The organism is Streptomyces sp. PSU-S4-23, from assembly GCF_055632315.1.
Genome location: NZ_JBVMUU010000002.1, coordinates 8435131 through 8549127 on the forward strand (window position 1 = coordinate 8435131; position 113997 = coordinate 8549127).

General features: G+C 73.1%; 99 protein-coding genes and 3 pseudogenes (2 of these 102 cut by a window edge). 62 read left to right on the forward strand and 40 right to left on the reverse strand.

What is annotated here, in order from left to right:
- The 3 genes from ACZ79I_RS38100 to ACZ79I_RS38110 all read right to left on the reverse strand — a co-directional run.
- Window positions 1–481, reverse strand: partial view of a Gfo/Idh/MocA family protein gene (locus ACZ79I_RS38100; protein ID WP_471504141.1) — the start only. It extends 545 nt beyond the left edge of the window; 481 of the gene's 1026 nt are visible here — the first part of the coding sequence; it begins with the start codon at window positions 479–481; its stop codon lies beyond the left edge, outside the window.
- A 60-nt stretch (window positions 482–541) separates the two neighbouring features.
- Window positions 542–1639: a baeRF3 domain-containing protein gene (locus ACZ79I_RS38105; RefSeq protein ID WP_471504143.1), complete on the reverse strand. Its 1098-nt coding sequence runs from the start codon at window positions 1637–1639 to the stop codon at window positions 542–544.
- Between the two features lie 117 nt (window positions 1640–1756).
- The gene (locus ACZ79I_RS38110) at window positions 1757–3358 is read right to left on the reverse strand and encodes a glutamate synthase-related protein (protein ID WP_471505484.1); all 1602 of its coding nucleotides are present in this window, start codon (window positions 3356–3358) and stop codon (window positions 1757–1759) included.
- A 344-nt stretch (window positions 3359–3702) separates the two neighbouring features.
- Between ACZ79I_RS38110 and asnB the strand changes: the two genes are divergently transcribed.
- The gene (gene asnB / locus ACZ79I_RS38115; RefSeq protein WP_471504145.1) at window positions 3703–5544 is read left to right on the forward strand and encodes an asparagine synthase (glutamine-hydrolyzing); all 1842 of its coding nucleotides are present in this window, start codon (window positions 3703–3705) and stop codon (window positions 5542–5544) included.
- 33 nt (window positions 5545–5577) lie between these two features.
- On the opposite strand, the gene ACZ79I_RS38120 is transcribed toward asnB, so the two are convergent.
- Complete coding sequence (locus ACZ79I_RS38120; RefSeq protein WP_471504147.1) at window positions 5578–7164, reverse strand: alpha/beta hydrolase; 1587 nt, start codon at window positions 7162–7164, stop codon at window positions 5578–5580.
- A 321-nt stretch (window positions 7165–7485) separates the two neighbouring features.
- On the opposite strand from ACZ79I_RS38120, the gene ACZ79I_RS38125 reads away from it, so the two are divergent.
- The 3 genes from ACZ79I_RS38125 to ACZ79I_RS38135 all read left to right on the forward strand — a co-directional run bounded on the left by ACZ79I_RS38125 (window position 7486) and on the right by ACZ79I_RS38135 (window position 10218).
- Entirely contained in the window at window positions 7486–8106 is a 621-nt protein-coding gene (locus tag ACZ79I_RS38125; RefSeq protein ID WP_471504149.1) for a chaplin, read from the forward strand.
- Window positions 8107–8364: 258 nt separating this feature from the next.
- Window positions 8365–9219 (forward strand): GNAT family N-acetyltransferase, encoded by an 855-nt coding sequence (locus ACZ79I_RS38130; RefSeq protein ID WP_471505487.1) that lies wholly within the window; start codon window positions 8365–8367, stop codon window positions 9217–9219.
- Between the two features lie 225 nt (window positions 9220–9444).
- Window positions 9445–10218, forward strand: a complete 774-nt coding sequence (locus tag ACZ79I_RS38135; RefSeq protein WP_471504151.1) for a GNAT family N-acetyltransferase — start codon at window positions 9445–9447, stop codon at window positions 10216–10218.
- Between the two features lie 118 nt (window positions 10219–10336).
- Here ACZ79I_RS38135 and ACZ79I_RS38140 read toward each other — a convergent pair whose 3' ends face one another.
- Window positions 10337–10600 carry a GlsB/YeaQ/YmgE family stress response membrane protein gene (locus tag ACZ79I_RS38140; RefSeq protein ID WP_381092537.1) on the reverse strand — a complete coding sequence of 88 codons (264 nt, stop codon included), beginning with the start codon at window positions 10598–10600 and terminating at the stop codon, window positions 10337–10339.
- 280 nt (window positions 10601–10880) lie between these two features.
- On the opposite strand from ACZ79I_RS38140, the gene ACZ79I_RS38145 reads away from it, so the two are divergent.
- Window positions 10881–12332: a hydrolase gene (locus ACZ79I_RS38145; protein ID WP_471504153.1), complete on the forward strand. Its 1452-nt coding sequence runs from the start codon at window positions 10881–10883 to the stop codon at window positions 12330–12332.
- A 159-nt stretch (window positions 12333–12491) separates the two neighbouring features.
- Here the strand turns inward: ACZ79I_RS38145 and ACZ79I_RS38150 are convergent, their stop codons facing one another.
- Entirely contained in the window at window positions 12492–13715 is a 1224-nt protein-coding gene (locus ACZ79I_RS38150) for a phosphotransferase (RefSeq protein ID WP_471504155.1), read from the reverse strand.
- An 87-nt stretch (window positions 13716–13802) separates the two neighbouring features.
- On the opposite strand from ACZ79I_RS38150, the gene ACZ79I_RS38155 reads away from it, so the two are divergent.
- The gene (locus tag ACZ79I_RS38155; protein WP_471505489.1) at window positions 13803–14570 is read left to right on the forward strand and encodes an ArsR/SmtB family transcription factor; all 768 of its coding nucleotides are present in this window, start codon (window positions 13803–13805) and stop codon (window positions 14568–14570) included.
- 103 nt (window positions 14571–14673) lie between these two features.
- Here ACZ79I_RS38155 and ACZ79I_RS38160 read toward each other — a convergent pair whose 3' ends face one another.
- The 4 genes from ACZ79I_RS38160 to ACZ79I_RS38175 all read right to left on the reverse strand — a co-directional run bounded on the left by ACZ79I_RS38160 (window position 14674) and on the right by ACZ79I_RS38175 (window position 19689).
- A complete protein-coding gene (locus ACZ79I_RS38160; protein WP_471504157.1) occupies window positions 14674–15111 on the reverse strand; it encodes an SPW repeat protein in 438 nt (145 codons plus the stop codon).
- Between the two features lie 149 nt (window positions 15112–15260).
- Complete coding sequence (locus ACZ79I_RS38165; RefSeq protein ID WP_471504160.1) at window positions 15261–16766, reverse strand: cryptochrome/photolyase family protein; 1506 nt, start codon at window positions 16764–16766, stop codon at window positions 15261–15263.
- An 11-nt stretch (window positions 16767–16777) separates the two neighbouring features.
- Entirely contained in the window at window positions 16778–18154 is a 1377-nt protein-coding gene (locus ACZ79I_RS38170) for a cryptochrome/photolyase family protein (protein ID WP_471504163.1), read from the reverse strand.
- Window positions 18151–19689 carry an SDR family oxidoreductase gene (locus tag ACZ79I_RS38175; protein WP_471504165.1) on the reverse strand — a complete coding sequence of 513 codons (1539 nt, stop codon included), beginning with the start codon at window positions 19687–19689 and terminating at the stop codon, window positions 18151–18153. The genes ACZ79I_RS38170 and ACZ79I_RS38175 overlap by 4 nt, the downstream gene beginning before the upstream one ends.
- 283 nt (window positions 19690–19972) lie before the next feature.
- On the opposite strand from ACZ79I_RS38175, the gene ACZ79I_RS38180 reads away from it, so the two are divergent.
- On the forward strand, window positions 19973–20323 hold the full coding sequence (locus tag ACZ79I_RS38180; RefSeq protein WP_471504167.1) for a YciI family protein: 351 nt from the start codon (window positions 19973–19975) through the stop codon (window positions 20321–20323).
- Window positions 20323–21519: an RNA polymerase sigma factor gene (locus ACZ79I_RS38185; RefSeq protein ID WP_471504169.1), complete on the forward strand. Its 1197-nt coding sequence runs from the start codon at window positions 20323–20325 to the stop codon at window positions 21517–21519. The genes ACZ79I_RS38180 and ACZ79I_RS38185 overlap by 1 nt, the downstream gene beginning before the upstream one ends.
- A 345-nt stretch (window positions 21520–21864) precedes the next feature.
- Here ACZ79I_RS38185 and ACZ79I_RS38190 read toward each other — a convergent pair whose 3' ends face one another.
- Window positions 21865–22548, reverse strand: a complete 684-nt coding sequence (locus ACZ79I_RS38190; protein WP_471504171.1) for a phosphatase PAP2 family protein — start codon at window positions 22546–22548, stop codon at window positions 21865–21867.
- Between the two features lie 170 nt (window positions 22549–22718).
- Between ACZ79I_RS38190 and ACZ79I_RS38195 the strand changes: the two genes are divergently transcribed.
- The 4 genes from ACZ79I_RS38195 to ACZ79I_RS38210 all read left to right on the forward strand — a co-directional run bounded on the left by ACZ79I_RS38195 (window position 22719) and on the right by ACZ79I_RS38210 (window position 25613).
- A complete protein-coding gene (locus ACZ79I_RS38195; RefSeq protein WP_471504173.1) occupies window positions 22719–23090 on the forward strand; it encodes a BlaI/MecI/CopY family transcriptional regulator in 372 nt (123 codons plus the stop codon).
- On the forward strand, window positions 23087–24016 hold the full coding sequence (locus ACZ79I_RS38200; protein ID WP_471504175.1) for a M56 family metallopeptidase: 930 nt from the start codon (window positions 23087–23089) through the stop codon (window positions 24014–24016). The genes ACZ79I_RS38195 and ACZ79I_RS38200 overlap by 4 nt, the downstream gene beginning before the upstream one ends.
- Window positions 24017–24115: 99 nt before the next feature.
- Complete coding sequence (locus tag ACZ79I_RS38205) at window positions 24116–24508, forward strand: VOC family protein (RefSeq protein WP_471504177.1); 393 nt, start codon at window positions 24116–24118, stop codon at window positions 24506–24508.
- Between the two features lie 34 nt (window positions 24509–24542).
- Window positions 24543–25613: an adenosine deaminase gene (locus ACZ79I_RS38210; protein ID WP_471504179.1), complete on the forward strand. Its 1071-nt coding sequence runs from the start codon at window positions 24543–24545 to the stop codon at window positions 25611–25613.
- On the opposite strand, the gene ACZ79I_RS38215 is transcribed toward ACZ79I_RS38210, so the two are convergent.
- Both ACZ79I_RS38215 and ACZ79I_RS38220 read right to left on the reverse strand, forming a co-directional pair.
- A complete protein-coding gene (locus ACZ79I_RS38215) occupies window positions 25595–26110 on the reverse strand; it encodes a mycothiol transferase (RefSeq protein WP_471504181.1) in 516 nt (171 codons plus the stop codon). The two genes, ACZ79I_RS38210 and ACZ79I_RS38215, sit on opposite strands and share 19 nt — an antisense overlap.
- Before the next feature lie 59 nt (window positions 26111–26169).
- On the reverse strand, window positions 26170–27069 hold the full coding sequence (locus ACZ79I_RS38220; protein ID WP_471504183.1) for a LysR family transcriptional regulator: 900 nt from the start codon (window positions 27067–27069) through the stop codon (window positions 26170–26172).
- A 110-nt stretch (window positions 27070–27179) separates the two neighbouring features.
- On the opposite strand from ACZ79I_RS38220, the gene mgrA reads away from it, so the two are divergent.
- Window positions 27180–28169, forward strand: a complete 990-nt coding sequence (gene mgrA / locus ACZ79I_RS38225; RefSeq protein ID WP_471505491.1) for an L-glyceraldehyde 3-phosphate reductase — start codon at window positions 27180–27182, stop codon at window positions 28167–28169.
- Between the two features lie 262 nt (window positions 28170–28431).
- Here the strand turns inward: mgrA and ACZ79I_RS38230 are convergent.
- A pseudogene (locus tag ACZ79I_RS38230) lies at window positions 28432–28812 on the reverse strand (nuclear transport factor 2 family protein); the annotation flags it as partial.
- 379 nt (window positions 28813–29191) lie between these two features.
- On the opposite strand from ACZ79I_RS38230, the gene ACZ79I_RS38235 reads away from it, so the two are divergent.
- The 6 genes from ACZ79I_RS38235 (at window position 29192) to ACZ79I_RS38260 (ending at window position 36123) form a co-directional block, all read left to right on the forward strand.
- The gene (locus ACZ79I_RS38235; RefSeq protein ID WP_471504186.1) at window positions 29192–29602 is read left to right on the forward strand and encodes a hypothetical protein; all 411 of its coding nucleotides are present in this window, start codon (window positions 29192–29194) and stop codon (window positions 29600–29602) included.
- 74 nt (window positions 29603–29676) lie between these two features.
- Complete coding sequence (locus ACZ79I_RS38240) at window positions 29677–32004, forward strand: ABC transporter ATP-binding protein/permease (RefSeq protein ID WP_471504188.1); 2328 nt, start codon at window positions 29677–29679, stop codon at window positions 32002–32004.
- A gap of 5 nt (window positions 32005–32009) precedes the next feature.
- Window positions 32010–32561 carry a hypothetical protein gene (locus ACZ79I_RS38245; RefSeq protein ID WP_471504190.1) on the forward strand — a complete coding sequence of 184 codons (552 nt, stop codon included), beginning with the start codon at window positions 32010–32012 and terminating at the stop codon, window positions 32559–32561.
- Entirely contained in the window at window positions 32561–33526 is a 966-nt protein-coding gene (locus ACZ79I_RS38250; protein ID WP_471504192.1) for a serine/threonine-protein kinase, read from the forward strand. Before ACZ79I_RS38245 ends, ACZ79I_RS38250 begins: the two co-directional genes overlap by 1 nt.
- A 144-nt stretch (window positions 33527–33670) precedes the next feature.
- A complete protein-coding gene (locus ACZ79I_RS38255) occupies window positions 33671–34495 on the forward strand; it encodes a PaaX family transcriptional regulator C-terminal domain-containing protein (protein ID WP_471504194.1) in 825 nt (274 codons plus the stop codon).
- On the forward strand, window positions 34495–36123 hold the full coding sequence (locus ACZ79I_RS38260) for an acyl-CoA dehydrogenase family protein (RefSeq protein ID WP_471504197.1): 1629 nt from the start codon (window positions 34495–34497) through the stop codon (window positions 36121–36123). Before ACZ79I_RS38255 ends, ACZ79I_RS38260 begins: the two co-directional genes overlap by 1 nt.
- An 11-nt stretch (window positions 36124–36134) precedes the next feature.
- On the opposite strand, the gene ACZ79I_RS38265 is transcribed toward ACZ79I_RS38260, so the two are convergent.
- On the reverse strand, window positions 36135–37424 hold the full coding sequence (locus ACZ79I_RS38265; RefSeq protein ID WP_471504199.1) for a streptophobe family protein: 1290 nt from the start codon (window positions 37422–37424) through the stop codon (window positions 36135–36137).
- Window positions 37425–37634: 210 nt separating this feature from the next.
- Between ACZ79I_RS38265 and ACZ79I_RS38270 the strand changes: the two genes are divergently transcribed.
- Both ACZ79I_RS38270 and ACZ79I_RS38275 read left to right on the forward strand, forming a co-directional pair.
- Window positions 37635–39029: a DUF6777 domain-containing protein gene (locus tag ACZ79I_RS38270; protein WP_471504201.1), complete on the forward strand. Its 1395-nt coding sequence runs from the start codon at window positions 37635–37637 to the stop codon at window positions 39027–39029.
- On the forward strand, window positions 39026–39478 hold the full coding sequence (locus ACZ79I_RS38275; RefSeq protein ID WP_471505493.1) for an ATP-binding protein: 453 nt from the start codon (window positions 39026–39028) through the stop codon (window positions 39476–39478). The genes ACZ79I_RS38270 and ACZ79I_RS38275 overlap by 4 nt, the downstream gene beginning before the upstream one ends.
- A gap of 40 nt (window positions 39479–39518) precedes the next feature.
- Here the strand turns inward: ACZ79I_RS38275 and ACZ79I_RS38280 are convergent, their stop codons facing one another.
- On the reverse strand, window positions 39519–40406 hold the full coding sequence (locus ACZ79I_RS38280; RefSeq protein ID WP_471505495.1) for an RNA polymerase sigma factor SigF: 888 nt from the start codon (window positions 40404–40406) through the stop codon (window positions 39519–39521).
- A gap of 243 nt (window positions 40407–40649) precedes the next feature.
- Here ACZ79I_RS38280 and ACZ79I_RS38285 point away from each other — a divergent pair, with 243 nt between their 5' ends.
- On the forward strand, window positions 40650–41081 hold the full coding sequence (locus ACZ79I_RS38285; RefSeq protein WP_471504203.1) for a helix-turn-helix domain-containing protein: 432 nt from the start codon (window positions 40650–40652) through the stop codon (window positions 41079–41081).
- Between the two features lie 36 nt (window positions 41082–41117).
- Here the strand turns inward: ACZ79I_RS38285 and ACZ79I_RS38290 are convergent, their stop codons facing one another.
- The 3 genes and pseudogenes from ACZ79I_RS38290 to ACZ79I_RS38300 form a co-directional block, all read right to left on the reverse strand.
- Window positions 41118–41720 carry a ClpP family protease gene (locus ACZ79I_RS38290; RefSeq protein ID WP_471504205.1) on the reverse strand — a complete coding sequence of 201 codons (603 nt, stop codon included), beginning with the start codon at window positions 41718–41720 and terminating at the stop codon, window positions 41118–41120.
- 1 nt (window position 41721) lies between these two features.
- Window positions 41722–42369, reverse strand: coding sequence for an ATP-dependent Clp protease proteolytic subunit (locus ACZ79I_RS38295; protein ID WP_471504207.1), 648 nt, complete (start codon window positions 42367–42369; stop codon window positions 41722–41724).
- 111 nt (window positions 42370–42480) lie between these two features.
- A pseudogene (locus ACZ79I_RS38300) lies at window positions 42481–43689 on the reverse strand (epoxide hydrolase family protein).
- A gap of 123 nt (window positions 43690–43812) precedes the next feature.
- Here ACZ79I_RS38300 and ACZ79I_RS38305 point away from each other — a divergent pair.
- The 3 genes from ACZ79I_RS38305 to ACZ79I_RS38315 all read left to right on the forward strand — a co-directional run bounded on the left by ACZ79I_RS38305 (window position 43813) and on the right by ACZ79I_RS38315 (window position 46555).
- Window positions 43813–44295 (forward strand): VOC family protein, encoded by a 483-nt coding sequence (locus ACZ79I_RS38305; protein WP_471504209.1) that lies wholly within the window; start codon window positions 43813–43815, stop codon window positions 44293–44295.
- A 128-nt stretch (window positions 44296–44423) separates the two neighbouring features.
- On the forward strand, window positions 44424–44879 hold the full coding sequence (locus tag ACZ79I_RS38310; RefSeq protein WP_471504211.1) for a hypothetical protein: 456 nt from the start codon (window positions 44424–44426) through the stop codon (window positions 44877–44879).
- Between the two features lie 146 nt (window positions 44880–45025).
- On the forward strand, window positions 45026–46555 hold the full coding sequence (locus tag ACZ79I_RS38315) for a glycoside hydrolase family 43 protein (protein ID WP_471504213.1): 1530 nt from the start codon (window positions 45026–45028) through the stop codon (window positions 46553–46555).
- A 70-nt stretch (window positions 46556–46625) separates the two neighbouring features.
- On the opposite strand, the gene ACZ79I_RS38320 is transcribed toward ACZ79I_RS38315, so the two are convergent.
- The 4 genes from ACZ79I_RS38320 to ACZ79I_RS38335 form a co-directional block, all read right to left on the reverse strand.
- On the reverse strand, window positions 46626–49442 hold the full coding sequence (locus ACZ79I_RS38320) for an NHLP bacteriocin export ABC transporter permease/ATPase subunit (RefSeq protein ID WP_471504215.1): 2817 nt from the start codon (window positions 49440–49442) through the stop codon (window positions 46626–46628).
- A 1-nt stretch (window position 49443) separates the two neighbouring features.
- Window positions 49444–51678 carry an NHLP family bacteriocin export ABC transporter peptidase/permease/ATPase subunit gene (locus ACZ79I_RS38325; protein WP_471504217.1) on the reverse strand — a complete coding sequence of 745 codons (2235 nt, stop codon included), beginning with the start codon at window positions 51676–51678 and terminating at the stop codon, window positions 49444–49446.
- Entirely contained in the window at window positions 51675–52481 is an 807-nt protein-coding gene (locus tag ACZ79I_RS38330; protein ID WP_471504220.1) for a hypothetical protein, read from the reverse strand. The genes ACZ79I_RS38325 and ACZ79I_RS38330 overlap by 4 nt, the downstream gene beginning before the upstream one ends.
- Before the next feature lie 148 nt (window positions 52482–52629).
- Complete coding sequence (locus tag ACZ79I_RS38335; protein WP_471504223.1) at window positions 52630–52845, reverse strand: type A2 lantipeptide; 216 nt, start codon at window positions 52843–52845, stop codon at window positions 52630–52632.
- 653 nt (window positions 52846–53498) lie between these two features.
- Between ACZ79I_RS38335 and ACZ79I_RS38340 the strand changes: the two genes are divergently transcribed.
- Window positions 53499–54932, forward strand: coding sequence for a S1 family peptidase (locus tag ACZ79I_RS38340; protein ID WP_471504225.1), 1434 nt, complete (start codon window positions 53499–53501; stop codon window positions 54930–54932).
- Between the two features lie 87 nt (window positions 54933–55019).
- Here the strand turns inward: ACZ79I_RS38340 and ACZ79I_RS38345 are convergent, their stop codons facing one another.
- Window positions 55020–57173 carry a SpoIIE family protein phosphatase gene (locus ACZ79I_RS38345; RefSeq protein ID WP_471504227.1) on the reverse strand — a complete coding sequence of 718 codons (2154 nt, stop codon included), beginning with the start codon at window positions 57171–57173 and terminating at the stop codon, window positions 55020–55022.
- A gap of 469 nt (window positions 57174–57642) precedes the next feature.
- Here ACZ79I_RS38345 and ACZ79I_RS38350 point away from each other — a divergent pair, with 469 nt between their 5' ends.
- Window positions 57643–60120 carry a SpoIIE family protein phosphatase gene (locus ACZ79I_RS38350; protein ID WP_471504229.1) on the forward strand — a complete coding sequence of 826 codons (2478 nt, stop codon included), beginning with the start codon at window positions 57643–57645 and terminating at the stop codon, window positions 60118–60120.
- Window positions 60121–60161: 41 nt separating this feature from the next.
- Window positions 60162–60683, forward strand: a complete 522-nt coding sequence (locus ACZ79I_RS38355) for a metallophosphoesterase family protein (RefSeq protein WP_471504231.1) — start codon at window positions 60162–60164, stop codon at window positions 60681–60683.
- Window positions 60684–60722: 39 nt separating this feature from the next.
- Here the strand turns inward: ACZ79I_RS38355 and ACZ79I_RS38360 are convergent, their stop codons facing one another.
- Genes ACZ79I_RS38360 through ACZ79I_RS38390 form a run of 7 tightly spaced genes read right to left on the reverse strand, consistent with a single transcriptional unit; the run spans window position 60723 to window position 68199 of the window.
- Window positions 60723–61388 carry an SRPBCC family protein gene (locus ACZ79I_RS38360; protein ID WP_471504233.1) on the reverse strand — a complete coding sequence of 222 codons (666 nt, stop codon included), beginning with the start codon at window positions 61386–61388 and terminating at the stop codon, window positions 60723–60725.
- A 10-nt stretch (window positions 61389–61398) separates the two neighbouring features.
- Window positions 61399–62511 (reverse strand): XdhC family protein, encoded by a 1113-nt coding sequence (locus tag ACZ79I_RS38365; RefSeq protein WP_471504235.1) that lies wholly within the window; start codon window positions 62509–62511, stop codon window positions 61399–61401.
- Between the two features lie 15 nt (window positions 62512–62526).
- On the reverse strand, window positions 62527–63636 hold the full coding sequence (locus ACZ79I_RS38370) for a vWA domain-containing protein (protein WP_471504237.1): 1110 nt from the start codon (window positions 63634–63636) through the stop codon (window positions 62527–62529).
- 1 nt (window position 63637) lies between these two features.
- Window positions 63638–64495, reverse strand: coding sequence for an AAA family ATPase (locus tag ACZ79I_RS38375; RefSeq protein ID WP_471505498.1), 858 nt, complete (start codon window positions 64493–64495; stop codon window positions 63638–63640).
- Between the two features lie 22 nt (window positions 64496–64517).
- Entirely contained in the window at window positions 64518–65375 is an 858-nt protein-coding gene (locus ACZ79I_RS38380) for an FAD binding domain-containing protein (protein ID WP_471504239.1), read from the reverse strand.
- Window positions 65372–67732: a xanthine dehydrogenase family protein molybdopterin-binding subunit gene (locus ACZ79I_RS38385; RefSeq protein ID WP_471504241.1), complete on the reverse strand. Its 2361-nt coding sequence runs from the start codon at window positions 67730–67732 to the stop codon at window positions 65372–65374. Before ACZ79I_RS38385 ends, ACZ79I_RS38380 begins: the two co-directional genes overlap by 4 nt.
- Window positions 67729–68199: a (2Fe-2S)-binding protein gene (locus ACZ79I_RS38390; RefSeq protein ID WP_471504243.1), complete on the reverse strand. Its 471-nt coding sequence runs from the start codon at window positions 68197–68199 to the stop codon at window positions 67729–67731. The genes ACZ79I_RS38385 and ACZ79I_RS38390 overlap by 4 nt, the downstream gene beginning before the upstream one ends.
- A 248-nt stretch (window positions 68200–68447) precedes the next feature.
- Here ACZ79I_RS38390 and ACZ79I_RS38395 point away from each other — a divergent pair, with 248 nt between their 5' ends.
- Entirely contained in the window at window positions 68448–70316 is a 1869-nt protein-coding gene (locus ACZ79I_RS38395) for a cellulase family glycosylhydrolase (protein ID WP_471504245.1), read from the forward strand.
- 132 nt (window positions 70317–70448) lie between these two features.
- On the opposite strand, the gene ACZ79I_RS38400 is transcribed toward ACZ79I_RS38395, so the two are convergent.
- The gene (locus ACZ79I_RS38400; protein ID WP_471504247.1) at window positions 70449–71699 is read right to left on the reverse strand and encodes a YncE family protein; all 1251 of its coding nucleotides are present in this window, start codon (window positions 71697–71699) and stop codon (window positions 70449–70451) included.
- 280 nt (window positions 71700–71979) lie between these two features.
- Between ACZ79I_RS38400 and ACZ79I_RS38405 the strand changes: the two genes are divergently transcribed.
- Window positions 71980–72639, forward strand: a complete 660-nt coding sequence (locus ACZ79I_RS38405) for a TetR/AcrR family transcriptional regulator (protein WP_471504249.1) — start codon at window positions 71980–71982, stop codon at window positions 72637–72639.
- Window positions 72640–73012: 373 nt separating this feature from the next.
- On the opposite strand, the gene ACZ79I_RS38410 is transcribed toward ACZ79I_RS38405, so the two are convergent.
- Window positions 73013–73855, reverse strand: coding sequence for a hypothetical protein (locus ACZ79I_RS38410; protein WP_471504251.1), 843 nt, complete (start codon window positions 73853–73855; stop codon window positions 73013–73015).
- A 62-nt stretch (window positions 73856–73917) separates the two neighbouring features.
- Between ACZ79I_RS38410 and ACZ79I_RS38415 the strand changes: the two genes are divergently transcribed.
- From ACZ79I_RS38415 to ACZ79I_RS38450, 8 genes are all read left to right on the forward strand, one after another.
- Complete coding sequence (locus ACZ79I_RS38415; protein ID WP_471504253.1) at window positions 73918–74460, forward strand: MarR family winged helix-turn-helix transcriptional regulator; 543 nt, start codon at window positions 73918–73920, stop codon at window positions 74458–74460.
- A gap of 282 nt (window positions 74461–74742) precedes the next feature.
- Window positions 74743–75033: a hypothetical protein gene (locus ACZ79I_RS38420; protein ID WP_471504255.1), complete on the forward strand. Its 291-nt coding sequence runs from the start codon at window positions 74743–74745 to the stop codon at window positions 75031–75033.
- An 85-nt stretch (window positions 75034–75118) separates the two neighbouring features.
- Window positions 75119–76576: an aldehyde dehydrogenase family protein gene (locus ACZ79I_RS38425; protein ID WP_471504257.1), complete on the forward strand. Its 1458-nt coding sequence runs from the start codon at window positions 75119–75121 to the stop codon at window positions 76574–76576.
- A gap of 454 nt (window positions 76577–77030) precedes the next feature.
- Window positions 77031–77780: a PIG-L deacetylase family protein gene (locus tag ACZ79I_RS38430; RefSeq protein ID WP_471504259.1), complete on the forward strand. Its 750-nt coding sequence runs from the start codon at window positions 77031–77033 to the stop codon at window positions 77778–77780.
- On the forward strand, window positions 77777–78490 hold the full coding sequence (locus ACZ79I_RS38435) for a 4-carboxy-4-hydroxy-2-oxoadipate aldolase/oxaloacetate decarboxylase (protein WP_471504261.1): 714 nt from the start codon (window positions 77777–77779) through the stop codon (window positions 78488–78490). The genes ACZ79I_RS38430 and ACZ79I_RS38435 overlap by 4 nt, the downstream gene beginning before the upstream one ends.
- Window positions 78487–79623 (forward strand): 4-oxalomesaconate tautomerase, encoded by a 1137-nt coding sequence (locus tag ACZ79I_RS38440; RefSeq protein ID WP_471504263.1) that lies wholly within the window; start codon window positions 78487–78489, stop codon window positions 79621–79623. Before ACZ79I_RS38435 ends, ACZ79I_RS38440 begins: the two co-directional genes overlap by 4 nt.
- Before the next feature lie 13 nt (window positions 79624–79636).
- The gene (locus ACZ79I_RS38445; protein ID WP_471504265.1) at window positions 79637–80587 is read left to right on the forward strand and encodes a catechol 2,3-dioxygenase; all 951 of its coding nucleotides are present in this window, start codon (window positions 79637–79639) and stop codon (window positions 80585–80587) included.
- A gap of 247 nt (window positions 80588–80834) precedes the next feature.
- On the forward strand, window positions 80835–81044 hold the full coding sequence (locus ACZ79I_RS38450) for a hypothetical protein (RefSeq protein WP_471504267.1): 210 nt from the start codon (window positions 80835–80837) through the stop codon (window positions 81042–81044).
- A 124-nt stretch (window positions 81045–81168) separates the two neighbouring features.
- On the opposite strand, the gene ACZ79I_RS38455 is transcribed toward ACZ79I_RS38450, so the two are convergent.
- On the reverse strand, window positions 81169–81594 hold the full coding sequence (locus ACZ79I_RS38455) for a BlaI/MecI/CopY family transcriptional regulator (protein WP_471504269.1): 426 nt from the start codon (window positions 81592–81594) through the stop codon (window positions 81169–81171).
- A 164-nt stretch (window positions 81595–81758) separates the two neighbouring features.
- Here ACZ79I_RS38455 and ACZ79I_RS38460 point away from each other — a divergent pair, with 164 nt between their 5' ends.
- The gene (locus ACZ79I_RS38460; RefSeq protein WP_471504271.1) at window positions 81759–82277 is read left to right on the forward strand and encodes a MarR family winged helix-turn-helix transcriptional regulator; all 519 of its coding nucleotides are present in this window, start codon (window positions 81759–81761) and stop codon (window positions 82275–82277) included.
- A gap of 30 nt (window positions 82278–82307) precedes the next feature.
- Here the strand turns inward: ACZ79I_RS38460 and ACZ79I_RS38465 are convergent, their stop codons facing one another.
- Window positions 82308–84074: an ABC transporter ATP-binding protein gene (locus ACZ79I_RS38465; RefSeq protein ID WP_471504273.1), complete on the reverse strand. Its 1767-nt coding sequence runs from the start codon at window positions 84072–84074 to the stop codon at window positions 82308–82310.
- A gap of 178 nt (window positions 84075–84252) precedes the next feature.
- On the opposite strand from ACZ79I_RS38465, the gene ACZ79I_RS38470 reads away from it, so the two are divergent.
- From ACZ79I_RS38470 to ACZ79I_RS38505, 8 genes are all read left to right on the forward strand, one after another.
- Window positions 84253–85341, forward strand: coding sequence for an S-(hydroxymethyl)mycothiol dehydrogenase (locus ACZ79I_RS38470; protein WP_471504276.1), 1089 nt, complete (start codon window positions 84253–84255; stop codon window positions 85339–85341).
- On the forward strand, window positions 85341–85970 hold the full coding sequence (locus ACZ79I_RS38475) for an MBL fold metallo-hydrolase (RefSeq protein ID WP_471504278.1): 630 nt from the start codon (window positions 85341–85343) through the stop codon (window positions 85968–85970). The genes ACZ79I_RS38470 and ACZ79I_RS38475 overlap by 1 nt, the downstream gene beginning before the upstream one ends.
- Window positions 85971–86072: 102 nt before the next feature.
- On the forward strand, window positions 86073–86987 hold the full coding sequence (locus tag ACZ79I_RS38480) for an SDR family oxidoreductase (protein WP_471504279.1): 915 nt from the start codon (window positions 86073–86075) through the stop codon (window positions 86985–86987).
- Window positions 86988–87144: 157 nt separating this feature from the next.
- Complete coding sequence (locus ACZ79I_RS38485; protein WP_471504280.1) at window positions 87145–88113, forward strand: aldo/keto reductase; 969 nt, start codon at window positions 87145–87147, stop codon at window positions 88111–88113.
- 257 nt (window positions 88114–88370) lie between these two features.
- Window positions 88371–89087 (forward strand): DUF4232 domain-containing protein, encoded by a 717-nt coding sequence (locus tag ACZ79I_RS38490; protein WP_471504281.1) that lies wholly within the window; start codon window positions 88371–88373, stop codon window positions 89085–89087.
- A 37-nt stretch (window positions 89088–89124) separates the two neighbouring features.
- The gene (locus ACZ79I_RS38495) at window positions 89125–89934 is read left to right on the forward strand and encodes an SDR family NAD(P)-dependent oxidoreductase (protein WP_471504284.1); all 810 of its coding nucleotides are present in this window, start codon (window positions 89125–89127) and stop codon (window positions 89932–89934) included.
- 660 nt (window positions 89935–90594) lie between these two features.
- Window positions 90595–93489, forward strand: a complete 2895-nt coding sequence (locus ACZ79I_RS38500; RefSeq protein ID WP_471504288.1) for a bifunctional glycosyltransferase/CDP-glycerol:glycerophosphate glycerophosphotransferase — start codon at window positions 90595–90597, stop codon at window positions 93487–93489.
- Entirely contained in the window at window positions 93486–94619 is a 1134-nt protein-coding gene (locus tag ACZ79I_RS38505; RefSeq protein ID WP_471504293.1) for a glycosyltransferase, read from the forward strand. The genes ACZ79I_RS38500 and ACZ79I_RS38505 overlap by 4 nt, the downstream gene beginning before the upstream one ends.
- A gap of 111 nt (window positions 94620–94730) precedes the next feature.
- Here the strand turns inward: ACZ79I_RS38505 and ACZ79I_RS38510 are convergent, their stop codons facing one another.
- Window positions 94731–95123 carry a hypothetical protein gene (locus tag ACZ79I_RS38510; RefSeq protein WP_471504297.1) on the reverse strand — a complete coding sequence of 131 codons (393 nt, stop codon included), beginning with the start codon at window positions 95121–95123 and terminating at the stop codon, window positions 94731–94733.
- Between the two features lie 190 nt (window positions 95124–95313).
- On the opposite strand from ACZ79I_RS38510, the gene ACZ79I_RS38515 reads away from it, so the two are divergent.
- From ACZ79I_RS38515 to ACZ79I_RS38530, 4 genes are all read left to right on the forward strand, one after another.
- Window positions 95314–95991 carry a response regulator transcription factor gene (locus tag ACZ79I_RS38515; protein WP_471504300.1) on the forward strand — a complete coding sequence of 226 codons (678 nt, stop codon included), beginning with the start codon at window positions 95314–95316 and terminating at the stop codon, window positions 95989–95991.
- A gap of 10 nt (window positions 95992–96001) precedes the next feature.
- A complete protein-coding gene (locus tag ACZ79I_RS38520; RefSeq protein ID WP_471504304.1) occupies window positions 96002–97372 on the forward strand; it encodes a sensor histidine kinase in 1371 nt (456 codons plus the stop codon).
- Between the two features lie 179 nt (window positions 97373–97551).
- Window positions 97552–98247, forward strand: coding sequence for a L,D-transpeptidase family protein (locus ACZ79I_RS38525; protein WP_471504306.1), 696 nt, complete (start codon window positions 97552–97554; stop codon window positions 98245–98247).
- A gap of 225 nt (window positions 98248–98472) precedes the next feature.
- Complete coding sequence (locus ACZ79I_RS38530; RefSeq protein ID WP_471505501.1) at window positions 98473–98658, forward strand: hypothetical protein; 186 nt, start codon at window positions 98473–98475, stop codon at window positions 98656–98658.
- 7 nt (window positions 98659–98665) lie between these two features.
- Here ACZ79I_RS38530 and ACZ79I_RS38535 read toward each other — a convergent pair whose 3' ends face one another.
- On the reverse strand, window positions 98666–100072 hold the full coding sequence (locus tag ACZ79I_RS38535; RefSeq protein ID WP_471504309.1) for a S1 family peptidase: 1407 nt from the start codon (window positions 100070–100072) through the stop codon (window positions 98666–98668).
- Window positions 100073–100189: 117 nt separating this feature from the next.
- Window positions 100190–101092 (reverse strand): annotated as a pseudogene (locus tag ACZ79I_RS38540) (DUF3800 domain-containing protein).
- 117 nt (window positions 101093–101209) lie between these two features.
- Between ACZ79I_RS38540 and ACZ79I_RS38545 the strand changes: the two are divergent.
- The 3 genes from ACZ79I_RS38545 (at window position 101210) to paaI (ending at window position 103306) form a co-directional block, all read left to right on the forward strand.
- Window positions 101210–101956, forward strand: coding sequence for a type 1 glutamine amidotransferase domain-containing protein (locus ACZ79I_RS38545; protein ID WP_471504311.1), 747 nt, complete (start codon window positions 101210–101212; stop codon window positions 101954–101956).
- A gap of 147 nt (window positions 101957–102103) precedes the next feature.
- Window positions 102104–102745, forward strand: a complete 642-nt coding sequence (locus ACZ79I_RS38550) for an HAD family acid phosphatase (RefSeq protein ID WP_471504313.1) — start codon at window positions 102104–102106, stop codon at window positions 102743–102745.
- Window positions 102746–102868: 123 nt separating this feature from the next.
- Window positions 102869–103306: a hydroxyphenylacetyl-CoA thioesterase PaaI gene (gene paaI, locus ACZ79I_RS38555; RefSeq protein ID WP_471504316.1), complete on the forward strand. Its 438-nt coding sequence runs from the start codon at window positions 102869–102871 to the stop codon at window positions 103304–103306.
- A 92-nt stretch (window positions 103307–103398) separates the two neighbouring features.
- Here paaI and ACZ79I_RS38560 read toward each other — a convergent pair whose 3' ends face one another.
- Both ACZ79I_RS38560 and ACZ79I_RS38565 read right to left on the reverse strand, forming a co-directional pair.
- On the reverse strand, window positions 103399–104679 hold the full coding sequence (locus ACZ79I_RS38560; RefSeq protein WP_471504319.1) for a cytochrome P450: 1281 nt from the start codon (window positions 104677–104679) through the stop codon (window positions 103399–103401).
- A 16-nt stretch (window positions 104680–104695) separates the two neighbouring features.
- Entirely contained in the window at window positions 104696–106051 is a 1356-nt protein-coding gene (locus ACZ79I_RS38565; RefSeq protein ID WP_471504322.1) for a glutamine synthetase family protein, read from the reverse strand.
- Window positions 106052–106407: 356 nt separating this feature from the next.
- On the opposite strand from ACZ79I_RS38565, the gene ACZ79I_RS38570 reads away from it, so the two are divergent.
- The 8 genes from ACZ79I_RS38570 to ACZ79I_RS38605 form a co-directional block, all read left to right on the forward strand.
- A complete protein-coding gene (locus tag ACZ79I_RS38570; RefSeq protein WP_471504326.1) occupies window positions 106408–106596 on the forward strand; it encodes a ferredoxin in 189 nt (62 codons plus the stop codon).
- A 2-nt stretch (window positions 106597–106598) separates the two neighbouring features.
- Window positions 106599–107807: an NAD(P)/FAD-dependent oxidoreductase gene (locus tag ACZ79I_RS38575; protein ID WP_471504330.1), complete on the forward strand. Its 1209-nt coding sequence runs from the start codon at window positions 106599–106601 to the stop codon at window positions 107805–107807.
- Between the two features lie 12 nt (window positions 107808–107819).
- Window positions 107820–108659 carry an acetoacetate decarboxylase family protein gene (locus ACZ79I_RS38580; protein ID WP_471504332.1) on the forward strand — a complete coding sequence of 280 codons (840 nt, stop codon included), beginning with the start codon at window positions 107820–107822 and terminating at the stop codon, window positions 108657–108659.
- A complete protein-coding gene (locus ACZ79I_RS38585) occupies window positions 108656–110119 on the forward strand; it encodes an aldehyde dehydrogenase (RefSeq protein WP_471504335.1) in 1464 nt (487 codons plus the stop codon). The genes ACZ79I_RS38580 and ACZ79I_RS38585 overlap by 4 nt, the downstream gene beginning before the upstream one ends.
- Entirely contained in the window at window positions 110112–111038 is a 927-nt protein-coding gene (locus ACZ79I_RS38590; RefSeq protein WP_471504337.1) for a 3,4-dihydroxyphenylacetate 2,3-dioxygenase, read from the forward strand. Before ACZ79I_RS38585 ends, ACZ79I_RS38590 begins: the two co-directional genes overlap by 8 nt.
- 1 nt (window position 111039) lies before the next feature.
- Window positions 111040–111885, forward strand: coding sequence for a fumarylacetoacetate hydrolase family protein (locus tag ACZ79I_RS38595; RefSeq protein ID WP_471504339.1), 846 nt, complete (start codon window positions 111040–111042; stop codon window positions 111883–111885).
- Between the two features lie 68 nt (window positions 111886–111953).
- Window positions 111954–112577: a TetR/AcrR family transcriptional regulator gene (locus tag ACZ79I_RS38600; RefSeq protein ID WP_471504341.1), complete on the forward strand. Its 624-nt coding sequence runs from the start codon at window positions 111954–111956 to the stop codon at window positions 112575–112577.
- A gap of 246 nt (window positions 112578–112823) precedes the next feature.
- Window positions 112824–113997 carry the 5' portion of an APC family permease gene (locus ACZ79I_RS38605; RefSeq protein WP_471504344.1) on the forward strand. 284 nt of this gene lie beyond the right edge of the window, so 1174 of the gene's 1458 nt are visible here — the first part of the coding sequence; it begins with the start codon at window positions 112824–112826; its stop codon lies beyond the right edge, outside the window.

The following is a 113997-nucleotide window of genomic DNA, read 5'->3' on the forward strand; positions in this document are numbered from 1 at the left end:
ACGACACGTTGCGGTGCGTGCAGTGCAGCATCAGCGGGCGGCCCAGCCGGCCGCCGTCCAGCAGCGACTTCAGGCGCATGTACCCGGCGTCGTACCGCCGCATGAACCCCACCTGCGTGAGCCGCCGGCCGAGCCGTGCCTCCGCCTCCACGATCCGCAGCGCCCCGGCCGGGTCCGGTACGAGCGGCTTCTCGCACAGCACCGGCAGTCCCCGCGCGAAGGCTTCGAGCAGGGCCTCCTCGTGTGCGGGGCCCGGTGAGGCGATCAGCACGGCCTGAACGCCGGGTGCGTCGAGCGCGGCGACCGGTTCGGCGTGCACCAGCACACCGTCGATCCCGGCGGCGGCCTCCTGGGCGCGGTCCGTGTCGGGATCCGCCACCGCCACCACCCGGGCCCCGCTCACCGCACGGTCCACGCGACGTATATGGTCCGCCCCCATGTGGCCCGCGCCCAGCACCGCCACGCCCAGCAGGTCGCCCATGTGCCGCCCCTCCCTCTCCGCGACTGTTCCCGCGCAGGGTAGACCGCGGAGGCGGCGGCCTCAGTAGCGGAGTACCCCGGCGATGCCCTGGGCGTCGCCGAGCGCGCCGTCCGGGACGAAGCGGACCTCGGCGCCCGTGTCCAGACAGCGCTCGACGATCTCGTCCACGATGTCCTCGCGGGCGCCCGGCTCGCCGCTCTCGGCCGGCACCAGGTGGTCACCGCCGTCGCTGCGGACCGTGACCCGGTAGTTCTCCTCGACCGCGAGGAGCCGGATGCGGCCGTCGGAGGCGTTCTGCCAGACCTCGTCGACGCCGGCCGCGAACGCCTTGCGGCCGCGTGCCGCCACGAGTTCCCGGCTCACGGTGTCGGCGACCTTGCGCTGTTCGGCGGCGATCACCGGCTGGACGGCCTGCCACACCGCCGTGCGGGGGCCCTGGGCGAGACCGCCGTGCGGCACCTGGACCGCCTCCTTGCCGGCACCGCCGAACTCGTCGAGGAGGGAGAGCGCCGCCTGCTCGCCGGTGATGTACAGCGGGCGCGGGTGCTCGCGCAGGACCGCGCTCATGGCGGCGTCGGCCTCGCGCAGGAAGTGGCGGGTCCCCTCGTCGCGGAAGGTGCTCGGCATGTCGCCGATCTGCGGCTGGCGCTCCGGGTCGAAGTTCTCGCGGCTCCGGGTCAGGGGGAAGCCGCCGGTGCGGTCCTCGGTGACGCGGCCGTTGCCGCCGCTCCACAGCGTGACGCGGTCGGCCGAGACCGCGAGGACCCAGAACGGCCGCTCCGCGGCCTGCGCGGAGACCAGGTTGCGGGTCAGGAAGGTGTCCGACAGCACCACGCGCTCGGGCACGGTACGGGCGAGCGACCACACCTGGTGCTCGCCCGGAGCGGCGAAGATCACCAGGCCGTCCCCGGTATGGGCCAGATCGACCTCCCGAAGGGCCTGGTCGAGCTGCTGGGCGACGTCGGCGCGCCGGTCCCGGCTGATCGCGGGGTCGGCCTCCAGCTGCCTCTTGGCCTCGGCCACGGCATTGCGCAGCCGGACCGGATCCTGGGCGTTCTCGGGCTCGCGGCGGTGTGTCGGCGTCAGCACGGACACCGCGGGGTAGGGGCGGGTGCGCCGCAGCTCGGCGAGCGTCGTGGGACTCAGGTCGTGCTCCATATGAGCACGATAGGTCCGATTCGCGGATGGGGCATTTGGGGCAAACCGATCGCATGTTCGAGGCGACGGGGGTCGGCGGCCGGTGTCAACGGCCGCACCGGGCGGGCGCCGAGACCGTCACCGCCCCCGGCGGGCCTCCTCGAAGGCGTCCGGGTCCGCCGCCTCCCAGTCCGAGGCCCACGACGAGGGCGGCTCGGTCAGCAGCACGCCCGGCGCCAGCCACTCGTACAGATCGGCGTACGAGCGTACGGTCGCCGCATCCGTGCGGCGCATCAGCAGGGCCGGCGTGAGGTCTCCCGGATCCCGCACCCCCAGCGCCGCCATGATCTGCGTCGCGTCGCGCACGGCCTCCCGCTGGAAGTGGTGCACGCGCACCGACTTGTCGGCCACGACCAGGCCCCTCACCCGCCCCGGGTCCTGTGTCGCGACGCCCGTCGGGCAGGTGCCGGTGTGGCAGCGCCGGGCCCGGACGCAGCCCAGTGCCCCCATCATCGCCCGCGCCGCGTTCGTGTAGTCCGCGCCCTGTACCAGCCGTCTGACGATGTCCCAGCCGGTCGCCACCCCGCCGCTCGCGCCGATCCGCACCCGCCCCCGCAGCCCGGTGCCGACCAGCGCGTTGTGCACGGTGATCAGCCCCTCGGTGAGCGGCATGCCGAGGCGGCCGGCGAACGCCGGCGGTGCGGCGCCCGTCCCGCCCCCGGCGCCGTCGACGACGACGAAGTCCGGCGCGACCCCCTCGTCGACCATCGCCTTGCACACCGCGAGGAACTCCCGGCGCGAGCCCACGCAGAGCTTGAGGCCGGTCGGCTTGCCGCCCGCGAGCCGGCGCATCCGGGCGAGGAAGCGCACCAGTTCACGAGGCGTCGAGTACACCCGGTGGTACGGCGGCGACACCACGGCCCGGCCCGCCGGCACGCCCCGTGCCTCGGCGATCTCACGGCTCACCTTGGCGCCCGGCAGCACCCCGCCCCGGCCCGGCGCCGCGCCCTGGGAGATCTTCAGCACCACGCATCTGACCTCGGGCAGCGCCGCCCGGTCGGCGAACTGGCGTGCGTCGAAGCCTCCGTCGCGGGTGCGGCAGCCGAAGTACCCCGTGCCGATCTCCCAGATCAGATCGCCCCCGCCGCGCAGATGGTGGTCCGACAGGCCGCCCTCGCCCGTGTCGTGCGCGAAACCACCCAGCGCGGCCCCCCGGTTGAGAGCGAGGACGGCGTGGGAGGACAGCGCCCCGAAGCTCATCCCGGAGACGTTGAGCAGCGCCATGTCGTACGGCTGCGAGCAGTCGGGCCCGCCCACCCGGACCCTGGGCGGCTCGTCGGGCGCCGCGACCGGACGCAGCGACGGCACGAGGAACTCGTGCCGGCCGGCCTCCGCGTCCCGCTCGGCGCCGGACGCCTCCCCGGGCCCGATGCCCGTGGCCGCCCCGGGCCGCCGGCGGACGGTGCCGCACGCGACGGGCCCGGACGGGTGCCGCCCCTCGCCCCGGCCCGGCGCGTACCGCCGGGTCCCGGTCCACGGGAGCGGAGTCACCGGGCACCGTATCCGCCCGACGAGCGGATGGTTCCGCAGCACCGCGTCGCGGGTCTGCAGCAGATCCCGCACCCCCAGGCCGGTCAGGGCCGCCAGCGGCCCCGCCGCAACCCACCACAGGGGCGAAAGGGCGTACGACAGGACCAGTGCCCCGGCCGCCCCGAGGGCGGCGACCAGCAACCCGACCATCCGGCGCACACCCCGATTCAAACGCATCCCGTCGAAACCGGCGAAAGCTGCTGAGCCGGACAGGCGGCACACGACGTTGGGGAACTCTTTGCCGATGGCCGAGACACGGTGGCTTGCGCCGGGGGCCGGGCCGTCCGGCGTGTCCGCGATACGTAAAGCCCGGCCGAAACGGCGGGGGCGCCGGGGCCATGCCGGGTTACGGACGCGTTGACCCCCGGCGGCGTGTGGCACACCCTCGAGATATAGCTGCCTGATACAACCGGTTGTGCCGGCCGCGGTCCGGGCCTGGGGGGAACCGCAGGTGACGGGGGCGAGCCCGGCGAACCGGACGCGGGAGGTAACGCATGTGCGGCATCACCGGCTGGGTCTCCTACGACCGTGATCTGCGGACCGAGACCGCGACATTGGATGCAATGACCGAGACCATGTCCTGCCGGGGCCCCGACGCCCGCGGCACCTGGACCGGGGGCCCCGCCGCCCTCGGACACCGCAGGCTCGCGATCATCGACCTGCCCGGCGGGCGCCAGCCGATGACCGCCACGACGCCGGACGGCACCGTCGCCCTCGTCTACTCGGGGGAGACCTACAACTTCACCGAGCTGCGCCGCGAACTCACCGACCGGGGACACCGCTTCACGACCGACTCCGACACCGAGGTCGTCCTGCGCGCCTACCTGGAGTGGGACGAGGCGCTCGCGGAGCGGCTGAACGGGATGTACGCCTTCGCCGTCTGGGACGGCCGCCACGACAAGCTGGTGATGGTGCGGGACCGCATGGGCATCAAGCCCCTGTCCTACTACCCGACCCCCGACGGCGTGCTGTTCGGCTCCGAGCCCAAGGCGATCCTGGCCAACCCGCTGGCCCCCGCCCGGATCCGCCTCGACGGCCTGCGGGAGCTGTTCGCGATGATCAAGACGCCCGGACACGGTGTGTGGGACGGCATGCACGAGGTGGAGCCCGGCACCGTCGTCACCCTCGACCGGCGCGGCGCCCGCCGCCGCGTCTACTGGCAGCTGGAGACACGGCCGCACACCGACGACCGCGACACCTCCGTCGCGACGGTCCGCTCGCTGCTCGAGGACATCGTGCGCCGCCAACTGGTCGCGGACGTCCCGCGCTGCACCCTGCTGTCCGGCGGTCTCGACTCCTCCGCGATGACGGCCCTGGCCGCGCGTCAGCTGGCCGAGCACGGCGAGACGGTGCGCAGCTTCGCGGTGGACTTCGTCGGGCAGACCGACCACTTCGTCGCCGACGAACTGCGCGGCACCCCCGACGCGCCGTTCGTGCACGACGTGGCCCGTGCCTGCGGCACCGAGCACCAGGACATCGTCCTCGACGCGCACGCCCTGGCCGACCCGGACGTGCGGGCCCGGGTGATCCGCGCCCGCGACCTCCCCATGGGCTTCGGCGACATGGACTCCTCGCTCTACCTGCTGTTCCGGACGATCCGCGAGCACTCCACGGTCGCCCTGTCGGGGGAGTCCGCGGACGAGGTGTTCGGCGGCTACCTCCAGTTCTTCGACGAGGAGGCCCGCCGCGCCGACACCTTCCCGTGGCTCGTCCGGTTCGGCCGGCACTTCGGCGACGACGCCGACGTCCTGCGCCCCGAACTCGGCAAGGCCCTGGACCTGGAGGGATACATCGCCGACGGCTACCGCGCCGCCGTGGCGGGGATCCGGCGCCTGGACGGCGAGAGCGACTTCGAGTACCGCATGCGGCGCATCTGCCACCTCCACCTGACCCGGTTCGTACGGATCCTGCTCGACCGCAAGGACCGGGCGAGCATGGCGGTCGGACTCGAGGTGCGGGTCCCGTTCTGCGACCACCGGCTCGTCGAGTACGTCTACAACACCCCCTGGTCGCTGAAGTCGTTCGACGGCAGGGAGAAGAGCCTGCTCAGGGAGGCGACCGCGGACCTGATCCCGCGGTCCGTGTACGACCGGGTCAAGAGCCCCTACCCGTCCACCCAGGACCCCCGGTACGCGGTCGCCCTCCAGGAGCACGCCAGGGCCCTCCTCGCCCGCCCCTCCCACCCGGTCTTCGACCTCGTCGACCGCGAGCGGGTGCGCCGGGCCGCCCACCGCGACACCCCGCAGATCACGCAGGCGTCGCGGCACGGCCTGGAGCGGACCCTGGACCTGGCGCTGTGGCTGGACCTCTACACGCCTGAGGTGCTGCTCACCTGACCACCGGTGACGGGCGGGACCGGGCGTCCCGGCTCAGCCCGACCGGTCCGACCGGTCCGACCGGTCCGGGCCGCACGAGCCGCCGTGGGCCGGCAGGGAACCGTCCATGAGGAAGGAGTCGACCTTCTCGTGGACGCATGGGGAGGTCGTGTACCCGGTGTGGCCCTCGCCCCGGTTGTCGAGGACCACCGCCGACGAGCCGAGGCGCCTGGCGGTCTCCACGGTCCAGCGGTAGGGGGTCGCCGGGTCCCCGCGCGTGCCGACGAGCAGCATCTTCGGGGTGCGGACGTTCTTCACCTCGTCCCGGATGAAGGCGGTGCCCCTGGGGCGCCCGTAGCACATCAGCACCTGTCCCAGCCGGGACCGCCCGAAGACCGGGGACGCCTGCTCGTACCGGCCGCGCAGCCGGGCGATGTCCCGGGTGATCCGCTCCGCGCTCGGCCGGTCCGGGTCGTCCGCGCAGTTGATCGCCATCAGCGCGGCCGGCAGATTGTCGGCGGGCACGTCCTCGGGGTCGGCGAGCCCCCCGTTCCCCCGGTGAGGAACGGCGGCGGCCGGGCCGACGCCGAAGAAGCGCACGATCCAGCCGGGGTCGGCCTGCTGCACCAGCAGGAACAGCGACTGCTCCAGCAGCGGCCACAGCCGTCTGCTGAACAGGGCCCGCCCCAGCGCGCCGACCAGGTCCTGCCCCGTGAACGGCAGCCCCATGACCGTCGGCAGCGGGGTCCGGTCCAGCAACGCGACGAGCCGGACGACCTGTTGCCGGGCCGAGCGGGCGTCCTGCCCGAACGGGCAGGACACGTCCCTGGCGCACCAGGCGAGGAAGTCCTGCAGCGCGGTCTGCTGGCCCGCGGCGATCGCCAGCCCCTGCTGGGTCAGGGGCTCGGTGAGCGTGTCCACCCCGTCGAGCACGAACCGCCCCACCTTCCGGGGGAACTGGGCCGCGTACACCGCGCCCAGCCGCGTGCCGTAGGAGAAGCCGAGGTAGTTCAGCTTCGTCTCGCCGAGGGCCTCGCGCATCACGTCCATGTCGCGGGAGGCGTCGACCGTTCCTATGTGCCGCAGCACCGGTCCGGAGTGCTCGGCGCACCGGGCGGCCACCTTCCGCGCCTGCGCCAGGGCGGCCCCGGGGTCCTTCCCACCGGCCGGGCCGCCGGTCGTGTTCCCGCCCCCGTCCGTGCCCGCCCCGCAGCTGACCGGTGAGGACCGGCCGACCCCGCGCGGGTCGAAGGTGACCACGTCGTAGGCGTTGGTCAGGCGCATGAAGTTCTTGCCGTCCGCGGCCAGTTGGGAGACGCCTGCGATGCCGGGACCGCCGAAGTCCAGCAGCACGGAACCCTGGTGCCGGCCGGTCGCTCGGTAGCGGGCCATCGCCACGTCCAGCGTCCCGGACGCGGGCCTCGCGTAGTCGAGGGGAACCGTCACCTTGCCGCACTGGAGATCCTTGGGCATGCCCTCGCCCTTACAGGCCGACCATGTGATCTTCTGACGGTAGAACCGGGACAGACCGGGATCGTCCCGGGCCGCGGCCACGGACGGCAGCGCGGCCGCCAGCAGGGTGAGCACCGCGGTCGTGGCCGCCGTCGTGGCGACCGCGCGGCGTCTGCGGGTGGACAGCATGGCGCCTCCGGAGCCGCCCCGGGTGCGGATGCCGGTGACGGCCCTGCGATCACGATAGGCGGGCTCCCCCGGGTGCGCCTCCGGGCGGGCGGGAGGCGCGGATGCGCCCTACCCTGGCGCGTCGCCGAGCGGCGGCGCGCACGGCGGGGCCCCGCCGGTGTGACGGCTTTCCCGTTAGTTCGACAACCGGGCCACTCGATGGGGTGAAAGGCAGATAAGCCATAACTCGGATGGTTGGTCTGCGTTTTATCCGGTGCGGGCGAGTGCTCGCAACCATGTCTGGAAGGCAGGGAACCTATGAAACGGGTTACCCGGAATGGCTTGATCGCCGCGGCCGCCGCCTCGGGGGCGCTGGCCGTGGCGCTGCCGGCCCACGCGGACTCCGCGGCGGACGGCACCACGGCGGGCTCGCCCGGGCTGATCTCCGGCGACTCCATCCAGCTCCCCGTACACATCCCGGTCAGCGTGTGCGGCAACACCGTGAACGTGCTGGGGGTCCTCAACCCGGCGGCGGGCGCCACCTGCGCCAACCACGACGCCCACCGGGGCGGCCCGCGGCACGGCGGTGTACGCGGGGGCGGCGGCGCGGCGGAGCACCGCACGGAGGGTTCCGCGGGAGTGCTCTCCGGAGACGGCGTCCAGCTGCCGGTCCACCTCCCGGTGAACGTCAGCGGCAATGCGGTGAGCGTGGCCGGCCTCGGGAACGCGGCCGTCGGCAACACGTCGACGAACACCTCGGGGCACCGGTCCCACCACCGCGCGCCGCGGCCCACCGCACCGGTGCACACCCCCACGCCGCCGCGTCCGCGCTCCGTCCCGCCGCAGGTGTCGCTCGCCCACACGGGTGCGGACGCCACGGTGCCCGCGCTCGCCGGCAGCGCGGTCCTGCTGCTCGGCGGGACGGTCCTCTACCGGCGCTTCCGGGCGGGAGCGACGCGCTGAGCCGGACCGGGCGTGCCGGCGAGGGCTCCGCCGGACAGGCGGCCGGCGGGGCCCTCGGCCCCGCCGGGGCCGGCGTGACGGGGCCGCCCGCCCCTTCCGGTCACCTGCCCCCTGCGGTCAACACCCCTGCGCCGGGCGCCGGATGACAGGCCCCGGACGGCGCATCGCCACGTGGCGCACGATCCGGAGATCGGGAAGGATGCTGCCGGTGCGTCCGATCACGCACCCCCGACCCCCTCGACGGAACGGAGCTCCATGATGACCTCTGCGGGTCCCGAAGACCTCGTCGTCACCCGGGCCACCCTCGACGACTGGCCGGTGATCAGCGGCTGGGCGGCGGACGAGGGCTGGAATCCGGGGCTGTCGGACGGCCCCGCCTTCTTCGCCCAGGACCCCGGGGGCTTCTTCATCGGCCGGCTCGCCGGGGAACCGGTCTCGGCGATCTCCGTCGTCACCTACGGCGCCGACTACGCCTTCCTGGGCTGCTATCTCGTACGCCCGGACCTGCGCGGCCGCGGTCTCGGACTGGCCACCTGGAACGCGGGCCTCGCCCACGCCGGCAGCCGCACGATCGGCCTCGACGGTGTCGTCGCCCAGCAGGACAACTACCGCAAGTCCGGCTTCGAACTCGCCCACCGGACCGTACGGTTCACCGGAACCGCCCCCGCCGCGGGGGAGGCGCCCGGCGTACGCCCCGCCGAGAAGGCCGACTTCGGGGACATCGCGGCGTACGACGCCTCCTGCTGGCCCGCCGACCGGCCCCGGTTCGTGGAGCACTGGCTCACCGCCCCCGGCCACCGTCCCTTCGTGCGCTTCCGGGCCGGGCGCCTGACCGGCTACGCGGTGATCCGCCCGGCCCACGACTGCCTGCGCATCGGCCCCCTGTTCGGTGACACCGCCGAGGACGCCGAGGCCCTGTTCGCGGCACTGGCCGCCGAAGCGGCCGGCCGGGAGATCGCCATCGACGTCCCGGAGCCGAACGAGGCGGCTGTCTCCCTGGCCCAAGGCGCCGGACTCGCCCCTTCCTTCGAGACGGCCCGCATGTACACGGGCCCGGTCAGGCCCTTCGCCGGTGAGCATGTCCACGGGGTGACCACGCTGGAGCTCGGCTGAGCGGGCCGGCGAAGCCCGTTGCGGCTCGGCAGCGCTGCGAAGGAGCGCGGGCACCTGCGCGACCGGCCACACGACGATCCGCCGGTGATGCACCGTGCGTCCCGCGGAGCGCTCGGCCGGGACGGGGAGCGCCCCCGGCCCGCGGTGCCCCAAAGACCCCGGGTGCGAGCCGGGAGTTCAGGGGTATTACCGTGCCGGCACAGGCCCCGATGCTGGAGTGAGCCCATGGACCACGCTGCCGTACTGGCCCTGTACGACCGGGACATGCGGGAGGGCGCACGTCCCGACGGACCCGGCGCCCGTGTCGAACGTCACCACGCGGTGGTGCGCCAGGTGGGCTCGCCCCACGGATGGAACGGGGTCGTCTGGTCGGACCTCGACGAGACGACCGCGGACGCGGCGATCTCCGAGCAGGTCCGCTACTTCGCCGGTCTCGGCCGCGAGTTCGAGTGGAAGCTGTACGGGCACGACCTGCCCGTGGACCTCGGGAAGCGGCTGCGGGCGGCGGGGTTCCGGCCCCAGCCCGAGGAGACGCTGATGGTCGCCGAGGTCGCGGATCTGCCCCTCGACGCCGACGTGCCCGACGGCATACGTCTCCTGCCGGTCACCGACGCGGCGGGCGTCGATCTGGTGGCGGACGTGCATGAGAAGGCGTTCGGGACGGACGGGATGCGACTGCGCCACCAGCTCCTCGCGCAGCTCACGGGCGACCGGGACGACATGGTCGCGGTCGTGGCCCTCGCGGGCGACGAACCGGTGAGCGCGGCCCGGCTGGAGCTCGTGCCCGGCACCCGCTTCGCGGGGCTGTGGGGCGGCGGCACGGTCCCGGGCTGGCGCGGCCGCGGCGTCTACCGGGCCCTGGTCGCCCACCGTGCCAAGGTCGCCGCCGACCGCGGCTACCGCTACGTCCAGGTCGACGCGACCGCCCAGAGCCGGCCGATCCTCGCCCGTCTCGGCTTCGAACCGCTGACCACGACGACGCCGTACGTCTCCCCGTAGCGCGCCGGCCACGCCGCCCCGGGCCCCGGTGGCGGCGCCGGCGGGACTCCCGGTCCGCCGGCGCCGCCGCCAGGCCCCTTCCCCGCGCGGCGGTCCGGGGCGCGAGCGGAGCGCACCGTCAGTGCCGCGCCCGCGCCCGGTCCAGCGCCGCGACGCCCAGCGCCGCCAGGCCGATCTGGATGAGCCACTCGATCCAGTCGACGCCCTTGGTGTGGGCCACACCGAACGCGGCGGCGATGCCCGATCCGATGAGGGCCGCCACGATGCCGACCAGGATCGTCCACAGGAGACCGATCCGCTGGCGCCCGGGGACGACGAGTCGCCCCAGGACACCGATGACGAGTCCGATGACGATGGCGCCGATGATGCTCGAGATCTCCATCTCCGCCCCTCCTGTGTGAAGTTCCCGTAGTACTTCATCTGCCCGCTGCGGGCGGCGACAGTCCATTCCGCCTCACCTCGGGGCCGGTCGCGGGCCGCCCTCCGGTCCGCCGGGGTGCCCTTCTGTTCAGCCCCCGTTCTGCCATGTACCGTTCAACAATCCGTCGCATGGGCGACGTATGAAGGGACCTCTACGCGCGCAGACTTCCCTTGCCCGGTTCTACGCGCGCAGACCCGACGTCGCACCACTCCTTCCCCAACCCCGTACGGAGGTCCGCCGGATGCCCGGACTCACCAGGTCCCGCCACAGACTCACCACGGCCCTCGCCGTGTTCGGCCTGCTCACCACCGGCGCCGCCGTCCAGGCGACCACGGCCGCCACCCCGGCCCATGCGGCCACCCCGCACCGCATCCTGTTCGACAACGCGCACGCGGAGACGGCCGGCAACGCCGACTGGATCATCTCCACCAGCCAGCCGGACCCGCTCGGCCAGAACTCCTCCCCGTCCGCCGAGACGGACTGGACGGGAGCGCTCTCCTCCTGGGGCGTCGACCTCCAGAAGACGGGCAACTACAGCCTCAAGACGCTGCCCTCGGGCTCCAGCCTCGCCTACGGCGGCACGTCCTCGACCGACCTGTCGAACTTCGACACCCTGGTCCTGCCCGAGCCCAACACGCTGTTCACCACGGCCGAGAAGACCGCCATCATGACGTTCGTCAAGAACGGCGGCGGCCTGTTCATGATCTCCGACCACACCGGCGCCGACCGCAACAACGACGGCTACGACGCGGTCGAGATCCTCAACGACCTGATGACGAACAACAGCGTCGACTCCACCGACCCGTTCGGCTTCTCCGTCGACTCGCTCAGCATCAGCTCCGACCACCCCTCGGCGATCAGCGACAGCACCGACCCCGTGCTCCACGGCTCCTTCGGCACCGTCACCACGAGCCTCATCGCCAGCGGCACCACCGCCACCCTGAAGCCCGCCGACAACTCCTCCGTCAAGGGCCTGCTCTACCGGACCGGTTACTCCGGCACCACGGGGGCGTTCTTCGCCACCAGCACCTTCGGCAGCGGCCGCGTCGCCTTCTGGGGCGACAGCTCGCCCGTCGACGACGGCACCGGTCAGTCGGGCAACACACTGTACGACGGCTGGAACGACACCAGTGCCACCAACGCGGCCCTGGCCCTCAACGCCACCGAGTGGCTGTCCGGGGCGAGCGGCAGCAGCGGAGGCGGGGGCGGCGGCTCCACCTGTACCGCCGCGCAGCTCCTGGGCAACAACGGCTTCGAGTCCGGCGCCACCACCTGGAGCGCCAGCAGCGGCGTCATCACCAACTCCAGCGGGGAGCCGCCCCGGAGCGGCTCGTACTATGCCTGGCTGAACGGCTACGGCTCCGCGAACACGGACACGCTCTCCCAGCCGGTGAGCATCCCGTCCGGCTGCACCACCGCCACCTTCAGCTTCTACCTGCACGTCGACACCGCCGAGACCAGCACGAGTACGGCGTACGACACCCTCAAGGTCCAGGTGCTGGGCAGCTCGGGGACCGTCCTGAGCACCCTGGCGACGTACTCCAACCTCAACGCCGCGAGCGGCTACACCCAGCGCAGCTTCAGTCTGGCGGGCTATGCCGGGCAGACGGTGACCCTGAAGTTCACCGGTACCGAGGGCTCCAAGCTGCAGACGTCGTTCGTCATCGACGACACGGCGCTCGACGTGAGCTGAGCCGCATGAGCGGGCGCGGTGGCCCAGTGCCGTCCGGGCCGCCGCGCCCCGTGGCCGCCGGCAGGCCGAGCGGCGTGCGAAGACCGCGTCCCCCGGCGCGGCCCGGTGCGCCGGCGCCCGCGCGATCCGCGTGATCCGCGCGATCCGTGCGACCCGGGGTCACGCCGAGCCGAGGCCCGCGAGGAACGGGCTCGGACGCCGTACGCGCCGCAGCGCGCTGCGGATCTCCGCCTCGGGGTCCCCCTCGTGGTACGGCCGCTCCGACGGTTCGATGCCGTCGAGGAACTCCTGGTAGCGGACGGCGTACATGAGCGGGGCGAGCGGTTCGGCGAGGACCAGGGCACGCCCCGGATCGCTGCCGGGTGCCTGCGCCCGCCAGGCGTCGGCCCAGGCGCGGGCCGCCGTGGCCCGGACCGGTTCCGGGAGGAAGTCGTGGGCCCGCAGACCGTCCATCACCGGACTGCCCCAGTACGCGTCCGCGAAGTCCATGACGACCGGACGGCCGCCGTCGCTGCGCCAGTTGCCCGGGTGGAAGTCGCCGTGGACCACCGTGTCGGGCAGACCGCACGTGGCCAGCTCCTGCCAACGGCCCGTCAATCCCCGTACGGCCGCGCGCTCCTGTGAGGTCAGCCCGGCCGCGGCCGGCCCGTCGAGGAGGGCGTCGACCCGTGCGGCGAGCACGGGCGTGCGCCGGTCCCGCAGGCCGGCGGGACGGCTCGCCGCGAGGGCCGCCTGCGCGGCGACGAACCCCTCCACGGCCGCCGCCGCCGTCCCGGGCGAAGCCCCCCAGCAGTCCTCGCCGGGCACGTGCTCCATGAGGAACCGCCGCTCGCCGCGGCCGACGACGGCCGGCACCAGCCCGGGATCCACCCGCGCGAACGCGTCGGCGACGTCCGCCTCGTCGGCGGCGAAACGCGGCGTCGCCTTGAGCCAGACCGTTCCGCGCGCCGTGGGCAGCCGGAACAGCCCCGCCAGGTTCCAGGTCCGCCGCTGCCGGACGCGACCGGTGAGCGGGCGCCCGGCGGCCTCCAGCGTGCGGGCGGCCCAGTCGAGCAGCTCCCGCACGCCGCCAGCGTGAGCCCATGACGCGCGCAGCTCGTGATGGCCCGTCAGCAAGTCCCCATCGCGGCCCCGTTGGGACAGAAGCCCGCGGCCCGGGCGTTCCAGCGCCTCGACGTGGTACGTCACATGGCCTTCGCGTCCGCCTTCACCCCCGTCCACGGTCAGCAGCCGCAGCACCCATACCGGCACCCCGAGCAGGCCCTCCAGCCGCTCGACGACCTGCCCGACCTCCGACCACCACGGAACGTCCACGGGAAACGGGCCCGCGACGCCCAGGACGTCCTCGCCCGAGGTCACCCACGCACTGACGGTTCTGCTCACCGCGCCAGTCTCCGGGCCTCGGACGTCCTTGACACGCAGGAAATTGCCTGCATAACGTTGAGTGTGCGATCGGCGGGCGACTCCGGGATGGACCAGGTCTTCAAGGCGCTGGCCGACACGACGCGCAGACGACTGCTGGACCGGCTGCACGAGCGCGGCGGGCAGACGCTGGGCGAGCTGTGCGAGCGCTTCGACATGACGCGCCAGTCGGTCACCCAGCACCTCGCCGTCCTCGAGGCCGCGAACCTGGTCGCAACCGTGCGGCGGGGACGGGAGAAGCTGCACTACCTGAATCCGGTGCCGCTCCACGAGATGCAGGAGCGGTGGATCGACAAGTTCGAGCGCCCGCGTCTGCGCCTGCTGAGCGCCGTCAAGCGACGAGCCGAGGAAGCCATGACCGACAGGCCCACGTTTGTGTACGTCATCTACATCGAGAGCACGCCCGAGGCCGTCTGGGACGCGCTCACCGACCCCGACCTCACCGCCGCCTACTGGGGGCACGGCAACGTCTCCGACTGGAAGCCCGGCTCCCGCTGGGAACATGTGCGCACGGACGGCTCCGGCATCGCCGACGTGGTCGGCACCGTCCTGGAGAGCGAGCGGCCCACCCGCCTCGTCACCACCTGGACCGCGCCCGAGGACGAGGGCCGGGAGGACAGGCACTCCAAGGTCACCTTCGACATCCGGCCGCACGCCGACATCGTCAGGCTCACGGTCACCCACGAGGACCTGGCGGACGAGACCGAGCGCGCCGACGCGGCCCGCGGCTGGGCGGCCGTGCTGTCCAATCTGAAGTCGCTCATCGAGACCGGAACCCCGCTGCCGCAGGAGCCGTGGCTGGTGCCCAACCGCTGACGCGTGCGGCGGGCCCGGGAAGTCGCGGCATGCGCCGCGAGGCCGGTCCGCGAGGTGCGGACCGGCCGGCGGTCCCCTTTCGTGCTCGGTGCCCGTGGGGCGGTCAGTCGCGGGTGCTCTTCGCCGCCGCGCCCGCGCAGACCACGCCCAGCACCACGGCCAGCGCCCCGATGACGATGTTGTTCACCACGACTCCGGCGTCCGGGCCGGTGCCCACGATCCAGGGTGCGATGATCATCCACGCGCCCATCGCGCACATGGCCCAGCTCAGGCCGTACATCCTCTCGGGCGTGATGGTGAACCCGAGGGCCAGCAGGCCGAACGCGATCCCCATGATGAGGTTGTGCGTCACGAGCGCCGGCTGGCTCGTCGTGTAGTGGAGTATCCACGGGGATGCGGCGCAGTACAGACCGACCAGGAAGACCGGTCCGTCCACGAGCGCCACATCGCGGCCACCGAGCATGCGGGTGTAGCGGGCCCGCATTTCGTGTACGTCAGGGTGGGCGGTGATGTCACCCCGTGTGTGCGAGACATCGGACATGGGACTCGTCTCCTTTGATGACTCCGCAGGCCAACCGTGCCTGGTGCGATATGCGGTGAAGCGCCGCGTATCTCTATTTTGCTCTTATTTCGCCTTTATGTGTAGGGGTCGTGAGGGAGAGGGCTCACACGGCGGAGGCACCTCGCGCCTCAGGGCGGCCCGTCGCCGCGCCGTCGCTCCTGCGCGCGCACCTCGTCCAGGTCGGGCAGCCGGTCCAGCCCCCGCACCGCCCGCGCCATCAGCGGATTGCCCTCCAGCACGGCGCGGTGGCGGTCCAGGAACGACCAGTACCCGGCGGTGAAGGGACACGCGCGCGGTCCCACCCGGTCGCCCGGCCGATACGCGCAGCCCCCGCACAGGTCGCTCATCCGGTTCACGTACGCACCGCCGGACGTGTACGGCTTGGTCGTCATCCGCCCGCCGTCGGCGTACTGCGACATGCCGACGACGTTCGGGAGCATCACCCAGTCGTGGCCGTCGACGAAGCAGCGGTGGAACCAGTCCGTCACCGCCCGCGGATCCCATCCGCGCTGGAGGGCATGGCTGCCGAGCAGCATCAGACGGGGGATGTGGTGCGTCCACCCGGTGTCGCGCACCTGAGCCAGCACGGTGGACAGGCAGCGCGCCGTGACCGCGTCGGCGTCCAGCTCCAGGAACCAGCCGGGCGGCGGAGCATGGTGCCGCAGGACGTTGCGCCCCCGGTAGTCCTCCCCGAAGTACCAGTACAGATGCCACACGTACTCGCGCCAGCCGGCGATCTGCCGTACGAAGCCCTCCACGCTGTTGACCGGCGCCTGCCCGGCCCGCCACGCCCGCTCGGCCCGCTCGACGCACTCCGCGGGATCCAGCAGACCGAGGTTGAGCGACGACGACAGGAGGCTGTGGCTCATCACGGGATCGGCGGCGAGCATCGCGTCCTCGTACGGGCCGAAGCAGGGCAGCCGATGGGTGATGAACCGGCCCAGCGCGGCCAGTGCCTCGCGTCGCGAGGCGGGGAACAGGCGCGGGCCGTCCCGTCCGACGAAGGCGATGCCCTCCTCGCGCTCCCAGCGGTCCAGATCGCGGCGCACCTCGGCGTCGATGTCGTCCTCGCGGGGCCGGTAGGGCGCCGGAACCCCGAGGGTGCGCGCGCCTTCGGGCGGAGGCTCGCGGTTGTCGCGGTCGTGGTTCCAGCGGCCGCCCGCCGGGCCGTCGCCGTCCAGCAGGAGTCCGTGCCCGCGGCGCACCCAGCGGTAGAAGTCCTCCTGGCGCAGCCTTTCCCCGCCGCGTCCGTCCGCCCACGCCCGGAAGGCGTCGTGCGGGACGAGGAAGCCGCGCGCGGGCAGCACCGTGACACCGGGCAGGGACGACACCAGCGCGTGGGCGGCCCGGGACGTCGGATGATGCACCGTCACCCGGCCGTCGTCGACCGCCTCGCGCAGGCCCTCCCGGTACGTCTCGGCCCGGACGTAGCGCACCCGGTCACCGAGAGCGGCGGCGCGGCGGCGCATCGCGGAGAGCACGAGGTGGGCCTTCGCCCGGTGGAAGCGGCGCCGGCGGAAGACCGAACGGGCCTCGATCATCACGACCGGCGCCCCATGGTCGGGGCCGCCCTCGCCGGGCGTGAGGAAGTGCGGGCCGAGCTGGTCGCCGAACAGCCAGTGGGGGGTGGGCACGGCCGGGCTCCTCAGACGCGCCCGCGCGCCCGCCGGAAGCGGGCCAGGCCGTCGGCGAGGCCGACGATCGGATCCGGGTAGGCGGCGCACGCCGCGCGGTCCGGGCCGGGCAGCTTCCACGGCTGGTGCACCGCGGGCCCGCCGAGCCCGGCGAGTTCCGGCACCCAGCGCCGCACGTACGCGCCGTCGGGGTCGTAGCGCCTGGCCTGGGTGAGCGGATTGAGGACCCGGTTGGGGCGGGTGTCGGTGCCCGTGCCGGCCACCCACTGCCAGTTGAGCTGGTTGTTGGCGATGTCGCCGTCGACCAGCAGGTCGAGGAAGTGACGGGCGCCGACCCGCCAGTCCACGTACAGGGTCTTCGTGAGGAAGCTCGCGGTCAGCAGACGACCGCGGTTGTGCATCCAGCCCTCGTGCCGCAGCTGGCGCATCGCCGCGTCGACGAGCGGGTAACCGGTGCGGCCCTCCCGCCACGCCTCGATGTCCGCCCGTGCCCCGCTCCCGGACCGCCAGCGGTCGTGCCGCGGACGGTAGTCGGCCCGGGCCGCCGCGGGCCGCGCCGCCAGCACCTGGTGGTGGAAGTCGCGCCAGGCGAGCTGGCGCACGAACGCCTCGGCCCCCGGGCCGCCCGCCCGGCGCGCCCGGTGGACGACCTCGACGGGGGAGAGGGTGCCGAAGTGGAGGTGGGGCGACAGACGTGATGTCGCGTCACCGGCCAGGTCGTCATGGCGCTCCTCGTACGCGGTGATCCCGCCGCGCAGCCACGCCATGAGGCGCCTCCTTCCCTCCGTCTCGCCCCCGGCCGCCAGCCCCTCCGCCACCCCGGGCAGTCCCCGGCGGCAGGGAAGGGGCTCCGAGCCGACGGTGTCCGGTACGCGGATCGTCCCCGGTGCGGCCATGACGTCCCTGAGGCGCTGCTGCGACCAGCGCCGGAAGTAGGGGGTGAAGATGGCGAAGTGATCCGAGGAGGCCGGCGTGACGGCTCCGGGCGGCAGAGCCGTGATCACGGCGTCGTGGACCTGCAGGCGGCACGGCCCGCCCTCCAGGGCGGCACGCAGACGCTCCTCCCGCCGTTGGGCGTACGCGCTGACCCCGGCCGCCATGTGGACCGCGCCGGCCTCCGCCTCCGCGACGACCCTGCACACCTCCTCGACGACGTCACCGGTGCGCACGACGAGCCTGCCGCCCCGTTCACGCAGGCCCGCGTCCAGGTCCCGCAGGCTCTCGGACAGAAACGCCAGCCGGTTGGGGGCGGCGAACCCGGCGGCGTCCACGCCCCGGTCCCGCACGAACAGCGGCACCACCGCGACGGAGCCGTCGAGGGCCGCGCGCAGCGGCGGGTGGTCGTGCAGCCGCAGGTCCGAGGTGAACAGGACGACCGAGACGTTCACGGGGCTCCTCCTCGGAGGGGGGTGTCCTCCCCCGACGGGGCGGCCGGTGCCCTCGCCGCGGCCCGGGCGATGTTGCGGGCCATGCCGCCGAACACCACGGCGTGGAAGGGTGAGACGGCCCACCAGTAGGCGTGCCCGAGCAGCCCGCGCGGGTGGAACAGCGCCCGCTGGCGGTAGCGGGTCCGCCCGGCGTCGTCCGTCTCCGCGTACATCTCCAGCCAGGCCAGTCCCGGCAGCCGCATCTCGGCGCGCAGCCGCAGCAGACGGCCGGGCTCGATCTCCTCCACCCGCCAGAAGTCCAGCGAGTCGCCGACCCGCAGACGCGCCGCGTCACGCCGGCCGCGGCGCAGCCCCACCCCGCCCACCAGCCGGTCCAGCCGGCCGCGCACCGCCCAGGCGAGCGGGAACGAGTACCAGCCGTGCTCGCCGCCGACGCCTTCGATGACCGTCCACAGCGCCTCGGGTGAGGCATCGACGGGCCGCTCGCGCAGGTCCGTGTACAGGCTGCCGCCGGCCCAGTCGGGGTCGGTGGGCAGCGGGTCGCTGGGCGCGCCGGGCACGGTGGCGGAGGACCAGCGCGTGGCGACGTCGGCGTCCCGGACGCGTTGCAGGGCGAGCCGGACCGCCGCGTCGAAGCCGATCGGCTGGCCCGGAGGGTCGGGAACGAAGCGCGCGATGTCGTGTTCGTGGCACACGACCTCGTGGCGCAGCGATTCGGTGAGCGGGCGCGCGATGGACGGGGGCACCGGGGTCACCAGGCCGATCCAGAGACTGGACAGGCGCGGCGTGAGGACCGGCACGGGCAGGATCAGCCGGCGCGGCAGACCGGCGATCGCCGCGTAGCCCCTCATCATGTCCCGGTAGGTGAGCACGTCGGGACCGCAGATGTCGAAGGCCCGGTTGACGTCGCCCGGCATCCGCGCGCTGCCGACCAGGACGCGCAGCACGTCCCGTACGGCGATCGGCTGGATGCGGGTGCGCACCCAGCGGGGGGTGACCATGACCGGCAGCCGCTCCGTGAGGTAGCGCAGCATCTCGAACGAGGCCGAACCCGACCCGATGATGACCGCCGCCCGCAGCACGGTCGTGGGCACGCCCGAGGCGAGGAGGATGCGGCCCACCTCCGCTCGCGACCGCAGATGCGGCGACAGCTCCCGCTCGGGCACGCCCGCCGGGGTCAGACCGCCGAGGTACACGATCCGCCGGACACCGGCGGCCCGCGCCTGCTCGCCGAAGACCTGCGCCGCCCTCCGGTCGGTCTGCTCGAAGTCGCCGCCCGAGCCCAGGGCGTGCACCAGGTAGTAGGCGACGTCCATGCCGCGCATCGCCCCGGCCACCGACGCGGGGTCCGTGACGTCTCCGCGGACCACCTCGACCTCGTCGGCCCACGGATGGTCGCGCAGCCGGTGCGGGGAGCGGACGAGGCAGCGCACCGAGTGCCCGGCGGCGAGGAGTTCCGGGACGAGCCGCCCGCCGATGTATCCCGTGGCACCGGTCACCAGGCAGCGCAGTCCCGGTTCGGCATCGCCGCTCATGAGCCTCAGTCCCTCGCGTCGTACGGTTCCTCACCTGATCACGGTTCCTCACCTGATCCCTTCCACCAGGACAGCCCCTTCGGACGCGCCGAAGGGGTCTGTCGCGAAGGTTCCGTCGCGAGAGGGTGAATCCCGTCGGGCGGACGGCCCTGGCGCACGACGCACCCCGGCGGTCGTCCGGAGATTTCTCAAGATTCTCCCGATGGCCTGGTGCGGGGTGTCGATCCGGAGCCTCGCCGTTCGTGTAGGTGGTGAGAGAACGCACGACACCGAGGAGACCGTCATGAAGCACTACCTGCTCAGCGTGGTCCAGCCGAGCGGGGGACAGCCGCCCGCGCCCGAGGCGCTGGCCGGGATCGAGCACCGGCTCGGCGTCCTCCACCAGGAACTGCGCGACGCCGGCGCCTGGGTCTTCGCCGGAGGGCTGGACGGGCCGGAAACGGCCACCGTGCTGCGGCCCACGGACGGCGACGTCCTCATCACCGACGGGCCGTACGCCGAGGGCAAGGAATATCTCGGCGGCATCTGCCTGATCAAGGCGCCCGACCTGGACGCGGCTCTGGAGTGGGGCCGGAGGGCGACCTGGGCCACCACCCTGCCGATCGAGGTGCGCCCCTTCACGGGCGAGGCCTGATGCCGCCTGACGTCGAGGCCGTCTTCCGGGCGGAGTACGGCCGTGCGGTCGCCGCCCTCGTCCGCTTCCTCGGCGACATCGACCTCGCCGAGGAAGCGGTCCAGGACGCCTTCGTCGCGGCGGTGCGCACCTGGCCGCAGGCCGGTGTGCCGCCGAGCCCGGCCGGCTGGATCATCACCACGGCCCGCAACCGCGCGATCGACCGTCTGCGCCGGGAGGCCCGGCGCGGCGAACGGCACGCCCAGGCGGCGCTGCTGCACGCCGCGGACGTCCCGCCCGAGGAGGGACCCGTGCACGACGACCGGCTCCGCCTGATCTTCACCTGCTGCCATCCCGCTCTCGCCACCCAGGCCCGGGTCGCGCTGACCCTCCGGCTCGTCGCGGGCCTTCCCACGGCCCGCATCGCCCGCGCCTTCCTGGTGCCGGAGCCCACGATGGCCCAGCGTCTCGTCCGCGCCAAGGCCAAGATCCGGGGTGCGCGCATCCCGTACCGTGTGCCCCGCGACGCGGACCTCCCGGAGCGGCTCAGGGGCGTCCTCGCAGTCGTCTACCTGATCTTCAACGAGGGATACCCGGGCCAGGCCGAGCTGTGCGCGGAGGCCGTGCGCCTCGGCCGTCTGCTCGCCGGGCTGATGCCGGACGAGCCGGAGGTCACCGGCCTGCTCGCGCTGATGCTCCTCGTCGAGGCGCGCGGGCCCGCCCGTACGGGCACCGCCGGGGAACTGGTGCCGCTGACGGAGCAGGACCGCGGCCGGTGGGACCGCGAACTGATCGCCGAAGGCCAGGCGCTGGTCCGCCGCTGCCTGCGCCGCGGCCGGCCGGGGCCGTACCAGATCCAGGCGGCGATCAACGCCGTGCACAGCGACGCGCCGACGGCGCACGCCACCGACTGGGAGCAGATCCTGCGGCTGTACGACCAGCTCATGGCCCTCGCCCCGAGCCCCGTCGTCGCCCTGAACCGGGCGGTGGCCGTGGCCGAGGTCCGGGGCCCGGGGGAGGCCCTCGACCTCGTGGACGCGCTGGACCTGGGCGGCTATCACGTCTTCCACGCGGTCCGCGCCGACCTGCTGCGGCGCATGGACCGTGTCGCCGAGGCCGTGCGGGCCTACGAGGCGGCCATCGCGCTCGCGAGCGGGGCCGAGCGTGCCTTCCTGGAGGGACGACGACGGGAACTCGTGGGAGACGGCGGGGTGTGACCGCTGGGGGCCGCCGGACTCGGCGCCCTGGTCGCCGCCGCGAGCGCGGCCGCCACCGGCGCGCGGCCGCGGGTGTCCCGGCGCCGGGAGCGCCGGGGGCGCCGGGAACCCCGGCGCTCCCCCGCGGCGGTGAGCGCGCGGTCGTCGGCCACGGCCGGCCGCGAAGGGCCCGTGGCCCGGCGGTGATCGCCGCTCCACGGTGATCACCGCCGGCGCCTGCCGTGCCCGGGCCGGCGCCTCCTCTGCCCGCGCGGCCGGGGCGCCCCCCGGATCGGCCGCGGCCGGCAGGCCGTCGATGAGGCCGACGGCCTGCCGGCCCACCGCCGGCCCGGCATCCGGCGGCCGTCAGGGCGGCGACGACACGACGGGCTCCGGCCGGCCGCCGTACACGCGCGGGGCCAGCCGGGCGGCGGCGTACGTGCAGACGCCCAGCCAGCACAGGGCGAGCAGCCAGCCGCCGAGGACGTCGGAGAACCAGTGGACGCCCAGATACACGCGCGTGAGGCCGACCAGGGCACCCCACCCGAGGGCGACGGCCACGAGTCCCGCTCTTCCCCGCGGCGCCCGGGCCAGGGCGGCCAGCGCCAGCAGCCCGGCGGTGATCGCGGCCGTCGTCGTATGACCCGAGGGAAACGACCAGCCCGACGCGTGCGTGACCCAGTCCCGCCGCGCCGGGCGGGGGCGCGCCGCCAGGGCCATCACGCCGTACCGCGCGGCCTGGCCCGCGGCCAGGCAGACGACACAGGCGGCCGCGGCGAGCGCCCGCTGCCGCCCCGTACGCCCCATCAGCAGACCGGCCGCGGCGACGAGCAGAAAGGGCACGAACCCCGTCCCCGTGTACGTCAGCGCCCTCGCCACCGCGACCGCGGCCCCCGGCCGGTGGCCGAGGGACCAGTCCAGGAGAGCCGTGTCGCCGAAGAGCGGGGCGCCGCCGCGTCTCGTCACGGTCAGCACCAGCAGCACGAACGCCACGAGGGCGCCCAGTGCCGTCGAACCGGCGAGGTCGCCGGTGTCCTGCCGCTTCAGCACGGCGCCGGCGGGACGGCCACCGCGTGCGGTGGCGCGGTGCGCACAGCTGCGCCCATGGTCGTGAACCCCTTCCATAATGGACCTGCGGGACGGCGCGGCCGGCCCGCGAGGACTACATGCGCGTAGACGGTCTACAGGAATGTAGACGACGGTGGGGTGAGGAAGGTTCCATGACCGCAGCGAAGGACGAGCGCCGCCCGGCGGGCGAACTGGAAGCCGGCGTTATGGCCGCCCTCTGGGCCGCGGACGCTCCCCAGACGCCCGGTCAGGTGCAGCTGAGCCTCGGCACCGGCCTCGCCCGCACCACGGTCACCACGATCCTGTCCCGGCTGCACGAGAAGGGCGTGGTCGACCGCAGGCGCCAGGGCCGCGGATACGCCTACTTCCCCGTCCAGGACGCCCACGGGCTCACCGCCCGCCGCATGCACACCGAACTGGACCGGGACAGCGACCGGCACACCGTGCTGGCCCGCTTCGTCGCCCAGCTCAGCGAGGACGACGAGCGCGTTCTGCGGGACCTGCTGGAATCCGGTGGGCCATGACCGCCTTGCTCCTGCTTCCGCTCGCGCTGCCGTTCGCGGCGCCGCCGCTCACCCGCCGTGCCCTCGGCCGGCTCGCCCCCGCGACCGCGCTGTGGGCGGTGACCTGCTGCGCGGTCGTGCTCGCGTGCTGCTCGCTGACCGCGCTGGGCGCCTTCGTCCTCACCGGGCTGCTCCGTCTGCCCCCCTTCGCCGCGCTCGGAGAGCTGGTACGCCCGCTGCGCACCGGGTCGGACGTGGTCGTGGTGCCCGCGGCCGCCTTCTCGGCCGGCGCCCTCGCCGTGTGCCTGTGGACCGTGGCCCGCAGTGTGGTGCGCCAGGCGCGGGCCTTCCGCACGGCCACCGCCGAGGCGGACCGCCGCGCGACCGCGGGCGACCTGTGCGTCATCGACTCCCCGCGGCCGGACGCGTACGCCCTGCCGGGCCGCCCGCACCGCATCGTCGTCACCACAGGGATGCTCCGCACCCTCGGCCCGGACGAGCGTGAGGCGCTCTTCGCCCACGAACGGGCCCACAACGCGGGCGGGCACCACTACTTCCTCGCCGTCGCCGAACTGGCCGCGCACTGCCATCCGGGGCTGCGGCCGGTGGCCGCGGACATCCGGTTCGCGGCCGAGCGCGTGGCCGACGAGACCGCCGCCGCGGTGGTCGGGGACCGCCGGCTGACCGCCCTGGCGATCGGCCGTGCCGCGCTCGCCGTCCGGCCCGGCCGCTCATCGCGGCCGCCCTTCGCGCCCGCCGCGACCACGGGGCCGGTGCCGCAGCGGGTCGCCGCCCTGCTGGCGGCGCCGCGTGTCTCGCACCGGGCGGCCCGGTGGACGGCCGCCCTCCTGGTCGCCTGCGCCGCCGTCTCCGCCTGCGCCTCGGCGGCCGGGGCCATCGGCTTCCACCACGAGATCGAGGTCGCCCAGGGCGAAGAGGGGCGCTGAGCGACCGCCACGCCCTCCCGGACGCGACCCCCGCGGAGTCCCCCGACGGGATGCCGTACGCTGCGTGTTACGTATAACGCCGTTTCCCCGGAAGGCCCGATGAGACGCATCGCCCTGGTCACCCTCGTCGTGGACGACTACGACGAGGCGATCCGCTTCTACACGAACGCCCTGGGGTTCCGGCTCACGGCCGACGAGCCACGGCCGGACGGCTCCCGGTGGGTCGTCGTCGAGCCCGGTGCCGCGGCCCCCGGCTGCGGGCTGCTGCTCGCCCGGGCCAAGGACGACGCGCAGCGCGGCCGGGTCGGCGACCAGACCGGCGGGCGCGTGGGCTTCTTCCTGCACACCGACGACTTCGCCCGCGACCACGCCCGGATGACCGCGGCCGGAGTGACCTTCCTGGAGCGGCCGCGACAGGAGCCGTACGGCACGGTCGCCGTCTTCCGGGACCTGTACGGAAACCGCTGGGACCTGCTCCAGCCCGCCGCATGACCCCCCGAGAACGATCTGCCGAGGAACCCCGCACATGACCGCCCCGAGCATCTCCGCCGACGCCCTCCGCCGCCTCCCGAAGGCCGTGCTGCACGACCACCTCGACGGCGCTCTGCGCCCCGCCACCCTCGTGGAACTCGCCGGGCAGGCGGGCCACGCCCTGCCCGCCACCGACCCCCGGGCGCTCGCGGACTGGTACTGCGAGGCCGCCAGCTCCGGTGACCTGGTGCGCTACATAGCCACCTTCGAGCACACCCTCGCCGTGCTGCAGAACCGCGAGGGACTGCTGCGCACCGCCGAGGAGTACGTCCTCGACCTGGCCGAGGACGGCGTCGTCTACGGCGAGGTGCGCTACGCCCCCGAGCTGATGGTGAAGGGCGGCCTCACCCTGCCCGAGGTCGTCGAGACCGTGCAGGAGGGGCTCGCCACGGGCATGGCCAAGGCCGCCGCCGCGGGCACCCCGGTCCGGGTCGGCACCCTGCTGTGCGGGATGCGCATGTTCGACCGCAGCCGGGAGATCGCCGGCCTCGCGGTGGCCTTCCGCGACGCCGGCGTCGTCGGCTTCGACATCGCGGGCGCCGAGGACGGATTCCCGGCCGCCGACCACCTGCCCGCGTTCGAGTACCTGCGCCGCGAGAGCGTGCCCTTCACCATCCACGCGGGCGAGGCGCACGGGCTGCCCAGCATCCACCAGGCCCTTCAGGTCTGCGGCGCCCAGCGTATCGGCCACGGGGTGCGCATCACCGAGGACATCGCCGACGGCAAGCTCGGCCGGCTCGCGAGCTGGGTCCGCGACCGCCGTGTCGCGCTGGAGATGTGCCCGACCTCCAACCTCCAGACCGGTGCCGCCTCCTCGATCGCCGGGCACCCGATCACGGAGCTGAAGGACCTGGGCTTCCGGGTCACCCTCAACACCGACAACCGTCTGGTGTCCGGGACGACGATGACCCGTGAGATGTCGCTGCTGGTCGAGGAGGCGGGCTGGACCGTCCAGGACCTGCGCACGGTCACGGTGAACGCCGTGAAGAGCGCGTTCCTCCCGTTCGACGAGCGGACGGCCCTCATCCGGGATGTGATCCTGCCCGGCTACGAGGCCGCGCTCTGAAGCAGCCCCCGGACATAGGCGGCCTGTCCGACGTGCTGCAGATCGTCGGACAGGACGCTGACCAGCCGCACGCCCAGGCTGACCGGCGGATCCCAGCGCTCGTCCACGATCCGCTCGAAGTCCTTGGCGGCCAGCCCGCGCACGAACCCGAGCGTCTGCTCGTGCACGGCGTCGTAGTAGCCGGTGAGCAGGTCACCCGACGTCACCCGCACCTTGGCGACCTTCTGCGCGCTGTGGCCGTACCCCGTGTCCCCGCGGGGCAGACCGAGCCCGAAACGCTTCTCCCAGCCCTGGGACAGCCAGACCTGGCCGAGATCCGCGGCGTCCGCGACGTGGTCGTCCTGCACCCGGGTGAGATGCCACACGAGCCACGCGATGGAATTGGCGTCCTCGCCGGGCCGGGCGTTGAGGTCGTCCGGCCCCAGGCCGTCGACGGCGGCGTGGACTTCTTCCTGGATCCGGCTGTACGCGTCGATGAGGATGTCCTTCGCATGCATGGGTCCACCATCGCCCATCACGGCCGCCGGCGCCGGGCGATCGCCGCGCCGCGCGCCGGTCAGACGGCCCCGTAGCCCTGTGCCGCGCCCACCGTGAGGAGCCCCATCAGCGCCCGGGCCGCCGGACTGGTGGCCTCCGGGGGCGGCAGCACGGCGACCGTCTCGTACACGGCGGCGTCCTTGATGGGGAGCGACACGAGCGGCGACGCCTCCCGCTTGTGCCCGAAGTGGCGCGGGACGACGGCGATGCCCAGTCCCTCGTGGAGCAGATCGAGCAGGCTGTGCACGTCGTTGACCTCCAGCGTCACGGTCCGCCGGACCCCCGCCCGCGCGAACACCGCGTCGGTCGTGCGGCGCGGCCCCCAGTCGGGGTGGAAGTCGACGAACGCCTCCCCGCCCAGGTCCCCGGGCGTCACGGCCCCGCCGTCCGCGAGCGGGTGCGACGGGTGGCACAGCACGGTCATCGGCTCGCTCGTCAGCGGGACGTACCGCAGCGGGTCGCTGTCCGCCCGGGTCCGCACCGCGAACGCCAGGTCGAGGCGGCCCGCCGCGACCTCGTCGGCCAGGGCCCCCGATCCTGTCTGCCGCAGCCGGATCTCCACGTCCGGATGCCGCCTGCGGAACCCGGCGAGCAGCCTGGGGACGTCCACCCCCGCGATGCACTGCTCCGTGCCCAGCGCGAGCGTGCCGCGCAGCACGCCCTGGACTGCCGCCACCGCCTCGCGGGCCGCGCGCACCTGGGCCAGGATCCGCTCCGCCTCGACCAGCAGGGCGCGCCCGGCCTCCGTGAGCGTGACGCTGCGGGTGGTGCGGACGAACAGCGGGGCCTGAAGCTCCCGCTCCAGGGCGCGGACCGAGGCGGACAGACCCGACTGTGACACCATCAGGCGCTCCGCGGCCCTGGTGAAGTGCCGGTCCTCGGCGACCGCGACGAAGTGCTGAAGATGACGCAGTTCCATGATTGAGAAGCGTAGACGCTCAATCCGATCCGATTCCTCTGTTGGACCGCTGCCGGGTGGTCGGGCGAGAGTGGAGCGCGTCGTCAGGAACCCCCCTCATGGAGCGCATGTTGTACACGGCAGATCCCGCCCGCTACGAGGCCATGCCCTACCGCCGTACCGGGCGCAGCGGCCTGAAGCTCCCCGCGCTGTCGCTCGGTCTGTGGCACAACTTCGGCCCCGACCGCCCGGTGGAGACCCAGCGGCGGATCCTGCGCCGGGCCTTCGACCTCGGCGTCACGCACTTCGACCTGGCCAACAACTACGGGCCGCCGCCCGGCGCCGCCGAGTCCGCGCTCGGCGACGCCCTGAAGGCGGACTTCGCGCCCTACCGCGACGAGCTGGTCGTCTCCACCAAGGCCGGCTACCGCATGTGGCCGGGACCCTACGGCGAATGGGGCTCCCGCAAGTACCTGCTGTCCTCGCTCGACCGGAGCCTGCAGCGGATGGGCCTGGACCACGTCGACATCTTCTACTCGCACCGTCCCGACCCCGCCACTCCGCTCGAGGAGACGATGGGTGCCCTGCACTCGGCGGTCCGGCAGGGCAAGGCCCTCTACGTCGGCGTCTCCAACTACTCGCCGCAGCAGACCCGCGAGGCCGCCCGCATCCTCGCCGGGCTGGGCACTCCGCTGCTGATCCACCAGCCGCGCTACTCGATGCTCGACCGCCGTCCCGAGGACGGGCTGCTGGACACCCTGGACGAGCTCCGGATCGGCTCCATCGCCTACTCGCCGCTGGAGCAGGGTCTGTTGACCGGCCGCTACCTCGACGGGATACCCGACGGCTCGCGGGCCGCGAGTGACAGCCCGTTCCTCAGCGCGGACGCGGTCACCGATGACCTGGTGCGGCGGCTGCGGGCGCTCCACGAGATCGCCCGGTCCCGCGGCCAGTCGCTGGCCCAGATGGCCCTGGCCTGGGTGCTGCGCGGCGGCCGGGTGACGTCGGCGCTGGTCGGTGCGAGCAGCCCGCAGCAACTGGAGGACAGTGTGGCGACGATCCGCAACCTGGACTTCGAGGCGGACGAGCTGACGCGGATCGACGCGGTCGTCACGCCGTAAGGCGCTCGCTGACGTCCCGGAGGCGGGCGGCCGCCTCCGGGACGACCGCGTACCCGCGTACCGGGGCACGCCCGCCGTCTCCCGGCCGGCCCGCCGGACGGCCTCGTCGCGCACCGGACACCGGTGGCCGCCCCCGGGGGGATCGTCCTGAGCCGCCGCGCGGGGTCCCGCACGGGCGTGGCGGTCGTCACGAGCTGAGCGGACGCCCTGCGTGAGACGCCGCGCGGCGGTCCGGGGCCGCCGCGCCCCGGGGCGGCTGGGCCGCGTCCGCCGGAACGCGGTCCAGGAAGCCGTGGACGCTGCGGATGCGTCCGTCCTCGTCCAGGGTGATCACGTCGAAGCCGGCGACGGGGGCCGAGCCGTCCGCCTCGTTCACCAGTTCCCAGCCGAAGCGCGCGATGTCGTGGTGCCCGTCGACGGCGCCCGTGAGGCGGAAGGAGAATCCCGGGAACCGCTCGTGGGCTCCCGCGATCACCGCCGCGATCCTCTCGTGTCCGCCGGCGTCGGCCAGCGGATCGGTGTAGCGTCCGTCCGCGGCCCAGGCGGCGGCGACGGCCTTGGCCAGAGCTTCGGGGCCGCCCGCGTTCCACGCCTCGAAGTAGCGGGCGACGGCGGACTCGTAGCGGTGGGTGTCTGCGGACATGGCGGATCAGCCTCCATCGAGGTCGCGAGTGCCGGTCAGAGGCCGGATCCCCGGGGGCGGTGCCCGTCGGGAGCCGGCAGGGCAACCTTGCCCGGACACGCCGGGAGCGTCGATTACCTCCCGGGTAACGGAGGCGTGGACACGGAGCGTGGCGGCACGGTTCGTTTCGGCCATCGGCGGCGGTGAATATGCCAGGAGACTGGCTGAAATGGCATGGTGACAGAGTGTCAGGAGTGGCGATACTCGAGTGACAGGGCGATTCGGCCACGACCGGCAGAGCGCTACCGCGCCACGGCGTGCGGTCGCCCACGTGCGCAGCGAGCGAGCGCAAGGCACCACGGGCCGACCCGGCTCCGAGCACCGCAGTGGGGGAGCGATCGTGCACGACGAATTCCTGTGTCATGTGACGGCGTACGGCATGTGCGGCGGTCGGCGCATCGGCGTCCCCCTGGGCACCTATCGCGCGCCCACCCTGGCCCTCGCCCTGTGGTGGATGCGCGACCGCGCCTCCTGGATCGCCGAACGGCTCGACCCCGACCCGGACAACCCGCTCTTCCCGCCGAACTCCGTCGCCCCCGTCGCCGACACGGTTCCCGACGTGCCGACGGTCCTGCGCGCCTGGTGCGGCGACACCGGGCAACAGGAGAGGGTCGCCGACGAGTTGGCCGCCGGACGGCTGGTGCGCATCGCGGTCAGCGACGACACCACGGAGTACGAACTGCTCGCCGAGTCCGTGGACGCGCTGCGGATGCAGCGGTTCGTGCACGCGCTCTCCATCCCGGCCGCCTGACGGCCTGCCCCCGGCGGCCGCCGCAGCCGCCGACGATCAGGCACAGATATGGACGAATAGCTAGAATTCAGTGCATGGCTGAGCGGCCGGCCGACCCGACCGCGCCCGTCCTCGTGCTGGAGACCGAGACGGGCTCCACGGTGATGAGCCCGAGCCGTGACTACCACGTGGGACGCGACCCGTCGAGCGACATCGTCCTGGACGACGTCCGGGTCTCCTGGCACCACGCCGTCCTGCGCGCCGAGGCCGGCCACTGGCTCGTCGAGGACGAGAACAGCACCAACGGCACCTATGCGGGCGGCCGGCGGGTCCACGAGTGGTCCGTCGGACCCGGCAGCGTGATCCGCTTCGCCAACCCCTCCGACGGCCCCCGTGCCGTCCTCGTGGACCGTACGGCGGAGCGCCCCTCGCACATCTCCCGGCCGGCGGCGACGGGCACCTTCCGGCAGCCGACGACCGTGCGCCCGCTGCCGTCGCGCACCGTCCGCATCGGCCGCGGCGCCGACAACGACATGGTCGTCGACGACCTCGTCGTCTCCCGGCGGCACGCGGAACTGCGGGCGCATCCGGACGGCACATACGAGATCGTCGACCTCGGCAGCCACAACGGCACCTACCTCAACGGCCGGCCCGTCGCCCGCGCCCCGGTCGCACCCGGTGACGTCGTCGGCATCGGGCACTCCGCGTTCTGCCTGGTCGGCGACCAACTGCAGGAGTACGTCGACACCGGCGAGGTCTCGCTCGACGTCCAGGACCTGACGGTGCGGGTCGACCGCGGCCGCAGGATTCTGCTCGACAGGGTGTCGTTTCCCGTCGGCGAGAAGTGCCTGCTCGCCGTGGTCGGCCCCAGCGGCTCGGGCAAGTCCACCCTGCTCAACGCCCTCACCGGCCAGCGCCCCGCCGACCGCGGCACCGTTCTCTACGACGGGCGCGACCTGTACCGCGACTACGCCGAGCTGCGCCAGCGCATCGGGCTCGTCCCGCAGGACGACATCCTGCACGCCCAGCTCACCGTGCGCCGCGCCCTCACCTACGCCGCCGAGCTGCGCTTTCCGCAGGACACCGCCGAGGAGGAGCGCCGGGGCAGGGTCGACGAGGTGATCGGTGAACTGGGCCTTCGGCAGCGGGCCGGGCAGCCCATCCACAGCCTCTCCGGAGGACAGCGCAAACGCGTCAGTGTGGCCCTGGAACTGCTCACCAAGCCGTCCCTGCTCTTCCTCGACGAGCCGACCTCCGGACTCGACCCCGGTATGGACCGCTCCGTGATGCACATGCTGCGCGGCCTCGCCGACGACGGCCGCACCGTCGTGGTCGTCACCCACAGCGTGCTCAGTCTCGACGTGTGCGACCGGCTCCTGGTGCTCGCCCCGGGCGGCAGGGTCGCCTACTACGGGCCGCCCGGCGACACGCTGCCGTTCTTCGGCTTCGAGCAGTGGCCGGAGGCGTTCGAGGCGTTCGAGCGCGACCAGGACCGGGACTGGGCGGGGGAGTACCGCGAGTCCCCCTTCCACCGTCAGTACATCGACAAGTCGTCCGCACAACCGCGTCTGCCGGGCCCCGCCGGCGCGGCGGTGGTCGCTGCGCCGCCGGCGCCGCAGAGCTGGGGCGCCCAACTCGGCACGCTCGTACGCCGGTACGCGGCCGTCCTCGGCGCGGACCGCACCTTCCTCGTCATCATGGTCGCCCTGCCGTTCGTGATGGGGGCCATGGCCCGTGCCCTGGCCAAGGGCCGGTTCACCCAGGAGACGGCACTGAACGCGCTGCTCATCCTGTGTGTGGGCGCGGTGCTGACCGGCGCGGCCAACGCGGTGCGCGAACTGGTCAAGGAGCGCGTGATCTACCAGCGGGAGCGGGCCGTCGGACTGTCCCGGTCGGCGTATCTCGTGTCCAAGATCGTGGTGCTGGGCACCGTCACCGTGCTGCAGGCCGTCGTGCTGACCCTGGTGGCGCTGCTGGGCGTGGACCTCGACGCGCCCGGCGGCGAGGGCGTGCTGATGCCGCCCCTGGTGGAGATCACCCTGGCGGTGGCCCTGCTGGCGTTCACCGCCATGATGCTCGGCCTGGTCGTCTCCGCCCTGGTGCGCAAGGAGGAGGTCACCATGCCGCTGCTGGTGCTCCTGGCCATCGTCCAAGTGGTCTTCTGCGGCGCCCTGCTGACGCTCGACGGTGTGGCGGTGCTGAACCAGCTGTCGTGGCTCGTGCCGTCGCGGTGGGCCCTCGGCGCGATGGCGGACACCATCGGCCTCGTGCGGCTCTCGCCCGACAAGACGGATCCCCTCTTCCGGCACCGTCCGGGGACCTGGCTGCTCAACATGGGCATGCTCGTCGTGCTCTCGGTGGCCTGCGCGGGCGCCGTCGGACTCCTCCTGCGCCGGCACGAGCCCGCGGTCATGCGGAAGTAGCGGCCATGACCACCCGCGGCTTCCACCCGACCCACGTCGTCCCCCGGGAGGGCCTGCCCGCCTTCCACACCCCCGACCCGTCGCGGCCCACGACGCCGCTCGACCCCCTGCTCCCGGTCCAGCTCGTCGGCCGGCGCGGCGACTGGGGCCGCATCGTGTGCGCCAACGGGTGGTCCGCGTGGGTCGACGGCCGGCTCCTGGTCGCCGTGCCGCAGGCGCCGCCCCTCGCGGGCGCCCCGCCCGCCGGCGCCGCCGACCCGCGCCCGCTGCTCGCCCGTGCCGAGGAGGCGCTCGCCCGCTACCGCGCGGCGGCCGAGGAACTGGCGGCCGGGCGGCTGGACGCGGAATCCTTCGGCGAGCGCACGCGCGGTCTCAGGACCGGCGTCGTCGTCGACGGTGAGTCCCTGTGGGTGTACGACGCCGAGCACGAGCGGTGGGCCTACTGCGAGGGGGCGCGCCTGACCACGTACACCGCCACGGGGCAGCCGTCGGCCGGGGCGGAGAGCGAGGGCCGGGAACCGACCCGTCTCGTCCCGCACACCCCGGACGGCCGCTGATGGCCCGCGACAGCGGCCCGTTCCCCGGCACTGCCCCGGAACCGGCCGGCCGGCGGATCGCCGGCTACCGGATCGAGGAGGAGATCGGCCGCGGCGGGATGGCGGTCGTGTACCGCGCCCGCGATCTGCGCCTGGACCGGACCGTCGCCCTCAAACTGCTCGCACCCGAACTCACCCGCAACGACACCTTCCGCCGCCGCTTCACCCACGAGTCCCGGGTCGCCGCGGCCATCGACCACCCGCACATCGTGCCGGTGTACGAGGCCGGCGAGACGGACGGTGTGCTCTACATCGCCATGCGGTACGTCGCGGGACGCGACCTGCGCCATCTCCTCGACCGCGAGGGCCCGTTGCCCCTGACGACCGCCCTGAGGATCGCCGCCCAGGTGGCGTCGGCGCTGGACGCGGCGCACGACCACGGCCTCGTGCACCGCGACGTGAAGCCCGGCAACATCCTCGTGGCCGAGGGCACGGACAGCGACCACCCCGAGCACGTCTACCTCACGGACTTCGGCCTGACCAAGAAGTCGCTGTCGCTGTCCGGATTCACCACGGCCGGCCAGATCGTCGGCACGCTGGACTACGTGGCGCCCGAGCAGATCTCCGGCAAACCCGTCGACGGGCGCTGCGACGTCTACGGCCTCGGCTGCGTGGTCTACGAGGCCCTGGCCGGGAGGCCGCCTTTCCGGCGCGAGGACGACATGGCGCTGCTGTGGGCCCACCAGTACGACGAGCCGCCGCCGCTGACCGGGCAGCGCCCCGGCCTCGACGCCTCCGTGGACCGGGTCTTCGCGAAGGCACTGGCCAAGGACCCGGACGACCGCTACGGCTCGTGTCTCGCGTTCGTGTCGGCCCTGCGCTCGGCGGCGACGGGCGCGGGCCGCTCGGGCCGTCCCACGACGCAGACGGCGGCGGCGGAGGTGCCCGAACCGCCGGAGTGGGCGCGTCCCGTGTTCCGCTGCTGAGGCACCCGGGTCCCGGTCCTGTCTTTTCGCCGCTCGGCTCGCTCCGAGCGCCCGCCGCTCGCTCCGTTCGCTCGCATTACACCCTTGAATCGCTTGATGAAAATATGTAACAGTGCTCCGGCCCGACGGTGAGGAGTGGTGACGGTGGCCGAGTCGGCCGATCTGATGGCGCCGTTGAGCGCCCGGTCGGTGGCGCTGAGCCTGCTGCTCGGCGCGCGCCCGCCGAGGCTCTCCGCGCGCGACCTGACCTGCCTGGGAGAGATGTTCGAGATCTCCGCACCGACGATGCGCGTCGCCCTCTCCCGCATGGTCGCCTCCGGTGACCTGGTGCCGGCCGACTCGATGTACGCGCTCTCGGCCCGGCATCTCGAACGGCAGGCGGCCACCGAGTCCCTCATCCACCCGCGCCGCCGCCCCTACGACGGGATGTGGCGCATGAGCGTGGTCGTCGGCCGGGGCCGCAGCCTCGCCCGGCGGACCTCGCTCCGGTCCCTGATGCGGCGACACCGGTTCGCGGAGCTCCGTGAGGGCGTCTGGATGCGCCCCGACAACATCGAACAGCTCCTGACCCCCTCCCCGCACGAGGGCGCGGGGACCGGGCCGGCGACGGCGCTCTCCGAAGTGCGCACCTTCAGGACCGTGCCGGACAACGACCGACGGCTGTCCCGTGAGCTGTGGGACCTCGACCAGTGGGCGGCGGACGCCCGGGTGCTTCTCGACGCTCTGCGCGACGACGGGCCGTCGAAGGCGCGCCCCGTGGACCGGCTGACAGCGGCGGCCGCGGCGGTCCGGCACCTGTGCACGGACCCGGCACTGCCCGAGGAACTGGCTCCCGAGCGGTGGCCGGCCGACGAACTGCGCTGGGCGTACGAGGACTACCGCAACGAGCTCAGCGCCATCTGCATGGCCGGCACGGCCGTGCCCCCGGCACAGCCTGCAGCCGAAGCCGACGCATCGAAGGGAATGTGATGCACACTCACGAGGTCTTCAACCAGGCGCCGCCACTGGTGGACTACAACGCCGCGGACTATCCGGTCATCCGCGAGGCCCTGACCCGCGCGGGCGCGCAGGAGGCGCTTGCGGAGCTGGACACGGTGGGCCGTGCCGCCGGCAGCGCCCACGCCCTGGAGCTGGGGGACCTGGCCGAGGAGCACGAGCCGGTGCTGCGTACGCACGACCGCTACGGTCACCGTGTCGACGAGGTCTCCTACGACCCGGCCTACCACGAGTTGATGCGCACCGCGGTCGGGTTCGGCCTCCACGGTGCGGCCTGGTCCGATCCCCGTGAGAACGCCCACCTGATCCGTGCGGCGAAGTTCAGCGTCTGGCAGATCGTCGATGCCGGACACGGCTGCCCGATCTCCATGACCTACTCCGCGATCCCCGCGCTGCGTGCCGATGCCGGCCTGGCGGCGGTCTACGAGCCGCTGCTGGCGGCCGATGCCTATGACCCCGGGCTGCGGGTGCCGACCACCAAGCGCGGCCTGATCGCAGGCATGTCCATGACCGAGAAGCAGGGCGGCTCCGACGTCCGCGCCAACACCACGACCGCCACGCCCCAGCCCGACGGCAGTTACCGGATCGTGGGCCACAAGTGGTTCACCTCGGCCCCGATGTCGGACATCCTGCTCACCCTCGCGGTCGCACCCGGCGGGCTGACCTGCTTCGTCCTGCCCCGGGTCCTGCCCGACGGCAGCCTCAACCCGATCCGTCTGCAGCGGCTGAAGAACAAGCTCGGCAACCGTTCCAACGCCAGCAGCGAGATCGAGTACGAGAACGCCACCGGCTGGCGGCTCGGTGAGGAAGGCCGCGGCGTGCCCACCATCATCGAGATGGTCAACAGCACCCGGCTGGACTGCACCCTGAGCACCGCCACCCTGATGCGGCACGGCGTCCACCTGGCCACACACCATGTCACGCACCGGGCCGCCTTCGGCAAGACGCTCATCGACCAGCCCCTGATGCGCAACGTCGTGGCCGACCTCGCCGTCGAGGCCGAGGCATCCACCGCCGTCGCCCTCTGGCTCGCCTCCCTCACCGACGCCAAGGAGGCCGGCGATGAGCGCGCCGCCCGGCTGCGCCGCATCGGCCTGGCGGTGTCCAAGTACTACGTGTGCAAGCGCGGGCCGGTCCACACCGCCGAAGCCCTCGAATGCCTGGGCGGCAACGGCTATGTCGAGGACTCCCGCATGCCCCGTCTGTTCCGCGAGTCCCCGCTGGCCTCGATCTGGGAGGGCAGCGGCAACGTCGCGGCCCTGGACGCCCTGCGTGCCGTCGCCAAGCAGCCCGAGACCCTCACCGCGTTCTTCGGCGAACTCGACGGTGCGGCGGGCACCGACGCACGATACGACGCGTTCGTCGACCGTCTGAAGAGCCGGTTCGCGGACACACGGCAGCTCGAGTTCCGCGCCCGGGCCGTCGTCGGCGACCTCGCACTGGCGCTCCAGGCGTCCCTGCTCATCCGCTACGGCCACCCGGCCGTGGCCGACGCCTTCACCGCCTCGCGTCTCGACCGGGACTGGGGCACGGTGCTCGGCACCCTCCCGCCCGGCGTGGACACCGCAGCCATCCTCGAACGTGCCACACCCAAGGGGTGAGGCCCGGACGATCAGCAGGGGACCTCGCCCCGTCGCCGTACGCCCTTGGCCAGCAGCCCGCCCGCGAAACCCGTGACGAGTCCCCACAGGGCGGCCGTCCCGAGCACCGTCCACCACTGCGGCTTCAGGAACAGCACACCGGACAGGCCGCCGCCCAGGTCGCCGATGCCGATGAGTGACAGACCGTAGTGCGCCGACACCCGGCCGACCGCACAGATCACGAGCACCGTCAGCACCAGCGCGACCGCCATGTCCACGGCGTGCCGCCACGGCCGCATCCGCGCCGGAGAGCGGGCCGCCATCACGAACGCGGCGGCGAGGAGCAGCACGGCGGCGACGACCACCAGCCACCAGGCCCGGCCGTCCTGCTCGGCGAGGGTGCCCAGGTCGAGCGTCGAGACGTCCGGGGTGCGCAGTACCTGGTCGAGCAGCCGCGGCATGGGCAGCCCGAACGGTCCGTCCACCCGCCCGTGCCAGGTCGCGCCCATACCGATGGTGAGCGCCGGCCACACCACGTTGGGCAGCCCCAGCAGGATCACCGCGAAGGTCCGGGCGGGGTGCCCGCGCGTGGCCGCCACCACCAGCGCGATGGCGACGCCCACCGCGACGCAGGCGAGCAGCAGGGCCACCATGGCGTACGCGGCGGGCCGCACCGACTCCTGGAAGCGCAGCAGACGGGCCGGGAGCGGGGCGCCGCGGGACACCAGCAGGGCGAGGAGCAGCACGCCCGCCAGCCACAGGAGACCGAACAGCACGGTCAGCGGCAGGTCGGTGGTGTAGCCGACCTTCGGGGAGATGCCGAACAGGTCGCCGATGTCGCCGATCGTCCCGTCGCCGAGCGGGGCCGGGAAGGTCTGGCGGGCCGCGAGCGCCAGACCGGTCAGCGCCACCAGCCACAGCACGGCGATCCGCGCCGCCCAGCCCGCCAGTTCCGGCGCGCCGGCGATGGCCCGGTGCCGCAGCGGGCGCAGGAACCCGGCGGCGATCACCAGCGCCCCCGCGAGCGTCACCGACAGCGGCATCACCGTCAGTTCCGCGCGGGTGCCGGCGAGCGCGCCGGCGTCGCCGGCCAGCCTCACCGTGCCGCCGACCGCGAGGACGACCACGGCCACCGCCACCCGGGGGAACCCGTTGTCGGGGATGCCGGTCCCGCCCGCCGCCCACAGCCCGAGCGTGGCGAGAGCGCCCATCGCGATCAGCCCGGCCAGTACCGTCACGGCGGCCTGGACCCAGCCGTGCGGGGCGGCGTGCGGGCCGCCGGTGCGGGCGACGGCCCGGTCGGACGAGGGCGGGGCGCTCACGCTGCCACGCTAAGCGGCCCTCCCGCACTCCGCCCGCCGGGTGGGCCGACCGCGTCGGCCCGCCGCCCGTGCGGTGCCCCGCCGCTCGCCCCCGCGAGGGCCCTTTCCGTTTGCGGGGAGTCCAGGGCCCGTACTCACAATGAGTCCATCGCGCAGTGAAGCGGTGCACACCCCGAAGCGCCATGTGTCGCCACGCCGGAGGAAGAGCTCGTGAGTGCCGAACCGCCGTCCTCCGACCGCCCCACAGGCCCCCCGGCGGGCCCGCTGTCGGGCCCCTCCGAGCCGGCTCCCACACAGCCGGACATCCGCCCGCCGTCCGGGCCCGCCGGCGGCGGAGGCGGTGGCCCGTCCGGTCCCGGTGGCCCGTCCGGTCCCGGTGACGCCGGCGGGGGCCCGCGCCGGCCTTGGTGGAGGTCCGTGCCCCGGGTGGCGGTGATGTCCGCGCTGGCCGTGGCAGCCGTGGTGCTCGGCCTCGTGCTGACCCGGCCCGGCGGCGGCGGTCGCCCCGCCGGCGGCGAGGTCTTCCTCCAGGCGGCCGATGCGCCGGGACCGGACCCGTTCACCGAATCCTCGGCGGTCCAGAGCTCCGCGGCCCCCCGCACCCCCACCCCGGCGGCCCCGACGGAGCCCGTCAACGTGACGCGCGCCGTCGACGGTTCCGCACCCGGCCTGTACGGCGGCACCCGCAACACCGCGAGCTGCGACACGGAGAAGCAGATCCGGACGCTGCAGGCGGACCCGGCGAAGAACGAGGCGTTCGCGTCCGTGGCGGGCGTCCGGCCGTCCGGTGTGCCCGCCTACCTGCGCTCGCTCACACCGGTGCGGCTGCGCATGGACACCCGGGTGACCAACCACGGCTACCGCAACGGCGCGGCCACCGCCTACCAGGCGATCCTGCAGGCCGGCACGGCGGTCCTCGTCGACGCCCACGGTGTGCCCCGGGTGCGGTGCGCCTGCGGCAACCCGCTCACGCCGCCGGTCGCGCAGAAGTCCACGCCGAGGCAGACGGGCGACCGCTGGCCCGGGTTCCGGCCGCAGAACGTGGTGGTGGTGTCGCCGTCCCCCACCGTCGTCACCACGTTCGTGCTGTTCGACGCCGATCACGACGCATGGTTCGACCGCCGCCGTGGTGACCACACGGGCGGCCACGACCGGACGACGCGTCCGCCGGCGCGACCGGTCCCGTCGGTGAGCATGTCGACGCCCGCACCGCACACGGCCTCCCCTTCCGCCACCCCCTCCTCGCCGCCTCCCGTGCCTTCCCGCCCGCCGGCGTCGTCACCGTCCCCGCCCGCCCCGCCGTCGTCACCCGTCACGACGCCGTCGCCCCGGCCCACCCCGCCGTCCTCGCCCGCTTCGGGCCCGCCGTCCTCGGGGGAGCCGTCCTCCGCGCCCACCAGCGCGTCCGCCTCGGCGTCCGCGTCGTCGCCGCCGGCCTCCGCTGCCTTCGCGCCCCCGGAGCCGCCCGCCACGGCCCGGTCCGGCCCGTGGCGCCCGTCCGCCGGGGACTGGGGAACGCATCGCTGGGTACGAGCACTGGTGCGGCACCCCTCGGGAGGGGATGCCGCGCCCTACGAGCCGCGGTGTGCGTCAGAGCCCGCCTGAAGGAGCACCTGGACGGAGCAGTGATACCGACCGATCTCGACATGCCTGCCCAGCCGCTGCGGCGGGCGGAGCATTACACCGGGCGACCGGGGGCCGTCGCCGAGGCCAGGGCCTTCGGTGAGATGTTCGTCCAGCAGCTCCGGTCCGAGTGGTGTGCCGCCGTGGACGAACGGGCCGCAGGCGATGTGCTCCTGGTCGTCAGTGAACTGGTGACCAACGCGCAGCGGCACAGCCACGGTCCGTGCCTCCTGGAACTTGAGGGCACCGACACCTTTGTGACGGTCACCGTCTACGACAGCAGCGCCACGCTGCCCCGGCGCCTTCCCCGGGACCCCCGACGCGTCGGCGGGCACGGCCTGGAGATCGTCCACGGCCTGGCGGCCCGGGTGTCGGCCGAGCGCGTACCGGTCGGCAAACGCGTCACCGCCGTGGTGCGGCTGGGGCGCTGACGCTCACCGGGCAGGCACCCCCTGCCCGGTGAGCGTCACGTCACCCGGCGTCGACCCGTTTCACATCGTCCAGCATGCCGCTGCGCAACTGCTCGATGATGCGCTTGATGAGGCGGGAGACATGCATCTGCGAACAGCCCAGCCGGGCGCCGATGTCGGCCTGTGTGGCCTCCTCCACGAACCGCAGATGGAGGATCGTCCGGTCGCGTTCGCTCAGCTCGGCCATCAGCGGGGCGAGGGTGTGGAAGTCCTCGACGAGCCGTATGCCGTCGTCCTCCTCGCCGATGAAGTCGGCGAGGACCGCCTCGCCCTCCTGTTCGTCCCCGGTCAGCGCGGCGTCCAGGGACGACGAGTTGTAGCCGTTGGCGGCGATCTGCGCCTCGGTCACCTCGTCCTCGGACAGGTTCATCAGCGCGGCCAGTTCCGCGACGGTCGGCTCGCGGTCCAGACGGGTGGACAGCTCCTCGCGCGCCCTCGCCAGCTCCACTCGCAACTCCTGGAGGCGGCGCGGGACATGGACCGCCCAGGTGGTGTCCCGGAAGAAACGCTTGATCTCCCCGACGATGTACGGCACCGCGAACGAGGTGAACTCCACCTCGCGCGAGATCTCGAACCGGTCGATGGCCTTGATGAGGCCGATCATGCCGACCTGGACGATGTCCTCCATGTCGTCGCCGCGGCCCCGGAACCGCCCGGCCGCGAACCGCACCAGCGACATGTTCATCTCGATCAGCGTGTTGCGCGCGTACTGGTGTGCGTGCGTGCCCTCTTCGAGGGTGCTCAGCCGACGGAAGAACTGACGGGACAGCTCGCGGGCGTCACGGGGAGCGACGGTCCGCGGGTCCGTGATGGTCGGCAGGGGCTCCTCACCGATCGTGGTCCGGGCGGTTCCGTCGGCGACCGTCGACCGGCTCATGGCGGTGTCCATTACCTCTCCCACGTGACTCACTCTTCGGTCTGTCGGGCATCGTTGGGCATCGTGAGTCCGCGGATACCCCGGAGTCGGACTCTCATGTGGGTGTTCGCCGGACAACCGCGTGGCGCCGGTCACTTGACGGGGGACGGCAGCGGCGGGCGGGGCCGGCGGATGACGCCCCCGCGGACGTCCCGCTTCACCCAGGGCAGAACGCCGATCCCTTCCGGTGGCGCCCCCGGTCCCTAGGCTGGAGGGGTGAGCAACCATGCGCCGAACGAAGCCCGCGTCATCCCCCTGCGTCCGCAGGCCGCGCCGCCCCGCACCGCGGGGCCGAGCCGCGACCCGCGGCAGCCGGGGTCCGCGCCACCGCGCACCGCGCCCCGGGAGCCCCTGTGGCGCGACCTCGTCGGTGATGTGCTGCGGCGCGAACGGCTCGCCCAGGAACGCACCTTGAAGGACGTCTCCGAGGCGGCCCGGATCTCGATGCCGTACCTGTCGGAGCTGGAGCGCGGCCGCAAGGAGGCGTCCTCCGAGGTCCTCGCGGCCGCCGCACAGGCCCTCGGCCTCGGCCTGGGCGATCTGCTCTCGCTCGCCCAGGCCGAGCTCACCCGGCACGCCCGTACCGGGACGGGCCGGGGCCGCACGTCGCCGACGGCGCGGTACGACGGCCTGTGCCTCGCCGCCTGACCGGCTCGCGGACGTCCGGGCCCCGGCGCGCCGGAGTCAGACGAACGCGAGCCGCCGGCTCAGCACCTCGTCGGCGAGCCCGTACGCGACGGCCTCCTCGGCGGTGAACACCTTGTCCCGGTCCATGTCGGCCCGCAGGGTCGCCACGTCGTGCCGGGTGTGGCGGGAGAGGACCTCCTCCACCTGGGCGCGGATGCGGACCATTTCCTTGGCCTGGAGGCTGAGGTCGGAGACGGTGCCCTGGCGCCCGCCGGCGGCCGGCTGACCGAGCAGCACCCGGGCGTGCTGGAGCACGAACCGCCTCCCGGGGTCTCCGCCGGCCAGCAGCACGGCCGCCGTCGAGGCGGCCTGCCCGACGCAGAAGGTCGAGATCGGCGCCTGGACGAAGGTCATCGTGTCGTAGATCGCCATGAGGGAAGTGAACGAACCCCCGGGCGAGTTGATGTAGATCGAGATCTCGTGCTCCGGGTTCGCCGACTCCAGATGCAGGAGCTGCGCGATGACGACGTTGGCCACGCCGTCGTCGATCTCGGTGCCCAGGAAGACGATCCGCTCCGAGAGCAGCCGGCTGAAGACGTCGTAGGAGCGCTCGCCCTGCGCGGTCCGCTCGACGACGTACGGAACGGTGTACGACCCCATGTCACAACCCCATCCGTCGGCGCGAGGCGGCCGGGCGGACGTCGGCGAGCGACTCCACGACCCGGTCCACCATTCCGTACTCCCGGGCCTGTTCGGCCGTGAACCAGCGGTCCCGGTCGCCGTCCCGCGAGATCGTCTCCAGGCTCTGCCCGGTGTGCTCGGCGGTGATCCGCTCGATGGCCCTCTTGGTGAACTCCAGGTTCTCCGCCTGGATCTCGATGTCGGCGGTGGTGCCTCCGATGCCCGCCGACGGCTGGTGCATCATGATCCGCGCGTTCGGCAGCGCGAACCGCTTGCCGCGCGTGCCCACGGTGAGCAGGAACTGGCCCATGCTGGCGGCGAACCCCATCACCAGGGTCGACACGTCGTTCGGGACGAGCCGCATCGTGTCGTAGATGGCGAGCCCCGCGGTGACGGATCCGCCCGGGCTGTTGATGTACAGGCTGATGTCGCCGCGCGGGTCCTCGGCAGACAGCAGGAGCAGCTGCGCACACACACGGTTGGCCGACACCTCGTCGACCTGGGTGCCCAGGAACACGATCCGCTGGGTGAGCAGCTGTGCGGCGAGATGGTCGTCGAAGCGGCTGGGCGGGGTGTCGCCCTCCTCCGCGCGGGGTGAGAGCGTGCTGGGTGGAGGCAGTGGAGTCATCGGGTCCCCTCATGGTGGCAACGGATGCCGGTGACTCCACTGTCGCCCCCGGGCGGCCCCCGGCCGCGGGTTCTCTGCCCGCGGCGGATTCGCTCCGGGCAGAGCCCGGGCTCAGCCCTTCTCGCGCAGCTGCCGGAAGAAGGCCCGCACGTCGTCGACCAGCAGGTCGGGCTCCTCCATCGCGGCGAAGTGCCCGCCACGGCCGAACTCCGTCCAGCGGACCAGGTTCTCGGTACGCTCCGCCTTGTGCCGCAGCGGCACCTGGAGTTCGGCCGGGAACACGGCGAGCGCGGTCGGCGCGGTCGGCGCGGTCGACGGCTCGGCCGGCGCGGCGGCCCGGCCCGAGGCATGCGCCCGCTCGTGGTAGATCCGGGCGGCCGAACCGGCGGTCCAGGTCAGCCAGTACAGCATCACGTTGGTGAGCAGCCGGTCCCGGTCGACGGCCTCCTCGGGCAGCTCGGCGGAGTCCGTCCACTCCCTGGACTTCTCCACGATCCAGGCCAGTTGGCCGACCGGCGAGTCCGTGAGCGCGTGGGCGAGCGTCTGCGGCCGGGTCGAGTGCAGGATCGCGTAGCCCGCCCCCTCGCGCTGCCACGCGTCCCAGCGGTGCCACGAGGTGAGGGTCTGCTCCCGCTCCCGCGGGCTGAGCGCGGCCAGTGCCCCGGGGGCCGGTTCGGTGGTCTGCTGCGCGCCCGGCAGCAGGTTGAGGTGGACGCCGATCACCCGGTCGGGGTGGGCCGGGCCCAGTTCGCGGGAGATGCCCGCGCCCCAGTCGCCGCCCTGCGCGCCGAAGCGCCGGCAGCCGAGCCGGTCCATCAGGCCGGCCCACGCGTCGGCGACGCGCCCCGCCTCCCATCCCGTGTCGCGGGTGGGCCCGGACAGCCCGAATCCGGGGATGCTCGGCACCACGACATGGAACGCGTCGGCGGGATCGCCACCGTGGGCCGCCGGGTCGGCGAGCGGTCCGGCGACGTCGAGGAACTCGACGATCGAACCGGGCCAGCCGTGGGTGATGACCAGGGGGGTGGCGTCCGGCTCGGGGGAGCGGATGTGCGCGAAGTGCACGCGCGCCCCGTCGATCTCCGTCGTGAACTGCGGCCACTCGTTCAGCCGCGCCTCGGCGGCCCGCCAGTCGTAGTCGTGGCGCCGGTACCGGACGAGTTCGCGCAGATAGCCGAGCGGCACCCCCTACGCCCATCCCACGCCCGGCAACTGGTCGGGCCAGCGGATGCGGTCGAGGCGGTCGTGCAGGTCGTCGAGGTCGCTCTGGGGAATCGCGAGACGGAAGGGCCGGATGCTCTCGGCGGACGAAGACCTCATGCCCGGATGCTATGCCGCGGCCGCCGGACCCCCATCCGGATTACTTCACGGCCCGGCCGATGAGTTCCGGCACGAGCACCGGTCGATACAGGAGACCGCGTTCCCGTACTCCAGGAGGTACTCATGGCCACCGAAGGATTCACCACCTGTCTCTGGTTCGACGGCCAGGCCGAGGAGGCCGCCCACTACTACGTCTCGATCTTCAAGAACTCCCGCATCGGGAGGGTCGGCCGCTACACCGAGGCCGGCCCCGGCCCCGCCGGCTCCGTCATCGCCGTCGACTTCACGGCCAACGGCCACAAGTTCGTCGCCCTCAACGGCGGCCCGCAGTTCACGTTCAGTGAGGCGATCTCCTTCCAGATCTACTGCGACGACCAGGAGGAGATCGACCACTACTGGACCCGGCTCACCGAGGGCGGCGGCGAGCCGGGTCCGTGCGGCTGGCTCAAGGACAGGTACGGCGTGTCCTGGCAGATCATCCCCAGCGGGCTCATGGACATGATCGGCGACCAGGACCAGGAGAAGGCGGCCCGCACCACGCGCGCGATGCTCTCGATGGGCAAGCTCGACATCGCCGCCCTGCAGAAGGCGTATGCGGGCGAGTAGTACCGCAACGGCACGGCCGGCCCGCCCCGGGGGAGCGGGCCGCCCGGCGTTCCGGCGGACCGGTGCCGCCCGGTTCGCCGGGGACGATGCCCGGACGTAGGCTGACGGTACGGACGGAGGGCACGTCGATGGCCGTTCTCGTCACACAGGTCGCGTTCATCGTCCTGGCCGCCGCGACGGTGGCCTCGGTGGTCCTCGCGGTCTGGACCTACCGCCGCAACGCGCAGGCCCAACTCCGCGCCGCGCAGGCGCAGCTCCAGCTGTCGGCCCTGGGCATCCTCCAGCACCACCTCGATCTCGCGGTCGAGCACCCCGAACTGGCCGGTCCCGGCGAGGAGCGGGCGATCGACGCCCGGTACGCCTGGTTCGCCGCGCACGCGCTGAACACGGCACAGACCCTCCGTGCCCTGGTGGGCGACCAGCCGGACTGGCAGCGGGCCGTCGACGCCATCGTCCGCCGGCACCGTCCCTATCTGACGTCGGGTGCCTTCGTCTGCGACGACTTCACCCCCGCCTTCGTCGACTATCTGCGCCGGCGCGTCCCGGACCTCCGGTGCGCCGATGCGGGGCAGCCGTCCGAGTGACCCTCGGACCGGGCCGCAGGACGCCGGGGGAGCGCCTCGTCTTGCCCGGGCCGCCGGCCGCCGCCTACAGTTTCGCTCCGTAAAGTTCGCCCACTAGTGCGAAACTTTCGAGGGCGGCCTCAGGGGCCCGGGAAGGACCGCGGCAGATGCGGACGTACGCCAACCCCGTGATCGGCGGGTTCCATCCCGACCCCAGCGTGTGCCGCGTCGGCGCGGACTACTACCTGGTGTGCTCCAGCTTCGAGTACTTCCCCGGCGTGCCCCTCTTCCACAGCCGGGACCTGGTTCACTGGCGGCAGATCGGCAACGTCCTCGACCGGCCGACCCAGTTGGACCTGCCGGACGACGTGCCGGCCTCGGCCGGCGTCTACGCGCCCACGATCCGCCACCACGACGGCCGCTTCTACGTGATCACCACCGACGTCGGCGGCAGGGGCCATCTGATCGTCACCGGCGAGCACCCCGAAGGGCCGTGGTCGGACCCGGTGCCGGTCGCCCTCCCGGGCATCGACCCCGACCTCGCCTGGGACGACGACGGCTCGTGCTGGTGCGCCGTCTCCGGCGTCCGGGTGGCCCGCATCGACCCGGCCACCGGCGAGGTCCTCGAGGGCCCGCTGCCCGTCTGGTCCGGCACGGGACTGCAGCATCCCGAGGCACCGCACCTGTACCGCATCGGCGCCTGGTGGTACCTGATGCTGGCCGAGGGCGGCACCGCGCACGGGCACAGCGTGTCGATCGCCCGCGCCCGGTCCCCGCGCGGCCCCTACGAGCCGGCGCCGGCCAACCCGATCCTCTCCCACCGCAGCACGGACCTGCCGATCCAGAGCACCGGCCACGCCGACCTGGTCCCGGCCCCCGACGGCACCTGGTGGATGCTGCTGCTGGGCACGCGGCCCCGCGGTTACTTCCCCGGGTTCCACGTCCTCGGCCGCGAGACGTTCCTGACGCCGGTGGAGTGGGTGGACGGATGGCCCCGGGTCGGGCCGGTGCGGGAACGGCACCCCGCCCCGGCGGCCTGGCACCCCGTCGGACCCCCGCCGGTCCGGGACGACTTCGACGCCGAAGAGCCGGCGCCGTACTGGATCTCCCCGCGCCGCAGGCCGGACGGCTCCTGGTCGCTGAAGGACCGGCCGGGGTGGCTGACGCTGACGGCGACCGGAAACACCCTGGACCGGGCCGGGCACACGTTCCTCGGCCGCCGGCAGCAGCACCCCGACTGCCGGGTGACCGCCCGCATGGATCCCGGGCCGGGCCGCGGCGGACTGTCCGTCCGCATCGACGAGGCCCACCACTACGACATCGAGGTGTACCGGGGGACGGTGGACGTGCTGGCCCGCATCGGGCCGCTGCGGCAGTGCGTGGCGCGGCATCGGGTGCCCCCGGGAGCAGTGGTCCTGGGCATCGACGTCCGCACGGCCGACGTGCTGCCGCCCACCGTGACCACCGCCCGCCGGGCGGCGGACGGGGCGCTCGGCGTCAGGCCCGGCGGTCCGGACACGATCACCTTCTCCCTCGGCGGGCCCGTACCCGTGCGCCTGGCCGAACTCGACGGCCGCTACCTCTCCACCCAGGTCGCCACCGGCTTCACCGGCCGGGTGATCGGCATGTACGCCACCGGGGGCAGCGTGGCCTTCGACTGGTTCGAGTACGAGCCGACAGCCCGCACCCCGCAATAGGGCCCCGCGCCCACGGACATGACCGGCAGGTCGCCGCGTTCGCGGGGCAGGACGAGCGTGCAGGGGAATCTCACGCCATCTGACGCCGTACCAGCTCGTGCAGCCGCCCGCCCGTGTCCGCCAGGAGCTGCGCCGGCGGCCCCTGCTGGGCGACCTTGCCGTCCTCCATCACGATGACACGATCGGCGTCCAGCACCGTGGACAGACGGTGGGCGATCACGATCCGGGTGGCGTTCAGGGCGCGGGTGCTCTCGATGACCCTGCGCTGGGTCTCGTTGTCCAGCGCGCTCGTCGCCTCGTCGAAGAACAGGATGCGCGGCCGGCGGATCAGCGCCTGGGCGATCATCAGGCGCTGGCGCTGGCCACCCGAGACCGCGCCACTGCCCTGGACGATCGTGTGCAGTCCCATCGGCATGCGCTTGATGTCCTCGGCGAGGCCCGCCATCTCGGCCGCCGCCATCGCCTCCTCAGGCGTGTACGGCTCGGTGCCGCAGATGACGTCCAGGACGGATCCGGAGAACGGCTGGGCGTGCTGGAGCACCACCCCGCACTGACGGCGCACCGCCGACTGGTCGAGCGCCGCGAGATCCTGACCGTCGTACAGGACGCTGCCCGAGACCGGCCTGTCGAAGCCGATCAGCAGACGCAGCAGCGTGGACTTGCCGCAGCCGCTCGGGCCCACGATCGCCACGAACTCGCCCGGCCGCACCGCGAAGGAGACGTCGTCGAGGACCAAGGGCCCGTCGTCGGCGTACCGGAACGAGAGCCGGCGCGCCTCGACGGCGCCGGACAGGACGCCCGGCCGGGTGCTCGCCGCACGCACCTCGGGGGTCGCGTCCAGCACCGGCCTGATCTCCTCGAACAGCGGCAGCGCCGCCACCGCCGAGACGAACGCGCCCGTCAGCTGGGTGACCGAGGTCAGCAGCATCGTCACCGACGTGGTGAAGGTGAGGAAGTCGGCGGCCGACAGCGCGCCCCTCGCCGGCCCGGCCAGCAGCATGAACAGCACCAGCGAGCACAACGGCAGATAGACCGCGCCCATGACCGTGTTGAGGTTCTTGATCCGGCCCACCCTCTGCTGCAGCTCACGGCTGCGGGCGAACTCGCGCGCCCAGGCGGCGTACGCGTAGTTCTCGGCCGCCGCGACCCTCAGCTTGGGCAGGCCGCGCAGCGTCTGGAACGCCTGGTTGTTGAGCTTGTTGGTGAGCCGGACCAGCCGCCGCTGCCAGCGCACCTGCCACAGCCCGAGCCCCAGGAACACGGTGGCGATCACCACCAGCATGCCGATCGCGGCCAGCGCCATGGGCACGCTGTACCACAGCAGCAGCCCCAGGTTCATCGCGCCCACCGTCACCGACTGGGCGACCACCGGACCGACCCCCGCCAGCAGCCGCCGGATCGCGCTGATGCCCATCGCCGCACTGGCCAGCTCGCCGGTGGAGCGTTCGGCGAAGAACTTCGTCGGCAGCCTCAGCAGACGGTCCCAGACGGCCGGCTGGAGCGTCGCCTCGATCCGCCCCTCCAGACGCAGGATGCTCAGGTTCTCCAGCAGCATGAACGCCGCCGCGACCACGCCGCTCACCATGAGGGCCAGACAGACCTGGACGATCAGCCCCTCCTGCGCCCTCGGCACGTACTGGCCGAGCACCTTGCCGGTGGCCACCGGCACCAGGGCGCCGATCGCGACGGTCACCAGGCCGCTGAGCAGGAGGCGGAACAGATCGCCGCCCGTGCCGCGCATGCTGAACCGCAGCAGCCGCAGCGGGTCGAGCCGCTGGTCGGGCAGGGGACGGTAGAACATCACGGCCCGCGGTTCGAACTCCGCCGCGTTCGCCCTTTCGATCGGCGTCTCACGGCCCGACGACGGCTGGACGGCGACATAGCCGCCACGCCGCCACAGCAGCGCGACCGGCGCGCCGGAAAGGGCCCGGTGGCCCACCAGCGGGCCGACGTCGTCGTGCCACCAGCGCCCGTCGAGCCGTACGGCCCTGGTGCGGACGCGGGAGGCGAGCGCGATGCGCTCGACCGGGTCGAGACGGTCGCTCTCCGTGCCGCTCTGCGCGGGCTCGGCGAGGGTGATCCCGGCGGCGCGCGCCACCAGCCTGCACGCCGCGTACGTGGCGTCGGCGTCGGCCGCCGTCGCGCGGGTCGCCGACGGCCTGCCGATCGAGGCGAGCAGCGTCCGGTCGGCCTGCACCCGGACGGCCTCGCCCGCCCTGATGCCCGCGGCCGTGCGCGTCTCGTGGGTGCGCTCCAGTTGCTCGATCCACCGGTCCAGCGTGGCCAGCAGCCGGTACTGCTGGTCGACCATGCCCTGCCAGACGGTGGGGTCCATCAGCAGGTCGGCCGCGGCCTGGGCCCCGTACAGGGAGCCGTACTGGACGCTGCCCGGCGGCACCTGCATCCAGAACACGTCGTCATCGGTGATGTCGGCGGCCCGTTCGGTGGCCATGGGCGCCTGGAAGAGGATCGACAGCCCGCGGCCGACGCCCAGGGCGAGGGCGTACTCCAGCGGGCTCGTCGTCGGAGGCACGTACTGCGGGTTGCCGTACTCGTCGTACGACCAGGTCTGGGTGTCGACGGGCTGGTACAGCTCGCGCAGCTGGATGCGCCGTACCACGCAGTCGCGCACCGGCCGGGCGACCAGCGTGTGCTGGGGGCCGGCCACCGGGCCGAGGAGCAGGGAGCCCGCCTCCAGGCGGCCGAGGTGGTGCCAGTGGCCCTGCACGGCGGCGTCCACCGCGAACAGGTCCAGCGCGCCGGCCGCGACCAGCCACAGCACCTGCGGCCCCTCCAGTTCGAGCCGGCTGTGCCCCGGGCAGTCGATCGGGGTGCCCATCTGGCCCAGGGCGTTCAGGACGAGGTCCCCCTCGTGCACCGCCGTCATCTCACCGCTCCCTGACCAGCTCGGCATACGTCCCGCCGGCCGCCACCAGGGCCTCGTGCCGTCCCCGTTCCACGATCGTCCCGTGCTGGAGCACGACGATCTCGTCGCTGTCGCGCACGGTGCTGAGCCGGTGGGCGATCACCACGCAGGCGCAGCCGCGCTTGCGCAGGTTGTCGATCACGGTCTGCTCGGTCTCCGCGTCCAGCGCGCTGGTCACCTCGTCGAGGACCAGGATGCTGGGGTCGCGCACCAGTGCCCGTGCGATCTCCAGGCGTTGGCGCTGCCCGCCGGAGAAGTTGCGCCCGTCCTGCTCGACCCGGCTGTGGATGCCGCCGGGCCGGCGCGTGATCACGTCGTACAGGGCCGCGTCCCGCAGCGCGGCGACCACCGCGTCGTCCGGGATCGACGGGTCCCACAGCGTCACGTTGTCGCGGACCGTGCCCTCGAAGAGGAAGACGTCCTGGTCGACGAAGGACACGGAGGCGGCGAGCGCACCGCGCGGAATGTCCTCCAGACGCTGCCCGTCGATCCGGATCACGCCCTCCCACGGCGCGTACAGGCCCGCGATGAGCCTGGACACCGTGGACTTCCCGCTGCCGGAGCCGCCGACCAGCGCCACCTGCCGGCCCGGGCCGACCGTCAGGCTGAAGCCGCTCAGCAGCGGCTTGTCGAGCGGGCTGTAGCCGAACGTGATGTCCTCCAGCTCGACATGGCCGTGCAGCCGGCGCGTCGACTCGCCGCCGCCGGAGCGGCCGTAGAGCGGGTCGGCCTGGAAGTTCTCGACGTCCTTGAGACGGGCCACGTCCGCCGCGAAGTCCTGGATACGGCCCGCGACGCCGTTGAGGCGGGTGATCGGCGCGGTGAACCGGGTCACCAGGGCCTGGAAGGCGACCAGCAGACCCACCGAGATATGGCCCTCGACCGCCCGCAGACCGCCGATCCACAGGATCAGCGCGCTGTTGAGGGTGGCGAGCGTCGGCGCGACCACCCCCAGCCAGGCGCTCGGCGCCCCGAGCCGCTGCTGCTCCTCCAGCGTGGTGGCGTGCTGCCCGGCCCACTTGCGGAAGTAGCCGTCCTCGCCGCCGGTCGCCTTCATCGTCTCGATCAACTGCAGGCCGGTGTAAGCGGTGTTGGTCAGCCGCGCGCTGTCCGCCCGCAGTTTCGCCGTGCGCGTCGCCCGCAGCCGTACGACGACCCGCATCGCCACCACGTTCACCAGCGCCACCCCGATGCCGACGAACGTCAGCTGCGGGTCGTACGTGTACAGCAGCACCGCGTAGAGCACGACGACGACCGCGTCGACGCCCGCCGCGGCGAGGTCGCGGGCCAGCGTCTCGGCGACCGTGTCGTTGGACTGGAGCCGCTGCACCAGGTCGGCGGGGCTGCGCTGGGCGAAGAACGTCACCGGCAGGCGCAGCAGATGCCGCAGGAAGCGGGCGCTGGAGAGGGTGGAGGAGATGATCCGGCCGCGCAGCAGATTCGCCTGCTGCAGCCAGGTCAGCACCACCGTGAGCAGCACACACGCGGCCATCGACGTGAACAGCACGCCGAGCAGCGAGGTCTGTCCGCCGATCAGGAACATGTCGATGTAGGTGCGGCTCAGCGCGGGCAGCGCCGCGCCCACCGCCACCAGCAGGAGGCTGGCCAGGACGGCTGCGGGCATCGTGCCCGACGTGCCGCGCAGCCGGGCCGGCATGGCGCCCAGGACGCCCGGCCGGCGGCCGCCCCTGGTGAAGCCCTCACCCGGCTCCATCACCAGCACGACCCCGGTGAAGCTGGTGTCGAAGTCCTCCATCGGGACGAAACGCCGGCCCTTGCCGGGGTCGTTGACGTACACGCCCCGGCGGCCGAAGCGGCGGCCCATGCCGTCGTAGACGACGTAGTGGTTGAACTCCCAGAACAGGATCGCCGGCGCCTCGACCTCGGCGAGCGCCGCCGTGTCCATCTGCATGCCCTTGGCCGTCAGACCGTAACTGCGGGCCGCCTTCAGGAGGTTGCTGGCGCGCGAGCCGTCGCGGGAGACCCCGCAGGCGATGCGCAGCTCCTCGAGGGGGACGTGCCGGCCGTAGTGGCCGAGCACCATGGCCAGCGAGGCCGCGCCGCACTCCACGGCCTCCATCTGCAGCACCGTGGGTGTGCGGACACTCTTCCGCCTGCCCTTGGGCGCGGTGCGCTTAGGCGGTGCGGCCCGGCGTCTGCCCCGGACGGGGGGCAGGGTGTCCTGGGGAGCGGTCACGGCAGCAGCCAATCGACGGGACGCTGATCGGCCATGCGGATCGAACCCGTGGCCAGGGTCATGGAGGAGAGGGGGAAGGGCGGGCCGTCCGCGGACGACCAGGCGTAGCCGCTCTCGGTGCCGGAGGACCTGTCGAGCCGTACGAGCACCGCCACCGGCCGGCCCTTCCGGGTGAACTGCTCACCGAGCTGGCTGTCCCCGAGGAACGCGGCGATCCGCTGCGGCGACTGGGCCGTGCGGTCCACCGACTTCACATGGCCGCGCAGTACGCCGTACCGCTGGGCCGGCACCGACTGGACGGTGAGGTCGACGGAGGCGTTCGCGGGGATGGCGGCGGCGTTCTCGGCGGGCACGTAGACCGTCGCGTACAACGGGTCCGAGGCGTGGGCGACCTTCTCCACCGCGGCCACGTCCGCCCCCGTCCGGATGATCTGGCCGATGGCGGCGGCGAGCGCGGTGACACGGCCCGCGGCGACCGTGCGGACCACCGAGTCGCCCTGGGCGGTGCGGACCTTGAGGACGGGTGAGCCGGCCGGCAGCCGTTCACCCTCCCTGGCGAGGACGGCGGTGACCTGCCCGGCGACCGGGCTCTGCAGGATGTAACTGCCCTGCCCGTGCGTGAGGACGGCGGGCGCGCCGACCGTGGAGGCCACCGAGCCGGTGACGGCCCAGACGGACGCGGCGGCCATCACGACCACCGTCACGGACAGCACGAGCCAGCCCTGGGGGCGGGCGAAGCGCACCGGGAGGTCGAGCTCCTCGGGCGACTGCAGCTTGGCGAGGGCCTGCTGGCGGAACTGCACGGGACTTTCCCTCACCTGCGGGCGGCTGAGGACCGGCTCGGAGGAGCCGGGCGGACTACGGGGGACGGGCCCGCGCCGGGGCCGGACGACGGCATCCGAGAGTCCCGGAACCGGGGCGGTTCCGGGACTCAGCGGCACACGAGTGCGATCAGAGGCCGGAGACCAGGCCGGTGACCGGGGCCGTGTTCAGGCCGGTGACGCCCTCGACGGTGCCGACGACGGTGTTGACCAGACCGGACACCGGGGCGACGCCGTCCACCAGGCCGGTGACGGTGCCGACGGCGTTCAGCTGCAGGCCACCGGAAACGGCGTCGAGCTCGGCGTCCGAGATCTCGGCGGTCTCAACCTGGGGGGTGGAGTTCATGACGGAACTTCCCTTCATATGGATATTCACAAGGGGGAGAGCGGCCCCCTCTGGGGACAGATGGTCGGCCGCATCCGCGGGCGCCTGTCACCCGTTGCCGGGAGCCTGTCAGCGTCCCCCGCGGTGCAACGGATCAAAGCACGCCGACGCACGGCGATTCCAATCAACCAGCGCTCTCACCAGGGAACTTGATGTCCCGACGGCTCGATCCGTGCAGGCGTGCGCACGGCTTGGCGGCGACTTCTTCACATGCTGCGCGGCATCGACGCGTACGGCCCCTTGCCGCTCGAACCCCGAATGGGACAGTCCCCTCCCAATGGCGCGGCCCCCGGCGCACGACTGTGCAGATCCGTCGTGCGCGGTGACTTGCTTGCGCATTCGATGTGCAGATTCGCTGAAGCCGGAATTCCGTTCGAGGGGGAGGACCGACCGTCATCGACCCGTCGCGGAACGTGCCGGAGTGGTTCTTTTCGCTGAAGCACGCCCCGGCGGCCGTGTTTGCCGTCTATCGCACGCTTTCGCATACGCCAACTCGGCCAGTTGCCGGACCGCTTGAACACCCCACCTGACGCGTGCGTATCAACAGGCATCCAGGCGCCCCCAGTTCAGCTGCCGGACGGCGGCAACACACCCCGTCCCCAGGAGGTCGAGAGTTGAGTCACAAACGCATACCCAAGCGCAAGGCCGCGATCGCGGCGGGAAGCGTGGCGGCGCTCGGAGCTGCGGCCCTACTGCTGCCCAACGCCAACGCGTCGCAGACGGACTCGTCGGACGCCACCCCGAAGACGTTCAAGGCGGCGGATGTCCCGGCCCTCGTCTCGCAGATCGCCTCCCAGCTGGGCGACGCCTTCGCAGGCTCGTACTACAACGCGGACAAGCAGCAGATCGTCGTCAACGTGGTCGGCGACAACAGCAATGTCGTCAACACCGTCAGAAAGGCGGGCGCGGTCCCCAACACGGTGCAGAACAGCACCTCCACGCTCCAGGCCGCCGCCAAGGAGCTCAGGACCAAGGCGACGATCCCGGGCACCGCGTGGTCCGTCGACCCCAAGACCAACGAGATCCGGGTCACCGCCGACAGCACCGTCACCGGCACCCGGTGGGACACGCTGCAGTCGACGGTCCAGAACCTCGGCTCGGGCGTGGCGACCGTCAAGAAGTCCGCGGGCACCTTCAAGACGTTCGTGTCGGGCGGCGACGCCATCTTCGCGCAGGCGGGCGGCGGCGGCATCCGCTGCTCCCTCGGCTTCAACGTCACCGCGAGCGACGGCAGTCCGGCCTTCCTGACGGCCGGTCACTGCGGAGTCGCGGCGAAGCAGTGGTCCGACTCCCAGACCGGCCAGCCGATCGCCACCGTCGACCAGGCCACCTTCCCCGGCAACGGCGACTTCTCGCTCGTCAAGTACGACGACCCCGCCACCCAGGCCCCGAGCGAGGTCAACGTGGGCAACGGGCAGACGGTCCAGATCACCCAGGCCGCGGACGCCGTGGTGGGCCAGCAGGTCTTCCGGATGGGCAGCACCACCGGACTGCACGACGGTACGGTCACCGGCCTCGACGCCACGGTCAACTTCCAGAGCGAGACCGTCCCCGGTGGCGTCGACACCGTCACCGGCCTCATCCAGACCGACGTCTGCGCCGAGGCGGGCGACAGCGGCGGCTCCCTGTTCACCCAGGACGGCAGTGCCATCGGGCTGACCTCGGGCGGCAGCGGCGACTGTACCGCCGGCGGTGAGACCTTCTTCCAGCCGGTGACCACGGCGCTCCAGGCGACCGGCGCGACACTCGGCGCGGGCGCCGGGGGCGGCGCCGCGGGCTCGGGCGACCAGAGCGCGAACCCCGGAGGCACCGCGAGCCCCGGCGGCCAGAGCGGGGCCGGCGACCAGAGCGGCGCGGGAGACCAGACGGCGAGCCCCGGTGGCCAGAGCGGAGCCGGTGACCAGAGCGGAGCCGGCGACCAGAGCGGAGCCGGCGACCAGGCGGGCGGCGCGTCCGACCAGACCGGCGGCGACCAGCCCGGGCAGTCGACGGGCAACGGCGTGAACAACGGCGCCAACGACGGCTCCGGAATCGTGACGAGTCACTGATCCCGGCGCCCTGACGGGCTCCGGCAGGCGGTACGGCGGTCCGGCCCTCCGGCGGAAGGGCCGGACCGCCCCGCGCCCCCGCACGCCTCACGATGTCGTTCGCGCCCGCAAAAGCAGCAACGCCACGTCGTCCAGCCGCTCCTCGGCCGACATGTCCCGTATCAGCCGGTCGGCCAGCGACTCCAGCGACTCGTCGTCGCCGTCGGCGAACACCTCACCCAGATCCGCCAGGGCGTCCTCGATGTCCACGCCGGGGAACTCGATCAGCCCGTCGGTGTAGAGCGCGAGCACCGCACCCGGCGCCAGGGCGAACTCGGTCGTCGGATACCTGACCGGCCCCTCGATGCCGAGCAGCGGCCCGCCGGCCAGGTCCAGCACCCGGACCCGCCCGTCCGGCCTGCGCAGCAGTGGCGGCGGATGCCCGGCCCGCGCCATGACCACCCGTCCCCGGCCGGTGTCGAGCCGGAGGTAGACACAGCTCGCGAACAGGTCGGTGCCCAGGTCGAACAGCAGCCGGTTGGTGCTGCGCATCACCTCCCCCGGCGACTGGCCGACCGTCGTGTAGGCGCGTACGGCCGTACGGATCTGGCCCATCAGGCCCGCCGCCGTCACGTTGTGCCCCTGCACGTCCCCGATCGCGGCGGCCGCCCGCGCACCGGTCGGCACCAGGTCGTAGAAGTCACCCCCGATCTCCATGCCCTGCGTCGCGGGCAGATAGCGCGCGGCCGCCTCGATGCCGGGCAGCGACGGCAGCGAGTGCGGCAGCAGCGCCGCCTGCAGCCCGTGGGCCAGCTGGTGCTTGGCGTCGTACAGGAGCGCCCGCTCCAGCGCCTGTGCGATCAGCCCGCTCAGGCTCGTCAGCACGGCCCGCTCGTCGGCCGGGAAGGCGTGCGGCTCCGTGTACGCGAGCACCCAGGTGCCCACCGGCCGCCCCGAGGCGATGAGGGGCAGATACGCCCACGCGGCCATCCCGTCCGGTGTCCTGTGCCGTGCCGGGTACAGGTGCTCGAGCTGCTGCCGGGAGTCGAAGAAGGCGGGCACCCCGCTGGTCAGGACATGGGTGCCGGGGACCGGTGCGGTCAGCGGCACACCGTTCCAGCGCTCCACCACGGACGGGTCCGGGTAGCCGCGGTGCCCGAGCACACGCAGCCGCCCGCCGTGCGAGCCGAGGATCACCAGGGCCTTGCCGCCCACGGTGGGCGCGATCTCGTCCGCGACCAGCCGCACCACGTCCTGCACCCCGACCGCCTCGGTGAGCGCGCTCGCCAGGCTCAGGACGTGCGAGATCGTCACCAGCCGTGTGCCGCCGTCGCCGTCGCCGGGGGCGGGGGCAGGGGCGGCACGGCTCATCTCGGAGACGGCGCGCGCCCGGGCGATGCGCACGCTCAGCCCGTCGGTGCCCGGGTAGAGGCGGAAGGACAGCCAGGTGCCGGGCGGGCGCAGCGCCAGGAACGACGTCACGCGCCGGCTGATCAGCGCGGCCCGGTAGCGGTCCTCGTACACGGGGTCGTCGAGCCAGGGCACCGCGGACCACAGCAGGGCACCGAGCAGGGTGCCGACGGGGACGCCGAGCATCTCGGCCGCGGCCGGGTTCGCGTAGCCGATCCGCCCGTGCATGTCGAGCGCGCACAGCCCGTACGGCAGCCGCGCCACCATCCGGGCCGCCTCCCTCGAGCCGAGCGTGCCCGCCACGGCCGTCATCGGCAGGGTGGCCAGCAGATCGGGCTCCGCGCCCACCCGCCGGCGCTCGGCCGCGGCCCGCTCCAGCCGCTGTGCGAGCCGGTCGCAGGCCGCCGTCAGACACCGGTGCTCCCGGTCGGGCAACTCGGACGGGCGGGAACCGGGCCAGGTCACGAAGACCGCACCATAGTCCCTGTCCGGCGTGGCCACGGGCATCGCGGCCAGGGCGAACGGGTACGGCAGCACCACCGCGACCCGTGGATAGCGGCTCGCCATCTGCTCCTCGTCGCCGACCCAGACCAGCCGGTGCTCGCGCAGCGCCTCGGCGACCGGCAGCGGCGCGTTGAGCCCGATCCGCTCCCAGGGGGCGGCGAAGGCCCGGGGCAGTCCCGCCATGACCGCCATCTCCAGCACCGGCTCGTCGGGCGCCAGCAGATACACCGCCCCGGAGTGCGCCTGTACGTCGTCCATCATGGCGGCCAGCGCGAGCGACAGCAGCGGGCGCTCCACCGGCGCTCTCACGGCGCCCGGCTCCGGCTCGGGAGTCTTCCCGTCGGGCATGCCGACCACCTCCTCGCACGGCCGTGCCGGGGCCTCAGGCATCAGGCTCCACCCTGGCGGGGCCGTGCGCACGGCGAGCGCGGACGTGCCGGAAACCGGTCCTCCGCACACCGGCCCGTCACTCCCCGTCCGCGCGGACGCCGCCCCACCCGACGGTCAACCGGCCCGTCGGCGCCGTCATCCTGCGGACACCTGTACAAGCGGCCGGCCTCCCGGCGGGGCCGCCCGCCCCCGGCGAGGCCCCGAGGAGCGGCACACGTGCGGCCAGGCACGTGTGCGGCCCGCCGAGCGGCCCGATCCATCGTCCTCGGACCCGCCCACGCGCCTCCCCGCCCGCCCCGTCCGCCCGCCCCGTCCGCCCGCTGCCCCGCCGGGCCCCCGGCGGCTGCTCGCGCCACGTCGCGGGCCTGCGGCCGTCACCCTTCCGCAGGGGCTGCGCTAGGGCCGCGGACGCGCTGTAATTGCGGACGTGGTCAGTGAGGGCGCTGAGGGACGCAGCACGAGGACGCTGCGTGCCGAACTTGCTCTCAAGACGCTCACCGCCGATCTTGATCCGCGGGAGCGCCTGCGTCGTGTGCTCGAAAGCATCCTCGTCTTCACGCACGCGACCCTCGCCGCCGTCTACACCCCGGACGAGGGCGGCGAGCAGTTGCGCCTCACCGAGTCGGTCGGCGTGCCCAAGGCGCTGTACGGGCTGCACGACGCCTACTCCGTCTCCGGCGGGACCCCCGCGGCCCATGTGTGCCGCTCCCGCCAGCCCCTGTGGCTCACACCCGAGGACGTCGGCCGCTGGGCCGACCGGCGCCGGCTGCCCACCGGAGGCTTCTCGCTGGCCCTCCTGCCGTTGCGCGACGGCGGATGCCTCGCGGTCGTCAGCGACGGCCCGGACGGCTTCGACCCCGAGGAACGCGACTGCCTGCGGATGCTCGCCGACGCCGTCGTCGGCCCCGCACCGGCGCCCGCGGGGCCGGGGGCGCTGCCCGGCGGCTCCTTCCTCCTCGCCATGGACAGCGGCCGGGTCGAGGTCGACGACGAGGTGCTGGAGCTGTTCGGCATCGCCCCGGACGCGTTCGACGGCAGGGTCGAGACACTGCTGGCCCGGACCGTGCCGGAGGACCTGCCCTCCCTGATGTCGGTGGTCGAACCGGACCCCCTGTCCATCGGCGACCGGGAACTGGAGTTCCGCATCCTCCAGCCCTCCGGCGAGCCGAGGTGGCTGCGGCTGCGAGGGCGCGTAGTGCCCGCCGGCGAGGGCGCCCCGGCGCGGCTCGCCGGAGCGATCGCCGACGCCTCCAAGCTGCGGCCCGCCGTCAGCGACGTGACCCGCATCCAGCGGCTCGCGGCCGCCCTCGCCACCGCGGGCACCGTCCGCGACGTCGGCCAGGCCGTGGTCGCCGCCCTGCGCAAGCCGCTGCGGGCCGATCGCATCGCCCTCGCGGAGCTGGAGGCCGACCGGCTCGTCGTCACCGTCCTCGACCCGCCCGACCCGGAGTCCTGGCCCGAGCTGTGGCGCACCGAGTGGCGTTCGGAGTGGCCCGACGCGCCCGTACGCGCCATGCCGACCCTCGCCGCGGCGCTCAGGGACGGCCGGGCCGCCATCTGGCCCGCCGGTACGGACCTGGAGCCCGCGCTCGCCGACGTCGGCCCCGGCGGCCTCGCCGTGCTGCCGCTGCCCGCCGGCGGGCGCATGGCCGGCGCCTGCCTGGTCGGCTGGGACAGCCCGCACGACTTCGGCCCCGAGGAACGCGCCCTGCTCACCGCCGCCGCGGGCCTCGCCGGACAGGCCCTGGTGCGCGCCCGCGCCTTCGACGCCGAGCACGAGCTGATCGGCATGCTGCAGCGCGCTCTCCTCCCGCGCCGCCTGCCCGCACTGACCGGCGCGGTCGCCGTGGCACGCTATCTGCCCACCACCGCGGGCCTGGAGCTCGGCGGCGACTGGTACGACGTCATCCCGCTGCCCGAGAACCATGTGGCGCTCGTCATCGGCGACGTCCAGGGCCACAACGCCGGCGCCGCCACCCTGATGGGCCAGATGCGCACCGCACTGCGCGCGTACGCCGCCGAGGGCCACCCCCCGGACGTGGTCGTCTCCCACGCCAACCGGCTCCTCGTGGACATGGAGTCCGACCTCTTCGCGACCTGCTGCTATGTCGACCTGGACATGGAGGAGGGCACCGCCTGGTGCGTCCGTGCCGGCCATCTGCCGCCCGTGCTGCGTCACCCGGACGGGAGCACGGAGATCACCGAGTCGGAGGGCGGACCGCCTCTCGGGGTCCTCACCCAGGCCGACTTCCCGATGAGCCCGCTCCGGCTGCAGCCCGGCGCGGTCCTCGCCCTGACCACGGACGGCCTGGTGGAGTCCGTCGACCGCGACCAGGAGGAGGGCCTCGCGCTGCTGGCCGGTGAACTGTCCGCCGCCGACCCCGGGCACCTCGGGCTCGTCGCGGACGCCCTGCTCGCCGGGGCCAACCGAAGCGACGACGTGGCCCTGCTCCTGGTGCGCTACGACGGCCTGGCACGGCGCCCGCTGCGCGAGAGCTGGACCGTGTGGCGGGTGCCGGAAGCCGCCCGGCACGCCCGCCGCTTCACCCGCCGCACCATGCGCGCCTGGGGAGTGGCGGACGAACTCGACACCATCCTCCTCGTCGTCTCCGAACTCGTCACCAACGCCCTCGTCCACACCGACGGCCAGGTCCGCCTCGATCTCACCCTCGTCAACCACCGGCTGCGCGTCGCGGTCGCCGACGCCTCACCGCGTTCACCGGTCAAGCCGACGAGCATCGGCTGGGAGGCGACCGGTGGCCGCGGCATCCTGCTCGTGGAGGCCATGTCGGTGGCGTGGGGCACGCTTCCGGTCAGCGGCGGCAAACAGGTGTGGGCCGACCTCCTCCTGGAGGAGCCGCCGGCGAATGCGTCCGGGGAGCCGCCGGCCAGGGCGCCCACCTGACGGCGGACGCCCCCGTCCGCACGCCATGGCACCCTGGTGCCGTGCGCCTGCTCCTCCTGTCCGACACCCATCTGCCCCGGCGCGCCAGGGAACTGCCCCCGCAACTGCTCGCCGAACTCCCGCGTGCCGACGTGGTCGTCCACGCCGGTGACTGGGCGGACGTCGCCACCCTCGACCTGCTGGAGAGCCGGTCCGCCCGGCTGATCGGCGTCCACGGCAACAACGACGGGCCCGCCCTGCGCGCTCGGCTCCCCGAGGTGGCCCGTGCCGACCTCGGCGGTCTGCGCCTCGGCGTGGTCCACGAGACCGGCCCCGCCCAGGGTCGCGAGCGCCGCTGCGCCGAGCGCTTCCCCGACCTCGATGTGCTGGTCTTCGGACACAGCCACATCCCCTGGGACACCACGACGGACACCGGCCTGCGCCTGCTCAACCCCGGCTCCCCGACCGACCGGCGCCGTCAGCCCCACTGCACCTACATGACGGCGACGGTGACCGGCGGTGTGCTGGCGGACGTGGAGCTGCACCGCCTGCCCCCGCACCCCGGGCGCCCGTCGAGGGCCTGACCGCGACGGGGAGCCGGGTGACGCGTCAGGGGGCGGCGCTCACCGCCGGGCACCGTGGCGGGCACGCCGGAACCGGCGCAGCCTCAGGAACGCCAGCAGCGCCACCACCACGGCCGCCGCCGCTCCCGCGAGCCGCTTGGCCACCGGAGCGCCCGCGGTGCGCAGCAGATCGATGGGTTCCGCCTCCGCGGGACGCTCGCGGCCGGCGACCGCCACCGCGGCCGCGGCCGGCTCCGGTGCGGTGCCCCCGACCGCGCCCGGCTCGTCCAGCCGCTGCGCCAGACAGTCCGCGAACTGCCCGACCAGCTTGTCGCCCACCTCGGCCAGCACCCCCCGCCCGAACTGCGCGGGGCGGCCCGTCACGGTCAGATCGGTGCGCACCGACACGGTCGTGCCGCCGCCGTCCCGCGGCTCCAGCGTGCCCGTCACGGTGGCCCGGGCCGTGCCCTGCCCCCGCGTCTCCCGGCCGCTGGCCGTCAGCACCATCCGGTGCGCCGCCTCGTCCTGCTCCTCGAACACGGCGGTGCCGCGGTAGGTGACCGTGATCGGGCCGACCTTCACCTTCACCGACCCGGTCACGGTCTTGCCGTCGTACTCCTCGACCGTCGCGCCCGGCATGCACGGCGCGACCCGCTCGATGTCGAGGAGGGTTCGCCAGGCGTCCTCGACCTGGACCGGGACGGTGAACTCGTGGTGCAGCTCCATCTGTTCCTCCTCACTGCGGTGCGGGACCCGCCGGATGGATCGCCCCCGCCGTCGCCGTCAGCGGTGCCCCGCTGCCGCCCCACCGCAGCGCGACGATCTCGGCGGCGACGGACACCGCCACCTCCTCGGGCGTCCGCGCCCCGAGGTCCAGGCCGATCGGGGAGCGCAGCCGGGCGAGTTCGGCGGCCGTGAGTCCTGCCTCGGCCAGCTGTTTCGCCCGGTCGTCGTGGGTGCGGCGGCTGCCCATCGCCCCGATGTAGGCGGCGGGGCGGCGCAGCGCCTCCTCCAGCAGGGGCACGTCGAACTTCGGGTCGTGGGTCAGGATGCAGATCACGGTGCGCTCGTCGGTGGCCGTGCCGCGCAGATAGCGGTGCGGCCAGTCCACGACGACCTCCACCCCCTCCGGGAAGCGCTTCGGCGTCGCGAACACCGGGCGGGCGTCGCACGCCGTGACCCGGTAGCCGAGGAAGGCGCCGATCCGCGCGACCGCCGCCGCGTAGTCGATGGCGCCGAAGACCAGCATCCGCGGCGGGGGCGCAAACGACTGCAGGAACACCGTGACCGCGTCCTCACGCCGCTCGCCGTGGGGACCGTAGTGCCGCTGCCCGGTGGCGCCCAGCGCGAGTTCGCCGCGCGCGTCGGCCGTCACCGCCGCGTCCAGGCCCGTCGAGCCCAGCGAGCCCGACACCGCGTCCGGCCAGACGGCGATCGAGGCCCCGCGCGGCGCGGGACCCCCGACCACGCTCGCCACGGTCACGGGGCGCCCGGCGGCCACCGACTCGGCCACCTTCCCGAACGAGACGTCCTCCCGCGCCGTCACCCGGCGCACCAGCAGCGTGATCTCGCCGCCGCAGGTGAGCCCCACGGCGAACGCGTCCTCGTCGCTGTAGCCGAAGGTCGCGACCCGGGCCTCACCCGACTCCACGACCTCCTGGGCCAGTTCGAACACCGCGCCCTCGACACAGCCGCCGGAGACGCTGCCCAGCACCTCGTCGCCGGGACCCACGGCCATCGCCGCCCCCGGTCCGCGCGGCGCGCTGCGGCTCACCGCGACGACGGTCGCGAGCCCGAAGGGCGATCCCGCCGTGTACCACTGGTGCAGCGCCGGGAGGATCTCACGCATCACGCGCTCCCTCGATCACGGTTGTGCTCCTTTCACCACCGCCGCCAGCCGCTCCAGAGCCGCCAGGCTGTGCCCCTCCACGAACGCGTCCACGCTCGGCAGCGCAGCCGCCATACCCGCGGCCAGGGGAGCGTAACCCGGCCGGGCCTTGAGGGGGTTGGCCCACACCACCCGGTGCGCCAGCCGGTGCAGACGGCGCATCTGGGCCGCGAGCAGCGCCGGGTCCCCGCGCTCCCAGCCGTCCGACAGCAGCACCACCACCGCGCCCCGCGCCATCCCGCGCTGCCCCCACCGGTCGAGGAAGGCGCGCAGCAGCTCACCGAGCCGGGTGCCCCCGCGCCAGTCCGGCACGGCCGCGGCGGCCGCCGCGAGCGCCGCCTCCGGGTCGCGGCGCGACAGTTCGCGGGTCACCCGGGTCAGCCGGGTGCCGACGGTGAACACCTCGGTGCGGCCGCCGCGGGCGGCCGCGTGCGCGAAGCGCAGCAGCGCGTCCGCGTACGGCGCCATGGAACCGCTCACGTCGACGAGCAGCACCACCCGCCGGGGCCGGTCGGCGCGGGCGTGCAGCAGCGGGCGCACCGGCTCGCCGCCATGGCGCAGCATCTCCCGTACGGTGCGCCGCGGATCGACACCGCCGCGGCGGGCCGGCTGCCGGCGGGCGGTGCGCCGCACCTCGCCACGCAGGGTGAACGCCGCCAGCAGCCGTCGCAGATGCTCCCGATCGGCGGTCGTCAGACCCGCGATGTCACGGTGCCGCAGTACCTCGGTGCGGCTGGCGAGCGCGGACGCGGGCGCGGTGTCCCCGGTGCGCGTGGCCGTGCGGGGAGCGGCCCCCGCGACCCGGAGCACCGTCCGCGGCCGGGGCGCCGCCGCCGTCGCCCGGCCGTCGCCGTGGGTCCCGGCGGTTCCGAAATAGGCGGCGAAGAGCCGTTCGTAGCGCTCCAGGTCATCGCGTCCCGCGCAGAGCGTGAGCCGCCCGGCCCAGTACACGTCGGAGCGGGTCCCCGGCCGCAGTGCGCCCAGCGCACGCAGGAAGGCGTGGACGCGGTCCGGACCCGCGTCGACGCCCGCCGCGCGCAGGGCGCGGGCGAAGCCGACGAGGACGGCGGGGGCATCGAGGTCCATGTCAGGTCCCGCGCGCCGCGAGGATCGCCGACAGGTCGAGGCCGCGTGCGCGCTCCATGTCCTCCCGGTACTTCAGGACCGACCCGAGCGTCGCAACCGCCAGCTCCGCGTCCGCCTCCGTCGCGCCCAGCGCGTCCAGCGCCCGCGCCCAGTCGATCGTCTCCGCGACGCCCGGCGGCTTCACCAGGTCCTCGGCGCGCAGGGCCTGCACCAGCGCGGTCACCTGCTCCGCCAGCCGGGCGGTCACCTGAGGCAGCCGGCGCCGGACGATGGCGAGTTCGCGCGCGAAGCCGGGATGGTCGAACCAGTGGTAGAGGCAGCGGCGCTTGAGCGCGTCGTGCACCTCGCGCGTACGGTTCGACGTCAGCACCACCACCGGCGGCACCTCGGCCCGCAGCGTGCCCAGTTCGGGGAGGGTGACCGAGAAGTCCGACAGCAGCTCCAGCAGGAACGCCTCGAACTCGTCGTCGGCGCGGTCGATCTCGTCCACCAGCAGCACGCAGGGGTGGGTCTCCAGGGCTTTCAGCAGCGGCCGGGCGATGAGGAACCGCCGGTCGTACAGCTCGGCCTCCAGCCGGTCCGGGTCCCGTACCCCGGCCGCCTCGGCCGCGCGCAGATGCAGCAGCTGGCGCGGGAAGTCCCAGTCGTACAGGGCCTGGGAGGCGTCGATGCCCTCGTGGCACTGCAGCCTGATCAGCGGGGCGCCGAGCGCCTCGGCGAGGGCGGACGCGAGGGCGGTCTTGCCCACGCCCGCGTCGCCCTCGCAGAAGACCGGCCGGTGCAGTTCGAGCGCCAGGAAGCAGGCGACGGCCAGCCCTTCGTCGACGAGGTAGCCCGTCTTCTCCAGCCGCTCGCGCACCTCTTCCGGACCGGTCAATCCGTCACTCCGTCCCCGCCGCAGCCAGGACCGCCCGCCGGGTGAGCACCCGGGCGAGGTGCGCGCGGTACTCGGGTGTGGCCGACGGGTCGGACGAGGGGCGCGTGCCCTCCGCCGCCGCGCCGGCGGCCCGGGCCACGGCGTCCGCCGCCACCGGGGACCCGGCGAGCGCACTCTCCGCCGCCGTGGCCCGCAGGGGCGTCGGGCCCATGTTCGTCAGCCCGATCCGCGCCTCGGCGATACGGCCGTCGTCGCGCCGCACGAGGGCGGCCACGCCGACCACCGCCCAGGCCTGCGCGACCCGGTTGAACTTCTCGTAGTGGAAGCCCCAGCCGTCCGTCTTGGGCACCCGCACCTCCACGAGCAGTTCGTCGGCGCGCAGCGCGGTCTGCAGGTAGTCGACGAAGAACTCCCGGGCCGGAACGGTCCGCCGTCCCTGTGGTCCCACCGCCACCAGCTCGGCGTCGAGGGCGAGCGCCACCGCGGGCAGATCACCGGCCGGATCGGCGTGCGCGAGCGAGCCGCCGAGGGTGCCGCGATGCCGGACGGCCGGATCGGCGACCGTCGCCGTGGCCGCCGCGAGCAGTCCCGCGTGGCGGCGCACCAGCGGGTCGCGGACGACCTCGTGGTGCGTGGTCAGCGCCCCGATCACCAGCGCGTCGCCGTCCTCGCGCACTCCGCGCAGTCCGGGGATCCGGCCCACGTCCACGACGAGTTCGGGGAAGGCGAGCCTGAGCCGCAGCAGCGGCAGCAGGCTCTGCCCGCCGGCCAGCACCTTCGCCTCGTCGCCCGCGTCGGCGAGCGTGCGCACCGCCTCCTCGACGCTCGCCGGCCGGGTGTAGTCGAATGCCGGGGGAATCATGCCGACGCCTCCTGAAGGGACTGCCAGACCCGTGCGGGTGTACAGGGCATGGGGACGTCGGTGACGCCCAGGGGCCGCAGCGCGTCGACGACGGCGTTGACGACCGCCGGCGTGGCCGCGATCGCCCCGGCCTCGCCGACGCCCTTGGCGCCCAGGGGGTTGGAGGTGGCGGGCGTCTCGGTCCGGTCGGTCACGAAGTGGGGGAGGTCGGCGGCCGACGGCACGAGGTAGTCGGCCATCGTGCCCGAGACCAGGTTGCCCTCGTCGTCGTACACCGCCTCCTCGTACAGGGCCTGTCCGATGCCCTGGGCGACCCCGCCGTGCACCTGCCCCTCCACGATCAGCGGGTTGACGACCCGGCCGACGTCGTCGACGCACACATACGACCGGATCGAGGTCCGCCCGGTCTCCGTGTCCACCTCGACCGCGCACAGATGGGTGCCGTGCGGGTAGGAGAAGTTCTCCGGGTCCACGACGATCTCGGCGTTGATGGTGGGTTCCATGCCGTCGGGCAGGTCGTGCGAGGAGAAGGTCTCGAAGGCGATCTCCTGGATGGTCCTGCGGGCCTCGGGCGAGCCCTTCACCGAGAACACCCCGCCGGTGAACTCCAGGTCCTGCTCGCTGGCCTCCAGCAGGTGCGCGGCGACCTTCCGGGCCTTGTCGACGACCTTCACGGCGGCGTGGTGCACGGCCGCGCCGCCCACGACCAGCGACCGCGACCCGTAGGTGTCCATGCCCTGCGGGGCGGCCCTGGTGTCGCTGTGCACGACCTCGACGTCCTCGAAGGGCACCCCCAGCACGTCGGCGGCGATCTGGCTCCACGCCGTCACATGCCCCTGCCCGTGCGGGCTGGTGCCGGTGACGACCTCGACCTTGCCGGTGGGCAGCATGCGGATGCTCGCCGCCTCCCAGCCGCCCGCGGCGTACCTCAGGTCACGCAGCACCCGGCTCGGCGCCAGCCCGCACATCTCGGTGTACGTCGACACGCCGATGCCGAGCCGTACCGTGTCGCCGCGCTCGTTGCGCTTGCGCTGCTCCGCGCGCAGGTCGTCGTAGCCGAACAGGGCGAGCGCCTTGTCCGTCGCCGCCTCATAGTTGCCGCTGTCGTAGGTCAGGCCCGCGATCGACGTGTACGGGAACTCCTCGTGGCCGATCCAGTTGCGGCGCCGCAACTCGATCGGGTCCAGGCCGAGTTCGGCGGCGAGCTCGTCCATGACACGCTCGATCGCGAACGTGGCCTCCGGCCGTCCGGCGCCCCGGTAGGCGTCGGTGGGCGTCCGGGTGGTGAACACGCCCGTGCAGGTGAAATCGTAGGCGTCCATCTTGTAGATCGCCGGGTACATGAACGCGCCCAGGATCGGGATGCCGGGCGTGACGAGCATCAGATACGCGCCCATGTCGGCCAGGAGGTCCACCTTCAGACCGAGCAGCCTGCCCTCGCGGGTGGCCGCGATCTCTATGTCCTGGATCATGCCCCGGCCGTGATGGGTTGCCAGATAGCCCTCGGAGCGGGACTCGGTCCACTTCACCGGGCGGCCCAGGCGGCGCGCCACGTCCAGCGCGATGGCCTCCTCGCCGTAGACCTGGAGCTTGGAGCCGAAGCCGCCGCCCACGTCGGGGGCGATCACGCGCAGCTTGTGTTCGGGCACGCCGGTGACCGTGGCGAGCATGATCCGCAGGATGTGCGGGATCTGGGTGGCGGAGTGGACGGTGTACTCGCCGGAGGCGGCGAGCGGGGTGACCACGACGGCGCGCGGTTCCATGGCGTTGGGGATGAGCCGCTGCTGGTGGTAGCGGCGCCGGACGACGACCTCGGCGCGCTGCCTGACGGTCTCGTAGTCCTCGCCGGTCTTCAGGGGCCAGACGTAACAGCGGTTGGTGCCCTTGTCGGAGTGGACGAGCGGTGCGTCGTCGGCGAGCGCCGCCTCCAGGTCGAGCACCGGCGGCAGGGGCGTGTAGTCGACCTCCACGGCCTCCAGCGCGTCGGCGGCCGCGTACCGGTCGCGGGCCACGACGACCGCCACGGGATCGCCCGCGTGGCGTACCTCCTCGACCGCGATCGGGGGGTGCTCGGGCAGCACGATGTCCTCGGTCACCGGCCAGGCGCAGGGCAGCGAACCCAGCCCCTGGGCGAGGTCGCGGCCGCTGAACGCCGCGACGACACCGGGGCGTTCGAGTGCGGGGGAGACGTCGACCCGGTCGATGCGGGCGTGCGCCATGGGGCTGCGCAGGATCGCCAGGTGCAGCAGACCGGTGACCTGGATGTTGTCGGTCCAGTTGGTCTGGCCGGTGACGAGCCGGGCGTCCTCCTTGCGCAGCCGGGCCCGGCCCACCTCCCGTTCGGTCGCCTCGGTCATGACGCGGCCTCCTGCCCGGAGGCGGCGACGACCGCGCGCACGATGTTCTGGTAGCCGGTGCACCGGCAGAGGTTGCCCTCCAGGGCGTGCCGTACCTCGTCCGAGGTCGGGGAGGGGTTCTCCCTGAGCAGGTCCCGGGCAGCCATGATCATTCCGGGCGTGCAGTAACCGCACTGCAGCGCGTGCCGCTCGTGGAACGCCTTCTGCAGCGGATGCCACTCGCCGTCCTCGGCGAGTCCCTGAACGGTGGTCACTTCGCCCCCGTCGGCCTGGACGGCGAGCACCGAGCAGCTCTTGACGGTCTGCCCGTCGAGCTCGACCGTGCAGGCGCCGCAGTTCGAGGTGTCACAGCCGATGGGGGTCCCGGTGAGACCCAGCCGGTCCCGCAAGTAGTGGACCAGGAGGAGACGGGGTTCGACCTCGTCCTCGTATGTGGTGCCGTCCACCTTCACCGCGATACGGGTCATGTGCCCTCCCAGAGCAAGGTGAGGCGTGTCAGCCAGTGTGCGTGACGTGCGTCACTCTAAGGCCGGGGAGCGGGAGGGGCGAGTACCGCGACGCAAAATGGTTGAGCGTTAATCCGTTGCCGTCGCGAAGGGGGGTTTGCGGGATGCCGGGGCGCAGGGTGGGGGTGTCCTTGCAGGGGGTGTCCTTGCAGGGGTGAGAGGGCGCATGGGTGTTGACGTCTTTCGCGCCCCCGCTGATTGTTATGGACATGCCTAAGTTACCCGTGCGTCTGCTCGGCGTTCTCGCGGCACTCACCGGCCTCCTCACGGCCCCCGGCCCCCGTCCCGCGGCCGCCGCCTCCCTCCCCGACTCCCTCTGGTTCGACGCCCAGGCGTCCGCCGCCCTCACCGTCGGCGGCGGCCGCTTCGCCGACGGTCTCGGCCGCGAGGTCGTGCTGCGCGGCTACAACGTCTCCGGCGAGACCAAGCTGGAGGAGAACGGCGGACTGCCGTTCGCCTCCGTCGCCGACGCCAGGAAGTCGGCGGCCGCCCTGCGCACCCTGGGCGGCGGCAACACGGTCCGCTTCCTGCTCTCCTGGGCCCATGCCGAGCCCACGCGCGGTCAGGCCGACACGGCGTACCTCGCCGCGGTCACCGACCAGATGCGCGCGTTCCTCGACGCCGGCATCCGCGTCGTGCCCGACTTCCACCAGGACCTCTACTCCCGCCACCTCTTCAACAAGGGCAGCTGGTACACGGGCGACGGCGCCCCCAAGTGGGCGGTGGACGCCGGGAACTATCCCGCCGAGTCCTGCGGCATCTGCCTCTTCTGGGGCCAGAACATCACCCAGAACCAGGCGGTGACGAAGGCGTCGTACGACTTCTGGCACAACGCGTACGGCGTGCAGGACGCCTTTCTCGACACGGCCGGGAAGACCATGGCGTACCTCGAACAGCACCTGAACGGTGACGAGTTCGCGGGCGTCGTCGGATTCGACCCGTTCAACGAGCCCTACGCGGGCACCTACGACTCCGGGCAGAGCAGCCGCGGCTGGGAGCAGGACGTGCTCTGGCCCTTCTACGAGAAGTTCCGCGCGCGCATGGACACGGCGGGCTGGCAGGGCAAGCCGGCCTTCGTCGAGCCCAACCTGTTCTGGAACGCCAACCTCGACTTCCAGAAGCAGGAGGGAGGACTGCTGGACGCGGGCACCATCGGCCCGCGCTATGTCTTCAACACCCACTTCTACGACCAGAAGGCCATCTCCGGCGTCTTCATGTGGGGCAAGGCGGCCGACGGGCAGTACTCGGCGGACTTCCGGACCGTGCGCGACCGGGCCCTGGGGCTCGGCACGGCCGCGATCGTCAGCGAGTTCGGGCATCCGCTCACCGGGTCGGTCTCCGACAAGGCGCCCACGGTGGTCAAGGCGATGTACCAGGCACTCGACTCCCGCCTGCCGGGGGCGAGCTGGTGGTCCGACCCGGCCGCCTCCGGCCCGGTGCTGTCCGGTACGCAGTGGCAGTGGGACCTCTACAACGGCCGCCACCACGAGCTGATGAACGGCAACCCCGGCAAGGTGCTCACCTCCGGGGACGCCTGGAACGACGAGGACCTCTCGGCGGTGGCCCTCGACGACTCGGGCGCCGCCGTGCTGCGCCAGGACGCCCGCCTGCTCGACCGGCTCTACCCGAGCGCCACGGCGGGGACGACGGTCGCGTTCACCTACGAGGACCGCTCCCGGGACGGCTCGACGGCGCTGACCTGGAACCCGGTCCCCGGATCGCTGCCGAACGTCGCGCAACTCGTCGGCTCGGGGCAGTACGGCCTGCTGGTCTGGCGGTCGGACGGCACCGCGGCGCCGACGGAACTGCATCTGCCCGCCTCGTTCCCGGCCGCGTCCACGACGGTGGTCTCCGATCTCGGCTCCGCGGCGGGCCTGCCCGCCTATACCAGGACGACCCCGATCGCGGTGGCGAACGAGCCGGGCGGCACCGGCAGCAAGCGGCTGCTGCTGACCGCGCCCGGTGTCGGCACCGTGCACTACGCGCTGGTCACGAACGGGGCGACGGCCCCGTCCGAGTCGCGACTGGACGCGGCGCGGACGGAGTTGTCGGCGTGGGCGGCGCAGGAGATCGGCTGAGCGGGTCCGGGGAAGTCCGGTGCGGTTCGGCCGCGCCCCACAGGGGCGCGGCCGGCCAGGACGGACCCGCGGGTGCCGCACCGGACTTCCCGGAGCGCTCAGCGGCGGACGGGCCGGCCGCCGGACCGGATATCAGCCGGCGGAAGGACCCGTCCAGTCCGCGGGGACGTGCGCCAGGCGCACCCGCTGCGGGTGGTCGCCGACGTTCACGCTGGTGACCTTCTCGCCGGTGGCGAAGTCGATCGCGGTGATCTTGTCGGCCCCGGCCTCGGAGATGACGCAGTCCTTGCCGTCACCGCTCACGGTCGCCCAGTACGGCGTGGACGCGGTGATCAGCGGGCCCTCCTGGAGGGAGGCCCGGTCGACGACGGTCGCGTAGTTGTCCATCGTCCCGGCCGCACACAGCTTGGTGCCCTCGGGGTTCATCGAGATGCCGTGGTGGCGCGAGTCGAGGAGCCAGGTGGTGCGGTCCTTGTTCGTCGCCGGGTTCTCCGGCAGCGTCTTCACCCGGGTGATCTTGTCGGCGGCGATGTCGTACTCCAGGAAGCCGTTGAAGAACGACACCTGGAAGTACAGCTTGGACCAGTCGGGGGTGAACGCGGCGGGCCGGACGGCGTCGGAGAAGTCCTTCAGGCCGATCGCGTCGAGCCGGTCGCGCATGTCGATGGTCTTGACCTGCTTGAACGTGGTCGCGTCCACGATCGTGATGTGGCGGTCGCCCTTCGTCCAGTCCATCAACGGGTCGTCGAGCGCGGTGGTGACCTCGCCGATGGACATGTTCCAGATGTACTTGCCGCCGTTGGTGAAGACGTTCTCGTGCGGCTTGTCGCCCGTGCTGAACTCCCCGACCTCCTTGCCGGTGTCGATGTCCAGCACCTGCACCTTGTTGGCGGTCGAGGCCGAGACCGCGACCCGGGTGCCGTCCGGGGAGACCGCCATGTGGTCGGCGCGGTAACCGGCGACCGGGAAGCGCCAGTTGATCCTGCCCGTGGCCAGGTCGATGGAGACGACGTCGGCGAAGCTCGGCCGGGAGACGACCATCGACCTGCCGTCCGGGGTGGAGTACATGTCGTCGACGTACTGGTCATGGCCCTCGCCGACCTGGTTGCGGATCGACATGAAGTAGATCCACTTGATGGGGTCGGCGTTGATCTCCGCCAGCCGCTCCGCCTTGTCCGGGATGACGTTGACCTGGCCGATCTTCGCGAAGTCACCCGTCGACTTGACGACGTCGGCGGTGCCGTCCCAGTTGTTGCCCACGAACAGCACCTCGCGCAGCGCGGCGGAGGAGTCCTGGGCGGTGGCGGCGGTCGCCGTGCCGCCTGCGGTCAGGGCGAGAACGGCGGTGAGGGAGAGGAGGTGCCGGGGTCTGAGGACGGACATGCGGGTCCCAATCTTCGTCGATGGTGGGGGCATGACAACAGGCGAACCGGGCGTCCCGGCCCGGACGGGCCGGGACGGCCGCGCCGGCTCCGCGGGGCCGGGGCGGGGGTGGTACTCCGGCTCCGGGGAGCCGGGCATGGTGCGGCTCGGGATCTGAATACGCCTGCGTTCAGAGTGACCTTACTGGAAAGTAAGGAAGGGGTGGGCCTCTTCACAAGACCCCGGGCGGGACAAAATTGTCCGGCAGGCGAAGGGATCACCGAGCGGCGAGGGAGGGCGCGTGACGGGCAGGCTCAGGCAGCCGACGGGCCGGTACGGCGGCAAGTCGGCCGAGGAGCGGCAGGCCGAGCGGCGCCGGCGCTTCCTGGACGCCGCGCTCCAGCTGTTCGGCGACAGCCCCGGCTTCAGGGCCACCACGGTCGCCGCGCTGAGCGAGGCCGCGGGCCTGTCGACGCGCCAGTTCTACGAGGAGTTCCGCACCCTCGAGGACGTCCTGGCCGTCCTCCACCTCCAGGTCAACGACTGGGCGGAGGAGGCCGCCGCCGTGGCCCTCGCCGAAGCCGGTGACCTGCCGCTCGCGCAGCGCGCCACCGCGGTCTTCCGGGCGTACGCGGCCGACATCACCTCCGATCCGCGCCGGATCCGCATCGCCTTTGTCGAGATCATCGGTGTCAGCCCCCGGCTGGAGGAGCAGCGCCTCGAACGCCGGTCCCGGTGGGTGGACTTCATCTGCGCGGAAGCCGCGCGGGCCGCCGCGCGCGGCGAAGTGGCGCCGCGCGACTACCGGATCGCGGCCGCGGCGTTCATCGGCAGCGTCAACGGTCTGCTGCACGACTGGCGGGCCGGCTGGGTGGACGCGACCCTCGACGAGATCGTGGACGAACTGGTGGGGCAGCTGCTCGCCATGGCGCGCCCGGCCGGATGGCTTCCGGGCACCTGAGACACCGGGCGGCCCGCGTCCCGCGCGCCCGTGCGGCTCGCCACGACCCCGAGCACCACCGGGCGGTGGGCCGTTGTGCGGCGCGGCGGCTGGACCGCGGCGGCGGCGAGGGCGGCCTGGCGGTGCCGGCGCGATCCGCCGGCGGCACCCCTGCCCTGGCCGTACGGCCTGGCGCGCGACTGTCCGGCCGACGCCGTGCGCGGCCAAGGGTGCCGGCGGCGGCTCCTCGACCGGCTCCCCGACCGGCTCGGCGACGACGAGGCCGCGCGCGGCCGGCAGTTCGTGGCGAGCCCGGACGGAGACGCGCCGGGGCCTGGGTGTACGGCGCGCCGGACCGGCTGTCCGCCTCCGACACCTGCGGACGACCCCGGTCTCACCGCTGCGGCGGCGTCGTCGGATCCACACCCGCCAGGAACGCCTCGGCCTGCGCCCCGATGCGGAGCGCGCCGATCGCTCCCGCCCAGCGGGCGATCTCCCGGGCCAGGGCCGTGGCCCCGCCCTCGTCCCCGGTGTCGCGGGCCAGGGCCGCGAGCAGCATCTGCTGCGAGAGCGTGCCGGGCAGGGTGCCGGCCCGGGCGCCGAGCGCGGTCGCCCGCTGCCACCGTTCCCGGGCCCGTGCGTGGTCGCCGGCGTCGTGGTCGTGGTCGCCGAGGTGGCGCAGCGCCTCCCGGGCGAGCAGGTCGTCGCCGTCCTCACCGGCCCGCAGGGCGCGCTCGTAGTGGGCGGGCGCCGTGGTGCGCTCGGCGAGGAGGTTGTCGCTGATCAGACCGAGGTACATCTCCGCCCAGCCGCCGCGCCCGGCGTCCGGGGCCCGGTCGCGCAGGTCCTCGGCGCGGCGGCGCAGCCCGGCCGGTGTCTGCGGGTCCTCGCCCTCCGGGCCGGGGCTCGGCCCGTCGCCACCGGAGCGGAGCCGGGCGAGGTAGTCGTGTCGCAGCCACAGGAAGTCCAGGTCCCAGGGCTCCTCACCGGCAGCCTCCGCCCATGCCGTCCCGGCGGTGCGCAGCCGCTCACCCGCCGTGCTCGTCCCCGCGAACAGGTCCCGCTCCAGCGCCACTTCGGCGGCCGCCAGGGCGAGCCGGGTGCGGGCCGCGGGATCGGACGTGCGCGCCGCGTCCAGCAGGGCGGCCGCGCCGTCCCAGCGGCCGCCCAGCGCCAACTCCAGGGCGGCGGAGACGAGTTCGGTGACATCGACCGTCGTAGCCGTTGCGTTCGTCATGCCGGCGACAGTAGTAATCGGAAAAACCATCCACAAGAAAACCATTGTCGAGGGGACCGGACATGGACGACTCGGCCGACCGGCACGTCGCGCTCTGGGAGCGGGAACTGGCGTGGATGGACCCGGTGAAGGAGGCGATCTTCGCGCGCCTGGCGATCCTGGCGCGGTACACGGCGCAGGCCCGGCGCGAGACCCTGGACGCGAACGGACTTGCGCACTGGGAGTTCAAGGTGCTGCTGATGCTGCGCCGCCAGGGCCCGCCGTACACCGCAAGCCCGTCACGGCTCGCCGACCTGCTGGGGCTGACCCGCGGCGCGCTGTCGGCCCGGCTCGCGCCCCTGGAGGAGGCCGGGCTGATCAGCCGTACGCATGAGACGGGTGACCGGCGGCGGGTGCGGGTGCGGCTCACCGATGCCGGATACGAAGCCTTCGAGCGGCATGCGGTGTCCGAGGACAGGGGCGAGCACACGCTGCTCGCAGCACTGACCGCAGAAGAGAAGCGGACGCTCGCAGACCTGCTGCGGAAACTCGTCGCGGCCGCCGAGTCCGGCCCCGGCGGCCCGCCTCCGCCCGCCCCGCGAGGCCCGGGGAGAGCCGCGAGCTGATCCGGATCCTGACGGCCACCGCCCCGCTGTCCGTCCCACGCCCGGACGAGGAGCCGCTCGGCGATCCTGCCGTCGCGCGGCGATGCCAACGATCTGCCCGTCATCCGCGCGCCGTCGGCGTCCGCCCGGATCCGGCCCGGCCGCCGGCGGGCCGCGGGACCTCTCCGCCGAGCGCCCTCCGGCGCCGGGCGCCCCGGCGAGCGCAGTGGGAGCCGTGCGCCTCCCGGGTGAGTGCGGAGCGGCGCCCGTGACCGTCCGCAGGCCCGTGCCGTTGCTGAAGGCATGATCTCCACACGACGCATCGCCGCCGCGGTCGGTCTCGCCGTCGGCGTCACTGGCCTCGCCGCGCCGCTGGCGAACGCCGCCGCCGGAACCCCGCACCCGGGCAAGCCGAACCCGGTCACCCTGCTCGACTCACTGGCCCGCAGCGGCCTTCCGGCGGAGCACAGGGGCGAGATCCCGCGGCTTTCCGGCCAGCTCGCGGGCCTGAACCGGCTGCACGAGGTCAACCAGCTCCACCAGGCCACCGATCTGGCCGCGCCGGTCACGGGGCTGGTGCCGGCCGTCCGGTAGGAGAGGGCGCATCGGCGTTCACCACGAACAAGGCTGCGCGTGGCCCGCATACGTGTCCTCGTCGCCGGTACCGAAGGAAGCCGCCATGCCCATCGCCCGTGAACTCCTCATCGGCGGCAGGGACGTACCCGCCGTATCGGGCCGCACCACCGTGGATGTGAGCCCCTACACGGGTGAGGTGTACGCGACGGTCGCGGCGGCCGGTGGGGAGGACGTCGCGCGGGCGGTGGGGGCCGCGGACGCGGCCTTCGCGCAGTGGGCGGCGCTCGCGCCGTTCGCCCGCCGTGCGATCTTCCTCAGGGCGGCCGATCTGCTGGACGCGCGGGGCGAGCAGGTGGCCGAGGTCATGGCGCACGAGGCGGGCGGCACCCGGCCGTGGGCCTTCTTCAACGTGGCGCTGGCCGCGAACATCCTGCGCGAGGCGGCGGCCGCGGTCACCGCGCCGCGTGGTGAGGTGCTCGGCGCCCAGGAGGAGGGTGTGCTGGGGCTGGCGGTGCGTGAACCGCTGGGCGTGGTGGCCGCGTTCGCGCCCTGGAACGCGCCGGTCATCCTCGGGGTGCGGGCGGTGGCCGCGCCGCTGGCGGCCGGCAACACGGTGGTGGTGAAGCCGAGCGAGGACGCGCCGATCGCGTGCGGGCTGCTGGTCGCCGATGTGCTGCGGGAGGCGGGGCTGCCGGACGGGGTGCTGAACGTGGTGACCAACGCGCGGGAGGACGCGCCCGCGGTGGCCGAGGCGCTGATCGCCGATGCGCGCGTGCGGGCGGTCAACTTCACCGGCTCGACGGCCGTCGGGCGCGTCGTCGGTGAACTGGCGGCGCGTCACCTCAAGCCCGCGCTGCTGGAGCTGGGCGGCAAGAACGCGGTGATCGTGCTGGCCGACGCCGATGTGGACTACGCGGTCGACGCGGTCACCTTCAGTGTGTTCATGAACTCCGGGCAGATCTGCATGTCCGGCGACCGTGTCCTCGTCCACGAGTCGCTCGCCGAGGAGTTCACCCAGAAGTTCGTCGAGAAGGTCGCCGCGCTGCGGGCGGGCGACCCCACGCACCCGAGGACCGTGGTCGGGCCCCTGGTCGACGCCGCGGCGGCGCAGCGGGTGGCGGGGCTGGTGCAGGAGGCCGTGGCCAAGGGGGCCAGGGTCCTCATCGGCGGCGAGCCCGAGGGCGCCGTGCACCCGGCGACGGTCCTGGCCGGTGTGCCGAAGGACGCGGAGCTCTACCACGCCGAGGTGTTCGGCCCGGTCTGCGTGCTGGAGAAGTTCGCCGACGACCATACGGCGATCACGCTCGCCAATGACACGGACGACGGCCTGACCTGCGGCATCATCACCGAGAACGCCACCCATGGCCTGGCCGTCGCCCGCCGGGTGCACACCGGCATCGTGCACATCAACGACCAGTCCGTGGCCGACGAGCCGCACGCGCCCTTCGGCGGCGTGAAGGCATCCGGCTACGGCCGCTTCGGCGGACGCTGGGGCATCGAGGCGTTCTCCAACACCCGCTGGGTCACCATCGCCACCCAGCACGCGCACTACCCCTTCTGACGGGCGGCTGGCCGACGCCGCACTCGGCACCGCCTCCGCACCGCCTCCGCACCGCCTCCGCACCGTCCCGGCACCCCGCAGGGCTGTCGCGCATACCTGAGGCAATCTGGCAGATGAAATTGTTGACAATCTTGTCGGGTTGGTTCTAGGTTCGACAGGCACTCGTTCAGGGAGGGCGACGATGCCGAACGGCGCAGGTCGGAGCACCGGAGAGCAGGCCGGGCACGGTGTGACGCGCGCCGGGCAAGGGCGGCATCGGCCGACGGGAGGCACAGAGGCGTCGGCGGCGGTCCCTGAACGCGCACCCGGCCGTGACCGAGGCGATCAGGGCCGGGGACCCGCGCCGGCGGCCGAGGCGGCCGTCCGCGCCCACCTCGCCGGCGTGATCGAGGCGCTGCGCGCCTGACGCGACCTGCGGCGGGCGCGTACCTGTCCAACCAAGGAGATCTCAGCAATGACGCATGGCCATGCGCCCGCCACCCCACGATCCACGCTCGTCATCACCGCGCACGCGGGGGACTTCGTGTGGCGTGCGGGGGGAGCCATCGCCCTGGCCGCCTCCCGCGGAGAGAAGGTCACGATCGCGTGCCTGACCTACGGCGAGCGCGGTGAGTCCGCCAAGGCGTGGCGCGAGGGCAAGAAGCTGGAGGAGATCAAGGCGATACGCCGGGAGGAGGCGGAGAAGGCCGCCGCCACCCTCGGCGCCGAGGTCGTCTTCTTCGACGCCGGCGACTACCCGCTGCTGCCCACGCCCGAGCTGACCGACCGGCTGGTGGCCGTCTACCGCGCCACCCAGCCCGACGTCGTGCTCACCCACCCGCTGGAAGACCCCTACAACGGCGACCACCCCGCCGCGGCCCGCATGGCCCTCGACGCCCGGGTGCTCGCCCAGGCCATCGGCTACCCGGCGGACGGCGAGATCATCGGCGCCCCGCCGGTCTTCTTCTTCGAGCCCCACCAGCCCGAGATGTGCGGCTTCACACCCGAGGTGCTCCTCGACATCACCGACGTGTGGGAGACCAAGCGCAAGGCCATGGAGTGCCTGGCCGCGCAGAGGCACCTGTGGGACTACTACACCGACCTCGCCGTCCGCCGCGGAGTCCAGCTCAAGCGCAACGCCGGCCCCAACCTGGGCCTGCCGCACCGGACGTACGCCGAGGCCTACATGCGTCCCTACCCGCAGGTCACAGGGGAGCTGGCATGAGCGGCGTGATCGTCACCGACCCGCCGAAGGCGGACGCCGAAGACGTCGGGGCACTCGCCGGACACGGCGTGGCCACCGTGCACGAGGCGATGGGCCGCACCGGCCTGCTCCCCGGCCGGCTGCGCCCGATCCAGCAGGGCACCCGCGTGGCGGGCACCGCGGTCACCGTGCTCTCCTGGCCCGGTGACAACCTCATGATCCACGCAGCGGTGGAGCAGTGCGGTGACGGGGACATCCTGGTCGTCGCGACCACCTCGCCCTCCACCGACGGCATGTTCGGCGAGCTGTTCGCCACCGCGCTGGCGAGGCGCGGCGTGCGCGGCCTGGTCATCGACGCGGGCGTCCGCGACACCGCCGAGCTGCGTGCGATGGGCTTCCCGGTGTGGGCCGCCGCCGTCTGCGCGCAGGGCACCGTGAAGGCGACCGGAGGGTCCGTCAACGTGCCGGTCGCGATCGGCGGCCAGGTGGTCCGGCCCGGCGACGTGATCCTCGCCGACGACGACGGCGTGGTGGTCGTGCCCCGCGAGCACGCCCGCCGGGTGGCCGAGGCGTCGAAGGCCCGGGAGAGCAAGGAGGCCGCCTCCCGCGCCGCCTTCCTCGAAGGACAGCTGGGCCTGGACCGCTACGGGCTGCGCGACACCCTCGCCCGCCTGGGCGTGACCTACCGGTCCCATGACGAACACGCGCGGGACGAGGGAGCCGGATCGTGACGGGGCTCGGGGAGGTGCGCTGCATGCTGATGCGCGGCGGCACCTCCAAGGGCGCCTACTTCCTGGCCGGGGACCTGCCGGCCGACGCCGCCGAACGCGACGACCTGCTGCTGCGCGTCATGGGCAGCCCCGACCCGCGCCAGATCGACGGCCTGGGCGGTGCGCACCCCCTGACCAGCAAGGTGGCCGTGATCTCCGCATCGGGCGACGCGGAGGCGGACGTCGACTACCTCTTCCTCCAGGTCGCCGTCGACAGGCCCGAGGTGACCGACCGGCAGAACTGCGGCAACATCCTGGCCGGCGTCGGCCCCTTCGCCGTGGAACGCGGACTCGTCGCCCCAGGGGACGGCGAGGCATCCGTACGGATCCGCATGCTCAACACCGGGGAGCGCGCCGTCGCGAGGTTCCCCACCCCCGGGGGACGGGTCGACTACACCGGTGGTGCCGAGATCTCCGGCGTCCCGGGGACCGCCGCCCCCGTGCTGATCGAGTTCCCGCCGGGCGACAGCCCTCTGCTGCCCACCGGGAACGCCCGCGACACGATCGCGGGTACGCCGGTGACGTGCGTGGACAACGGCATGCCGACCGTACTGATCGCCGCGGCCTCCCTGAAGGTCACCGGATACGAGGACCCCGGGGACCTCGAAGAGGACCTCGCCCTGGCCGGCCGGCTGCACGAGATCCGGCTGGCGGCGGGCCGGCTGATGGGCCTGGGCGACGTCGAGGGCACGACCGTGCCCAAGCTCAGCCTGCTGGCGCCGCCACTCGGCGGCGGCGCCGTCATGACCCGCACCTTCATCCCGGTGCGCTGCCACACCTCCATCGGCGTCCTGGGCGCCGCGAGCGTGGCGGCGGGGCTGCGCGTCCCCGGGGGTGTGGGTGAGGGGATCGCGCGGCTTCCCGCCCGGGACGGACGCACCCGCATCGAACACCCCAGCGGATTCCTGGACCTCGACATCCGGGTCGATCCCGGCTCCGGCGGGGCCCCGCCGGTGGTACGGCGCACCGCCGTCGTGCGCACCGCGCGGAAGATCTTCGACGGCACCGTCTTCGTCCGGCACCCCGGGCTCCCGGCCGCGCCCGGGCAGGGGGGACCTCCGGCCACCGCACCCACTCCCGCACCAAGCCACTAAGGAGGAGCCGATCATGACTCCGCCCCTCGGGGACATCGCCCACCTCGGGCACGTCGAACTGCTGACCCCGGACCTGGACCGCAGCCTGGCGTTCTTCACCGACTACCTGGGCCTGACGGTCAACGGGCAGGACGGCGACTCCGTCTACCTGCGGACCTGGGACGATTACGAGCACCACAGCCTGGTCCTGACCGCGCACGAGACCTCGGGCATCCGCCGTACGGCGCTGCGGACCTCCAGCGAGGAGGCCCTGCGGCGCAGGGTCGGGGAACTGGACGCGGCCGGCCGGCCGGGCCGCTGGACCGAGGACGAGCCGGGCCTCGGCCCGGTGTACGTCACCACCGACCCGGACGGCCACGAGTTCGCCCTGTACTGGGAGTCCGAGTGGTACCAGTGCCCGGAGGAGCTCAGACCGGGCCTGAAGAACCAGCCCCAGGCCAAGCCGGGCCACGGCGTGGGGGTACGGCGGCTGGACCATGTGAACTTCCTCGCCTCCGACGTCGCCGCCAACGCCGACTTCCAGCAGCAGGTCCTCGGCGCCCGCCCGACCGAGCAGATCAGGCTCGACAGCGGGAAGATCGCGGCCAAGTGGCTGACGTTCACGAACAAGTCGTACGACCTCGTCTACACCGAGGACTGGACCGGCTCGCGCGGCCGGCTGCACCACGTCGCGTTCGCGACGGACACCCGCGAGGACATCCTGCGCGCCGCGGACCTGGCCCTGGACACCGGGGTGTTCATCGAGACGGGCCCGCACAAGCACGCGATCCAGCAGACGTTCTTCCTGTACGTCTACGAGCCGGGCGGCAACCGCATCGAGCTGTGCAATCCGCTCACCCGCCTGGTCCTGGCCCCGGACTGGCCGCTGATCACCTGGACCGAGAACGAGCGGGCCAAGGGTCAGGCGTGGGGCCTGAAGACCATCGAGTCCTTCCACACCCATGGCACGCCACCGGTCGCCTGAATCCGGCACTACAGGGGGTGGGCGGCGCCCCGCGGGGCGCCGCCCACCCCCTGTGCCGTCCGCGGGTTCGCCCGTACAGGCGCCGTCGAACCGACGGCGCACAGATCGTTGCTTAGATCGTTGACGAAACGCGCTGATGACGGCCCACCACGCCGGCGGCATCCTCTCCGCCTACCTGGCCAAGTGGTCGGTGGAGCCCGCCGGCTAGCGTGCCGCCTTCTGGGTCTGTGCCGCCCCGCTGCTCTTCGTGCCGGTGCTCGCCAAGGTGCTGTACTGGGTGGCCTCCTTCGGGGGTCTGCTGCTCGTCTACGGTGTCGCCACCTGGCTGCCCACCCTGATGCGCGGCGAGGGACACAACCTCGGCTCCGCCCTGACCTTCGTCGTGCTGTTCAACGTGCGCTCGTCCCGGCGGTCCACGGCCGCCGGAGTGCCGCGGGAACTGATCGCCTCCCGCTGACCACGGCGGCCCCGTGCCGCCGCCACCCCGGGCGCCCGGAAGGCGCTGCCGCGAGGACGCGGCGGGACGCCTTCCGTTCCGTACGGCGGTGGCCGGCGGCGCACGGACCCCGGCCGGTGCGGGCTCAGGGCCGCCCGTCGTCCCCCTCGGCGCCGTCGCGCGCCCCGCCCTCCCGCAGCAGCCGTCCGAGCGAGCGGGCGTCCTGCTCGGACAGCGCGGAGACGAAGTGCGCGAGCACCGCCTCGTGGTCGTGGCCGCGCTCCAGTAGCGTGTGCATCTGCTCGGCGGTGTGGGCCGCCTCCTCCCGGGCGGGCTCGTAGGCGTACCCGCGGCCCTCGCGGTAGCGGACCAGCAGGCCCTTGTCGTACAGCCGGGACAGGATCGTCAGCACGGTCGTGTACGCGAGGTCTCCCGGCAGCCGGTCCCGGACCTGCCGCGCCGTCAGCGGCCCGTCGGCCGCCCAGAGCGCGCCGAGCACCCCGCTCTCCAGTTCGCCGCGCGCCCGCCGGCCGGATGCCGGACCGGCTTCGCCGTTCGTGGGGTCGTGCACCGTTCGGCTCCCCTCGCCGGTCGGCTTCCCAGGCTACCGACAAGCTACTACGGTCTGTAGAGGACGTGACGCGCCCTCATGCCGCCCGGGCGGAACGGTCGGGGAGGCCGGTCCGGGCGGGGGATTTTACTTGAGTAAGGCAAGTATATGGTAGCGTGGCGGGTATGCCCACCGCACAGCCGCCCCCAGGCCCCGCCTCCCCGGAAGTGATCGAGATCGAGCGCGCGCTCAACCGCATCACCTACCTGAGTACCCGGGCCCGGCATCACGACCGGCTGATGGCCATGGCCGGAGTGCCGCTGGATCGCGCGGCCGTCGCGCTGCTGCGGCAGATCGCCGACTCCGAGCCGCTGCGCCCGGGGGAGCTGGCCCACCGGCTCGGCGTCGAGGCCTCCCATGTGACCCGCCAGGTGCAGCAGCTGCAGCGGGACGGCTACGTCACACGCGCACCCGACCCCGACGACCGCCGCGCCCAGCGCATCGAGATCACCCCGCGCGGCCGGGAAGCCATCGACCGCATCCGCGACGTCGGCGTGCGCGGCATGCAGGTGGCCCTGTCCGCGTGGTCGTCCGGGGAACTCCGCCAGCTTGCCACCCTCTTCCACCGCATGGTCGACGACTTCCTTGCCCACGCCGCCGACGACGCCCAGGAGCCCCTCACGGCGGCACGCCCGGAGTCCTGAACGCATCGGCGAGAGCCCCCCACCCCGCCGTCAGCCGGACGTGGCGAGGAACTGCGTCGCGGCCAGCTCCGCGTACAACGGGTCCGCGGCGACCAGTTCGCGGTGCGTGCCGACCGCACGGACACGACCCGCGTCCATCACCACGATCCGGTCCGCCATCGTCACGGTCGACAGCCGGTGCGCGACCACCAGAACCGTCGTCGACCGCGCGACATCCGCGACCGTGTCCCGCAGCGCCGCCTCGTTGACCGCGTCGAGCTGCGAGGTCGCCTCGTCGAGGAGCAGCAGACGCGGGCGGCGCAGCAACGCGCGAGCGATCGCCACCCGCTGGCGCTCACCGCCCGAGAGCTTGGTCCCGCGATGCCCGACCAGGGTGTCGAGCCCCTGCGGCAGCCGCTCCACCAGACCGTCGAGGCGCGTCGTCTTGAGCACGTCCAGCACCGCGGCGTCGTCCGCCTCCGGATCGCCGAGGAGCAGGTTGTCGCGCAGGGATCCGGACAGCACCGGCGCGTCCTGCTCCACATAGCCGATGGAGGAGCGCAGACGGGACAGCTCCCAGCCGGCCACATCACGGCCGTCGAGCGTGATGGTGCCGGACTCGGGCTCGTAGAACCGCTCGATCAGCGAGAACACGGTCGTCTTGCCCGCGCCCGAGGGGCCGACGAACGCGGTCATGCCCTGGGCCGGCACTGCGAAGGTCACGCCGTGGTGCACGTACGGCAGGTCGTCGGCGTACCGGAAGCGGACGTTCTCGAAGGCGAGGGCGGCCGGTCGCGCGCCGGGTGACGGCAACGGCGCGGGCAGGGCGGCCGGTTCGGCGGGCAGCCGCATCGCCTCCTGGATGCGGGCGAGCGCGGCGGCGCCCGTCTGGTACTGGGTGAGCGCGCCGACCACCTGCTGGATCGGCGACATCAGATAGAAGACGTAGAGCAGGAAGGCGACCAGGGTGCCCACGTCGATGGCCCCGGTCGCGACCCGGGCGCCGCCCACCGCCAGCACGGTGATGAAGGCGAGCTGCATCGCGAGTCCCGCCGTGTTGCCCGCCGCGGCCGACCACTTCGCGGCCCGTACGCTCTGCCGCCACGACTCCTCGGCCGCCGCGTGGACGCGTTCCTCCTCGCGGTGCTCCGCACCCGATGCCTTCACCGTGCGCAGCGCGCCGAGGACCCGCTCCAAAGACGCGCCCATCGCCCCCACCGCGTCCTGGGCCTGGCGGCTGGCCCGGTTGATACGGGGCACGATCACACCGAGTACGGTGCCGGCGACCAGGATCACGGCGAGCGTGACACCCAGCAGCACCACGTCGACCAGACCCATCATCACCACCGTCGCCACCAGCGTCAGCCCACCGGTCGCGAGGCCGACCAGCGAGTCGGTGGTGACCTCCCGCAGCAGCGTGGTGTCGGAGGTGACACGGGCCATCAGATCGCCGGGTTCGGTGCGGTCCGCGGCCGATATCCGCAGCCGCAGCAGATACGACGACAGGGCGCGCCGCGCACCGAGCACCACCGACTCGGCGGTGCGCCGCAGCACGTACGAACCCAGTGCGCCCACCGCCGCGTTGGCGACCACCAGCGCCGACATGCCGAGCAGCGCCCAGGTGATGGGCCGGTCGTGCCCCAGATCGTCGATCAGCGCGCGGGCCACCAGCGGCAGCAGGAGCCCCGTCGCGCCGGTGACCAGCGCAAGCAACCCGCCCGCGAACAGCGCCCACCGGTGCGGTCGTACGTATCCGAGGAGCAGGCGCCACGCGGGCGGCGTGGACTGCGGCTGTGCTTCCGTCTCTGCGATGGTCACGGCATTCCTTGCGGGGTAGGGGCGTTCAGCCTACGTCGGCACGGCGAACCGATCTCATGTCGGTGGCGCGGAATACGTGCGCACGACCTCATGGGCGCGCAGGATCATGGGTGCGGGCCGCCGTGGTCCGCACCGGGCGCGCGAGGCGCCCCCACCACCGACGGAAGGCAGCAGCACCATGGCGCAGGAAGTACGCGGCGTGATCGCCCCTGGCAAGGGCCGGCCGGTGCGGGTCGAGACGATCGTCGTACCGGACCCGGGTCCCGGTGAGGCGGTGGTGCAGGTCCAGGCATGCGGTGTGTGCCACACCGACCTGCACTACAAGCAGGGCGGCATCAGCGACGACTTCCCGTTCCTGCTCGGGCACGAGGCGTCCGGGATCGTGGAGGCGGTGGGGGAGGGCGTCACCGAGGTGGCGCCGGGCGACTTCGTGGTCCTCAACTGGCGGGCGGTGTGCGGGCAGTGCCGGGCCTGCCGGCGGGGCCGGCCCTGGTACTGCTTCGACACGCACAACGCGCGGCAGAAGATGACCCTCGCCGCCACCGGCGAGGAGCTGTCCCCCGCCCTCGGCATCGGCGCCTTCGCGGACAAGACGCTGGTCGCCGCCGGGCAGTGCACCAAGGTCGACCCGTCCGTCTCCCCGGCCGTGGCGGGGCTCCTGGGCTGCGGCGTCATGGCGGGCCTCGGCGCGGCGGTCAACACCGGGAACGTCGGCCGGGGCGACTCGGTCGCGGTCATCGGGTGCGGCGGCGTGGGCGGTGCGGCGATCGCCGGGGCGAATCTGGCCGGCGCGGCGAGGATCATCGCGGTGGACGTCGACGACCGCAAGCTGACCACCGCCAGGGAGCTGGGCGCCACCCACACCGTCAACGCGAAGGACGGCGATCCGGTCGCGGCGATCCGCGAGCTGACCGGCGGTTTCGGTGCCGACGTGGTGATCGAGGCGGTCGGCCGCCCGGAGACGTACAAGCAGGCGTTCTACGCCCGGGATCTGGCCGGCACGGTGGTCCTGGTGGGCGTGCCCACCCCGGAGATGAAGCTGGAGCTGCCGCTGCTGGACGTCTTCGGGCGCGGCGGCGCGCTCAAGTCGTCCTGGTACGGCGACTGCCTGCCCTCGCGCGACTTCCCGATGCTGATCGACCTGCATCTCCAGGGACGCCTGGACCTGCAGAAGTTCGTCACCGAGACCATCGCCCTCGACGAGGTCGAGAAGGCCTTCGAGCGGATGCACCACGGCGACGTGCTGCGCTCGGTGGTGGTGCTGTGATGACCACGCGCATCGACCACCTGGTCACCTCCGGCACCTTCTCCCTGGACGGCGGCACCTGGGACGTCGACAACAACGTGTGGATCGTCGGCGACGACCACGAGGCCATCGTCATCGACGCCGCCCACGACCCCGACGCGATCGCCGAGGCCGTCGGCGATCGGCGGCTGCGCGCCATCGTGTGCACCCACGCCCACAACGACCACATCGACGCCGCGCCCGCCCTCGCCGACCGGACCGGCGCGACGATCTGGCTCCATCCCGACGACCTGTCGCTGTGGAAGCAGACTCACCCCGACCGCCTGCCCGACAACTGGCTGGAGGACGGCCAGGTCATCGAGACGGCAGGCACGAATCTGACCGTCCTGCACACCCCGGGCCACTCCTTCGGGGCGGTCTGCCTCTACGACCCGGGCCTGGGCACGGTCTTCACGGGCGACACCCTCTTCCACGGCGGCCCGGGGGCGACCGGTCGCTCGTACTCCCACTTCCCGACGATCATCGCCTCGATCCGTGACCGGCTGCTGACCCTCCCGCCCGGGACGGTGGTCCGCACGGGCCATGGTGAGACCACGACCATCGGCGCCGAGGCACCGCACCTCGACGAGTGGATCGCGCGAGGCCACTGACCCGACGGCGCGCCTGCTCACCGGAGGCGAAAAGGCGACGGAAGATGTCCGGCTTCCGCGAGATCGTCGGCACAGACGGTGCCACGAACGCGGAGGTCGGACATGCCGAGGTCACTGAAGGGCAAGGTCGCACTGGTCGCCGGGGCGACACGGGGAGCCGGCCGGGGGATCGCCGTGGAACTGGGCGCGGCCGGAGCCACGGTGTACGCGACCGGGCGCAGCACGCGCGAGCGGCGCTCGGAGTACGACCGGCCCGAGACCATCGAGGACACCGCCGAGCTGGTGACCGCGGCCGGCGGGCGCGGTATCGCCGTACCCACCGACCACCTGGTCCCCGCCGAGGTACGCGCCCTGGTGGACCGCATCGCGGACGAACAGGGGCGCCTCGACATCCTGGTGAACGACATCTGGGGCGCCGAGAAGCTCTTCGAGTGGGACCGCCCCGTGTGGGAGCACGACCTGGACGACGGGCTGCGCCTGCTGCGGCTCGCCGTCGACACCCACGCCGTCACCAGCCACTGCGCGCTGCCCCTGCTGCTGCGCCACCCCGGTGGCCTGGTCGTCGAGATGACCGACGGAACGGCCGAGTACAACCGCGACACCTACCGGGTCTCCTTCTTCTACGACCTGGCGAAGGCGGCCGTGCTGCGGATGGCGTTCGCCCTCGGCCACGAGCTGGGCCCGCGCGGCGCCACCGCGGTCGCCCTGACCCCCGGCTGGCTGCGCTCGGAGCTGATGCTCGACCTGTTCGGGGTGGGGGAGGAGAACTGGCGCGACGCCCTGGACCGCGTACCGCACTTCTGCATCTCCGAAAGCCCCTTCTACGCCGGCCGGGCCGTCGCCGCGCTGGCCGCCGACCCCGACGTCGCCCGCTGGAACGGCACCTCCCTCTCCAGCGGGCAGCTCGCCCGGGTGTACGGCTTCACGGACCGCGACGGCAGCCGCCCCGACGCCTGGCGCTATCTCGTCGAGGTACAGGACACGGGCAGGCCGGCGGACGCGACCGGGTATCGCTGACCGGCGCCCGCGAGCCTTTGGTCTTCGGGTAGCGCGGCATCCGAGGTGGGCAGGGATCACCTCGTCGGGGGCCCACGGCGTCACCGCGCGGACCGTGAGCGGTCAGGTCCGGGCGGCCGGCACCCGGCCCCACCCCCCGAGTGAAAGCAGGAGTCCCATGGAGTACGTGAAGCTCGGTCCGACGGGTCTTGACGTGTCCCGGATCTGCCTGGGCTGCATGAGTTTCGGCCTCCCCGACCGCGGCACGCACACCTGGAGCCTCGACGAGGAGGCGTCCCGCCCGCTGATCCGCCGGGCGCTCGACGCCGGCGTCAACTTCTTCGACACCGCCAACGTCTACTCGGACGGCACGAGTGAGGAGATCGTCGGCCGGGTGCTCGCGGCGGACGCCCGCCGCGACGAGATCGTGCTGGCGACGAAGGTGCACGGCAGGATGCGGCCCGGGCCCAACGGCGGCGGTCTGTCCCGCAAGGCGATCATGGCGGAGATCGACCACAGCCTGCGCCGCCTCGGCACCGACTACGTCGACCTGTACCAGATCCACCGCTGGGACCCCCTCACTCCGGTCGAGGAGACGATGGAGGCCCTGCACGACGTGGTCAAGGCGGGCAAGGCCCGCTACATCGGGGCGAGTTCGATGTACGCCTGGCAGTTCTCCAAGGCGCAGTACACGGCCCGGCTCGGCGGCTGGACGCGGTTCGTGTCCATGCAGAACCACTACAACCTCCTCTACCGCGAGGAGGAGCGCGAGATGCTGCCGCTGTGCGCGGACCAGGGCGTCGGCGTCCTGCCCTGGAGCCCGCTCGCCCGCGGGCGGCTGACCCGGGACTGGGACGACACCACTGAGCGCAGCCGCACCGACGAATTCGGCAGGCGGCTCTACCGGGAGGCCGACCGGGCCGTCGTCGACGCCCTGGCCGCGGTCGCCGCCGAACGGGGCGTCGCGCGGGCCCGAGTCGCGCTCGCCTGGCTGCTGCGGCAGAGCACCGTGGCCGCGCCCATCGTCGGCGTCACCAAGCCCCACCACATCGACGACGCGGTCGCCGCGGTCGACATCGACCTCACCGACAAGGAGATCCAGACGCTTCAGGAGCCGTACACGCCGCACGCCGTCAGCGGCCACTGACACCCCGCCGAGACGCTTCGGGGCGGTACGGGTTCCACGGGTCGCTACGACGCGTCCGCACCGCCCCCGAGCGCACCGGGAGCCGGGGCCGCCCCGCACGGAACCCGCCGGCCCCGGCCGGAGTGTCCCCCGAAACGGGGAACGCGCCGTGCCCGGAACGGGGAAAGAAGAGAGAAGGCGCGGGGAAAGAAGAGAGAAGCCCTGTGCCGCCGTTCGAAGGCGCCCGGCGTGGGCGGCGAGTTGCAAGGAGTATGAACATGGTGATCTTCCGGCGCGGCGCTGCGGGCCCGGAACCCGGCGGCGCCGCATCCTTCCTGACGGCGCGACGCATGGTGCCGGCCCTGGGCGCCGTCGCCGCACTGAGCCTGCTCACCGCCTGCGGCGGCGACCACGGTGCCTCGGGCGGCCCCGAGAAGCCGCCCGGGACGGCCCGGCCCCCGAGCGGGCCCACGGCCGGCGACGGCACCGCGACGACGGGCACGTCCGCCGCCCCCACGACCTCGGGCGGCTCCTCGACCACGTCCTCCGCGGCCGCCACCGGGAGCGGCGGCACGGGCACCCGCTGCCACACCTCCGACCTGCGCGCCACCGTCGGCGCCAACAACCCGGGGGCCGGGCAGGAGAACTTCCCCCTCGTCCTGACCAACCGCTCCGGCCGCACCTGCACGATCACCGGTTACCCGGGCGCCGCCTTCGTCGACGCCTCCGGCAAGCAGCTGGGGCCGGACCCCCGGCGCAGTTCCGGCACCCGCACGAAGGTCACGCTGGCGCCGGGCCAGAGCGCCTGGGCGGGCCTGACCTTCTCCAACCCGGAGGTCAGCGGCGCCAGGACGGCCTCGCCCACCTCCCTCCTCATCACACCGCCGGACGAGAGGTCGTCCTTGAAGGTGACCTGGGCGGGCGGAGCGGTGCCCGTGTCGGGCAACTCCTCCTCGGTGTTCCTGACGGTCTTCGGCGCGGGCACCGGAGCCTGACACCCTGCCGCACGACCGGCGCAGTAGCGTCGGCGGCATGGATCACACGAGGCGTTTCGAGGGGTACGGAGTTCTGGTCACGGGCGCGGCGCGCGGCATCGGCGCCGCCACCGCCCGGCGTCTCGCCGAGGAGGGCGCCCGCGTCCTCGTCACCGACGTGGACGGGGCGCAGGCCGAGAAGACCGCGCGTGCGATACGGGAACTGGGCGCGCCGGCCGAGGCGTTCGGGTGCGACGTCGCGGACCGCGCGTCCGTGGAGGCGGCCGTGGCCCGCGCGGTGGACGCCTTCGGCGCGCTGGACGTGCTCGTCAACAACGCGTACGGCTGTACCCCGGACGCGCCGCTCTTCGAGGACGAGCCCGACGATGGGTGGGCCCGGGACATCGATCTCACCCTCACCGGCGCGTACCGCTGCAGCCGGGCGGCCCTCCCGCACCTCGTGGCCTCCGGCCGCGGCGCCATCGTCAACATCGGCTCGGTGAACGGCATCCAGGACTTCGGCAACCATGCCTACAGCGCCGCCAAGGCGGGCCTCATGTCCCTCACCCGCACCCTGGCCGGGCACGCGGCCGCGCGCGGGGTCCGCGTCAACCTCGTGGCGCCGGGCACGGTCCGCACCTCCGCATGGCGGGGCCGTGACGCCGACCTCGCCGCGGTGAGCGAGCTGTACCCACTGGGCCGGGTCGGTGAACCGGAGGACATCGCGGCGGCCGTCGCGTTCCTCGCTTCCCGTGACGCGGTGTGGATCACGGGCACCACGCTGTGCGTCGACGGCGGCCTGCTCGCCGTGAACACGGGGTTCCGGCAGAAGGTGGCTCAGCGCGGGGCGACGCGGGAGGCGCCGTAGGGCCGGCGCCCACGTCACCGCCGCCGGTGGCGCGCCGGGCGGCGCGACCGTCGGCTCTGCACGGGGGCCGGGCGTCGTCGCATCTTCCATCGGCCGTGAAGAGGGAGCCCGGGCGCATCCCGTTGCCCGGCATGCACATGATCTTGGTAAGAACCGCCCACCGGAATCCGCCGGATACCGCACGGAGCCACGCCCCGCACGGTTCCACCGAAGACCGTCCCGGGCCCGTCGGCCCGGTGCGGGGAGGGGCGGCCGACACGGCGTGGCTCTCGCTGCCCCCGGGGGCCCGGTGCCCATGCTGACGTGGGCGGAAGCACCCTCCGGGTACCGGCCGGCGGGCCGGGGGACGGACACCGCGGGGACGCCCGGCACCCGTCGTCCCCGCCCTCGCGCCGCCCTCCCCGTACCGTGGCCTGCGCACGCCGGGCGCGTGTCGTGCGTGGCCCTGGCCCCTGTGCCGTCACGTAGCGTGGAAGGGCGGACGGGCGCACCGCCCCGGCCGCGGCTGCGGGCGCGGCCCGAACCCCGATCGATGTAGGGTCTTGGTCCCGTGCTGAACCGGGCGCACCCTGTCCACGGGATGCCCTCGCGGGCGCCGCACAGCCGCGGCGGTGACGGGGCGGTCGTCCGGAGAGTCGGAATCCGAGACGAGAGGTGGCCGTGTCGATCGATATCCCCGAGTCAGGCGGGGCGGAGCCGGACATCAGCGTCGTCGTCATCGTCTACAACGATGCCCGGCGCCTCCCGGTGGCCGTACGCTCCGTGCTCGACCAGACGTTGCGTGGCGTGGAAGTGGTCATCGCCGACGACTGCTCGACCGACGGGTCGTACGATGTGGCGCGATCGCTCGCCGCCGCCCACCCGGGCCGTGTGCGGGCCATCCAGCTGCCCGAGAACAGCGGCGGCTGCGGAGAGCCCCGCAACCAGGGCGTGGCCGTGGCGCGCGGACGCTACGTCATGTTCCTGGACAGCGACGACACCCTTGAGCCCAACGCGTGCCGCAACATGCTGGAGGCGGCCGACCGCACCGGCGCCGATCTCGTGTCGGGACTGTGCGTCCGGGTGTACACCGACAGCAGACACGACAAGCGGACCCCCTGGTACCCCTGGCTGTACCGGAGCACGCGCACCGTCGAGTCGATCGCCGAACTGCCGGACCTCTTCGTCTTCGACACCCTCTCGACCAACAAGTGCTACCGGCGCGACTTCCTGGTCGAGAACGACCTGACCTTCCCTCGGGGCATCCACTACGAGGACCTGCTGTTCTCGGCGCGGGCCTACCTCGCGGCAGGGCGGATCACCCTGATCCCCAACACGGTGTACTTCTGGAACGTGGTCCAGAAGACCACGGCCAAGTCGATCAGCAACCGGCGCCACGAGATCAACAACTTCAGCGACCGGCTGGAGATCCACCGCCGTATCGACGCCGTGCTGGAGCGGCGCGGCCTCGACGGGCTGAAGCTGCACAAGGACATCAAGTTCCTCAAGCACGATCTCGTCCTGTACCTGCGCGACCTGCCGTTCCTCGACGACGACTACCGGCACCGGTTCGCGGAGCTGGCCCGCGGCTACGTCCAGGACTTCCCGGAAGCGGCGTACGACCGGCTGGACCGGGTGCACGCCATCTGCGCCTACCTGCTGCTGCGGGAGGACTGGGACAACCTGATGCCCGCCGTCGACACGCTGATCAACCGGGACAAGGTCTCGGCACCGCTCACCGAGCGCGACGGCCGCGTCTACTGGTGCGAGCAGCACCTGGACGATCCGAAGGCGCGCGACATCATGGACGTCACCGGCCTCGGCTACCACGGCAGATCCCTGGACCGGATGTTCCTGCGCAACCTGCTCACCGGATACGCCGTCCGGGGGGACCTGGTGGTGCTCGAAGGGGCGGTGGTCAACCCGCTGCACACCGTCCCCGAGGACGCGAGCCTCACCGCCGAGCTGGAGTTCCGGGCCCGCCGCCGCAGCCTGCAGACCTTCCGGTTCCCGGTGCGGACGGTGCGTCACGAGGGCGACACCATCGCCTGGCAGGCCGCCGTCCCGCTGCCGGGCGGGCTGCGGCCCCTGGGCGTCGTCGACGAGGTGTGGGACGTCCGGCTGCACCTGACGGCGGACGGGAAGGGGACCACGACACGGATCACGGCCGGCCGTGTCGACCTGGAGAACGCCGCGTCCGTGCCCGTACGCCCCCGGCTCAGCCGGTTCGTGGCGGACCGGCTCCAACCGCAGGTCTCCGCCAAGGGACATCTGGCCTTCCGGCTCACGCAGCAGGGCCCGGCGGCCCGGCGCGGGCGGGCCGTCGTGGACCGCAACCTGCACGGCTCCGCGGCCAGGAGCGCCAAGGGCGCCTACCGTGCGCTGCGGGCCGTGCGCAGGGAACTGGCCTCCGGCCGGCGCAAGGTCCAGGGCTACCACCGCATGCTGAAGGTGCTCCCCGTCCGCAAGGGCACCGTCGTCTTCGAGAGCCACCTCGGCAAGCAGTACAGCGACAGCCCGCGGGCCGTCTACGAGGAGATGCGGCGCCGTCGGCTGCCCGTCACCGCCGTCTGGGCGTACGCGGGCGCCCGGCCCGAGGGCTTCCCGCAGGACGTCGAACTCGTCCGCCGGTGGTCCTGGCGCTATCTGAGGGCGCTGGCCCAGGCCGAGTTCTGGATCGACAACCAGGGCTTCCCCCTCAAGCTGGCCAAACGCCCGGGGACCACCTACATCCAGACGTGGCACGGCTCGGCGTTGAAGAGGATGGGCTTCGACGAGCCCGCCCACCGGGTGATGTCCGAGCAGGAACAGCGTTCCTACCAGCGGGCGCTGGACCGCTTCGACCACTTCGTGGTGCGCAGTGAGCACGACGTCCGCACCCTCGCCCGGGCCTACCGCATTCCCGAGGAGAAGCTGCTGCGCACGGGTTATCCCCGCAACGACGCCCTGGTACGGGCGGCCAGGGACCCCCAGGCGTCCGAGCCGGCCCTGCGACTGCTCGCCGAGCGCCTCGGCATCCGCCAGGACCGGCGCGTGGTGCTGTACGCGCCCACGTTCCGCGCCCGGCCCGACGGGGGCGTACGGGACTTCGCGTTCCCCTTCGACGTGGAGCGCTTCGCCGACGTGTTCGGGGACCGCCTCACGCTGCTGGTCCGTTCCCACTACCTCAACCGGGTCAGTCTCCCGCCGTCGGTGGCGGGCCGCGTGATCGATGTGACGGGCGAACCGGACATCACTCCGCTCCTGCTGCTGTCCGACGCCCTGGTCACCGACTACTCGTCCGTGATGTTCGACTATGCGCTGCTGCGACGGCCGCTCGTGTTCTACGCGTACGACTGGGAGGAGTACTCCGAGGACATGCGCGGGACGTACTTCGACCTCCTGGAGGAGGCCCCGGGCCCGGTCGCGCGCACCGAGGACGAACTCTTCGCCGCGCTGTCCGACCTGGGGACCGTCGGCACCCAGTACGAGGCGCGGCTCAAGGAGTTCGTGGACAAGTACGGCGAGTACGACCGCGGGGACGCGGCGGCTCGCATCGTGGACCGCTTCTTCGGCCCGGCGGGAGGGACTCGATGACGCAGCGTGAGATCTTCTTCGTCGCCAACGAGGTCAACGAACTCGGGGGCGTGGGCCGCTGGCAGGAGCAGATGGCCCGGCTGCTGGCCGGGCGCGGCCACCGGGTCACGATCATCGGCATCGCCCCGCCGGAGGTGCCGATGGACCTCGGCGAGAACCCGCCGTTCGAGACGCTGACCCTGTACGACCGGCGGCCCCCGGGCCGTCGCCGGCCGCGCGTCCCGCTGGGCCGGTTCGATCCGTCCGTCCGCCGGCAGGAGGCGGACATGCGGCGGGCCGCGGAGCGGCTGTCCCGGGCGTTCCGAGCCGCGGGGCCCGGTGCCGTGATCATCGTGACCCAGGTGTGGGCGATGGAGTGGGTGGTGCTCGCGGACACCGCCGGGCACCCGGTCATCGGCATGAGCCACGAGTCCTTCGAGGCATCCCGCCGCTCGTCGCGCTTCGAGCGTGTGCTCCGGTACTACAAGGACGTGGACCGGTTGCTGCTGCTGACCCAGGAGGACGCCGACGGCTGGGTGGGCGCAGGTCTCAACAACGTCGGTTTCCTGCCGAATCCGCTGCCGGTGACGCCCGGAGCGCCCTCACCGCGCACGGAGAAGGCGGTGGTCAGCATCGGACGGCTCAGCCATGCGAAGGGCGTGGACCTGCTGCTGGACGTCTGGGCGGAGGCGGCGCCGCGGCAGCCCGGCTGGATCCTGCGCATCTACGGCGCCGGGGACTACGAGGCCGAACTGCGGCAGCGGTGCACGGAACTCGGCCTGGACGGCTCGGTGGAGTGGGCGGGGCAGACCGACGACGTGATCGGTGCGCTCAGGCGGGCGTCCGTGTTCGTCCAGTCCTCGCGCGGGGAGGGTTTCCCGCTCGTCCTCCTCGAGGCGATGGCCTGCGGTGTGCCGTGTGCCGCGTTCGACTGCTCCCCCGGCGTGCGCGAGATCGTCAGGGACGGCGAGGACGGTCTGCTGGCCCGGCACGGCAACACCACGGAACTCGCCCGGCTGCTGGTCCGGTTGATGTCCGACGAGAACCTGCGCGACACGATGGGGGAGCGGGCGCGGGAGAACGTGCAGCGCTTCGCCCCCGATGTGATCACCCGCCGGTGGGAGGAGCTCTTCGACTTCCTGGAGCGCTGAGCGCCGCCCCCTGTCATGACGACGTGGGGGGACGGCCGTCCCGGGGACACGACGATGCCGGTTCGCGCCCGAGGGCACGAACCGGCACACAGCGCTGGTCACACGGCGCCGTTACCGCCCGCGGAACCCTCCGTCGAAGAAGTAGCCGCGGTCGCCGTTGAAGTAGCCACCGTAGCCACCGTGGTCCCGGAAGCCGAAGTCGTAGTTGTTGAAGTATCCGTGGTCGCGGAAGTCGCGGTAGTAACCGTGGTCACGGAAGTCGTACCGGAAGTGCCGGTGGTCGCCGAAGCGGTAGCAGCCGTCCCGATAGCCGTGGTCGTAGCGCCAGTCCCAGCACCGGTAGTCCCGGTAGTACCCGCGGTCGTGGTCCCCGTGGCCGTTGTTGGTCTGAACCGAGGTGGGTGCGACCGAGGGAGTGCTCGCCATCGCGACACCGCTGCTCGCCGCGCCGGCCAGCAGCATCGTGCCGGCGATCAGTGCGACCCTGCGTCGGACGATCGTCATTGCGTTTCTCCTTCGTCTGACGGGCGCGGAAGCCCTCTTTCATCCCGTTGATGTCAGCCTGCGGCAGGGCCGCTGAGAGGAGGCTGAGAGAGGTGGCCGCCCCGGTCGCGGTCCGCGCCGCGGCCGTCACCGGGTGTGCTCGACGCGCGGTCCGGGCCGGGTCTCCGTAGGGTGGATCAAGAGGACGACCATGCGAGTGCTGGTGATCGAGGACGAACGGGGGCTCGCCGAGGCGATAGCCCAGGGGCTCGCCGAGGAGGGCTTCGTCGCCGATGTCGCCCATGACGGCGTCGACGGGCTGTGGCGTGCCGCCAACGAACCGCACGACGCGATCGTGCTCGACCTGATGCTGCCCGGCATGTCCGGATACGAGGTGCTGAAGCGCATGCGCGCGGCCGACGTGTGGGCGCCCGTGCTCATCCTCACCGCGAAGGACGGCGAGTACGACGAGGCGGACGCCCTCGACCTCGGCGCCGACGACTATCTGAGCAAGCCCTTCTCCTATGTGGTGCTCGTGGCCCATCTGCGCGCTCTGCTGCGCCGCGGCGCGCCCGCCAGGCCCGCGGTGCTCGAGGCCGGCGACCTCGCCCTGGACCCGGCCTGCCGTCGCTGCCACCGCGCGGGGCAGGAGATCTCCCTGACCGCCCGCGAATTCACTCTTCTGGAGTACCTGCTCCGGCACTCCGACGAGGTCATCAGCAAGACGGACATCCTCGACCACGTCTGGGAGGAGAACTTCGACGGCGACACCAACATCGTCGAGGTCTACGTCGGCTATCTGCGGCGCAAGATCGACGCCCCCTTCGGCCGCCGGACGATCGAGACGGTCCGCGGCGCCGGCTACCGGCTGCGCGGCAGCGGGAGGTGACGCCGTGCGCATGCCCGTACCCGCGTGGTGGGCCAGGCGCTCCCTGCGGCTGCGGCTGACCGCCGCGGCCGCGCTGGTGATCGCGCTGGCACTGGTGGGTGCGGCGTCCCTGCTGGCCGGCTGGCTGCGCTCCAGCCTGATCGGCGCGCTCGACCAGACCGCGCTGCAGCGGGCCCAGGTCATCGCGGCGAGCATCGACAGCGGCGGCCTCGCCCGCACCCTGCCGGCCTCCGACAGCGGCGACAGCGCCGTCCAGGTCGTGGGTGCCGACCGGGCCGTGCGGTCCAGCTCGGCGAACCTGGCGGGCGAGCCCGCGCTGTTCTCCTTCGCCCCCGTCTCCTCCGCCACGTCCGGGGCCCACACCGTGCACGGGCTGCCCCTGGACGAGGCGGGCACCTGGCGTGCGGTGGGCGTCACCGCCGGCAAGCGCGGCAACCCCTTGACGGTGTACGTCGCCGTCCCCACCGCGGCCGTGGACCACAACCTGTCGGAACTCACCCTGGGCCTCACCGTCGCCGTGCCAGCGGCCGTCGCCCTGCTCACCGGGGCCGTCTGGCTGCTGACCGGCCGGGCCCTGCGGCCCGTGGAGGCCATGCGCGCCCAGGCCGCCGAGATCACCGTCTACGACCTGGGCCGCCGTCTGGACGTACCGCCCGCCGACGACGCCCTGGGGCGGCTGGCGCGGACGCTCAACGACCTGCTCGCCCGGCTGGATGTCTCGGCGCAGCGGCAGCGGCAGTTCATCGCCGACGCGGCACACGAACTGCGCAGCCCCCTCAGCAGCCTGCACACCCAGCTGGAGGTGGCGGTCCGCCATCCCGGGGCCGCGGACTGGAGCACACGTGGTCCCGCGCTCCTCGAGGAGAGCGAGCGGCTGTCCACGCTCGTCGACGGGCTCGTCCGCCTGGCCCGCCTCGACGCGCGGCCCCGGCTGCGCAGGCGCCCGGTGGACCTGGACGAGATCGTCTTCCAGGAGGTCCGCAGCGCCCGTCGGCACACCTGCCTCGAGATCGACCAGCACGCCGTCGGCGCGGCCCGTGTGCACGGGGACGCGGACGCGCTGGCCCGCGTCGTACGCAATCTGCTGGACAACGCCATCCGGTACGCGGTGGCCCGGATCCAGGTGAGCCTGCGGGTCCGTGACCGCACCGCGTGCCTGACGGTCGCCGACGACGGTCCCGGCATCCCGCCGGCCGACCGGCGCCGTGTCTTCGACCGCTTCACCCGCCTTGACGGGGCGCGGGCCCGGGACACCGGCGGAAGCGGTCTGGGGCTGGCGATCGTCCACGACGTCGTCGCCGCCCACCATGGCCATGTCCGCATCGAGGACAACGGGCCGGGTGCCCGCATCGTGGTCCACATCCCGACCACCGAGCCCTGACCGCGCCCGCGTCGCGCCGTACGCCCCTGCCGGCCGGGCGGGGTGGAATGTCACGTTTTGGTCGCGGTGTGGACGGGGCTGCAACCCTCCGGCGCCGAGGGTGGTCTACCTGGCAGGACAAGTGCCACGTACGGTGAGCATCCGGCACAGGAGCCCGTACCGGAGACGAAAGGTCCGCCATGGGGGACATACGCAGACGGGGAGCCGTCGCACTCGGGGTCACCGCACTCGTGACACCGCTCACGCTCGCGCTCGGCGCCGCGCCCGCGGGTGCCGCGAGCTGCACCACGCAGACCGGGCCGTACCAGAAGAAGGTCGAGAAGTTCCTCGGCCGGCCGGTCGACGGCAAACAGTCCGCCGCCGACTGCAAGGCGATCCGGGCCTTCCAGAGCAAGCACGGCATCACCCCGGCCATCGGCTACGCGGGCCCCGTGACCTGGGGGGTGATGGACCTGATGAACAAGCAGAGGGCCGTCGGGACGAACCCGAACAAGGGCGGCGCGTGCCCCGTCAACAAGGGGCGGATCGCCTGTGTCAACCTCACGCTGCAGCTGAGCTGGATCCAGGACGGCAAGCGACTCGTCTACGGCCCCGTACCGGTCCGCACCGGCCGTGACGGGTATGAGACCCGCACCGGCCTGAAGAGGATCTACTGGCGGGACATCGACCACGTGTCGACCATCTACAACGTGCCCATGCCCTACAGCCAGTTCTTCGACGGCGGCCAGGCGTTCCACTCGGTGGGGGTCAGCATGTGGAACCCGCCGGGTTCGCACGGCTGCGTCAACATGACCAAGACCGCCGCCAAGAAGTACTGGTCGCTGTTGAAGACCGGCGACGACGCGTTCGTCTACGGCCGCAAGCCCGGCACCTGAGGCGCGTACGGCCCGGCCGTCCCGTCAACGGCCGGGCCGGGCGCCCGGAGTGCACAACCGCACGATCACCGCATCGCGGACGGGGCCCGGCCGCGATGCGGCTCGGCGGATGTGGGAGGGCCGGCCCTTTCCCGTGATCCGCGACCGGCGCGGAGTGATCAGCTTCACGGTCCGCAATGCCGGAAGGCGCCCGGTTCATCACATCGTCTTCACGGCATGCTGCGTATGCTTCACAACATGTCCACCACTCCCGAACCCGCAGTGGAACGCTCCGCCGACGAGGTCAACGAGGAGATCCGGGCCCTGTGGTTCCGCAGCGGTGGGACGCTGAGCATGGAGGAGCGGCGCGAGTACCAGCGACTCGTCATGGAATGGGCGGCCGCCTCCCCGCGCCCCACGAAGGCGGCCTGATCCCTGATCAGCCCCATGTGCCGGAGTAGGCGCGGCGGTAGGCGTTGCGTTCCTGCTCCGTGCGGATGTACCGGGTGGCCGCCAGGGCGACGAGGCTGCCGGCGATGACCAGCAGGCCGGGTCCGATGTTCCGCGGGTCGCCGAGCCGTGACAGGAGGCCGCCGGAGGCGCCGGCGGTGCCGACCTGCTGCACGGCGCCGGGAGCGGCCGACCCCGGGGCCGCCGGCCCGGGCGCGATGGCCGCACCCTGCGACGCCGGGGCGGACGGGGAGCCGGCCGCGGATGTCGCGGCGGGCGCCCCGGCAGACGCCGGCGGCTGCCCCGTCAGCCGCACCCCGAGCGCGGACATCGCCTTCGTCGCCGGCTGGAAGAACGTCGTACCGCCCGTCCGGCAGTTGCCGCTGCCGCCCGAGGTCACCCCGAGCGCGATGCCCTCGGAGAACAACGGGCCGCCACTGTCGCCCGGTTCGGCGCACACCGTGGTCTGGACGAGGCCGGTGACCGCGCCCTCGGGGTAGTTGACCGTCGCGTCGAGCGCGGTGACCTCGCCGTCGTGCAGACCGCTGGTGCTGCCGCTGCGGAAGACCCTCTGCCCGACCACCGGGTCTCCGACCGCCGTGATGCGCACCCCGCGCCCGCCGCCGATGGCGACGACGTTCTCCCCGGTGCTCGCCTGCCCGTTCTCGTACCGGATGAGCGAGAAGTCGCCGTCGCCCGGGAACTCCGAGGTGACCGTGCGGCCGATCTGGGTGCGGCCCGTGTTGTCGGAGAACCACAGCGAGCCGCCGGGCCCGCAGTGTCCGGCGGTGAGGATGAACTCGCTCGTGCCGTTGGTCACGTTGAAGCCCGCCGAGCAGCGGCCGCCCGTCGAGAAGATCGGCTGGGCGCCGTTCACCCGGGTCGTGAACCTGCCCTGGATCCGCTCCATCCGGACGAAGTCGCCGATCCCGTCGCCGAGTTCCGTCATGCGGGACCAGTCGGAGGCGGAGACGGTGCTGTCGCCCTCCACCACCACCTGGTTGGTCCGGTAGTCCACGACCCAGGCGGTACCGGCCACCCGGGGGGCCGAACTCAGGCTCTTCGTGGCCGACTTGAGCTGCTCCATGCTGTGACGGACCATCTTGGGCCGGGCCCCGGCCGCCGTCACCTGGGCGGCCGCGGCCTCGTCGGTCACGGCGACGACCGGTTTCCCGTCCGACGCGAGCCAACTGCCCGCCGTGCGCGAGGTCCCGAGCCGCGACACCAGCGCGGAACCCGTGCGGGAGGCGGCCTGGGCGGACGTACCGTCGGGGGTCTGCGCGCCGGACGGTTCGCCGGCCAGGGCCTGAGTGACCATCAGACCACCCAGGAGCACTCCGCCGAGGGCCGCGATCCGCGCTCCCCGCCGGACGATCCGTCGTCGTGCATGCCTCATCCATGGCTCCCGAACCCCGAACAGCACGGCGTCACCACCGCGGGACGCTCCGGTCGTCGAGCGCCCTTCCTCCATACGTGCGTCCGCGCCGGGGTGTTCACCGGCGTGCCGCGGACGTCACGAGGCCGGTGCCGGCGCGGGGCCGCGCAGCGCCGTGCCGCTGCGCTCGTCGCCCCACACGGAGTCCTCCTCGACGTAGGGCCGCAGCAGTGCGGTGAGCACCCGGTCGCCGCGGCCGTTCAGCTGGTCCGAGGCGATCCTGCGCGCGGTCCCGGCGAGGAAGTCGGCGAGCTGTACCCGAGGGTCGAGGCGCGAGTCGACGAGCCGGAGCCCGGCGAGCCCGGCCGTCTCCTCGATCCGGGCGATGCGCCGTGCGGTGAGCAGGTTCTGCTCGTCGTGGACCAGAACGACGCGGTCACCGCCCGCGCTTCAGTGCGCCGCGGTGCGCACGATCGCCGGCACCAGCGGATTGAGCGCGGGAACGTCCGCCGCGTCCCCGGGGATCCCCTCCCGGTACGCGATGGCCCGGTCCCGTGCCCGGCCCAGCCGGGTGAGGATCTCTCCCACCTCGCCGCGCGGGGCCGTCCGGAGTATCGCGTCGACCGCGTCGAGGAACGCGTCGACGGCAGCCCCCGGTTCGCCGTCGCTGCGCACACGCATCAGCCCGTTGGCCGCCTCCAGAAAGTCCCGCCACCGCTCGGACCCGACACGGGCGGGCCCCCGGCGGTACAGGACGAGGGCCGGCGCGGGGTCGCCGAGCAGCCACTCCAGCACCGACCGGTGTTTCTCCCGCAGCAGATGGGTCGCCTTGTACTCCTCCGCGGGGGACCGGATCCGGTCGCGGATCTCCTGGACGTGGGCGGCCGCCGACGCGAGGGGCAGATGCACGCCGGCGTGGGCGAAGACGTCGGTGTTCCCGCCGGTGAGGTTCTCGCCGTCGGATCCCGACTCGTCGCAGGCGACTTCGATCAGCCGTCCGGCCGTACCCGAGCGGGCCGAGCCTCCACGATTCCAGGTCACCGCCTCGCCCCCTGCCCTGTGCCCCAGGGGGATCATCCCGCATCCGGCCACCGGTGAACCGCGCGAATGCCCGCGGGTCCTGTCATGGGCACGCGACCCGGCTGCCATGATGGGCGCATGCGCGTGCTGATGCCGGTGCCCGACCACGACTTCGACGTCACCGAGGTGGCGGTTCCCTGGCGGCTGCTGACCGACGCCGGCCACGAGGTCGTTTTCGCCACCGAGCGGGCCGGCACCCGTCCCGCCGCCGATCCCCGACTGCTGACGGGCGTGCTGTTCGGGCGGCTCGGCGCCGAGCCCGAACCGCGGCGGTTCTACGAACAGCTCACGGCTGCACCGGAGTTCTCGGCCACGGTGTCCTGGGACTCCCTGGACGTGACAAGGTTCGACGGGCTGCTCCTGCCGGGCGGGCACGCGCCCGGGATGCGCCAGTACCTGGAGTCCGCGGCACTGCAGCGGCAGGTCGCGCGGTTCTGGGCGCTGGAGCGGCCGGTCGGCGCGATCTGCCACGGCGTGCTGGTCCTCGCCCGGACCCGCGACGCCGGCACCGGCCGCAGCGTGCTCGCCGGGCACAGGACGACCTGTCTGCCGAAGTACATGGAACGCACCGCGTACCTCGCCACGGCCTGGCGCCTCGGCCGCTACTACCGCACCTATCCGGCCTACGTGGAGGACGAGGTGCGCTCGGCGCTCAGCGACCCGGACACGCTGTTCGAACGCGGGCCGCGGGAACTCACCCGGCGCGGCACCGCCGAGGACGACACGCATGCGTTCGTTGCCGAGGACGGCCGTTATGTCTCGGCGCGCTGGCCCGGGGACGCGTATCTCTTCGCACGGCGGTTCCTCGCGCTGCTGCGGGGATGAAGACCCGGCCATTCGTGTGTACCGGCGAGTAACTGTCTACCAATCAGTAACCTTTCCGTGGTCCGTCGTCCATGCTTAGGCATGAGCATGCCCAGTGCGGCGGGGGTGCGACGCCCTCGCCGCTTTCACATGAGAGAAGGGACGGGTATGACAGGACGTGGTGTGGGGCGCCGGATCGGCGCGGTCTCGGCGGTCGTGGCGCTGGGGATCGGTGGCACGTTCACCGCCGCGCAGACCGCCTCCGCGGCTCCGGCCGCGACCACCGCGAGCGTGGCCGCGGTACAGGCGTCCGGGGTCGACTACGCCACCTGGCAGGCGGACGTGAAGGCGGTCATCGACCAGGCGCAGCCCTACGTCGAGCAGCGCACCGCGAACGCGGCCGGGCAGCAACTCGCGATCGTCTTCGACATCGACAACACCGCGCTGGAGACGGACTTCCACCCGTGGTACGCGCTGCCCACCCCGGCCGTGCAGCCGTCCCTGCAGCTGGCGCAGTACGCGAAGTCCCGCGGTGTCGCCGTCTTCTTCGTCACCGCGCGCCCCGGCATCATCGAGGCCGAGACCAAGTGGAACCTCAAGACCGTGGGCTACCCGGTCGACGGCCTGTACGTGCGTGACCTGCCGGATCTGTTCGACGAGGTCAGCGAGTACAAGACGGGCAAGCGCGCGGAGATCGAGGCGCGCGGCTACACGATCATCGCGAACGTCGGCAACAACGACTCCGACCTGGTCGGCGGTCACGCCGAGCGGACCTTCAAGCTGCCCGACTACGGCGGCCAGCTGTCCTGACGGTCCCCTCCGCGCGCCCGGCGCCGGCACGGGGCTCCGGCTCCGTGCCGGCGTCCGGGCGGGGGGTATGCTGCTGACCGAATATTCGTTCGGTGGCTGGTGCGACTGGGGTGGTGACGCGCGATGACCCGTGCACAGGAGTCCGTGCCGTCCGCGGCGGAGACCATGTTCGCGCGGGACCACGCGTCCCGACGGCTCGGCATCGAACTGCTGGAGCACGCGCCGGGATCCGCGGTGCTGCGGATGACCGTGACACCGGACATGGTCAACGGCCACGGGATCGCCCACGGCGGCTATCTCTTCCTGCTCGCGGACACCGCGTTCGCCTGCGCCTGCAACGGCCACGGCCCCGTGACGGTCGCTGCCGCGGCCGACATCGACTTCGTCGCACCCGCTCACGAGGGCGACGTGCTCATGGCCACGGCCCGGGAACGCACGACGTTCGGCCGCAGCGGCATCTACGACGTCAGCGTCCTGCGCGGCGGCGAGGTGATCGCCGAGTTCCGCGGACGCAGCCGCACGCTGCGCCCGACGGGGAAGCCGCTGCCGGCGGGGGAGTGAGGGCGGCCCGGTCGTGCGCGCCCCACGGCCACGGCCGCGGCGGGCGCGCCGGGGCCGTGACCCCCGCCCTCGGGAGGTGCGCGGGCTGACGCTCAGGCGAGCGTGACCTCCACCGGCAGGCGCTTGATGCCGTTGACGAAGTTGGACCGCACCCGCGCGACCTCGCCCGTGAGGCGGATGCCGGACAGGCGCGGGATCAGCTCCTCGAACATGATCCGGATCTCGGTGCGGGCGAGCAGATTGCCCAGGCACAGATGGGGGCTGCCCTTGCCGAAGGTCACGTGGTCGTTGTTGCGCCGGGTGACGTCGAAGTCGTACGGGTTGCCGAAGACCTCCTCGTCGCGGTTGCCGGACGCGTACCACATCACGACCTTGTCGCCCTCCTTGATCCGCTTGCCGGCGAGTTCGACGTCACGGGTGGCGGTGCGGCGGAAGTGGTAGACGGGTGAGGCCCAGCGCAGGAACTCCTCGACGGCGCCGGGGATGAGGGAGGGATCCTCCCGCAGGCGGGCGAGCTGGTCGGGGTGCTGGATCAGGGCCAGCATGGAGTGGGAGATGGTGTGGCGGGTGGTTTCGTTGCCGGCCACCACCAGCAGCAGGAAGTAGTTGTCGAAGTCCCGCGGCGAGAGCGGGACTCCGTCGCGCGGGGTCTGGTTGACGAGCCGGGAGACCAGGTCGGTGCCGTCGCCGCCGCGCCGCTGCCGGGCCAGCTCCCGCCCGTAGGCGAAGACCTCCAGGGCGGCCGGGGAGCGGAAGGGCAGGTCGCGGTACTTCTCGCTCTCCTCGCTGTGCAGGAGTACGTCCGCGTAGTCGGGGTCGGTGTTGCCGATGATCCTGTTGCCCCACTCGATGAGCTTCAGGTTGTCCTCCGGCGGTACGTCGAGGAGACGGGCCAGCACATTGATGGGGAAGTCGGCGGAGACCTCCTTGACGAAGTCGAAGCGGCCCTTCGCCAGCGCGGCGTCCAGGGTCTTCGCCGTCAGGCCGCGCAGGAAGTCGGTGTAGCCGTTGACGACGCCGGCGCCGAACTGACGCTGGATCAGGCTGCGCAGCGCGCGGTGACGGACGCCGTCCAGTTCCAGGATCGAGGCGCGCTTCGCGATCTGGTCGTCGTCGACCTCTTCGAGATTGACGAACCTGCTGGAGGTGAAGGTCTCCGCGTCACGGTCGACCCGGGCGATGTCCTCGTGCCGGGTCACGGCCCAGAAACCGGAGTTGGGCGCCTCCTCCGGCTGCCAGTGCACCGCGTCCTGGTGGCGCAGGGTGTGGAACATCCGGTAGGGCGTGACACCGTCGGTGAAGTTGTCGAGGTCGGAGAGGTCGACGTCCTCCAGAGGCAGCGGTTCGCGGACGTCGGCGAGCATGTCGGTCATGGATGGCTCCTGAACATCACAGGTGGTAGGCGTACTCGGTGAACTCCCAGTCGGTGACGTGCCGTCCGAAACGCTCGACCTCGTCCCGCTTGTAGGAAAGGAAGGAAGTGGTGAAGCCCTTGCCGAGGATGCCGGTGAGGGCGGTGTCCGCCTCCAGCGCGTCGAGCGCCGCGGACAGGCTCGTGGGCAGCATGGCGGACCGGGCGGTGTCGTAGCCGTAGCCCTCCAGCGGGGCCGGCGGTTCCTCGCCCGCCAGCACGCCGAGGAGCACCGCCGCGCAGGCGCCCGCGATCAGCAGGTAGGGGTTGGCGCTGGCGTCGCCGAGCCGCAGTTCCAGGCGCGTTCCGCCGCCGCGCTCGGGCGGTATGCGGACCATGGCGCTGCGGTTGTCCAGGCCCCAGTCGATCAGCCAGGGCGCGAGGGTGTCGGGCCCGAAGCGCTTGTAGGAGTTGACGGTCGGGTTCGCCAGGGCCGCGAGCGCCGGGGCGTGGGCGAGGACGCCGGCGACGGCGTGACGCGCGGTGGCGGACAGGCCGTGGGCTCCCGCGGAGTCGTCGAAGAGGTTGCGGCCCTCGTGGTCCCGGCAGGACAGATGGAGGTGGAAGCCGGAGCCGCCGGCGTCGTTGAAGGGCTTCGCCATGAAGGTGGCGAGCCTTCCCTCCTTCCGCGCCAGTTCCTTGACGGCCGCCTTGAAGCGGAAGGACCGGTCGGCGGCGGCCATGGCGTCGGAGTGGGTGAGGTTGATCTCGAACTGGGCACTGTCGAACTCGTGGTTGCCGCTGCTGACACCGACGCCGAGATCGCGCAGCGGCCGCAGGACGCGCAGCAGGTGGTTGTCGGGGTCGGCGCGCAGCCCGGAGGTGTAGACGTTGCCCGGATGGTCGCTGTAGCGGCGCCAGCCCTGCGGCGCGTCGGGCGCCGGTTCGCACAGGAAGTACTCCAGCTCCGGGCCGGCCACCGGCAGCAGTCCGTGCTCGGCGCACCGGGCGAGCACCCCGCGCAGCAGGTCGCGGGGCGACTCCGGGGCCGGCCGCCCGGTGGCCGGGTCCGTGACGTCGCCCAGGCAGGAGGCGACCCCGGGCTCCCACGGCAGTGCCACCAGCGTGTCCAGGTCCGGCCGGACGGTGATGTCGGGCAGGCCCGCGTCCAGGCCGCCCGCCACCGGCACCACGCCGCCGCGCGGGGTGGTGTGGTACACGGCCCGGCAGAAGGCCAGTCCGTGCTCGCAGGCCGCGGGCAGGTGGTCCAGCAGGACGTCGCGGGCGCGGTCGGTGCCGAGGAGGTCGGGGTAGGTCACCCGGACCACGTCGATGCCCTCGGCGGCGAGCCGGTCCAGATGCCGGCGGACGGATGGGGTGTCGGGTGCGCTCACCGATGTCTCCTCGAGCGGGGATGAGGGGCCGACGACGCCCGCGGCCTCGTGGGCCCGGGCAGGGGCGGGCGTCGGATGCGGGATGCGGGGCGGAACGGGAAGCCGCGGCGCAGTCGTTTGACGCCAAACGGTAGGAACGCGGGGGCTTTCCCGCAAGAGTACGGCCGAAAAAATTATCCATCCGGATAGGTATTGACCCGGGTGCGGCGGCTTCCTATGTTGTTTGAAGCCAAACGAGTCGGGGGTGCGGCCATCCGGTCCGCACCCCTGTGGCCGGGGCCCGGCCCGCAGCCGGGCCCCTCTTTCTTCCCTCCCCTCTCCCCGCTCCGGCGCCCTCACTCCCAGGAGGAACGGCCATGAAGGTCGTCGTCGACATGAACAAGTGCCAGGACCACGGCCAATGCGTCTTCGCGGCACCCGACGTCTTCCGCTTCGACGACACCGGCCGCCTGGCCTACGTCGCCGAGCCCGACGACTCGCTGCGTGACGCGGTCGAGGAGGCCGCCGACGTCTGCCCGCTGCAGGCCATCCGGATCGAGGGCTGAGCATGAGCCCCCGCATCCTGGTGGCCGGTGCCTCCATGGCGGGCCTGCGAGCCGCCGAACACCTGCGCTCCGCCGGGTGGACGGGGGCGATCACGGTCGTCGGCGACGAGCCCCACATGCCGTACAACCGGCCCCCGCTCTCCAAGGAGGTCCTGGCCGGAAAGGCGCCCTTCGCGTCCCTGGCCTTCCGGCCCCGCGCGAGCGTGGCCGACGTGGAGTGGCGCCTCGGCAGGAAGGCCGTCGCGGCCCGCCTCGCCGAGCGGACCGTCCACCTCGACGACGGCGAGACCCTCCCCTACCGCGGCCTCGTCATCGCCACCGGCATGCGGCCCAGGCGGCTGCGCTGCCCGGGACCGCCGGCCGGCCGGCACACGGTCCGCACGATCGAGGACGCCCAGGGCCTGCGCACGGAGCTGACCCGGCCGGGCGTGCGGGTGGTCGTGGTGGGCGGCGGTTTCATCGGCTGCGAGGTCGCCGCCACCGCGGTCGGCCTCGGGGCGGCCGAGGTGACCGTCGTCGATCCGCTGCCGCTGCCGATGGTGGGCCCCCTCGGCGAACTCCTCGCCCGTGCGCTGCTCGAGCGGCACGAGGAGCGCGGGGTGCGCTTCGCGCTCGGCACGGGCGTGTCCGCCTTCCGGGGCGAGGAGAGGGTCACGGGCGTCGTCCTCGCCGACGGGCGCGTGCTGCCCGCCGACGTGGTGGTGGAGTCGGTCGGCTCGGCCGCCAACACCGAGTGGCTGGAGGGCAACGGGCTCGATCTGAGCGACGGCGTCCTCACCGACGACCGACTGCGGGCCGGCGGACGCCCCGACGTGGTCGCCGTGGGCGACGTCGCCCGGTTCCCCAACGCCCGGTACGACGACGTGCCGCGCCGCGTCGAGCACTGGTGCATACCGACGGACAGCGCCAGGCATGCCGCGAAGGTGCTCGTCGCCCGTCTCACCGGCGCCGACGCAGGCGTGGCGCCGTTCACGCCGCTGCCCGCGTTCTGGAGCGACCAGCACGACTTCCGCCTCCAGTCCTTCGGCGCGCCCGCGCTCGGCCGGGACGACACGCGGGTCCTGGACGGCGCTCCGGACGGGGACGTCGTCGTCGGCTACCACCGCGACGGCCGGCTGGTCGGCGTCGTGGCCCTCGGCGGCCGGTCCGCCGTGTCCGCCGTGGCCCGCTATCGCGCCCAACTGCTCCAGCAGCCCGCCCTCACCGCCTAAGGACATCCCGCCATGACCACCGTCCGTGGTTTCTTCACCCCCAAGACGGCCACCGGCGCCTCGTCGCTGATCCCCTCCCCGCCCTGGCGGTACTCCGGCGACCTGCTGACCGTCGAGTACCGCACCGACCCCGACCGGGTACGCGAACTGCTGCCCGCTCCGCTGGAGCCCGCCGAGGAGGACCCCGGCGCCGTGGCCCTGATCTGGGCCGACTGGCAGTCCTGCGGCGCCTCGGGGGAGGAACTGCTGGACCCGGTGCGCTCCCAGTACAAGGAGGCGTTCGCCGTCGTCCGCTGTACGTACCGGGGCCGCACCTACTCCCGCTGCGTGTTCATCTGGGTCGACAAGGACTTCGCGATCGCCCGGGGGCTGCACCAGGGCTACCCGAAGAAGCTGGGCTCGATCCACCAGACCCGCCCCCATCCGTACGGGCCCGCGCCGCGCATCGAGGCGGGTGCCCGCTTCGGCGCGACCCTCGCCGCCGCCGACCGGCGCCTCGCCCAGGCGGTGGTCACCCTGCGCGAGCCGTCGGAGACGAACGGCTTCGTCAACGGCCACCCCATGGCACACCACCGCTGGCTGCCCTCCGTCGAAAAGGGCGGGGGACCGGCTCTGGACGAGTTGATCGAGTCCGGCGCCGCCTCCTTCGAGGCGGGACGGGCCTGGCGCGGCGACGCCGAACTGGAGCTGTTCGAGGCGCCCACCGAGGAACTGGCCCGCCTGGAGATCCGCGAGCCGATCGCCGCGTACTACCGCCAGGTCGGCGTGGTCTGGGACGGCGGGCGACTGCTGGAGTCCGGCACGTCCGGCGCCGGGGGACACCGAACCGAAGAAGTTGGAGACCGGACATGACCGACCACACCCTCACCGTCGCCGGAGTCACCGTCGACACACGGCACTGGATCGGCGGGGAGCGCGTCGCCTCCGGCGAGACCTTCACCGATGTCTCGCCGATCGACCGATGCGTCCTCGGGGAGATCTCCCGGGGCACCGCGACGGAGGCAGCGGCCGCCGTGGCCGCCGCGAAGGCGGCCTTCCCCGGCTGGGCCGCCACGCCCCGCGCCGAACGCGCCCGTCTCCTGCACGCCGTCGCCGACGGCGTCGAGAAGCGACTGGAAGAGCTGGCGATCGTCGAGACGACCGACAACGGCGCACTGCTGCGCTCCCACCGCCGGGGCGTGATGCCGCGCGTCGCCCACAACTTCCGCTTCTTCGCCGACCGGCTGCTGACGCTGGACCACGAGGACTTCACGACCCGCGGCCACACCAACCACGTCAGCTGGGACCCGGCCGGCCCCTGTGTGCTGATCACGCCGTGGAACGCCCCGCTGATGCTGGCCACCTGGAAGGTCGCCCCGGCCCTGGCCGCCGGGAACACGGTGATCCTCAAGCCCGCCGAGTGGTCCCCGCTGACCGCCTCGCTGCTGGCCGACATCGCCGCCGAGGCCGGCCTGCCCGCCGGCGTGCTCAACGTCGTGCAGGGCTACGGCGCCGAAGCGGGCAGCGCCCTCGTCGCGCACCCGGACGTGCGCCGGATCAGCTTCACCGGATCGGTGCCGACCGCCCGGCACATCGCCGCGTCGGCGGCCGCCAACCTCACCCCCCTCAGCCTCGAACTCGGCGGCAAGTCGCCCCTGCTGGTGTTCGCCGACGCCGACCTGGACCTCGCCGCCGACCTCGCCGTGGAGCAGTACGACAACGCGGGGCAGGTGTGCCTGGCCGCCACCCGCATCCTGGTCGAGGAGCCGGTCGCCGAGGAGTTCACCCGCCGTTTCGCGCAACGGGCGGCGCGGCTGACACAGGGTGATCCGCGCGACGAGGCCACCGACATCGGGCCCGTCATCCACCCCCGCCAGCTGGAGAAGATCGACGGCTTCGTGCGGCGGGCGGTCGCGGCGGGGGCGCGGGCGGTCGTCGGAGGCCGCCGCGGGGACGGGCTGTACTACGAGCCGACCCTGCTCACCGGCGTGGCACAGGACTCCGAGATCGTCCAGGAGGAGGTCTTCGGCCCCGTCCTGACGCTGCAGACCTTCACCACCGAGGACGAAGCCGTCCGGCTGGCCGACGACACCCGCTTCGGGCTGGCGGCCACCGTCGTCACCGGCGACCGCGAGCGGGCCGAACGGGTCGGCGCACAGCTGGTCGCGGGCACCGTCTGGGTCAACTGCTTCTTCGTCCGCGACCTCCGGGCGCCCTTCGGCGGCTCCCGGCACTCCGGTGTCGGCCGCGAGGGCGGCACCTGGAGCTTCGACTTCTACTGCGACCTGAAGAACACCGTCACCGCCCCGAAGGGATGGAAGGACCATGGGTGAGATCGTCGGGGCGGGCCTGCTGGCGCACGTCCCCACCATCGTGCTGCCCGAGCAGGCCCGCCTGGAACTGAACGAAGGCAAGGAGATCACCCTCGTCACCGGCCTGAGGCAGCTGCGCGGGGACGTCTTCGAACGCGACGACTACGACACCGTCGTCGTCCTGGACTCGCACTGGGCGACCACCGTCGAGTTCGTCGTCACGGCGCAGCACCGGCGCGCGGGCCTGTTCACCTCCGAGGAGCTGCCGCGCGGCATGTGCCGCATGCCGTACGAGTACCCCGGCGATCCCGAACTGGCCCACAGCATCGCCTCGTTCGCCGACCGGCACGGCACGTACATCACCGCCGTCGACGACGAGTACCTGCCGGTGTACTACGCCACCATCAACCTGTGGAAGTTCCTCGGCGAGGGCCTGCCCGGCAAGCGGTGGGTGACCATCGGCGTGTGCCAGACCGGCGACATGGAGGACCATCTCCGCCTCGGCCGCGCCCTCGCGGACGGGATCGCCGCCGTCCCGGGACGGCGGGTGATCCTCATCGCCTCCGGCGCGCTGTCGCACACCTTCTGGCCGCTGCGCGAACTGCGCGACCACGAGGCCAGCGACCCGGTCCACATCTTCACGCCCGAGGCCCGCGAGGCCGACCGGGAGCGCATCGCCTGGTTCAAGGAGGGCCGCCACGACAAGGTCCTCGACACCATGGACGAGTTCTCGAAGTTCAAGCCGGAGGCCCGCTTCTTCCACTACCTGATGATGGCGGGCGCCCTCGGCGGGCACTCCTGCGTCGCGACGGCCCGCCAGTACGGCGAGTACGAGAACTCCATCGGCACCGGCCAGGTCCACCTCTGGTTCGACCGCCCGGCCGGCGGCTGGACCGGCACCGCTCTGCCCGTATCCGCCCACCGCCCCCAGGGAGCCTGACATGCCCGAGTACCGCCGCATCCTCCTCGACGGGGCGGTCGTCCAGGTCACCGCCGAGGGCGACGAACTCGTCGCCGGTGACGGGCGCCGCGTCAAGGCCGACGAGGCCCGGCACCTGCCTCCGGTCGTCCCCTCCAAGGTGATCGCCGTCCACCTCAACCACCGCAGCCGGGTGGAGGAGTTCGGGATCGACCTGCCCGGCACCCCCACGTACTTCCACAAGCCGGTCTCGGCACTGAACTCCCACCAGGGCGCGGTCGTCCGCCCCGAGGGCTGCAAGTGGCTCAACTACGAGGGCGAGGTCGCCATCGTCATCGGCAGGACCGCGCGCGGCATCTCCCCCGACGAGGCGGGGGAGTACATCGCGGGCTACACCGTCGCCAACGACTACGGCCTGCACGACTTCCGCGACACCGACGCCGGCTCCATGCTCCGGGTGAAGGGCTCCGACACCCTCTGCCCGCTCGGCCCCGGTCTGGTCACCGGCTGGGACTTCCACGGCAAACGGCTGCGGACGTACGTCAACGGCGAGGTCGTCCAGGACGGTTCCACCGACGAGATGCAGTGGGACATGCACTACCTCGTCGCCGACATCGCCCGCACCATCACCCTGTACCCCGGCGACGTCCTCCTCTCCGGCACCCCGGCCAACTCCCGCCCCGTCCGTCCGGGCGACGTGGTCGAGGTCGAGGTCGAGGGCCTGGGCCGGCTCGGCAACCGCATCGTCTCCGGTCCGCTACCCGTCCGCGCCGACGTCGGCGCCCAGCCCACCGAGTCGGAGGAGGTCGTGTCCACGGCGCTCGGCGGCGACTGGGAGTTCCGCGGCATCCGCCCGCCGCGGCGCTGAGCCGCCCCGTGGGGCGGTGCGCACCGGCGCCCTGCGCCGCCGGACGAGCGCCGGGTAGGGTCGCCGGCATGACGGAATCCACCGAGACCCCGCAGCCCGGCCCCCGGGGCCGCAGGCGGCTGGGGTACGGGGAGGGACGTGAGGCGCTGCTGAGGGCGGCCGTGCGGGTCGTGGGGCGGCGCGGGCTGCGCCATCTGACCTACCGGGCCGTCGCCGAGGAGGCGGGCGTCACGCACGGGTTGGTCGTGCACCACTTCGGCTCGCGCGACGCGCTGATCGAGGAGGCGCTGGCGTACTCCGTGCGCACCAGCCTCAGCAGCAGTCTGATCGAACCCGGCACCGGCCGTCCGGAGGACTTCGCCACCGGGCTGTCCCACATGGTCGACAGCGACCCGGACAGCCAGGCGTTCCAGTACGAGCTGCTGCTCGAGGCGCGGCGCAGGCCGCAGCTGCTGGCGCAGGTGCGCGCCCTGTACGACGAGTACTTCGGCGCCACCGAACGCGAGCTGTCCCGGATCCTCCCGCAGGGCGCCGGTCCCGCCCTGTGCCGGCTGGTCTTCGCCGCGCTGGACGGACTCGTCCTGTACCACCTGACCGGGATCGACGCCCGGGAGGACACCGAGGCGGCGCTCATCGAGCTGCGGTCGCTGCTGCGGGGGCTGGGCGGACGGGCTCCCGAGCCCGGCGACTGATCTGCCGCGCCGCCGCCCCGCCGCCCGCGCGGCGGGGTTTTCGCATGTCAGGAGCAGAAGCGGGGCCGCGTCGCGCGGGGCGTGCGGGCGGACCGGATGTCATTCAGGTCTCAGCTCCGTAATAAATACGGAATCCCGCGGATTCCGCCGCCTCACCCCCTTGCCAGATGGATAGTTCCAGCTCACGATAGGGCAACTCGTTTGGCTCCTAACGAAATCCTCCCTCCTCCTCAGCAGGTGATCCGAGTGGACAGTCAGACGGTCGGCGCAGCACCACGGACCGCACAGGAACCCCGTACCGCGGGATCCCTCAAGCGCAACGCCCTGGGCGTCCTGGGCATACTCTTCTTCGTCCTGTCCGCCCAGGCGCCGCTCACCGGCATCGCGGGCGCCGTGCCCATCGCCGTCGCCCTCGGCAACGGCCCCGGCGCCCCCGCCGCGTACGCCATCACGGGCGCGGTGATCCTGCTGTTCTCGGTGGGCTTCGTGGCCATGGGCCGGCACGTGGTGGACGCGGGCGCCTTCTACGCCTACATCGGCAAGGGCCTGGGGCGCACCACGGGAAGCGGCAGCGCGGCCGTCGCGCTGCTGGCCTACTGCGCCGTCCAGGCCGCGATGTACGGACTGTACGGCGCGACCGTGAGCGGCCTGGTGGCCCACTACGCGGGCGTGCACCTGGCCTGGTGGATCTGGGCCCTGGTGACCATGGCCGTGGTGCAGGTGCTCGGCGCCGCCGGCATCGAGATCGGCGCCAAGGTGCTCGCGGTGTTCGTGCTGGCGGAGTTCACCATCCTGCTCGCCTTCGCCCTGGTCACCCTCGTCAAGGGCGGTGGACCCGAGGGGCTCGGCGCCGCCCGCACCTTCTCGCCGAGCGCGGTGCTCCAGGGCGCGCCGGGTGTGGCGCTGATGTTCGCCGTGGCCTCGATGTTCGGCTTCGAGGCCACCGCCATCTACGGCGAGGAGGCCCGCGACCCGCGCAGGACCGTCCCCCGGGCCACCTATCTGTCGGTCGTCGTCGTCACCGGGTTCTTCGCCTTCACGTCCTGGATGCTCGTCTCCGCGTACGGGGCCTCCCGGGTCACCGGGGCGGCCGGCCGGGCGCTGGCCGGCGGCGACTCCACGGTCTTCGTCTTCGCGCCCGTCGCCGCCCAGTTCGGCGGCTGGGTCAGCGACGTGCTGCCCGTCCTGCTGGGCACCTCCCTCTTCGCGGGCGTCCTCGCCTTCCACAACTCCGCCAACCGCTACCTGTTCTCCCTCAGCCGCGAAGGGCTGCTGCCCCGCGGGCTGCGGTCGCTCAACCGGCGGCACTCCCCCTGGGCGGCGGGCCTGGTGCAGACCGCGATCGCGGTGCTCCTCGTCATGCCGTTCGCGGCCACGGGCAAGGACCCGGTCCTCACGCTCTTCTCCTGGTTCAGCGGTG

Bases quoted from the DNA above. Each gene is read 5' to 3' on its own strand.
- ACZ79I_RS38105 (WP_471504143.1), bottom strand. From the start codon at position 1,639: ATGGAGCACGACCTGAGTCCCACGACGCTCGCCGAGCTGCGGCGCACC.
- ACZ79I_RS38110 (WP_471505484.1), bottom strand. From the start codon at position 3,358: ATGGTCGGGTTGCTGGTCGCCGCCCTCGGGGCGGCCGGGGCACTGGTC.
- asnB (WP_471504145.1), top strand. From the start codon at position 3,703: ATGTGCGGCATCACCGGCTGGGTCTCCTACGACCGTGATCTGCGGACC.
- ACZ79I_RS38120 (WP_471504147.1), bottom strand. From the start codon at position 7,164: ATGCTGTCCACCCGCAGACGCCGCGCGGTCGCCACGACGGCGGCCACG.
- ACZ79I_RS38130 (WP_471505487.1), top strand. From the start codon at position 8,365: ATGACCTCTGCGGGTCCCGAAGACCTCGTCGTCACCCGGGCCACCCTC.
- ACZ79I_RS38135 (WP_471504151.1), top strand. From the start codon at position 9,445: ATGGACCACGCTGCCGTACTGGCCCTGTACGACCGGGACATGCGGGAG.
- ACZ79I_RS38140 (WP_381092537.1), bottom strand. From the start codon at position 10,600: ATGGAGATCTCGAGCATCATCGGCGCCATCGTCATCGGACTCGTCATC.
- ACZ79I_RS38145 (WP_471504153.1), top strand. From the start codon at position 10,881: ATGCCCGGACTCACCAGGTCCCGCCACAGACTCACCACGGCCCTCGCC.
- ACZ79I_RS38155 (WP_471505489.1), top strand. From the start codon at position 13,803: ATGGACCAGGTCTTCAAGGCGCTGGCCGACACGACGCGCAGACGACTG.
- ACZ79I_RS38160 (WP_471504157.1), bottom strand. From the start codon at position 15,111: ATGTCCGATGTCTCGCACACACGGGGTGACATCACCGCCCACCCTGAC.
- ACZ79I_RS38175 (WP_471504165.1), bottom strand. From the start codon at position 19,689: ATGAGCGGCGATGCCGAACCGGGACTGCGCTGCCTGGTGACCGGTGCC.
- ACZ79I_RS38180 (WP_471504167.1), top strand. From the start codon at position 19,973: ATGAAGCACTACCTGCTCAGCGTGGTCCAGCCGAGCGGGGGACAGCCG.
- ACZ79I_RS38185 (WP_471504169.1), top strand. From the start codon at position 20,323: ATGCCGCCTGACGTCGAGGCCGTCTTCCGGGCGGAGTACGGCCGTGCG.
- ACZ79I_RS38195 (WP_471504173.1), top strand. From the start codon at position 22,719: ATGACCGCAGCGAAGGACGAGCGCCGCCCGGCGGGCGAACTGGAAGCC.
- ACZ79I_RS38200 (WP_471504175.1), top strand. From the start codon at position 23,087: ATGACCGCCTTGCTCCTGCTTCCGCTCGCGCTGCCGTTCGCGGCGCCG.
- ACZ79I_RS38205 (WP_471504177.1), top strand. From the start codon at position 24,116: ATGAGACGCATCGCCCTGGTCACCCTCGTCGTGGACGACTACGACGAG.
- ACZ79I_RS38210 (WP_471504179.1), top strand. From the start codon at position 24,543: ATGACCGCCCCGAGCATCTCCGCCGACGCCCTCCGCCGCCTCCCGAAG.
- ACZ79I_RS38215 (WP_471504181.1), bottom strand. From the start codon at position 26,110: ATGCATGCGAAGGACATCCTCATCGACGCGTACAGCCGGATCCAGGAA.
- ACZ79I_RS38220 (WP_471504183.1), bottom strand. From the start codon at position 27,069: ATGGAACTGCGTCATCTTCAGCACTTCGTCGCGGTCGCCGAGGACCGG.
- ACZ79I_RS38240 (WP_471504188.1), top strand. From the start codon at position 29,677: ATGGCTGAGCGGCCGGCCGACCCGACCGCGCCCGTCCTCGTGCTGGAG.
- ACZ79I_RS38245 (WP_471504190.1), top strand. From the start codon at position 32,010: ATGACCACCCGCGGCTTCCACCCGACCCACGTCGTCCCCCGGGAGGGC.
- ACZ79I_RS38250 (WP_471504192.1), top strand. From the start codon at position 32,561: ATGGCCCGCGACAGCGGCCCGTTCCCCGGCACTGCCCCGGAACCGGCC.
- ACZ79I_RS38260 (WP_471504197.1), top strand. From the start codon at position 34,495: ATGCACACTCACGAGGTCTTCAACCAGGCGCCGCCACTGGTGGACTAC.
- ACZ79I_RS38280 (WP_471505495.1), bottom strand. From the start codon at position 40,406: ATGGACACCGCCATGAGCCGGTCGACGGTCGCCGACGGAACCGCCCGG.
- ACZ79I_RS38290 (WP_471504205.1), bottom strand. From the start codon at position 41,720: ATGGGGTCGTACACCGTTCCGTACGTCGTCGAGCGGACCGCGCAGGGC.
- ACZ79I_RS38295 (WP_471504207.1), bottom strand. From the start codon at position 42,369: ATGACTCCACTGCCTCCACCCAGCACGCTCTCACCCCGCGCGGAGGAG.
- ACZ79I_RS38305 (WP_471504209.1), top strand. From the start codon at position 43,813: ATGGCCACCGAAGGATTCACCACCTGTCTCTGGTTCGACGGCCAGGCC.
- ACZ79I_RS38310 (WP_471504211.1), top strand. From the start codon at position 44,424: ATGGCCGTTCTCGTCACACAGGTCGCGTTCATCGTCCTGGCCGCCGCG.
- ACZ79I_RS38315 (WP_471504213.1), top strand. From the start codon at position 45,026: ATGCGGACGTACGCCAACCCCGTGATCGGCGGGTTCCATCCCGACCCC.
- ACZ79I_RS38320 (WP_471504215.1), bottom strand. From the start codon at position 49,442: ATGACGGCGGTGCACGAGGGGGACCTCGTCCTGAACGCCCTGGGCCAG.
- ACZ79I_RS38335 (WP_471504223.1), bottom strand. From the start codon at position 52,845: ATGAACTCCACCCCCCAGGTTGAGACCGCCGAGATCTCGGACGCCGAG.
- ACZ79I_RS38345 (WP_471504227.1), bottom strand. From the start codon at position 57,173: ATGCCCGACGGGAAGACTCCCGAGCCGGAGCCGGGCGCCGTGAGAGCG.
- ACZ79I_RS38360 (WP_471504233.1), bottom strand. From the start codon at position 61,388: ATGGAGCTGCACCACGAGTTCACCGTCCCGGTCCAGGTCGAGGACGCC.
- ACZ79I_RS38365 (WP_471504235.1), bottom strand. From the start codon at position 62,511: ATGCGTGAGATCCTCCCGGCGCTGCACCAGTGGTACACGGCGGGATCG.
- ACZ79I_RS38370 (WP_471504237.1), bottom strand. From the start codon at position 63,636: ATGGACCTCGATGCCCCCGCCGTCCTCGTCGGCTTCGCCCGCGCCCTG.
- ACZ79I_RS38380 (WP_471504239.1), bottom strand. From the start codon at position 65,375: ATGATTCCCCCGGCATTCGACTACACCCGGCCGGCGAGCGTCGAGGAG.
- ACZ79I_RS38385 (WP_471504241.1), bottom strand. From the start codon at position 67,732: ATGACCGAGGCGACCGAACGGGAGGTGGGCCGGGCCCGGCTGCGCAAG.
- ACZ79I_RS38390 (WP_471504243.1), bottom strand. From the start codon at position 68,199: ATGACCCGTATCGCGGTGAAGGTGGACGGCACCACATACGAGGACGAG.
- ACZ79I_RS38395 (WP_471504245.1), top strand. From the start codon at position 68,448: ATGCCTAAGTTACCCGTGCGTCTGCTCGGCGTTCTCGCGGCACTCACC.
- ACZ79I_RS38400 (WP_471504247.1), bottom strand. From the start codon at position 71,699: ATGTCCGTCCTCAGACCCCGGCACCTCCTCTCCCTCACCGCCGTTCTC.
- ACZ79I_RS38410 (WP_471504251.1), bottom strand. From the start codon at position 73,855: ATGACGAACGCAACGGCTACGACGGTCGATGTCACCGAACTCGTCTCC.
- ACZ79I_RS38415 (WP_471504253.1), top strand. From the start codon at position 73,918: ATGGACGACTCGGCCGACCGGCACGTCGCGCTCTGGGAGCGGGAACTG.
- ACZ79I_RS38420 (WP_471504255.1), top strand. From the start codon at position 74,743: ATGATCTCCACACGACGCATCGCCGCCGCGGTCGGTCTCGCCGTCGGC.
- ACZ79I_RS38425 (WP_471504257.1), top strand. From the start codon at position 75,119: ATGCCCATCGCCCGTGAACTCCTCATCGGCGGCAGGGACGTACCCGCC.
- ACZ79I_RS38430 (WP_471504259.1), top strand. From the start codon at position 77,031: ATGACGCATGGCCATGCGCCCGCCACCCCACGATCCACGCTCGTCATC.
- ACZ79I_RS38435 (WP_471504261.1), top strand. From the start codon at position 77,777: ATGAGCGGCGTGATCGTCACCGACCCGCCGAAGGCGGACGCCGAAGAC.
- ACZ79I_RS38445 (WP_471504265.1), top strand. From the start codon at position 79,637: ATGACTCCGCCCCTCGGGGACATCGCCCACCTCGGGCACGTCGAACTG.
- ACZ79I_RS38460 (WP_471504271.1), top strand. From the start codon at position 81,759: ATGCCCACCGCACAGCCGCCCCCAGGCCCCGCCTCCCCGGAAGTGATC.
- ACZ79I_RS38470 (WP_471504276.1), top strand. From the start codon at position 84,253: ATGGCGCAGGAAGTACGCGGCGTGATCGCCCCTGGCAAGGGCCGGCCG.
- ACZ79I_RS38475 (WP_471504278.1), top strand. From the start codon at position 85,341: ATGACCACGCGCATCGACCACCTGGTCACCTCCGGCACCTTCTCCCTG.
- ACZ79I_RS38480 (WP_471504279.1), top strand. From the start codon at position 86,073: ATGCCGAGGTCACTGAAGGGCAAGGTCGCACTGGTCGCCGGGGCGACA.
- ACZ79I_RS38485 (WP_471504280.1), top strand. From the start codon at position 87,145: ATGGAGTACGTGAAGCTCGGTCCGACGGGTCTTGACGTGTCCCGGATC.
- ACZ79I_RS38490 (WP_471504281.1), top strand. From the start codon at position 88,371: ATGGTGATCTTCCGGCGCGGCGCTGCGGGCCCGGAACCCGGCGGCGCC.
- ACZ79I_RS38495 (WP_471504284.1), top strand. From the start codon at position 89,125: ATGGATCACACGAGGCGTTTCGAGGGGTACGGAGTTCTGGTCACGGGC.
- ACZ79I_RS38505 (WP_471504293.1), top strand. From the start codon at position 93,486: ATGACGCAGCGTGAGATCTTCTTCGTCGCCAACGAGGTCAACGAACTC.
- ACZ79I_RS38510 (WP_471504297.1), bottom strand. From the start codon at position 95,123: ATGACGATCGTCCGACGCAGGGTCGCACTGATCGCCGGCACGATGCTG.
- ACZ79I_RS38515 (WP_471504300.1), top strand. From the start codon at position 95,314: ATGCGAGTGCTGGTGATCGAGGACGAACGGGGGCTCGCCGAGGCGATA.
- ACZ79I_RS38520 (WP_471504304.1), top strand. From the start codon at position 96,002: ATGCCCGTACCCGCGTGGTGGGCCAGGCGCTCCCTGCGGCTGCGGCTG.
- ACZ79I_RS38525 (WP_471504306.1), top strand. From the start codon at position 97,552: ATGGGGGACATACGCAGACGGGGAGCCGTCGCACTCGGGGTCACCGCA.
- ACZ79I_RS38530 (WP_471505501.1), top strand. From the start codon at position 98,473: ATGCTTCACAACATGTCCACCACTCCCGAACCCGCAGTGGAACGCTCC.
- ACZ79I_RS38535 (WP_471504309.1), bottom strand. From the start codon at position 100,072: ATGAGGCATGCACGACGACGGATCGTCCGGCGGGGAGCGCGGATCGCG.
- ACZ79I_RS38545 (WP_471504311.1), top strand. From the start codon at position 101,210: ATGCGCGTGCTGATGCCGGTGCCCGACCACGACTTCGACGTCACCGAG.
- ACZ79I_RS38550 (WP_471504313.1), top strand. From the start codon at position 102,104: ATGACAGGACGTGGTGTGGGGCGCCGGATCGGCGCGGTCTCGGCGGTC.
- paaI (WP_471504316.1), top strand. From the start codon at position 102,869: ATGACCCGTGCACAGGAGTCCGTGCCGTCCGCGGCGGAGACCATGTTC.
- ACZ79I_RS38560 (WP_471504319.1), bottom strand. From the start codon at position 104,679: ATGACCGACATGCTCGCCGACGTCCGCGAACCGCTGCCTCTGGAGGAC.
- ACZ79I_RS38570 (WP_471504326.1), top strand. From the start codon at position 106,408: ATGAAGGTCGTCGTCGACATGAACAAGTGCCAGGACCACGGCCAATGC.
- ACZ79I_RS38575 (WP_471504330.1), top strand. From the start codon at position 106,599: ATGAGCCCCCGCATCCTGGTGGCCGGTGCCTCCATGGCGGGCCTGCGA.
- ACZ79I_RS38580 (WP_471504332.1), top strand. From the start codon at position 107,820: ATGACCACCGTCCGTGGTTTCTTCACCCCCAAGACGGCCACCGGCGCC.
- ACZ79I_RS38585 (WP_471504335.1), top strand. From the start codon at position 108,656: ATGACCGACCACACCCTCACCGTCGCCGGAGTCACCGTCGACACACGG.
- ACZ79I_RS38590 (WP_471504337.1), top strand. From the start codon at position 110,112: ATGGGTGAGATCGTCGGGGCGGGCCTGCTGGCGCACGTCCCCACCATC.
- ACZ79I_RS38595 (WP_471504339.1), top strand. From the start codon at position 111,040: ATGCCCGAGTACCGCCGCATCCTCCTCGACGGGGCGGTCGTCCAGGTC.
- ACZ79I_RS38600 (WP_471504341.1), top strand. From the start codon at position 111,954: ATGACGGAATCCACCGAGACCCCGCAGCCCGGCCCCCGGGGCCGCAGG.